Genomic DNA, 115,343 nt, shown 5'->3' on the forward strand with positions numbered 1-115,343 from the left:
CAAAAGTAACACTATAAGCATGGCTCATCCGTAAACGATCTAATGCACAAGTAATCGTTTGAGAGGATGCTCTCGTTGGCCCTAAATGAACAATATGTACGTACAGGCTCTTTCGATCAACGAGAGTCAATAAAGCACCTTTATGATGTTTACCAATCACCGTGTCACCTTCGAAATCTCCTAAACGTTGTCGTTGATCAATGACCTGGTCTCGGCAGTGAATACTTGTTTTATCAATGATTTGCCCCCTACGATCCGTGTTTTTGTAACCGCGTTTTCGATATTTCTTCTGAAGCCTTAAGTGTAGATAAAGTTTACCGCCTTTTGATTTATCTTGATAAATGTACTGGTAAATCCACTCATGTGAAGGTACATCCAGCCAACCGCGTTGTGTTAAAGCACCTGAAATTTGTTCTGGTGACCAGTCCAAACCAATCAAATAATCAATATAAGCGAAGGCAAATGCTGTCATGGGTGATAAAGGACGGTACCGTCTTTGACTTGCAAATTTAGCTGCCTGTTGAGCTCTATATCCACGTTGCCAGTATTTCTTTTTAATTCACGGTAGATGGTTGATCGTGAACGCCCTAACTCCCGAGCAAGGCTAGCGATTGAACTTTTACTTTTCAAAGTAGCATAAATTTCGTATCTTTCATCTTGAGAAAGTTGGGTGTATTTCTTCATTGTGTGCTTTCCAATTGCGAGTTGAAAAAGTCCAATGATTCTACGAATACACCTAACTTTTTCAACTAACTACAAATGTGTCGCACTTGAGATTTGAATCTGCGCTGATTAATAAATAGCAGAAAAATGCTTTAGATAAGGATAGGCCTTTACCAAGTTTGGCAGGGTCAATAAATATATTAGCAAGAAGATACACCAGTAAAATTACATGAAGGTGTTGAAGCAGCCAAACTAACATGATCACACTAAATGTAATAGCTAACGTAATAGCGTATGAGAAATTTCATTTGAAAAAAAGGAAATATGAGATTTACCTCATTAAGATTTTGAGGCATATCTCTATAAAGAAATGAGCTGTTGACATTAAAAAGTAATGAAGCTGAAAATTTCAAAATTAACTTTTATGAACAGTAGAAGATAGATGAACTTAAAGTATCATGTACTCAATTTAACATAATATACATTATACGAAATCAGTCTGTAAGCCACAAATAGATATGATGCTCAAGCAACCTAGGCTTTAAAGCACTTCAAATTCAATCCTGCGATTTTTCTTACAACCTTCAGCTGTTAAATTATCAGCTATAGGTTGAGTGCAGTATTCAGCTTTGTCGCTTTTAAATATGTTTTATCGACAGAACAAACAACTATTTTTGCTCAATATCAGAATCTGATTAGCGCTCCTGCTGAGCAAGCTTATATTACGATTCATTTACCCTAATTAAATTTTTCAGATCAATACCATGAAAGCTCATAGAAAGCTCATAAAAATAAAAACTTAAAAGTATTTACTTCAGAAAAATTGAATGCAATCTTTGCGAAGAATTGCGCCGTTGTGCAATTTATATCGCTTAAGAAAAGATTGGGTTGGAATCTGAACTAGATCAAGTATTTCACTTATGATTTTTATCATATTGAGTAGCTTCACCCTAATGAGTTTGGTAATGTTCGCCCTGCTGTCCTATGAATTTAGACGAAGGATACAGGCTGTTTTTCTCAGATTCATTCCGCAAAGTAAACAGCAATTGACTCAAGCAATACATTTTTCACGTAAATTTTATCGGGCGGCCTCGCCTGAACATCTGCATTCTCATTGGTATGTTCAGCAGTGGTGGATTTTGATTACCGGATTAATATTATTTGGCAGTATTTTGCTACTCGCTTTTACCCAGCCCTTAACTGCCAGAAAATTTGAATCTGAATATTTAAGGAAAGTTGATCCACAAATTTATGCTCTTTTGGATGGGCAAATGTTGACGGCTCCGCCTGAAGTTGCTGACCACCTCATTATAGAAGCCCTTCAACAAGAGCATTTTCCAGATCATCCGGCTATTTCAGCACAAAGCTTTAATTCAAACCTTAAAGATATTTATAGACCAGCAATGCATACACATTCAGATATCAGTACAGCAGACCGTAAATGGCATAAGATGAATCCACGATTTAAGCAACGTTTACTGATGGTATTTAAAATCATGAAAGAACAGCATGATTATGAGCTGGTTTTACTTGAAGGCTATCGGAGTCCGGAACGGCAAAATTCGTTGGCAGCCGATAGTAATATTACCAAGGCTAAAGGCTTTCAGAGTTATCATCAATTTGGATTGGCTGCAGATATTGCCTTTAAACGGCATGGCAAAGTAGTCATTACAGAACGTGATCCTTGGGCCATGCGCGGTTATGAATTATATGGTCAGGTCGCTGAATCGGTGGGTTTGACCTGGGGCGGCCGCTGGAAATCCATTAAAGATTTCGGACATACTGAATATCGTATGCCCGGTTTAAAGAAAACTGCTGAGATGGCGCATCAACTGATCCATGAAGGTCAATTACAGGTACATACATTACATCCGTAAATATTACTTAATTAAGGAATGCTTGCATGTATTTAATGACTTCATCTGGTTTTTCACCATGTAGCCAATGACCGGTATTTTCAATAACTTCAATTTTTGCCTGAGAAAACTGTTCATTAATTGCTGCAAAATGTTCTGGTTTTGAGATATAAAAAGAATCACCACCACGCAGAAATAAGGCTGGCCGATTAATTTTTTCGACCTTTTCCCAAGCCATAATATCTGGATAATGATCAAATAAAGCCTGAACATTAAACAGCCACTGCCCTTTATTAAAGGATTTTAATAAAAATTGAATCACCATTTCTTCATGAAGATATTTACGCATAATTTTTGCTGCTTCCAGTCGTGAAGCAACATTTGCTTGCTGTACTGCAAATAAGGCTTTAAAAATTTCAGCATGATGACTTTCATGATATTGGATCGGTGTAATATCAAGCACGATGAGTTTTTCAGTCTGTTCACGAGCTAAATCTGCCAGTTTCATAGCAATTTTCCCACCCATAGAATGTCCAACAACGACAAACTTATGAACATTTAAACTGGATAAAGTTTCCAATACATCTTCTGCCATGAGCTGATAGTTAATATCAGAGCTATGACTAGAAAGACCATGATTACGCACATCAATTTGGATCACGGTTCTCTGTTCAGAAAAATGTCGAGCCAATACTCCTAAATTACTCAAACTACCAAATAAACCATGAATAAAGATCATTGGAGATACTGTTGAAGTTTCATGATGGTGTAATTGATAGTTAAGGATCATTTGAGAATTCCGTGATTTCTTGATTTAATTGTTAATAGTGGGTTGATATTGAAAATTAATCAATTGCCAAATTTTTAAAATAAAAATTTACTTAGGCTATTTGTAGCAGGTTGATCAATTTGCTTAGGCTAAATTCATCATCAGATTAAAAGTGTTCAAAGCTTAATTATTAATTTGAATTAAAGAAAAATGCCCCATCAATATAAAAGACGATCTAATACATTTTTAAAATAGCCTTGGGATTAAGAGAAATCGCACCCATATTTTATTTTTAATTTCAGAATAAGGATGATACTAGAACAAATAGATTACTATCCCACTACTTTTTCAAAGTTAGTCCATTATTTTGTATAACAGAAATTTGTACATACATTCCTTTTTTTGTTTTAGAGCATGTAATAAATTAACAGGGATATTTGCCGCTAAAATATATAAAATACTTAGGCTATTTTATAAATACAACAGGATTAGTTTTGTAGCATAAATATAAGATATAACTTCACTACCCTGCTTGGAGTACCATTCATTTATGTATGAAGACAAAATTCACGCTATTCGTTATGAAGTCATTTCTATAATGCTTATGTGTGACATGATCAAGCAACAATATTATGCAGTATTAAAAGATCTCTCGACAAAGCTTAGAAAAATATTAAAGTTTAATTGTTAAATTATAGTTATCAATTTTCTTATTTCCAGGATATATCCCCGGGATAATGAGTAACAATCATGTTTATACTTTAGTTTAACTTTACAAAAAACCCTACAGATAGATGCATCTTATTTAAGATGATATTTTTTGGTCAAAATCCAGCCAAGATTAAAATAATAATATTCTCTTTATTTTCATTAATGCGTGATGAGAAGAAGTACCACTCGCCCTATTCAACATCCCTATTTTTACAGAATAAGGTGGTGGTCATTCCTGATTTACTCAGGCTCTGATCCTGTCGATCAAGAAAACTTTTGGCGACCATAGCCATCATGGGCGCCATATCCAGACTGTTATTTTCTTCAGAAACTTTTTGAATGTCCTGATAGGCTTTCAGTCGATTACAAAAAGCCTGACGTTGGGTTTTGGCATCGGCCTTTGGATCATCTTCATCTAAAATGTGCTTGGTTTCATTGACGATTTTAGTCTGTTCTGAAATAAACTGGTCATACGCACTTTGTGAAAGTGGTTCTGCAAAGACCATGCTATTCAGTAAGAATAACAATCCTGCACAAATGAAAGATGATTTTTTTAGCATTTAGATTTCTTCTTTCCAGACATCTTCATAATCATCGGCATCAATCATGAAACGAAAACCTGTTTCCAGAGCCAGATATGGTAATACTTCTGGTGCGATGTCCTGTAATTCACGTACGGTCATCGTTTCAAAAGCATCTTCACTTGAAGGTTCTCCGCCATAAATATACCAGCTGATATTTTCCGCTGTCTCAGGCTTTTTACGAATACCAACTATCGGATCCTGCTTTAAGGTATGTACGGCCACAGCAACAACATCATCACCCGTGACTTCAACATAAGCTGAGCCTACTTCTTCACAAAGTAACTTTTGCTCTGCGATTAGTTCTTGTAAAGGTGATAGATTTTGCGTGTTTTTCGACATTCGATATTACTCATTTATTTGCATTAGCACGCTATTTTAACTGAATTTTAGCAATGCTGATGAGGATTTCGTCGAGATATTATAAAATATCTGCGCTTAAAATTGTTTAAGCGCAAATATGAATTTCAGGCTTATTTGAAAATTTTAAAACGCTCTTCGTCTGCAAGATAATCTTTGTCACGCGGTTCACCTTCTATTGAACCAAAGACCAGCTGTGCGTGAAGCTTCCAGTTGGCTGGAATCTCCCACTCAGCATGTACCTGCTCATCTACAATCGGATTATAATGCTGCAAGGATGCGCCCAAACCTTCTGTATGTAGTGCTGTCCACGTTGCAAATTGCGCAATTGCCGTAGAATGTTCTGCCCAGATTGGAAAATTATCAGCATAAGACGGAAATTGTTGCTGCAAAGCTTGTACTACGGTTTGATCTTCAAAAAATAGTACGGTGCCTACACCAGCAGCAAAGCTGTCCATTTTAGCAGTTGTTTTTGCAGCGCTCTCTTCGTCTTTGGCATAGCTTGTTAATTTATCTGCAACGATACCCCAAAACTTTTCATGTTCTGAATTGAATAAAATCACGGCGCGTGAAGACTGGGAATTAAAAGACGATGGGCTTTGCTTGATCGCAGTTTGAATCAAATCGCTTAAATACTCAGGAGATTGTTCTACATTACTTGCCAATAGCATAAATAGTACGGCGTTTAGTAATTAAATCTAAAAACTGATTCGACATTTTCTAAAATCCTGGGATATATCATCGGGAAAATTTGAACCTTCAACTATTTTTGTGAAGGAAAGCTAATCAATTTAGCTTTTACTTTATTTAAGCATAAAGTCCATCTACCTTAAAAAATAATGACCTGAATTACCAAGCTATTTATTTGATATTTTTATATATTTTAAGATAAAAATGGTTTGATTTATCTATTTTTTGAACAATTGTTAAACTTACTGGCGTTATAGGAGTATCTGAACAGAAATAGTGATTGATCACACCCTATTGCTGATAAATTTTTATAAATAATTAAAGTAAATACTGATTTATTGAAAATCCCTTATTGCTTAGGCTATTTCTAGAAATCATACTTTTAAGAAGGAAATCTTATTTCTCCCACAAAATTAATCCCCCAAAACTGGAGGACTAATTTGTTCAATCAAAACTCTAAACTTAAATTAAAATTTTGCATTCAAGACTTGAGAAGTAACTTTACTTTTCCACAGCTCACGCAATGTTGGTAAATAGAATTTCTCACCCAGCTCGACCAGTTCTGCATCAATCAGCGCATGCATTTCATGCATAAACAGATAATCAAGCTCAACAGTCGTCAATTTCGCCTGCTGTTTTTGATAGTCTCTGCGTTTCTGCTGGGCCTGTTTAACCAAACGATCGGCAAATGCCTTATCTTTAAACTGGGTGATCGCCTTTAAGCGCAGTTCGATAATGCCCCAACCGGTTAACAACATCTGGAAGGTCTCAAAATCACTACTGGTCGATTCCCAAGACATTTCTTCCAGATTTTCATCATCCGGTAGAACAGGTAAAAGAAGTTCCATGACGCTCGGAAAAATCTTTTTAAAATTCAGAATAAATTTAACAGGATGCTCACCTGGATAATCCTTGAATTGCACCTTTCTTTGAACATCTGTTAAACAAATATCAAGCATAAAACAATCATCAGTGGTTAATCTCATCGAGTTCTATTGTACGCAACTCTGCCTGAGATAAAAACCACTGCTGACAATTCCATGATAAAACAGGCTGAAAGATTGAAAATAAAAGCCTTAAACGCTTTATTTTACATTTGGTGAGACCATCTGTTCAGGACGCACCACCTCATCAAACTGTTCAGCCGTGACTAAACCAAGTTCAACAGCCACCTGCTTTAAGGTTTTAGCTTCTTTATAGGCAGTTTTGGCAACCTTGGCTGCATTCTCGTAACCAATCACCGGGTTTAATGCAGTGACCAGCATTAATGAGTCATGCAAGAAATGATCAATCTTGTCACGGTTCGGCTCAATACCTACGGCGCAGTGATCATTGAAACTATTACAGGCATCGCCCAAGAGCTGGATGGATTGCAGTAAGTTATAGGCAATCACAGGCATAAACACATTCAGCTCAAAGTTACCCGATGCACCTGCCACATTAATCGTGGTGTCATTTCCAAGCACTTGCGCCACCACCATGGTCATGGCTTCACTTTGCGTCGGATTGACCTTACCCGGCATAATGCTTGAACCTGGCTCATTTTCAGGAATACGCAGTTCACCAAATCCACAACGAGGCCCACTGGCTAACCAACGAATATCGTTGGCAATTTTATTTAGGCTGACTGCAAGGGTTTTTAATGCGCCTGAAGCAAATACCGCAGCATCACGGCCGGCCAAAGCTTCAAATTTATTCGGAGCAGTGACAAATGGTAGACCTGTCAGCTTCTCCAGTGTCTCTGCGGCCTGAACTGCATAATCAGGATGGGCATTTAGACCTGTACCAACAGCCGTCCCGCCCAATGGCAACTCATACAAACCCAGTAAAGCTTGCTGTAAGCGAATCAAGCCATGATCAAGTTGGGATACATAACCACTAAATTCCTGACCTAGGGTTAAAGGTGTCGCATCCTGTAAATGCGTCCGGCCAATTTTGACAATATCGGCAAAGGCTAAAGATTTTGCATGCAAGGTATCGCGTAGACGGGTAAGCGCTGGAATAAGAAGTTGATTAATCTGCAAACTCGCTGCGACATGAATCGCAGTCGGGAAAGAGTCATTGGTCGATTGGGCACGGTTGACATGATCATTTGGATGAACCGGTTTTTGCGCACCTAAATGATTGCCCAATTTTTGATTGGCAATATTGGCTATCACCTCATTACAGTTCATATTACTTTGCGTGCCTGAACCGGTTTGCCAGACCACCAGTGGAAACTGGCTATCCCACTGCCCGCTAATCACCTCATCTGCTGCATCCACAATATAGCCCGACAGCTCTTGAGGAATCTGATCCAGTTTAGCATTGGTCAAGGCTGCAGCTTTTTTTACCAGTCCCATTGCACCAATCATTGCCCGTGGCAAGCGTTCATTGCCGATCTTGAAGTTTTGCAAGCTACGCTGGGTCTGAGCGCCCCATAAAGCCTCACTCGGTACAGCCACTTCGCCCATGGTGTCATGTTCAATACGTGTTTGCATGTTCAACCTCAATTTTTTACATATCGCTGATTTTAAAAGCATCTATCACGATACTTTGCTAGATTGATTAAAAGTAATCGATTATATTAAATATGTAAATGATAATTATTATCAAATATTTTTTACTTATCTCATTTACTGTCCTCTCAGTATATTTTGATAAAATAGCCATTCATCCTCAAGCATCTTTTTCAGTGAACGTTGCGGTTGCCAATGCAAAATCTGCTGTGCCTTTTCAATATTCGCGCCTAGCTGGTCAAGCTCTGCATGAGGATAAGGCAAGGCATCGACTGTTCTAATTGCAGATTGGGTCACTTCTGCCAGTTGATCCAACAAATCCTGTATCGAAATGAGCGTTCCAGCAATATTGAAGGCTTCACATTTTAATTCCTGTTGTTGCCATAGCCACTGCAAGGATTTAATCACCGCATCACAACTGTCTGCCACATGCAGAAAACTCCGCTCTACTGTTCCATCCGCAGTATAAGCCTGACGGCGTAATTCCAGATATTCGCGCTGCTGCGCAGCGACCTGCATTGCCAAAGGCACAATATTTTTCGGTAAAGGTGGCACCGCCTCGCCTAGGACACCATGCTCGAAGGCGCCGCTAATATTAGATAGTCTTAAGATAGCAATGCGCCACTCGTTATCTGTTTTGACAGTATCCCGAATAATTTCCTCAACCATCTGTTGCGATTTAATATAGGGATTGGGATAAGTATAGTTAAAAGGTAGATCTTCATTGAGATCCGTACCGGATTGTCCATAGACTGCCAGACTGGATAAATGCACCAGATGCCGTACGCCGGTACGTTGCATGGCGCGCATTAAGCTCATAATACAGCTGACATTATCATTATAATATTCAAGGGGTTTTAATACTGATTCTTCTAGCGACTTAAAACTGGCAGCATGTACTACAGCCTGAATCGAATGCTGTTCAAATACTTTGTTTAATGCAGGCGTATTGCGAATATCAATTTTGATAAAAGGCACATACATCCCGGAAATATATTCAAGTCGCTCCAGCGTCTGCAAATTGGCATTGGCCAAATTATCGACCACAATGACCTCTAATCCTTGTGCTAACAGACTTAAAGCAATATGTGAGCCTAAAAAGCCTAATCCACCCGTCACTAAAATCATTGTATACTACCTACTTTCTGATGAAGCCCAGATCAAGCTGTTGCTATTGATCAAGCCTGTAGTGAATTTCGATGAGCACCTTAATTCTTGTTACCTCCGCACCAACTTCTATTTATGCCTGGCATGCCCTTGGTTTGGCGCAGGCATTACACAACAAAAACCAAGAATTCCGCGTATTCTTTTATCAGGACGGCGTGTCGGTCGCAAATGCACTGCAATGGGTGCCCGACGATCAACGTCATCTTACACATGCCTGGCAAGCACTCAATATTCGCCTACCGGTCTGTGTAAGTGCAGCACTGGCGCGAGGGATTACAGATCAGGACAATGCTCAACGTCACAATATTCAGCAGCATAATCTGGCGGATGCCTTTGAATTGGTCGGTTTAGGTGAACTTGCCGATGCTGTTCAATCCTCACAACGTCTGATTCAATTCTAGATGTTCCATTTTTTAGAATGTGTTGCTTTTCCAAGGAATCTTGTGTGAAATCTGTACTTGTTATATTAACCCAAGCCAATCTGACCAGCCTGCAAGTGCATGAAAGCCTGTCTGCGACCATGGTTTTGGCGACATTTGGTGCGGAAGTGAAAGTTCTGCTACAAGGTGCAGGTCTTAGTCTTCTACGCTCAGAACTGCAATTTGATCAGTTACAACATGCCTTTAAACTGGCATCAAATATGGTCGACAGTTTTGAGTTTTATGACCTCACTCCAATTCTGATTGAACAGAAAAACCAGAACTCGCCCTTTGTGGCTCAGAACGAACAAGAGATTGAATTTATTGAGCTAAGCCCAGCGTTTATTCAAGGCTTTGATCATGTGCTGTATTGGTAAGGAATAAAGGATATATAAAATGTCAAATCACACACTTTATCTGATCCAATCGAACTATGCGGCAACGGCGCAGATTCTGGAACAACTCGCTCAAATTTATACCCCAGTTGATCAGATCGTACTGATGGGTGAAGCCGTATTACAGCTGGAGCATTCATTTCTACAAAATTTGCCGAAAATTTACATGCTGGAAAATGATGCAGAGCTTTTGACACAGCCTTTGCCGGATCAGGTCAAGCTTCTCGATTTTGCCGATTTTGCAGATCTTTGCCTCGGGTTTAATCGCTGTATTTCAATGAAATAATCAATGAGTTAAATATGAATTTAGAACTGGATCAAGATGGTCATCTGATCGATTACACCATTTGGAATGAAGAAGTCGCGCAAGTCCTGGCCAATAACCTGGAACTGAACTTAACCCCGTGGCATTTTGAAATTCTGCAAGCAGTGCGTCAGTTCTATCAGCAGTTTGGCCATTCACCGGCCACACGTCCCTTAATTAAATTCCTAATGAAAACGGTTAGTGCTGACATCAACAATGCCATGCTTCAGGAAAAGTTTAATACGGGTCTGGTCGCGCGGCATTTAAGCCGTTTGGCCGGCGTACCCAAGCCTGCAAATTGTTTATAAAAGTACGCTGTCTTCAATACTTATATCTAAATGCCTGAATTCTCATTTGGGCTTTTTTATGAAAGCAATTTTCACATCTAAAATAATAAAAGATATTCGTGGCTTGAATTCCTCAACTTCGGATTTGTTCTAAGGTTCGCAAAGCCCGATGCAATTCATGATCCATTTCTGGCAGAACTTTCAGCAGAAACTCAATTTGTGCTTTCGCCTCGTCTCGAGTCACCAGTTTAGCTTCTACCAGCGTCTGCTGTAGACTAACCAGCAAACTGACCTGTCTAGGATCTGGTTGTTGCCCCTGACCTAAAGCACTGATGATTTGAGCAAAGTCTAGATATAACTGTTGTTGCTTTAACAATAGGCTTTGCTTTGTAGCTACATTATTTGGTTCAGCCTGTGTATTTTGGCTATTGCTCTTAAAACTCAGAGACATATAGCTGGATGATTTTTCAAGTCGGGCAACCTGATCACGATGGGCTTGGACTTGATTGGCAAAATCAGTCCGATAGATGTCTTGTCGTATCTGGTAAGCAATAGCCACCAAAATGCCGAACAAGAGTAATCCGATGATGAGATATAAAAGAACGGTCTTATCTTTCATCTTGATCTCCTCAACCCAATAAAGACAGCTCTTATCAAAACGCTGCCTATATCGTTGCTCGACTACGGCGTTGACCAGTCTATTGGTGCATAGCCGATCCGGACACGTTGTGGATGATTCCCAACTGGTACACTGAGCACTTTATCCCCTGTGGCAAAATCAATCACGGTCACCACATCGGTTTCACTTTCTGAAATCACACAGCTACGACCATCCGGGCTTCGCGTTGCCCAATAAGGTTTTCCTGCAGAAATCAGTTTCCCGGCAGTCAGCGTCTTGCGATCTACAATGGTAGCGTAGTTATCCATCGTACCGGCGACACAGAGCTTTTCACCATCAGCACTGATTGACAAACCATGATGACGCGAATCATTGACCCATTTTGTCCGGTCTTTCGGGATACTATCACTGCCTGGAAGCTGTCCGATCCGGCTAATCTTGTTCTGATTCAGATCATATTCAATCAGACCATTAAAGAATGAAACCTGAGCATACAGTTTGGTTTCATCCTTGCTAAACACCATCGGTCGTACTGAATTGGATAAATCTTTGCGGCCAAAAGCATCGAGTGCAGGTCTAAAATCAATTTTTCTCACCACCTGATGTGTATTGGCATCTGCGATAGTGATATAGCGCTTGCCTTTGGTAAAGTCTTGCCACTGTGCATCCATCGACGTTTCCACATTGCCGATAGCAGAGTTCAGGATCTTGTTGCCGCCATCGAAGTAAATATTTTCATGTGGTTTATCACCAGTGCTGAAACGGCCCAACTCTTTACCGGTATGGATATCCAGGACATGTACCACATTGCCTGAAGATGCAGATACGGCGACCCGCTGCCCATCTGGTGATACCGCCATATGGTCGGCACGGAAGCCTTCTACAGGCGTCCGCCAGTTAATCTTGCCAGTTTTGATATTAATTGATACCACATCGGCGAAACTTGGGCGCGATGCAACGACTGACTGACCATCTGGTGTCGAGTACATATCATCCACCAGCTGATCATTGCCTTCACCGGCTGTGGCCTGAATATAAGTATAGGCAATCAGTTTGATTGGATTCAGGTGAATTTCTTTAAGGCGCTCTTTCCGGTCAGGAATCATGTTAATGACGCCTATTTTGCCAAAATCACCCGATGGCCGAATCACGGTTACCGTACCATCCCAGTTGTTTCCGACAAAGAAAACCTGCTGTGAATTGGCAGGTGCTGCTGAAGGCGCAGAAGCGGCCTGTACACTCGGAAACGCAGACAGCATCGCCATTACAGATAAGGTCAGACAGAACCGTGGCCATTTTTTATTTTGAATTTTCATCCATTATGCTCCGCATAATAATTTATATTTTTGTTTTGATTCCTTGTTTTGTACACAGTCAGGCTGTGTTTTAACTTATCTAATATACAAACGTATAAAATGATTTACTGTTATTTCCGACCAAAAAATATGCAGCTATTTTAAATCTATCACTTCAGGTTCTATGAATTTAGGTGATCATCGTGCTTTGATTTTATGTATCCAGCACATCGACGAACTGTGCATTGAGTACTTTGGCAAGATCAGCCGGTTTTAATCCAATATCCAAGCCTCTTTTACCACCACTGACATAGATCTTATCCAACTGTTCTGCGCTAGCATCAATCACTATTTTTAACCGTTTCTTCTGGCCAATGGGACTGATTCCGCCAACCAAATAACCGGTCAAACGTTCTGCATGTTTAGGATCTGCCATCTGAAGTTTTTTGCATCCTACAGCCTGCGCTACTTTTTTCAGATTGAGTTGATGATGTACCGGCAATACCGCAACAAAATACTGTTTATCATCCGTGACCAATAAAGTTTTAAAGACTTCTTCCACCGAGAGCCCTAATTTTTCAGCAGCTTCTAGCCCGAAACTTTTGGCATTAGCATCATGTTCATATTCATGAATACTATATTCGATTTTATTGGCTTTTAATAGTTTGCATGCAGGTGTCATAGAAGGTCTGGCTTGAGTTGAATCACATAATTATATAAAGATTAGCTCAAGAAGTTAATTTAGATGAGGCATCTATAGAGCAAATTTTGCTTTAAGCTCGTATTCCGCTTCAATCAGGCCTATTTAGTTCAATCGTTATGCTCTTCAATACTTTTAAACTTTTCTTGAAAAAATGATGGTGCGCAAAATTGCAACAAATGTATGCGTTTTTGCCACTATCTAAGCGTTAGGCAATTAATGGCTTCACTGTATAGAAGACTTGAAGATGAACACATTCGTCACTTCGCTCATCTATACACATGAAGCATATAGATCGAGCTTTTCAGCTTAAATCTGCTGAGGTTCAAATTTTATCTCAGGAAAAAGAAATAGATTCTTGTGCAGTGTCTGTCATGAATACTTGAATTGAAAGTGATGTAACTAATTCCAATCTATTGGAAGAATAGGCCTAGGAAAATTTAAGTGAAAATATCATCAAAAAGATTTAACATATTGTCTTATCTTATATTTTTAAATTTTCATCACGTTTTAAGAAGCGGTCGATATCTTATATATAAAGAGGATAATCAGCACAAATTTAAAGTCAGAATGTAAAGCGTTTTCTATGCTCTAGAAGTCGAACATTGTAGTAAAACCAGCCAGACAACTCTTGCTCAAAACTAAAAATATCACTAAAAGGAAGAATTTAGCGTTAACATGAAGATACAGTTACATAAAGGATATTAACTGTTTTTGCCAATTGGGTTTACAATGAAAACAATCTGAATACCCTGCGAATTGTAATTTTTTAACATTGCCAAATCTCTGCAAAGTTTTCATTATAGCGCCACTGTTTAGGATATGCTTTCTACGTCAATTCAAAGAAATTATAAATAGTCATGTAGAAAATCATGCAATAATAAGCAGAGTTTGCAGCTATCTTGCAAACAAACCTCGATACTTTTTAATTGGAGCATGCTGGATGAGTTCGACCATTTTGGTTATTCATGGACCGAATTTAAATTTGCTTGGAAAGCGCGAACCAGAAGTTTATGGTCATCTTACGCTTGGCGATATTAATCAGCAACTGACTGCTCAGGCTCAACAGGCCACATTACAACTCGATACCTTCCAAAGCAACTGGGAAGGTGCAATCGTTGACCGAATTCATCAAGCCCAACTCGACGGCGTACAATATATCATTATCAATCCGGCAGCATTGACACATAGTTCTGTTGCGGTTCGTGATGCCCTGCTTGGTGTCGCCATTCCTTTTATTGAAGTCCATTTGTCAAACGTCCATGCACGCGAGGCATTTCGACATCATTCGTACTTGTCCGATAAAGCCATCGGCGTGATCTGTGGTCTGGGTGCAAAAGGCTATGCTGCTGCGCTCGACTATGTCATTGAAAAAATACAATCTTCTACAAAATCTTAATTAGGAATACTGTCTCATGGATATCCGTAAAATCAAGAAACTCATCGACTTGATGATTGAATCTGACTTACAGGCGATCGAAGTTAAAGAAGGCGATCAATCGATTGCATTAACTCGTCGTAATCCAGTGGTTGCAGCGGCTGTTCCTGCAATGCCTGCACCTGCAGCTGAAGTACCTGCGGCGAAGTCTCCGCGCGGTGCTGTTGAAACCTCTCCAATGGTTGGGGTGTTTTACTCTGCACCAAGCCCAGGCGAAGCGACATTTGTCAAAGTGGGTCAAACCGTTTCTGCTGGTGATACCTTAGGTATTATCGAAGCCATGAAAATCATGAACCCGATTGAAGCAACTCAAAGTGGTGTGATCGAAGAAATTCTAGTGAAAAATGGTGAAGTGATTCAATTCGGCCAACCACTTTTCCGCTACCGCGCTTAATCACCCCGGGGATTTATAATGTTGCAAAAAGTTTTAATTGCAAACCGTGGTGAAATTGCTTTACGCATCACCCGGGCTTGCAGAACTTTAGGGATCAAAACCGTAGGTGTCTATTCTGACGCAGACAAAGACCTGATGCATTTGCGTTTCTGTGATGAAGCGGTTTGTATCGGTCCGGGTGCGAGCAGTGACAGCTACCTGAATATTCCTGCGATTATTACAGCTGCTGAAATTACTGGCGCAGATGCCATCCATCCTGGTTATGGTTTTCTCGCTGAAAATGCTGAATTTGCTGAAATCGTAGAAAATTCTGGTTTTATCTTTATCGGTCCACGTCCAGAACATATTCGCTTAATGGGGAACAAGGTTTCTGCCATTATTGCCATGAAAAAAGCGGGTGTACCAACTGTACCGGGCTGCGACCATGCCGTAACCATTCACAATGCACTCGCTGAAGCGAAAGAGATCGGTTTCCCGCTGATTGTCAAAGCTGCTTCTGGTGGTGGTGGTCGTGGTATGCGTATCGTCGAAAATGTCGACACCCTGCTGGAATCTGTTCAGGCTGCACAGCGTGATGCAGAAATGTGGTTTGGTGATGATACGGTCTATATGGAACGTTTCCTGCAAAAGCCACGTCATGTTGAAGTACAGGTACTGGCTGATGGTAATGGCCATGCGATTCATCTCTATGATCGTGACTGCTCGCTACAGCGTCGCCATCAAAAAGTACTGGAAGAAGCGCCAGCACCGAACTTACCAGAGCAAGCACGTGCCGATATTCTAGAAGCCTGTGTCAATGCCTGTAAACTGATGCAATATCGTGGTGCAGGTACATTCGAATTCCTGTTTGAAGATGATGGATTCTTCTTCATTGAAATGAATACGCGTGTTCAGGTTGAACATCCGGTAACTGAAATGGTAACCGGTATTGATATTATCGAACAGCAATTGCGTATTGCTGGTGGCTTAGGTCTCGATATTCATCAAGAAGATGTCAAGGTTTTAGGACATGCGATTGAATGCCGTATTAACGCAGAAGATCCATCAACCTTCTTGCCTTCACCCGGCAAGATTGAGAGCTTCTATGCACCAGGCGGCGCAGGTATCCGCTTAGACTCGCACATCTACCCAGGCTATAGCATTCCGCCGTATTATGATTCGATGATCGCCAAACTGATTTCGCATGGCAAGGACCGTGAGACGTCTATTTCTCGCATGAGAAATGCCTTGGAAGAAATGATTTTGACTGGTGTTAAAACCAACATTCCTTTGCACAAAGATTTAATCCTTCAGGATAAAAACTTCTGCAAACAGGCGATGGACATTCATTATCTGGAAAAACATTTGTTGAAACAGCTAGAAGGTGCTGAAGAGAAAGCTCAATAAGCTTAAAGCTTATAAAAAACCGCTGAAATTCAGCGGTTTTTTTATGTTGATGATTCATTTATGGTAATACACGTCTGAGCACGGCAAAGCATTGCTCGGCCTTGTCATTGGCACAGAAATTAATCGTGTACGGATTTTGCCATTTCACAAAATACTGGGAAATTTCACCGGATTGATCAACCTGATTGCCTGAGCAGTCTTTTTCATTATTATCATATTTAACCTGAAGAATCAGTGCGGGAATCTGAACGGTCGGATCCTGTGCAGGCTGATAATCATATAATCCTGAAGTCCACTCTTCACCACTTTTAATTACGACATTATTATTGCTTTTAAAATTATAATATTCGATACATTTTTTATTATCCGGAATTTCCATCCCCCACAACCCCACAATTTCAGGCCGGGTTTTCACGGTAAATGTATTTGGGATTTCAGCAGCTTTAGCAGAAACTTCCGCTGGTTTTTTATTTTCTGTCGCCATTAGCCAAGGTGAGCTCATGAGTAAGATAAGGCTAAGACATATTTTTTTCATATTTACCGGCATCGTTTTAACAATTGATTCTAAGTTAGCATATTTTTTCAGAATCGTATCCCACTCTGGAGCAGTTTAAATCTGAGTCCATAAAGTTTTTATCATATTGTTTAAAAACATGGATTTCTTTTCCAGTTTATTTTGTATATATTTCGTATATAACAATCTTAACATCATGTATTAATAACAGATTAATCAAAAAATAACTGTATATATAAAATCAGACTTACTTGCTAAACAAAGTGATCATTCACACTTAAAAATTTAAATATAGGATTTTAAATTTGCAATTGGCTCGAATAACAGAACAACAATTAAATCATGAAACCTATGCTTATTTTGTCATTGTGTTCGCTGTTTTAGTATGTTGTTTTATTGGGATCGCAACCAGGCCACTCGGCTATCTCGCCCTGATCTGGCCAGCCAATGCTGCCTTACTGGCCATATTCCTGCGTTTTCCACATTTAAATCATCTGGGTGGCTGGCTGGGTGCATTCAGTGCTTTTATGTTTGCAGATCTGGTCATAGGCAACAGTCTGCTGCAAAGCCTGTTTCTTACACTTTCCAATCTGATTAGTACCATTGTCTCGATATTTTTATTCGTTATTTCAAGATTAATTATAAATACTACAATACCGGTTATACCTTTATTCATTTATTTGGCATCTTCGCATTTGCCGGCTGTCTGGCCAGCGCTGCTTTTGCAGTTGCCACCCTGCCAAACTTACCCAATACATTCATGACCAAAGAAAACTTATGGATTGATTTTGGTCTATGGTGGACGGGCGAGATGGTCAATTATATCGTGGTATTACCTTTGGTTCTGGCCTTTCCCAGAATCAAGGATATGCAGTATCTGTTTAAAAACCGCCGTCAAAAGCCTCATCATTTCAGTTATTTTCTGCCCGCAGCTACAGTCGTACTCTGTGTCATCATCACCAATATTTTTTCAGGTCCGGGCGCCCTGCTCTATCCTTTGGCTGCGCTTATCTGGGCCGCATTAACCTATCGCCTGTTTAGCATGACACTGATTAATGCGTTTGTGATTATTTTAACCTATTACAGCCTGACGCAGTTTTATGCCACAACGCATGACACCTTGGCAAATTCTACGATTTATATTTCGCTCCGGATCGGGCTGTTTATGCTGGCCTTATCGCCGCTTATTCTTTGTATTATTAGTCAAAACCGCAATGAGTTGTTTAAACGGGTTCTCTATCTGGCCAATCATGACAGTCTGACCCGCACCATGAACCGTCATTTTTTCTTTCAGAAAGGTGAATATTTACTGCAATATGCCAACAGAATGGAATTTTCGGTCATCATGCTGGATATTGATCATTTCAAACGTCTGAACGATGATTTTGGCCATCATGTCGGTGACAAAGTGCTGCAACATTTTGCGGAAATCATTCGCTGCAATTTACGTGCTGAAGATCTGTTTGCACGAATTGGTGGGGAAGAATTTGTGCTGTTACTCTGGAACACCGAGCCTTTTGAGGCTCAGGATATTGCAGAACGCATACGTAAACGTGTAGAAAAAACCCCGATGCATCAATCAGATGGTTCAGATCTCTACATTACCGTGAGTGTAGGGATTACCCATCAAAATGAACCACAATCACAAGACCTGCAACACCTGATCAATATTGCGGATCAGGCCTTATATCAGGCCAAACATCGTGGACGTAATCAGGTGGTACTTGCATCTTAAACTAAAATCATCTACAACCTTGAACAGCATTAACGCTAGGGAATGGCAATGAAATTAGAAGAATATCTACAATATGACGGTTTAGGACTGGCTGAACTGGTCGCCAATAAACAGGTACATTCCAGTGAACTTTTATCCGCTGCCTTAGAGCGTAGCTCAATTGCCAATCCCGAACTGAATGCTATTATTATTCCCATGCATGAGCATGCATTAAAACGGACCCAGCAGAATTTATCCGGACCTTTTGCCGGTGTGCCTTTTCTGGTCAAAGACCTGTTTCAGGAATATGCAGGTTATCCAACCTCTTATGGCTGTCAGGGCTTAAAACGGATCGGTTATATTGCCGAAACCAATGCCGAGATTGTCAATCGTTGGGAAAAAGCTGGAATTGTCACTTTTGGCCGTACCAATACGCCTGAATTTGGCATTAAAGGGATTACCGAACCAGATGCCTGGGGTAGCTGTAAAAATCCATGGAATTTACAACATAATAGCGGCGGCTCATCGGGTGGCTCGGCTTCTGCTGTGGCTGCCGGCATTGTACCAATTGCGGGTGCAGGCGATGGCGGCGGTTCGATACGTATCCCCGCTTCATATTGCGGGCTGTTTGGTCTAAAACCAAGTCGTGGCCGTACCCCCTGGGGGCCGCAAATGAGTGAGGCCATGCATGGCGCTGCGATTCAGCATGTATTAACCAAAACGGTGCGTGACAGTGCTGCAATGCTGGATGCTACTCATGGTGAAGATCATAGTTCACTGTTTAAAATTCAACGTCCTCAACATCATTATCTGGATGTGATTCAGCAGCCACCCAAGAAGCTGAAAATCGCGTTTAGCACTTATTCTACGATTGGCACACCTGTCTCTCAGGATGCAATTCAAGCTATTAAACATACAGCAAAACTACTAGAGTCTCTGGGTCATGAAGTGATTGAAGACCGTCCAGCGATTGATGGGATGCAGTTGGCCAAGGATTTTATTACCACATGGTTTAGCCAGTTTTCTTTCATGCTGGATGAAATCCAGAAAAGCTATCCGTCTAGATCGAATGATTTTGAATTGGACTCTTTGGCACTGGCCGCCTTCGGAGCCAAGACCAGCGCGCTGGATTATATTCAGAACCTAAATAACTGGGGTCAGTATGTAACCCAGATGAATCATTTCTTTGATGATTATGATCTGTATTTGACGCCTGCAACGGCGACAGTGGCTCCGAAAAATGGTGAGGTCAAAACACCTGCTTGGCAAAAACCAATTTTAAAAGCTTTATTGAATGTGGGTAAAGCACATTTGCTGGCACAAGGCAAACTGGTCGATAAGATTGTTAAAGAAAATCTGAAATGGGTGCCCTTTACCCAGCTCGCCAATATTACCGGCCTTCCAGCGATGTCGGTACCGCTGTACTGGAATGACCAGAACCTGCCGCTCGGTTCACAGTTTATTGCGCCGTTTGCACGTGAAGATCTACTGCTCCAACTTGCGGCCCAACTGGAGCAGGCACAGCCGTGGTTTGAGCAATACTCAAAAATCCGTATTTAATGTCAAGATAATATGTTCAAGCCTGTTTTTGCAGTTCGACTTTGTTAGGCAACCCGAAAACCAGCAATAAACCAGACAAGGTCGATGCCGCAGCAGCGATAAAGATAGATGTTCCGCCTATTTGATCCCAATAATAACCAGCCAGAATACTACCGCTTGCTACCCCGATCCCCCACATGGTGCTATAAAGTGCCTGTCCACGCCCTTGTTGCCCTGCAGAGAAGTTCTGGAAAATTACCCGCATTGCGATCATATGAAATAAACCAAAACTGAAAGCGTGAATCGTTTGAGCAAAAAACTGTGCCGTAAATGAAGCAGGAAATACCCCAACGATGAACCATCTTAATCCAGTCATTAACAAGCATAGCGTGACCAGATGACGCCATGACCAGCGTGTCAAAAAGAACGTCGCATAGGCAAACATGATAATTTCTGCAATAACTCCGACTGACCACAGCAAACCAATCTGGCTGGTACTAAATCCAGCCTGACTTAGATAATTGCTGTAAAAACTATAGAACGGTGCATGCGAAAATAACAGAATTAATTCGATCAGAAAAAAACTATACACGACAGGACGTTTGAATATCGGCCATAAAGGTTCGAGCTGTTTCTGTGCAGTGGGTGCCGTCCTTGGTTCTTTAATAGTAAATGACCAGAGAAAGGCCAGAAATGAAATACAGAGCAACAAGACTGGCAACATACTGATGCTGATAATTTCAAAGACGGTACCTAAGCCGAATACACCGATTATAAAACCGACAGATCCCCATTTTCGTACTTTGCCATAGAGCTCTGCTCTTTTTTCTCCGAGCCAGAATAGAGTCACGCCTTCAAATTGTGCCAAAATCGCATTTTGAAAAAAGCTGAAAATCAGCATCAGTAAAGCCACTGACTGAAAGCTGTTAGGAATGATAAACATCATCAACCAGATACAGGCTTCCATCCAGGTGGCAATCCGTACCAGCAACATGCGCTTACCAGATTTATCTGCAATCCAGCCCCAAATAAAAGGCGCAAAAAACCGAGTGAGAATCGCAATAGAAGATAAAACACCGATTTCCTGATAGTTAAAGCCTTGATCTTCCAGATACAGACTCCAGAACGGCATGAATGCGCCCACAATCGCATAGTAGAAAAAATAGAATCCTCCCAGTCTGGTACTGATTGCAAGTGCTTGCATTAGATTGTATTCCCTTGCATCTTCAATGGCTTATAAATACTAATAGTTGCGTCATATTGCATTGAATTGCCCTTACTTGCTGTTCAAAGGTCTACAAATCCACAGAAAATATATTTTAAAAAAATTTGTAGACTGCACCCTAAGGCACGAAATTTTCGTAAGTTTATGGCTAAATGTGGCTAAAGTAAAAAATCAATATTGAAAGGCATTTACAATGCGTGAAAACATGAATCTATTTTTATAGAGCAACCTCGGATAAAAATGGGAATATTTTTAAGAAGGAGTTATTTCAATTCACCTTTGATACTTAATAAAGCAAAGTTACGGGAATATTGAATACTTTTGAAATAAAAACACGCTTTAAATCTTCTCTCCAAATAGCTAAGCCACTGATTTAAAATCTTCAATCCTCTATTTAAGAGGCCTATTTTTAGAACTAAAATACTCATTGTGGAGTTTAGGTATCGAAGCAATATCCGATAATTCCACTGACTTCGCACTTTAGTAGACAAATCATCTACCTGCACCATGATTCAAAAATATGGTGAAATATGAATAAGATATAAATCTCGAAATCCTACATATCGCTACACTCGCATCTCTAAATCATCTCATTGTAAGTGCTTTTAATATGCCATTCTTGGCAGGTCGAATCTTCGACAATTAAAATTGAGAAACTTATGTTAGTTAATACAAATACTGCTCAAAAAGCGTCTTTCAATCAATTTTCTAATAATGCGACTGAGAACAAACCTAAGCCAAATGAGCAAGAGCAAAAACCGAATCAAGGAGAGCCAGCTCCTATAACCAAAGAGCAAAATGATCAAAAAAATCAGGCGAATAAGAAAAACTCATAATATTATGTTGAATTAATAAAAGAAGCCTATCTCCCTGATAGGCTTTTTGCATTCAAAAGATAAACATTTTCCATAAAAGCCTGAGAAATAAAAAAGCCCATCCTACGATGAGCTCTTTAATCCAATAGATCTAATTCTTACAAGCTGCGAATTCTTGCAGTACAAATCGTTTTACACTTTCATCAAAATTTGGTCTGGAAAGAGCGAGCTTGCCATTTTTCATAGATTTATAACAATAGCTTGCGGCTACGCCTACACCAAACAAAGTCAACAACTTCATTGCTCACCTCATTAACTGTCAGATTTGAATACAAAAATTAGCATTCAAATGTGTAGTTTTCCAACTTAATTTAGAGTGTTTTTTGTACTCCATGTTAATTAATGTATGGGTAGAAAATAACAAAGCTGACCATTGGATAAGCTGTTCTAACGTCAAAACCTAATTGTTGATGTGCATATCAACCCAATTAAGGAAGCTGTTTTTATCCGTAAATTTAGGTGCAGAACTTATGCTCAGTATTTCTTTATTTCCAAATTTACCACTAATGTTATGGAATGCTTGGACTTTAAATTCCTGAGGCTCTCCTTCGTGCAGCGTTCTAAAATACTCTACTGACTTATCAAACTCACTTTTCTCTTTAAAGCCAGGACGTTCTTTTAAAAACTCATAAACTTGTTCTAGAGCGGGTAAATAATTATTTCTAGGCATTCTATATTCTCTAAAATTATGAGTTTTATTGTGAATGCCTATTCTGAATTAATAGTGATAAGAATGTTTAAGCTTTTCTTACCGTTTATGTAACTCTTTCTTCTTTCAAGCAGTCACGACATACTTTCACTTCTTTACCATCCGCTTGGCATTCGATTTCTGTGACACCATGAAGACCGAATAAACAAAAGATAAAATGCAGCATGACCTTTCTGCGCAAAAGATAGCTCCTTCAGGCAAAGGAGGCAAAACTGGAAATAAAACTATAGCAATGGAATCTGGGCGCTCATTTTATCGAAGATTATTTTTCATCCATTGGCGAAAAATTACATTCATATTCACCATAAAAATTCCGTTTCCAGACCCAACTACATTTACGATTTCGAATTGTTTTGAGGTCATCATTCTTATAGTTTAATTGTTATCGCAGATCAGAATGCTAAGCAAAGAGGTCGGTCATGTGTTCAAACTATGAATTCCCCTCAAAAAGTCAGCTCTCTTTATTAGATCTTCATGCAGAACAACTTGAATTGAACATGAAATCACATGTTTACCCCTTAGCACCTGCTCCTATCATGATGCGAGGTGCTGAGGGGTTTGAGTTAGATATTGCACGTTTCGGACTGATTCCCTTTTGGGCGAAAGAATTAAAATATGGTCGACATACTTACAATGCCCGAACTGAAACAATAGCGTCCAAGCCAAGTTTTCGACATGCCTGGAAAAATAACCAGTTTGCTTTAGTGCCCGTGGATACTTTCTATGAACCTAAATATATCGATGGAAAACCGCACTGGTTTGGTATTTCACGTGAAGATGGCAACCCTTTTACCGTTGCAGCCATTTATGATGATGTGCTCATTGAGGGTGAAAAAATCAGATCATTTTCGATGCTGACTATAAATTCCGATCAACACCTATTGATGAAACAGTTCCACCATCCAGATGACGAGAAGCGCTCGATTATTGTGATTCCTGAAGAATCACGCCATGATTGGTTATGCTGCGATCATGAACAAGCTCATGAGTTTTTCTTTGAAATGAGAGATGAGTTTAGAGCGAAACCCAGAGATCACCGGTTGTCGAAAAACTAAAAGCCCTAAAGCAAGTTAGGGCTTTTAGAATGTGAAAGAGCTATTTTTGTTCTCTCAATGGATTTTCCGGTTCTGCATTGGGTTTTTTCTCTGGCTTCACGCCCTTATACGAATCCTGATTGCCTTTATCATCATTAGATTCTTTTTGCGGATTTGATTCTTGCTCTGATTTATTGGTCATGTGTATCTCCTTTATCGATCCATTAAGAAATAAATATGACATCTGATCCTAAACATCAATATTATTTATGTTTCACATTCACTTTTTAGAAAAGCAAACTTTTCTGGAGGCGCTCTCACCTTTCACGACACTTGAAATTTAAATAATCAAATGAGCAGCGCTACCTGATTAGACAGCACAGCATGGAAATATCAGCTTAGGCGGGCATCGATTAAAAGAAAGTATCTGCCGATACATCAAAGCGCTCAGACAAGGCCTTGATATGACGGATATTCAGCTGACGTTTGCCATTCAATATTTCTGAAATTACTGATTGTGTCGCGACATCAGACAAGTCTGCTTGACTAAGCCCGTGTTGCTCCATCAACAAGGCCAAGGCCGTTCGTCCATCACCTTCTGGCATGGGTAGGTGTTCATGCTCATACGCCGAAACCAGATCACCCAGTTGATGAATAAGCCCCATTAAAGGATGTGATTCATCATCGCCGACAATGTCCAGAAGCTCATCCAGGGCTTCAGTTAGTGTATGAAAGTCATCTTTATTTTCCGGCTTGCTAAGCAATGGTGCAACATAACGCCAGTGATCAACGGCCTGTTTAATCATTGCATTCATTCTAACCTTCCTTCCAATGACCTTTATCATATTCATGGTGAGACGAGACATGGCGAATATAAACGCGTTTTGCCTGATACATCACCACAGCAATCAGCCGAAGCTTGTTTCCACCGATATCGAATATATGAAACTTTCCAACCTTATCTACTGCGGGAAAGAGTCTCTTCATCTCAGCAAAATCCTTAGGATGATTGGCCTTCATCAGTCGATACCAACCATCTAATGCCGTTCCAGCCTGTGGCCACTTTTGCGTTGCTTCAAGAATTCGAGCGTGGGTGATCACATGCATATATTTTATCGCATTTTGCTATATTTCTAGTATATATAAATTATCGCATTTTGCAATATATTCTTATCCGGCTATTTTAGTTCTCAATTTTAATCATTAATCGACATGTAATCCTATTTAAATCATACTCTCATAAAGTATAGACTGTGACCCGTATCATTTAAATCCAGTTGAGTTCAATCGTTATCTTGGATTTTTATTATAAAAATTTCACCCACAAACAAAAACCCCGCCAACTGATGATTGAACGGGGATTGAGCTTCATTAACACATCCGGTGAATTGGAGCATTATTCAATATCTTTCAAGCAATCACGACACTCTTTCACCTCTTCATGATCACAGGTGTAATTGATTTCAGTCGCACCATGAAGGCCAAATAAACAAAATATAAACTGGATCATGCTTTTCTCCTGAGTGTAACAAGCTTAATCAGTGATTAAGCTTGTATTGATTTTAAGACTCAATAACTCGATACGGAATAATCGGATCACGACCTGAGTAATAACTTAACCGCCTGAATACATTTCACAATTTAAGCAAAGTTAAGTTTCTGGTATTTAAGTTCGTCCAGGCTCTTCACTTTTAGTCTTTTGATCCTTCTTACAATGATCATTGCCCATCATATGACACATTTTTTCTTTGCAAGATTTAAAACAACAACCTACCATCACGCCCATGCCAAATGCACATATACATCTCATCATAGCTTTGCCCTGTCTTTTTATAAAAAGAGATATATAAATACCATCTATTCATGTTTCACTCTTGAGAGAATTTTCAGGCTTTATGTTGTATATGAAAACTTATGTGAAAGAGAATAATTAAAGTAAAAAGCTCTCATTGAGCAATCCGTGTTTATAAACAAGAAAAAGCCTGCTTAACTCTCCTAAATTAAGCAGGCTTTATAATGTGCTGATTTTCTAATTATTTTCATTAAGTTCTTGGAATGAAGCCAAGATATCACTGGCCCAGCAGTCAATCTGTGTGTGATATATAGAGGCTATGTTTCTAAATGTGCAATAAGCGTTACTTTTCTTAATTGAATGGCTTTAATTTAGGCAAAATATATTTTATTCGTTAAATTTTATGCTTAAGAGAAAACAGATGGACACTTTAGATCAATATGCATAACAATAAATTTGTTCATTTTTTAGGATAAAATTCCCTGTTGCTGTACTGTATGTGAATATCAGGAATTTTTGACTTCTTCTAAAGTTGGTAGATGACTGCTTTCTTTTTGGCTATTTCTCTCTATAATTTTTGATATGACAAATAACAAGATTTTGACATCATGATAAATCGTATACTGATTACTTTATTGATAAGTCTGACAATAAGTGGCTGCCAAAAGCAGCAAGCCGACAGTTCAGCGGAACCTGATCAAGCCCTCAAAGCCCAATTTGAACAATCAGATAATCAACTCAGTGCTTATCTGGACAAACTAGATTCTTCCAGTATTAGTCCAGAAGAAAGAACACGCATACTCTGTGAACAATATCCTAAAGAATATAAAACTCGTTATATGCCGGCTTTATTAAAACTTATGCCTCAGGAATATACAGAAAAAGGACTGCTTACAGATTTAGACAATGCCTTAAGCTTTTATAAGCAGAAAGCCAATATCCAGTGTTAATTCATACTGATTAACTTCTATAACCAAATTTTACCCTAAAAAAACCGCCTGATTCAGGCGGTTTTTTCATGAACGTACAGCTTAAACAGAATTAACGCTACAGTTTTGGCAGATCTTATGAATCATACCCACGCTGCTGGTTAATTCTATTATGGCTGCTAGTTCTGTTGATTATTCCAGATCTTGTTGAGATTGCTGGTTTTTTTGCTGATTACGCTGTGGCTGCTGTTGTTGCTGCTGATCACGCTGTTGTTGGTTATTTTGTCCCTGCGGCTGTTGTTGCTGCTGGTTATTTTGTTGCTGGTTTGGGTTTTGCTGGTTGTTTTGCTGACGCTGTTGATCTTGCGTACCTTGTTGGTTTTGCTGTTGTTGCTGTTTCTGTTGGTCTTGCTGTTGATTATTAGCCATGGTGTAACTCCTTACTATTTGCTTTAAATTAATTAAAAGCCGATAGAGTTTCGACTTAATATCTACTCTACGCATTTTTCAGAATTCTCCAACCTATAACCTGTTACAGATTAATTCAATGTAAAAAATGGTAAGCCAAGTAGTTGAAATCAAGATTAATAAGCAACATAAATTACTTTATCCAATAAAATAGACACATGATGAAAGATAATATGTTTCGAAATTTTTATTATTCAATAAAAGGAATAACTTAACCTGAGTAAAATATATAAAAAAGACATTTAAAATATTTTAAAAAATAACAATATATTATCAAGTAAAATATATTAAAAACCTATGCTTATGATATTTATGCTTAAATTCAATAACTCAGTCTAAGCATTAATATTCTTCAAAATGGAATAAAACATGCAAAAGGTAATGTTCTAAACAGTTTTTTAATAAACCAACATACGATAAGCAACATTGAATCACGTATAACGACTAAGTTGTTTCCAATTTATCTTGATTTTAATAAAAGATATTTATCAATCAGACTGATATTAATTTTGGTAATTTTTTATTTTTAAAAAGCTTTTATTAACTTAATGTTAGCCAAATAATAAGCCTCTTAAAAAAAGAGGCTTATTCACTTTAAGGTTTATCTTAGATATTCACAACTTTAACAATAATCGTTTGGGTATCTTCCTGCTCTTCAGCCAGATGTAAACGTTTAAGCTCTTTGCTTTTTACTTTGAACTGTAAATTCTGATAAGAAATCGTGCTTGGAATCTGATCAAAATATTGACCATCAGCATCAATTTCTTCCTGAAATAATGGTGTACCCAATTGGTAGTCAAGACTTTTTAAGACTACATATTTTACTGTGGTTTTCATTCTAACGCCCTACTTTCACTAAGCACTTTATTTTTATTTTTACCACTGTTCAGCTTGAGAAGAAACCTCTATTTGAAAAAATAGTCTAAGCTTTAACCACTCAGGTTTTGTGATCAAATCAGTATCAAATTGTACTAATCCATGAAAAATTTTAACTTTCATAAAAATATAAATATACTCGGAGTTGAACGACAGAAAAAATCTGTCTAAATTAAGCTAAAACCACTCGGATCATAAAGAAAATATAGAGACTATGATAAAGACCTGTTGTAACTTACTCGAAGAGAAAAATATAAAAATTGCCTTTATCGAAAGTGCAAGCTCTGGATATCTATGTAGCCAGTTTTCCATCTGTAAAGCTGACGGCGCCGAAATTCTGGCCGGTGGATTGGTCTGCTACGATGTTGGTGTGAAAACTTCGGTATTAAACATTCCCCAGGCTTTGATCAATAGTTACACTGCCGAATCCATGCCAGTTACTGTTGCCCTGGCAGACGCGGGTAAAAAGATGTTCCGGGATGCAGACTGGATTATTGCCTGTACAGGTTTGCTTAAACCCGGTGGTAGTGCGACACCAGAGAAACCGGAAGGGACTTTTTTTGTAGCAATTAATGATGGTACTCAAGTGCATCAATTCCAGTATTATTTGAAAGGTACTCCACTCGAACGTCTGAATAAACTGTCTGCCGTGGTTGCACACGATATGATTAATCTACTGAATCATTAATCTAGTTTTATAATTACGCCGCAACAAGCTTCATTATTTCTACTGTATTTTAAGATAGATTAGCATGATCAAATGCTAATCTATTTTTTGCGGGTAGAATAACCATGAATATTAAAACTGCGCTGTTTCTGCTCCCTCTTGGCTTGCCCAGTCTGGCTTTTGCTACGGTCGGTGGCCCACAAAATATTGAAATTCTAGGCTATGAAGTCAAAGAGCAAAAGCTCTATGTCATGCGTCATTACCTTGATGGTCGTGGGCGCTTGCCACAGCTGTATTATTATAATTTTAAATCCGCAAAACCGAATCAGTTGATTCAGGTCAACTCCTTATATATCAATCCAAAAACCAAACGTATTGATTATGACCAAGACAGTCGCAAGTTTGATCAGGACATTGCCAAAATCAAAAAGCGTTTAGTTCCGCTGAGTCCGATTCAAAGTTCAAAGCCACAACTTAAAATTTTAAAAACCACAACAGGGACGGCAGCTGCCTGGTACGATCCACAAGAAAAAGTGCCAAAATGGACTTATCAATATCAAGTAAAATCTGGCTCACAAAAAAGTCCGACTCATCAAGCGATCAGTTATCAGCAAGGTCTAAAAATTAGCCAGGCCTATAAAGTTCCTAAACAGAATAAAACGCTGGTGACAGTCAAGTATTTGGGGATTCCTTTTGAAACAGGCTATAGCATTGAAGATCCAGTCCTGTTAAGTCGATAAAAAATAAGGTCTCGATTGAGACCTTATTTTTTATTCAAGATATTAATAAATATTAAGCCGCTGTAGAACGCTCGGCGATCGGTACTACTTTACGCAGTTCAGGCCCAGTATAATCCGCGCTTGGACGGATAATACGGTTGTCTGCACGCTGTTCCATCACATGTGCTGCCCAACCTGTGACACGTGACATGACAAAAATCGGGGTAAACAGCTTGGTTGGAATGCCCATAAAGTGATAAGCCGAAGCATGGAAGAAATCGGCATTACAGAATAATTTCTTCTCACGCCACATCACTTCTTCGCAGCGCACTGAGACCGGATAAAGTACCGTATCACCGACATCTTTGGCTAAACGCTCAGACCAGATTTTGATGATGCCATTACGCGGATCATTGTCTTTATAAATCGCATGACCGAAGCCCATAATTTTTTCTTTACGTTCCAGCATGCCCAGCATTTCACGTTCAGCTTCTTCAGGCGAAGTCCAGTTTTCGATCATATCCATTGCAGCTTCGTTAGCACCGCCATGTAGAGGGCCACGCAAGGAACCGATTGCACCGGTAATACAAGAATGCATGTCAGATAAAGTCGATGCACATACACGCGCCGTAAAGGTCGAAGCATTAAATTCATGCTCTGCATATAGAATCAGAGAAACATTCATCACCTGTTCATGCAGTTCATTTGGCTTTTCGCCACGTAATAAATGCAGGAACTGTGCACCGATTGAATCATCATCCGTATTTTCTTCAATACGCACACCGTCATGGCTATAACGATACCAGTAACAGATAATTGCCGGTAAAGTGGCAAGAATACGGTCTGCAATATCCTGTTGCTGTTCAAAAGACAGTTCAGTTTCAAGATTGCCCAGCATCGATACGCCAGTACGCATCACATCCATCGGATGAGAATCGGCAGGAATCCGCTCTAGCACTTCTTTTAAGGCTTGAGGTAGCGTGCGCAAAGATTTTAATTTGGCTTTATAGGCAACTAACTGCTCTGAAGTTGGCAGTTCGCCAAAGAAAATCAGATAAGCCACTTCTTCAAACTGGCAATGTTCAGCCAGATCCTGCACGTCATAACCGCGATAGGTCAGACCTGCGCCACTTTTGCCTACAGTTGAGAGTGAAGTTTTCCCTGCCACTTGTCCACGCAATCCTGCGCCGGTGAGTACTTTTCCTTCAGCCATTTTTTTAATTCTCCTGTTTAAACAGTTTATCTAATGTGTCTTCGAAGCTGTGATAATCTAAAAATTCGTAGAGTTCTTTGCGTTGCTGCATAATATCCAGCACATTCACCTGAGTGCCGTGTTCACGCACCGAACGCATCACTTCAAGGGCTGCCTTTTGCATGGCACGTGTCGCTGATAATGGATACAGCACCATGCCAATACCCTGCTCTGCCAACTCATTTACCGTATAATACGGTGTATCACCAAATTCGGTAATATTTGCCAAGACTGGCACACCAACTGCATCGCATACGGTGCGATACATGGTGATATCGGTCATCGCTTCGGCAAAAATTGCATCTGCACCCGCTTCAACACAGGCACAAGCACGATCAATCACCGCTTGCAGGCCTTCTTTTTGTAGCGCATCGGTACGCGCCATGACCACAAAGTTTGCATCGGTTTTCGCATCGACCGCCGCTTTAATACGATCGACCATTTCCTGCTGTGACACAATTTCTTTATTTGGACGATGGCCACAACGCTTTTGTGCCACCTGATCTTCAATATGCACTGCGGCTGCACCAGCTGCAATCATCTGTTTGATCGTGCGGGCAATATTTAATGCGCCACCCCAACCGGTATCGATATCGACCAATAAAGGTGTATCAACACGTTCTGTAATCCTGCGTACATCTTCCAGAACATTATCCAGACTGGTCATGCCCAGGTCAGGCAAACCATAAGAATAATTCGCGACACCCGCACCTGATAAATAAATGGCTTTATAACCGACTTGTTTGGCCATCATGGCAGCATAGGCATTTACCGTACCCATAATTTGCAATGGTTTCTCGACTTCAAGTGCTTGTCTAAATCTTAGACCTGCAGACATTTGTTCTGTCATCTTCCTTTTCCACAGTCTTGGCTATAATTATTGAAACTCGAGTATACTCATTTGGCTTGCTCATTCCACAATCTGATAGAACAAATACTCTAAAACTTTAGTCAAATTTTTAAGTTTTACTTTACCTAATCCGGCAAATACTGCGCTTATGCGGTGCAATTATGAAATATGTACATATATTTGCTATGATGGCGTTTCAATCTTTATTGACATGTTGATGTATTATCTCCTATGCAAGACCTCGTCCTAGAACCGCTCGCCAAAGACCTGCCGCAGACCAAACGTGGTCATGAGCGCTGTATTGCGCTGCTGAACAGTGCAACCGAGCTGTTTCTGGAACGGAGTTATGATGCTGTGTCTCTCGATGATATTGTTCAGCATGCAGGTGGCTCCAAAGCCTCCATTTATAAGTACTTTGGCAATAAAGAAGGCTTGTTTAAAGCCATCTGTGATTATCGTCGTATCAAGTTTTTTGAAGATATCAGCATTCCGATCGAACTGATGGCACTGGATTTTCGTAGTTATCTGGTTCACACCTTGCTGAATTTTTATCATCAGATCATGCAACCTGAAAACTCAGCCTTCATGCGTCTGGTTCTGGAACAGAGTCAGCGTAATCCAGAACTGGCTCAGCATATTCATGAACACGGTCCTGTACATGTCCAGAGTGCGATTGCCACTGCATTAGAACAGGCAGATGCACAAGGCTTATTGCATTGTGAAAATCCGCAATATTCGGCTCAGCTATATTTTGGTATTTTGCGTAATCTGGAATGGCGCATCCTGATGGGAATTTCCATACAAGAAGATGATCAGGAAATCGACAAATACATCAGTTATTGTGTGGATCGCTTTTTAGACGGTCATCAAAAAGTCTAGTTTTTTTGCATTTTTCATTGCTTATAGTATATTAGCCGATTCCGTATTTTTTCTTAAACTAACCAACAACTGATTGTTGATCGAGTTTTTCGGCAATTATTGTGGAGTAACGAATGGCTCTCCGTCACTTTCTCACCTTACGCGATTTATCAACTTTAGAACTTAACCAGATTTTGCAACGCGCAATTGAGCTTAAGCGCAAACAGCATAACAATGAAGTGTTCCAACCATTTGTTGGTAAAGTGATGGGCATGATTTTTGAGAAATCGAGTACCCGTACGCGTGTTTCGTTTGAAGCTGGCATGAGCCAATTTGGTGGTAGCGCAATTTTCCTGTCTTCTCGCGATACCCAGTTAGGCCGCGGTGAACCGATTGAAGATTCTGCACGCGTGATCTCAAGCATGCTAGATATCGTGATGATCCGTACTTTCGGTCATGATATCGTGGAACGTTTTGCATCTTACTCAAAAGTTCCTGTGATTAATGCTTTAACAGATGATCACCATCCTTGCCAGTTACTTGCTGACATGCAGACCTATGTAGAGCAACGCGGCTCAATCGAAGGTAAAACTGTTGCCTGGATCGGTGATGGCAACAACATGTGTAATTCATATATTGAAGCAGCACACATGTGGGGCTTTAATCTGAAAATTGCAGCGCCAAAAGGTTATGAACCACAAGAAAAATTCCTGTCTGAATTTGCGCATTGTGTTGAACTGGTCGATACCGCGGAAGATGCAGCCGTGAATGCTGACCTGATTGTGACTGACGTTTGGGCAAGCATGGGCCAGGAAGAAGAACAAAAAATCCGTGAGAAAGCATTTGCAGACTATCAAGTGAATGAACGCCTGATGGATCTTGCGCATCCGGATTGTTTGTTTATGCACTGCTTACCTGCGCACCGCGGCGAAGAAATTTCAGAAAACTTGCTTGACCATAAAAATGCCGTGGTTTGGGATGAAGCTGAAAATCGCTTGCACGCGCAAAAAGCTCTGGTTGAATTCCTGATTAATGAAAATCTGAAAAAAGACTAAATTAAAAGCTGAATCTTCACAAATTAAGCACCAATCTCTGGTGCTTTTTTTGTCTCAGCTCTTATAATCATGATTGAAATGGAATAAAAAGTGATGTTATACAATGCAAAAAAAATATTGGGCTTTGGCACTCTTGGCAGGTTTTAGCAGTGCCACCTTCTCCGTTCATGCTTCTGAATTTGACCAATATCTTCAGGAAAAAAATATTATTGACAGCAAATTTAAAATTCAGAAAAAATCTGAACTGAATGAATTACTCGCGGTACTCAGTGCAGAAGATTCCAGAACTTTACCTTTACAGATCGATCAGAATACAATTATTGAACAATTACAGTTAAGTGCCAATAAAACCACATTAAAAGGTTTAATCACCACACCGGATTTTAGCCAATTTGAAAAAGATCTGGGCCGCAAAGAAGTGATGAAAATGATCCGTAATAATCTGCTCAATAATTGCGAGATTTTCTTTGAGCATCGCTATCAGATTGAAAACCCATACAAGGTCGAGCTCAGCCTGAGCTCGCAAACACAAACCTATAAAACTGACATTTCCCAGAAAGATTGCAAATTGAAATAGTCTAAAGAAATAAGATATTGGCTTTTATTCAGGATTAAAACATCAAGAAAACAAAGAGGTCGCTATAGCTACCTCTTTTTGATGAGGTTTGCTGTTATATCCTGCTAACGCACCAAACCTTGCGGCTGTAGAATTATAATCAGTGCCCCCAGTATTACCACCATCCCGCCAAGTAAATCCCAACGTGACAGCGTTACTTGATCAACGAAGCGCAACCACATTAGCGCCGAAAAAATATAGATGCCACCATAAGCGGCATAAATCCGTCCAGAAGCAGCCGGATGCAAGGTGAGTAGCCAGACAAAAGCCGCCAAAGCCAGAGCTGTCGGAATCCACAACCAGTGACTTCTCCCCTGATTTAAAATCAGGTAGGGAAAATAACAGCCTAAAATTTCCATCAATGCCGTGACCAGAAACAGGCAAAAAGTGGTGAGCAGCTTGGTAATTTGAATATCCATGATTTGTCTTTTGAACTGTATGAATGAATTTGATGATTTAAAATATGAGTGCATGAAAAAACCCGTGCTTGCACGGGTTTTATTTTTTCATATTGATTAAGCAGGTTCAGCAGTCTGGTCTTCAAAGACTTCAAGTTTTAAGCCAACAGCTTTACCATTTTCTTTCTTCACCGACACTGCAACATTACCGCCATTTTCAGCCAGTTCACCAAACAGGATCATTTCTGCCAATGGTTTTTTCAGGTGTTCCTGAATCAGACGCTGCATTGGGCGTGCGCCCATTAAACGGTCATAGCCTTGCTCTGACATCCATTCACGCGCACTCTGATCCACTTCCAGCATGACTTTCTTATCATCAAGTTGCGCTTGAAGTTCGGTCAGGAATTTATCCACGACATTTTCAATGATGCTGCTTGGCAATGCCTTGAACTGAATCACGCCGTCAAGACGGTTACGGAATTCCGGAGAGAAGGCTTTCTTCATCGCTTCCTGGTTATCGTTGCTATTGTCCTGTTCCATAAAGCCAATGCTAATACGTGAAATACTTTCAGCACCAATATTGGTGGTGAGGACTAGGACAACATTACGGAAATCCGATTTACGTCCGTTATTGTCAGTCAAGGAACCATGATCCATAATCTGCAATAACAGGTTAAAGACATCTGGATGCGCTTTTTCGATCTCATCAAGCAATAGCACGCAATGTGGATTTTTGTGAATCGCATCAGTCAACAAACCACCCTGATCAAAACCGACATAGCCCGGAGGTGCACCGATTAAACGCGACACCGCGTGGCGTTCCATGTACTCGGACATATCAAAGCGAACCAGCTCTACGCCCATCTGCTTAGCCAGCTGCTTGGTCACTTCAGTTTTACCGACACCGGTTGGGCCAGCAAAAACAAAGCTGCCCACAGGTTTATCGGGTGATTTCAAACCGGCACGAGACAGTTTAATGGCCGACGCTAAAGCTTCGATCGCTTCATCCTGACCAAAGACCACCCGTTTCAGATCGCGCTCAAGATTTTCCAGTACGCTCTTGTCATCTTTAGAGACCGTTTTTGGTGGTATACGCGCAATTTTCGACACGATATCTTCGATGTTTTCTACCGTGATCAAACTGTCATCTTGTTCAGCTTTTAAACGGCGCTGCGCACCTGCTTCATCAATCACGTCAATGGCTTTATCTGGCAAGAAACGGTCATTGATGAACTTCGCAGAAAGTTCAACCGCAGATACCAATGCCTGATCGTCATATTGCACATGATGGAAATCTTCAAACTTCGATTTCAGGCCACGTAGGATATCAATGGTTTCAGAAATAGATGGCTCATTCACATCGATTTTCTGGAAACGGCGTGACAAAGCATGATCTTTCTCAAAGACCTGACGGTATTCCTGAAAAGTGGTTGAACCAATGCAACGTAAAGTGCCATTGGCCAATGCAGGCTTGATCAGATTCGATGCATCCATGGTGCTGCCCATACTGGAGCCTGCACCAATAATCATGTGAATTTCATCAATAAACAGCACAGCTTCAGGTTTCTTTTTCAGCGCATTTAAAAGCTGTTTCAAGCGTTTTTCAAAGTCACCACGGTATTTTGTTCCGGCAACTAATGCTCCAATATCCAGACTGAAAATTTCAGCATTTTCGAGTGGTTTTGGCGCTTTACCATTAACGATCAACCATGCCAAACCTTCTGCAATCGAGGTTTTACCGACCCCCGGATCACCGACAAGAAGTGGGTTATTTTTACGGCGGCGGCACAGAATTTGAGCGGCACGTTCAATTTCTTTTTCACGACCAATCAGTGGATCGGTCTTGCCCTTTTGCGCTTCGATATTGAGATTCGTCGTATACAGTTCAAGCGGACCTGAACTGGCTGAAGATGCAGACTCACCATCGAGGTCTTCAATTTCTTCTTCACCCTGTACTTCTTCTTTACGCGTACCATGAGACAGGTACTGAGTTAGCGTAAGGCGATTAATTTGATGACGTTTCAATAGATAGACGGCAAATGAGTCACGCTCAGAATACATTGCAACCAGAATATCAGCACCTTCTACAGTCCGATCACCACCGCTAGATTGCACGTGAAAAATCGCGCGCTGCAAGATCCGGTCAAAACTTTCTGTTGGGTGTGGTGCCTGATCACTATTTTCACCAAGCTTAGGGGTATGCTGTTCTACGTATTCTTCTAATTCCTTGCGCAACACGATAATGTCTGCGCCACATGCTTTAAGCGCATTTACGGCAGAGTCATTGTCAAGCAAGGCTAATAATAAATGTTCTACGGTCAGGAACTCATGTCTCTTTTGACGAGCCATGCTGACAGCCAAACGTAGTGATACTTCTAATTGACGACTGAGCATGTAACCCCCTTAATCTTTAGGCTCTATTTGGCAAAGTAACGGATGACCTTGTGATCGAGCATAATTATTGACTTGGTTCGCTTTGGTTTCCGCAATGTCTCGAGGATAGACCCCAGCTACACCCTTTCCTTCATAATGTACAGTTAGCATTACTTGTGTAGCTTGGTCAAGATTCATTGCAAAGTATTGTTGTAAAATTTCAATTACAAATTCCATCGGGGTATAGTCGTCGTTCATTAAAACGACAGCATATAAGGGCGGACGTTTCAGTTCTGGCGGTGCAGTCTGCACAGCAAGGTCAGAATCATCACCTTCCAGAGGTTCATTTGCTAAACGCGGGCTGATATGCCAATCAACAATTCCAGATTCATAAAAAGAATTTTTGATATCACTTAAACACATTTGACGTTTATTGCTTGGCATAAGATTTATATTTCACACTTAATTTGCATTTGCTTCGGTTTTCGGAATTTCTGACAAGGCGGCAGACTGATTTTCAACTGCTTTGCCCTGTTCCCAGCTAAAACGACGGATCACCGGTTTGGCACCGCTGAGACGTATCTCAATAAATTCTGGCTTAAAGCCTTTTGGCATGCTCCAGCGACCTGTTAAACGCTCATAATTTTCAAAATTAAAGTTTTTGTCTTCCAGTGGCACCACCAGAATTTCAGTCCCTTTAATCAAGCGTAATTCAATACTCCCGGAGGCACGACTTTTGCCCGGACTAACTTGAACCAGATCAATCTGATATTCAAAGGCATTTTCAGGCAAAGGCTTAATCGACAGGTTTTGCACGGCCAAAGCCAAACCGCCACGCTGACGTAAGACCTCGCGATAAATGGTTCCGACACTTTCAGCCTGCACCTGTTCATCACGCGCCTTGGTCATGGCCAGATAGAGATCATTGGCATTACTCACCGCCAGATCACGCTCCTGAACCGCAGTATTCAGATTCTTATTTAATGTTTCCAGACTGGCTTTTTGTGTCTGTACCACATCGACCAGTTGCTCTGCATCTGCATCATAACCCGCCGCAGTCAAACCCTGACGGTGTCCTACGGTATATCCGAGCACACCACTGCTCAAGATCAATACAGCCGCACCAATGACCAAGGGCGTATTGCCTTTCATCAAAGATTTTTTTGCAGCTGGTTCCTGAGGAATGGTCGTATTTGACTCGTTATTCGGCATTTTGATCTCTTGTTTGCTTTATTCAAGACACACATTTAAATCCAAATCTAAATGTGTGTGAAGTTCTAATACGTTTCTTATGGTAATAAACCAATATTATTTAAGCCAGCATCTTCGGCAAATCCGAACATCAGGTTCATGTTTTGTACGGCCTGACCTGCTGCACCTTTCACCAAGTTATCCTGTACAACCAGGACTACCAGCTTGGTCGGTTGCGGCTTGTACAAGGCTATACGCAACTGATTGGCACCACGCACTGAACGGGTTTCTGGTGAGCTGCCTGCTGGCATGACATCGACAAAAGTTTCATTGGCATAGAACTGTTCATACAATGCCTGTAAATCTGCTGCTTGTCCTGCTTCAGTGAGATCGATGTAGATGGTCGACAACATACCACGGATCATTGGCACCAAATGCGGAACAAATAAAATGTGATCAAACACATCTTTTTGACCTGAGATATTTTCCAGAGCTTCGACAATTTCAGGATGATGGCGGTGACCTGCTACGCCATAGGCTTTAAAGTTATCGGCATTTTCAGTATAGATGCCGCCCAAGCTTGCTTTACGACCTGCACCCGACACACCTGATTTCGCATCAATAATAATGCTTTCAGGTTTCACTAGTGCGTCACTTGATGTTAATACTGGCGCCAGCCCCAACTGAACCGTGGTTGGATAACAACCCGGGTTTCCAACTACATTGGCCTGTTTAATTTGTTCACGATTCAATTCAGATAAACCGTAAACAGAGTCTTTTAACAGTTCTGGACAAGCATGTTGCATGCCATACCATTTTTCAAACTGTTGCAGATCTTGTAAACGGAAATCTGCCGCCAGGTCAATGACTTTGGTCTTTGCAGCCACAAGCGCTTCGGCATGTTTCATTGCAACACCATGCGGCGTTGCAAAGAACACGACATCACATTTTTTAAGTTCATCGATATTTAAATCTGAATATTGAAGATCGGTATGTCCGCGTAAGCTTGGGAACATGTCATCTACACGGCGACCATTTTCGGTACGTGATGTTAGTACATTCACCTGTACATTTGGGTGTCGTAGCAAAAGACGCAACAATTCAACGCCTGTATAACCTGTACCACCGACAATACCAACAGTAATCACGATCACTACCTCAAATCAAAGTTTCCATTTCGTAACTGCGTAGTATGACAGGAAGTTGAGGTTTTCTAAACTGTTTCAGCGGGGATTACTGGTTTTTTATAAGTACTGAACACAATTTCAAAATTAAAGAGAGATGGAAAAGTAACATCTATATTGCTTAGGCTATTTTAAGCCTTTATTTCCCTCTCATTCTCTATTCAGTTCAATTTAAGCTTCCCACCAATATGGCAACGGCGTATTTTTTAGCATTTTCCGATGCTGTTGAAAATTTGCATCATATTTCTGAACTTCCGCCCAAAACCTTGGACTATGATCAAAATATTGGGTATGTGCCAGTTCATGTACCGCGACATAACGGGTAATTTCTTCGGGAAATAACACCAAAGCACTATTCAGCATAATGTCATGCTGAGCAGAACAACTTCCCCACCGGGTTTTGGGTTGGCGAATATTGCACTTCTTAAAAGGCAGATTGCATTGCTGTGAGACAAGATTTAAATATAGGGGAAGCTGGTCTTTGGCATAGCTGATGACAAAGGCTTTTAAATATTCTTCAGGATGTCGATCACTGACACAGAGCTGTAACTTGTCAGAATCAAAAACAAAGTTATGTTTCTGGCTTTGATAATGAATCTGAACTGGTACGTTTAAATTAAACAACTGCAGCTCAGTTGGTAGCGTTCGGTCTATTTTTTGGACTTTTTCCTGCTGCGATTGCCAGGTTTTCATCAGCCATTGTTCTGATTGTTTTAAAAATTCTTGTACTTGGCGCTGTGTACAAAACTGCGGCACAGTTAATTTAATTTGCGTCGGCTCTACACGCAGTCTTAAGCGTGTTGCGCGTAATTTTCGAGTAATTTGGATTTCAGGGAGGTTTGGGGTCATTTATCTATAATTTTATAATTTAAATCTCCCCTCCTTATAGAAGTTCACATCTCACATTTTTAAGAGAAGTTTTAAAGGAATTCTAAATTTCAATAATGGTAGTGGAATTAATATTGAAAAGTCCCTTCTCCCTCAGGGAGAAGGTTAGGATGAGGGCATTCTTCATATACATCCTCTCCCAAACCCTCTCCTTTCAAAGGAGAGGGAACTTCCATTAGAAATTAAAATATAAATCGAAACTCAATTTACATAAAAAGTTCATATAGATTAAACCGCAATACGTTCTTCAATACCATCATTGGTTGCCACAATTGCGATGTCCGCTTTATTAATCGCAAAAATTCCGTTGCAGACCACGCCAGGAATATTGTTAAGCGTTTTTTCAAGCTCGAGTGCATTTAAGATATTCAGATTATGCACATCTAAAATCACATTACCATTGTCAGTCACGACACCTTCACGATATGCAGGATCACCGCCCAAAGAGACAATTTTACGTGCAACCGCAGAACGTGCCATAGGAATTACTTCAACTGGCAGTGGGAAATCGCGTCCTAATTGTCCGACCCATTTTGAATCATCCACGATACACACAAATTTTTTCGCAATCGATGCCACAATTTTTTCACGTGTCAGTGCTGCACCACCACCTTTGATCATATGCAAATGACGATCAATTTCATCTGCGCCGTCGACATAAGCATCTAGTCCGCCGACAGAGTTCATATCGACCACTTCAATGCCTAACTTCTTAAGACGTTGCGCCGTTGCTTCAGAACTTGCCACAGCCGCTTCTAACTGAAGTTCTGGCAATAAATCGATTAAAAAGTTAACCGTACTTCCGGTACCTACGCCTAAAATGCCGCCTTTTGGTAAGTGTTTCAGAGCAGCACGGGCCGCTGCTTGTTTTTTCTCATCTTGGGTTGCATATAGACTCATGGCTTCACTCAACTATTTTGGACTTTTGCAGTATTTTCGAACCGCAAAGCCGTATGGTTTGTTACAATAAGCGCCTATTTTAAACTGTTAGATGGAAAATTAACATGCTGTCTCGTTTGGTTCGACAAATATTACAAGCAACGGTCTACGATGTTGCAATCGAAACTCCACTCGAAGCAGCACCACGAATTAGCGAACGACTCAATAATAACATCCGCTTTAAACGTGAAGATTTACAACCGGTTTTTTCATTCAAATTACGTGGTGCTTATAACCGCATTAGTCAATTGCCGAAATCTCAACTGGAACGTGGTGTCATCACAGCTTCAGCAGGCAACCATGCGCAAGGCGTGGCATTATCGGGTAAAAAATTGGGTATTCGCGCCATTATCGTAATGCCAAAAACAACACCAGATATTAAAGTCCAAGCGGTAAAACGCCTTGGGGGTGAAGTTGTTTTACATGGTGACTCATTCGACGTTGCCAACAAATATGCAATTCAACGTGCTCAAGAAGATGGCATGACTTTTATTCCGCCTTATGATGATGAGCTGGTGATGGCGGGTCAAGGTACCATTGCCAATGAAATTCTGCGTCAATGGCGTGATGTCGATTATGTATTTGTAGCGGTAGGTGGCGGTGGCCTGATCGCAGGTGTGGCAGCCTACCTGGGTGATGTTGCCCCGCATGTCAAAGTCATTCCGGTGGAATATGACGAATCGGCATGCTTAAAGGCAGCTTTAGAGGCCAACGAACGTGTCATTTTACCTTCTGTGGGTTTATTCGCTGACGGTACAGCCGTTGCACAAATTGGTGAAAAACCATTTGAAGTGATTCGTCTGCAAAAGTCAGATAATTCTGGCCCGATCGTAGAACCACATGTGGTACTGGTCAATACCGACGAAATTTGTGCAGCCATTAAAGATACTTATGACGAATGCCGCAGCATTGTCGAACCCTCAGGTGCTATGGCATTGGCCGGCATTAAAAAATATGTCGAAGAACATAAAATCGAAGGTAAAAATATGGTGTCGATTGTGTGCGGCGCCAATATGAATTTCGACCGTTTACGTTATATCGCCGAACGTACCGAACTCGGTGAACGTAAAGAAGCGATTTTTGCCGTGACGATTCCAGAACAGAAAGGTTCATTCCTCAACTTCTGTCGCGCTTTGCAAGGTCGCAATATTACCGAATTTAATTACCGTGCCAGTGATGTCTCTGCTGCTCAAGTATTTGTTGGGATCAGCTTAAAAAATGGTGAAAAAGAACGTCAGGAAATTTATGAAACGCTAAAATTCCAGTATGACGTCGATGACCTGTCTGATGATGAAGTGGCAAAACTGCATATTCGTTACCTGATCGGTGGTCATGCCGATATTGAAAATGAACGCCTGTTCCGGGTGGAATTTCCAGAACGTCCTGGTGCTTTATTAATGTTCCTGGAACGTCTTGGCCCAACGCATAACATTACCCTGTTCCATTACCGTAACCACGGCGCTGCGGAAGGGCGTGTTCTGGTGGGTCTGGAGGCGACCGATGCGCAGCAGAATCCGGATGGCTTGATTGAAACCCTTGAAACCATTACCTATCCATATCAGGAAATTACCAATAATCTGGGCTATCAGCGCTTCCTGAAGTAATTGTTAAAATATAGACCGCCTTTCGAGGCGGTTTTTTATGTGCAACTCAAAATCATGATCATACTATTTATCTCGGCATAGCTTGCTGAATAGCAGCGCAATTTTTACGAAATTCTCTTACACTAAAATTGAGATGTAATAAAAATAGTTAGGACAATATTCATGGCATTATTTGCAGTGATTGGGCTGGGTAGTTTTGGTGCGACTGTGGCCACGCAACTGATCAGTCTGAATCATGAAGTGATCGGAATCGATCTGAATAAAAAATATGTAGAAAATATTTCTGATCAACTGACCCATGCTGTAATTGCCGATGCAACCGATGAGCATGTGCTGGATGAACTGAATGTACAGCGTTGTGATGCCGTAGTCGTGGCGATCGGAGAAGATATTGAAGCCAGTATTTTGTGTGTATTGCACCTGAAAAATATGGGCGTCAAAAAAATCTGGGTAAAAGCCAAATCCAAATCTCATCACATGATTCTGACCCATCTCAATGTCGAGAAAATCATTCATCCTGAAGAAGATATGGGCGTGCGTGTGGCTCAGTCTTTAAGCTACCCGATGGTCAGTCGTTATATGGCACTGGAAGATGATCATTATATTGTCAAAATTCAGATTCATGCCGATCATCATGCTACGCCGCTCAACCAGCTGATGAAGCACGCCCCTGAAATCACCACCTTATTACATAAGCGCGGATCAGTGGTGCAATACCAGGTCGCATCCGACCTGATTCTGCAGGAAGGCGATATTCTTGTGGTTGAAGGATTACTGGAGCCTTTACGCCATCTCGCCAGATATTTTAAAGCGCTATGAAAAGTTCTGACTTAAAGCAACATAGAACCATTAATCTCAGCCCGCCGAGTTTATTGGCCTTGGGTTTTCTCGGATTAATCCTGATCGGTTCACTGCTACTGATGTTACCTATTGCCCATCAGGGTGATATCAGCTGGTTGCAAGCCATTTTCACGGCTACTTCTGCGGTGACCATTACCGGACTGTCCGTAGTGAATGTCGGTGAAGCCTATACGGTATTTGGCCAGATTGTCATTATGTTTCTGCTGCAATGCGGTGGATTGGGTTTTATGACCTTTGCCATTCTGGCAGTGATGAGTCTGGCACCCAAGATGGGGCTCAAACAGCAAGTCATGGCACAGGAATCGATTGGCCAGACCAGCCTGAAAAAAGTCAGTTTTACCATTAAAGCGGTATTTTTATATTCCCTGTTTTTTGAAGCTATCGGTACGCTGATTCTGACCTTGTCCTGGCTCAGAGAATATCCGTTCAGTGAAGCGCTCTTTTATGCTGCCTTTTATAGTGTGTCAGCGTTCAATAATGGTGGATTTTCACTTTTTCCCAATAGCTTGATGAGCTTTTCAGGGCAGTATCTGATCACCTTTACCATCAGTATGCTGTATATCATTGGTGGTATCGGCTTTCTGGTGCTGATGGATGTCAAGCAACATAGACGCTGGCGCAAGTTAAGTACCAATAGCAAGCTCATTCTTTCGACGATTCTGGGGCTCAATCTGAGTGCGTTTATTGTGCTATGGCTGCTCGAAGCCTCTAATCCGCAAACTTTGGGCCTGATGAGTCTAGGCGATCAAGCCGTGAATGCCTGGTTCCATGCCACTGTTCCCCGCTCTTCAGGCTTTAATAGCTTACCGATGGAGCAAATGAGTGATGCATCGACCCTGGTCACCATGTTTCTCATGTTTATTGGTGGCGGTTCTTTAAGTACGGCGGGTGGCATTAAAGTCGGTACCTTTATTATTGTCGTGATCAGCGTCATCAGTTTTTTAAGACGTGAAGATGAAATCCGTCTGTTTAATCATTCTATTCCCGAAAAAACTACGTTTAAGGCACTGGCTGTGGTCTGTATTACGGCAGCCTTAATTGTGATGGGCTTTATGAGTTTATTAATTCTGGAACCTGAACATGACTTTCTCGATCTGTTGTTTGAAGCCGTGTCAGCAGCCTGCACGGTCGGCTTGACCCGAGGAATAACCGAAGAGCTGCAACCTGCCAGTTTGATTATTTTGATGCTGTTAATGTTTGCAGGACGTTTAGGGCCACTGACTTTAGCTTATTTCATTGCTACCCCGAAAAAGAGCCGAATCAAACATCCGCCTTCAGAAATCCAGATTGGTTAAACCACCCAATAAAAAACCATGCCACAGCATGGTTTTTTATGTTAATTCTAAAATGATGAAGTCTGGAAACTTAGAACCAGTTCATTAAGGAAACACCCAAGCCCACATAAGTGGCACGATGGTTATAATCAATCAGACTTTCGCCATAGCCATCAAAAAGCTGGAATTGACCACGTAAACGGCCACTGATCGGGAATGACCAGTCGAACTGGACTGCACCACGATTGTCATCTCCGCCTTTTAAGGTATGACGCAGCATTAAAGAAAAATCATGCTCGTTATGACGATAAAAAGCCGTCATGTCGCCGCGTCCAATATAGTTCTTGATCTCGGGATTGTTATCGTCGTCACGATTCTCTTCAAAGCGATACCAAGGGCGAACCATCAGGGCAAAATTGTCTTTTTCAAAGCCCAGATTCAGCATGACGCGGTTCCAGCTACGCGACAACGGGTCAGAACGGCCATTGGACTGATGATTAATGGTTAGTCCCAACATACGCCAGTTAAGACCAAAAAGGTCATAATTGGTACGCAAAACAAAACTTGCTTCGGGCTCATAATTGGTTTCACGAAACGGACGTGACTCTTCCGAGTTATAGACCTGCCAACGTGAAGACTGAGTATAACCGAGCCAGAGATCCCCATTATTCCCCAGAATATTTTCAACCGCCTTGGTCTTTAAAGACAGTTGAAACTTAGCTTCAGTCGAGGTGAGATTCTGTTTCTCTGTCTCTATATTGTTGGGATTTTCACTCTCGGGTAATTCATTTTTCTTTGAAGTCCAAAAACCGGGCATCAGATAAATTGGCTGATAAGAACGGATGTTCCAGGTACCCAGTTTACTTTCCGGAGACAATTCCCAGCGACTATCCAGCAAAGACAGATTTGGTGTCAGCTTTGATCCTTCAGAAGCATAAATATTAGAAACGGTTTGTCCCATTCTGGCTTTTAAATTATCAGGTTCAGGCGCAATTTCTACTGCTGCACGACGTTCAGAAACGATCACCGGCTTATCGATAATCGCTATTTTAAACAAGCTATCATAACAGGCCAGACGTTCTGCACTGATTTCCAGTGCTGCACAGGCTTCAGCCGTTGCCGGCATGGGACTATTCACCACTATTTTTTCTTCCGCATTCACTTGCGTCCCAACTGTACAGCCCAGCACAACGCTCAGCTGCAGAGTTGAGCGCCTAAACGAATTAAGCGCCATCCCTTATCCTCATTTTTTTATTTATAGAACTTGTTGAATTACAAAACCAAGCTGCTCCAGCGTTTCACGTTTTGCCACTGGCGCCACGACTGCCTTAGTAGCCTGCTGCTCAAGCAGATAAGTTTGTGCAACACGCTTTAAATCATCCAGTGTGACATTTAACAGACGTTCACGTAATTTCTTACGGAATGCTGGTGTACGCTGATGCAGATAGGCATAACATGCAGTGATTGCCTCGCCCGCTGGTGAACCCGGTTTATCCATACTGGCAATCAGACCCAGAATCGCTTCTTCCAGTTGATGCGGCTGTTGCGGCGCATTGAGTAACCACTGAATACTGGCATCAAAGTCCTGAAAGGTTTCTGCCAGACGCGGGTCACGGTAGCTGTAGAAACGGAATGAACAGGCATTGCCGTCATAGCTGGCACCACCGCCATAAGCACCACCTTTTTCACGGATTGCACTGTGCAGGAAGCCATTACGTAAATAACCCGCCAGCACCATCAAGGCAGCAGCATCAGGATGCGCCACTTCGACCGCCGGATAAGCAGCCGCGCAGAACTGGACATTGGCCTGAATTAACCAGGCTTCATGCTGATCATGCGTCACTTTTTCGATTTGAGTCAGTGCAACCGGTGCAGGATCAACCGCCAGTTTGTCCCAGACATTCTGGATTTCTTCAATCAAGCTATCAGATTGCGGCTCTTCACACACCAGCAGGAACTGCTTCGGGGCTTGCAACAAGACACGATGAATTCGTTTTAACTCGTCAATCAGCAGATCATATTCAGCCGGATCTTTTTCAATTTTAGAGACCAGCTCGATCAGCCAGTTTAATGCACCCAAACCAGTATTGTGATAATCACGCAATGCCAAGGCACTGTGCTGACGAGATGCAGATTGCATCGCATAGCTATGCCCCGAACCGGAAACACGTGACTGCCAACGTGTTTTACGCTGTTGTAACAGCTCAACAATACGGTCTTTCTCATCAAAACGTAGCTGTTCAAAACCGATTTTCAACAGACGGATCGCATCCAGATGATTAACCAGCGACTTGGTCGTCAAAGTCAACCAGGCACTGATCTTGTTTTTGTCATCGACTTTAGAGCGCAACGATGCGCCCATACCCAGACCGCCACTTACCGCAGTTTGCAGTTGCTGGAATTCCAGATAATCATATTCACCCGCACCGACTTCGCCCATCAGGATCGAAAGCAGGTTGAAGTATGGCGACTGCACCACTTCATCTGGAATATTCACTAAAACCTGTTGATAATAAATACCATTGGTACCGGCATGATACAGATTCAACGGCGTATCGACCTGATTACAGATAATCTCGCGTAACTGGCCCTGAACAATCTGTAATTCCGCAGGTACATCTTCCAGACCGACTTTTGGCAATAAGTTCAAGTCATCCGGTGTATCCTGACGCACATTCAATGCTTCAGTCTGGGCAATAATGTCTGCTTTCTGCTCTTCGGTCAGATTCTTGCCAATTTCAACCAGACGGGCTTTTTCATCGGCCGCTTCTTTGGCAGATTTTGTCGCATCAGGAACCAGGGTCAGTTGTACACGATGCGGATTATCCAGCAAATATTCTTTAATCAGATTGGAGAGCCACATTGGATCTTGCAGTTCTTCTTTCACCGCAGCAATGGCAGAATCCACATCCCAGACTTCGACCGGATCGCGGTGATGAATCGCACTGCCCAGACCGCTCAGAATCAGGCTCAGACCATAAGGCGTGCCATCGCCATTGATTTCACGCTGATGCAATTCAATCTGATGCAGGATTGCATCGACCATGTTCTGATCGACCGGTTTCGAGGCAACATCTTCCAGCACCTTGAACACACCATTTTTAAATTCTTCTGCATGTTCAGGATTTGAACCCTGCACCGCACAGTAGAAAGTCATCTCGAAATTAGAGTCATCCACGCCCATAAATGGACCGGTCGACTGGGCATAACCACAGGTTTCCAGATAATGACGCAATGGTGATGCAGAATCTTCAAGCAGAATCCCTTCGACTAAACGCATACCCAAACGCAGTTTAATATCACTGGCTTCAGGCAATAACCATGACAACACATGATAGGTCTTGTCCTGAAGATCTTCAGCATCGACTGCATAGCTGTCTGTCACAGTCAATGGTGCAGTCAAACGGGTTTCAGGCGTTGGATATAAGGTCTGACCCTGCTCGAATTTGGACAATGCCAGTTTTTCAAACTGTTCTTGCAGTTCAAATGCAGATTGATTACCAAAAGTCATGAAGACTGCATTACTTGGATGATAATGTGACTTATAGAAATCGACTAACTCTTGGTAAGTTAAGTCAGGAATATCTTTAGGATCACCACCAGAATTATAATGATAAGTGGTATGCGGATATAAATGATGCGCCAGCGTGTGATAAAGCTGGTCTGAAGGAGAGCTCATCGCCCCTTTCATTTCATTAAAGACCACGCCTTTATAGACTGGCTCGCCATTTTCCAGCTCAATGCGAATGCCTTCTTGTGCAAAATCCAGTGGATTCAGGTTCGCAGCAAATGCCGCGTCCATATACACTTCAAGCAGGTTTTGAAAATCTTTGCTGTTTTGCGTTGCAAATGGATAAGCCGTCCAGTCTGCCGCAGTAAAGGCATTCATAAAGGTGTTCAATGAACGGCGGATCATCAGGAAGAATGGATCGCGCACCGGGAACTTTTCTGAACCGCATAATGCAGTATGTTCCAAAATATGTGCTTCGCCTTTAGAATCCATCGGCTGGGTACGAAACGCCACCAGAAAGACATTTTCATCGTGATTGGTCGCCAGATGATAATGTGTGGCACCAGTCACTTTATGTTTATATTCAGACACAAAAATGTCTAAAGCTTCAACATGTTGTTGACGTAACAACTGAAACGCAGGATGTACAGTTTGAGAAATGGTTTCAGTGACATCTACAGTCATGCGATCTCCTAATGCTTTAATTAAAATAACTAAGGACATTATAGCTTTAGTTATCTGAATTATTCACGTTGAAAACCGAGGATTTTGATCGAATTAAGTAAACTTGATCATTTGAAAATTAAATCATCAAATTTACTGGCTAAGTCTGGCTCAACAGCCGCAAGATCACGAAATCAAATATTTGAAGTAGTTATAACTTGGATTATTTTCCACAAATACATAATTCTGTTTTTGATAAAAACTTGCAGCCAGTCGGGTATCTGTTTGCAGACATAAGGCCGAATAATGCGGAGCTGCCAACTGTTCCAGATAAGCCAGAAGCTGTTTACCGACCCCATGCAGCCGATATTTTGGATGGACATAAAAACGGCGCACACGACCAATCCGCTCTTCAATGCCATTATCGCCCCATTGCTGGTTTAGGCCACCACAGGCAATCAGTTTTTTGCCATCATGCGCGACCAGTAAATGTTCATTGGCTTGAGCAAAGCAGTTTTTACCGGTGCGATATTCTTCAATTAACTTATCCAACACATCTAAGCCTTCTTTACGCGCAAGGGTCGCTAGCGTTTCGACTTGGTCAGGAAGTTGTTCAACTTTTACAATTTTAATATCCATATACGCACACTATTTGAAATGATTGTGAAGAATGATCTTCGCAGAACGACGTTAAAGTATCATGTCGAACGCGATATATCCTTATAAATAAAATTTGATGCTTAAATCAATGCTACAGCAACGTAGTGCATAAAAATAAGTCAAATCTTAGACCAAAGATAGTCACTGAATAAAATACAGCATTCTTGGAAAATATTTGAAAATGATTCAGCAAACTACAGCAATCCCAAGCAATCGTGTAAACTTGGCACTTTCATTTTTAATGTGATATTTAAACATGGCAAATGTTGATCTTTTTGCAATTGGTAATGCGCTGATTGACCAAGAATTTAAAGTGTCTGACGACTTTTTAACTGCACATCACTTGCAAAAAGGCACCATGCAGCTGACAGATGGTGATACTCAGGCCACGCTTTATCAAAATCTTCAAGCGACTCAAGTTTATAAAGGTCAGGCTTCAGGCGGTTCAGCAGCCAACACTACCGTGGCATTTTCTGCACTTGGCGGTTCTGCATTTTATGGTTGCCGTGTTGGTAATGATGAACTGGGGCAAATCTATCTGAAAGGTTTAAATGATGCGGGCATTCAGACCACAATCCAGTCGATCAGCGAAGGTGTAACGGGAACTTGTATGGTTCTGGTGAGTCCTGATTCTGAACGTACCATGCATACTTATCTAGGTATTACTGCTGAACTCACGGATCAACAAATTGATTTTAGTGCGCTAAATACTGCGAAATGGCTATATATCGAAGGTTATTTATCGACTTCTGAAACAGCACGCCATGCCGTCAAACAGGCACGTGCAATTGCCCACGCTAACGGAGTTAAAATTGCTTTAACTTTATCGGATCCTGCCATGGTGCAATATGCGCGTGCCGGTCTGGATGAAATGATTGCAGAAGGTGTCGACCTGTTGCTGTGTAACCAGCAAGAAGCCCTGATGTATACAGAGACCGATAATATTGACGCGGCTCTAGTTAAATTAAAAACACTCAGTCAACACGTTGTCATTACATTGTCAGCCGAGGGTGCACTTATTTCGGATCACGACAATACATTTAAAGTGCCTGGCCGCAAAGTTACTGCAGTAGATGCGAATGGTGCCGGTGATGCATTTGCCGGGGCTTTCCTGTATGCCTTGAATGCCAACCTAGGTCTTAAAACTGCGGCTGAACTGGCGATTTTAATTTCCAGTCAGGTGGTTTCGCAATTTGGCCCACGTTTAGCGATTGAAGACTATGCGGCATTATTACAAGACTTTCAGAAGGAATGTGCTTAATGTTTAAAATTTGTATGACCGAAGATGTTCCAGAGCGTGAAGCACGCTCTTTTGAACTGGAGAATGGGGATATTATTTTTATTACCCAGCGCGATGGAGCTTTTTATGCCTATCAAAACCTGTGTCCGCATTTGCAAGTCGAGCTGGAATTTCTGGAAAACCAGTTTTTGGATCGTGATCAGGAATTTATTGAATGTTCAACGCATGGTGCACTATTTTTGGTAGAAAGCGGTGAATGTATTTCCGGGCCTTGCCAAGGTCAGTCACTTGAAAAAGTAGAAATTACCGTGCATTCTGATGGTGGAATTTACCTCACAGAATAAGATCTAAAACGGACTTCACCATGCCTGCATTTTTTCTAGACTATAATCTGATGCCTTTTCATCTCAGTTTATTGGCGATTATTTTGTTTGGCGTGGTGAAAACCATTGGTTTCTATTTTGGACTCAGATCCAGCAAATTTTTGCAAAAAATTTCACCTTATAATTTTCAACAATTAGACCTGTTGAATGTCAAATTCTCCAAAACTCTAATTGTATTTTTCTTTCTGATGAATTTCAGCTTTGCTGGCTATGTTTTACAATTCCTGATCTATTCTCAGGAGTTTGAGTTTCTGCCGGCTTATTATCTGATTATTCCGGCTTTAATTATTGCCACTTTTTTTACGATTTTCATGATTCATTGCCTGGATCAGGTCATTCCACCCAAATATAAAAAGAATAATGTCAATTTGCTCGGCCGTCTGGCAACGATTTCAAGTGGCAATGCCCGCCCTGGATTTTCTGCTCAAGCGCGGGTTCGAGATGAATATGGGCAACTGCATTATGTACAGGTAGAGCCAGAGTTTGGTGAACTGGGTTTTCAATCGCAAATTATTTTAATTCGTACCCGAAAATCTCATTATATTGCCAAAAAAATCTGCGACTCTAACCAGCTGTTTAGCCTGAACCTAGATTAGCGATTTTAAAGTCTGCATAGCATTAAAAAATCCCGACTCAAATCGGGATTTTTTAATGATGGAATTTATTTTTTGAGAAGCCCTGAGACCATATTCAAGACATTTTGAATATCATTATTGGCTTCCTGCTTACTGGTCTGTTCACCCTGTGGCGTAAGTGAGTCAATAATCTGCGGCAAAACTTGTGAAATTGCACTATACACATCCTGTTTAGGCGCATGGGTTTGCTGTGCAACTTCTTCAATTTCCTGATCATCAAACAGATTTTGTACCTGCTGCGGATCGACATTGGCATTTTCACCCGGGCCAGTCGACACCCAGTCATCAACCTGACTATTCAACCCCTGTCCTTTAAGCTTATCCAATGCACCCTGTAAACCACCCTGTTTTTGAATCCAGGCCAGTACCAGAGGTAGCACAGCAATCAATAAGGTTTTGCCAGTCGAACCTCCTCCCAATCCTGAACGGGGTTGAGCAGTACTTTGACGATTTGCCCCACCTAACTGACTGAGAACTGAACCTAAAATTGCACCCAAACCATTTTGTCGGGTCTGCTGGCCGGCTTGATTCTGCTGATTCTGATTGTGTTGACTCTGATCTTGTTGAGTCTGAGATTTATTCAAATGACCCAATACCGATCCCAGGATATCTGCCAGACCACCCTGCTGTGAAGATCGCTTTTGAGACTGCCCGCCACCCAATGCCTGCTTGGCCAATATTTCCACGATATTACTCAGATTCGTCATGCTCTATATCCTGTATGCATCATAGTTACAGAATACGGTCTGTCCTCATATTGTCTAGGCAGGATTGTGTTAATATTTGCAATTAAGCAGGCATAGGCTTACCAGCGAAATTTATCCCAGTTTTCCGGATTGGCCCAGAACTTGGAATTAAACCAGTCGGGCACATGCTTATAGGTTAAAATATTAAACTGCCACAGCGCAAAATCCGCCCCGTGCGTGGTCTTGTCAATCAGCTGGGTAAATCCCAAAGCTCTCAATAGTTTTTCATCTTGCAGCCGACTGATCACCACCAGACGTTTAGCAAATAAATCACGCAATTTCACCAAGATTCGACTCATGATCTGTTCAGACAAATATTCGGTTTCTATCGTATCCAGCATTACCACAGCCAGGTCATAACGTTGCTGAAAAGGCAGATTTAAAAAGCCAGATACGCTAAAATAGTGCCATTGAATAGATGGCTGAAACTGGACTTGCCTTAAGTCCTGCCCAATACAAATAGCAGTATGAATTGGCTGTTCCTGTGCGAAATCGTCTAGCATTGAAGTAATGACATTCTGCTCAGCCATAACTGCATCCTTATGATTTAAGTGAGTAATCTTTATGGAACTTCAGGGCATTTGCCATAAAATGCATGTCGGCCTCAAAGACCTTAGTGTAACTGATCAACAGATACAGCGGGCAAATGTTGAGTATAAATTAATTCTGGATCGTGCAGAAATCGATCTTCCGTTTAATTTAGGCCAAGACATCGAGATTGAATGGACGGGGAAGATTTATTGCGTATCTTGTGGCAATAAAACCTCAAAATCTTTCTCGCAAGGTCACTGTTTTAAATGTTTTAAGACCAATGCTTCATGTGATATGTGCATCATGAAGCCAGAAACCTGTCATTATCATTTAGGCACTTGCCGCGAAGATGAATTTGCCCAGAATGTCTGCTTTCAACCGCATATTGTCTATCTAGCCAATTCCAGTGCATTGAAGGTCGGGATTACCCGTACCAGCCAAATGCCGACCCGCTGGCTGGATCAGGGCGCAACCCAAGCCCTGCCGATTATGAAAGTTGGCTCACGTCGCCTCTCTGGCAAATTGGAAGTCATGTTTGGTACGCAGGTCGCAGACAAAACAGACTGGCGCAAGCTGCTCAAAGGTGAAGCAGAACCACTGAATCTGATTGAAGTCCGTGAACAGCTGTTAGAAGAATTTGCACCTAAAATTCAAAGCATTCGTGAAGAATTTAATCAGAATCTTGAGTTTAATGAAAATATTGAAGTGCTTGAGCAGGAATTGGCACGCGAGTTTATTTATCCGGTCGAGCAATATCCAGAAAAGATTAAATCACATAATCTGGATAAAACTCCGGTGATTCGTGGCAAATTACAGGGTATTAAAGGTCAGTATTTAATTCTGGATACCGGTGTAATCAATATGCGTAAATATACCGGTTATGAACTGATTATTCGTGCTTAAACCCTCATTTGGCTAGAGCATAAAAAACCAGCCCGCAGGCTGGTTTTTTTATTTAAGAGCGTCTTATTTGATTTTTGCCTGAGATTTCAGGTAGCGCGTATAGTCATCAAATTCTTGCTGACCACGAAGTTGCTGATACAACTTCACCAACTCACTACGTTGCTCTGCACTCAATACATCCACCGGGTTTTTCTTTACTTCTGATACCGCAACCACGACCAGCTCATTTGGCATTTTCGCTGTGGTCACTGACCAATGGCCTGCTTTTGGTGTCGGAAGACTAAAAGCGGCACGTTGTACATCACGTTTTAGCAAACCTTCAGCACGGGTATACACGCCAGCATCTTCAAAAATCAAAGCACCTTTGGCGACTGATGCAGCAGGTTTGGTTTTGAACTCATCCAGAGCTTTCTGAATTTTTGCTTTTGCCAAAGCAGCGGCTTTGTCTTCAATCAATTGAACCTGAACACGCTGTTTCGCTTCTGCCAGTGTTTGTTCACCAGCTGCATGATAGTCACGCACCTTGATCCAGGCCACATCACCATTGGCCAACTGAATGCTTGATGAAGCATTACGATCACCATTTTTGACATCATCATTAAACAGTTTGACTTTAAGGTTGGCATCGCTCAACACTGGGTCACGGGTTGAAAGTTTTACTCCTTGGGCTTTCTGAACCTGCACGCCTTTCACTTCTTGTGTAACAACCTCCAGAGAATCACTTCCCACCACCATATCATTCAAGCTATTCACCGTATCGGAGAATGCATTGGATTTTTTAGCAGCCAAAACCTCTTCAGATAAACGTGCTTTTTGTGACTCAAAAGATGGCACAGCCACATCAGGTGATTGCACAGAAATAATATGATAGCCATAATCTGTTTTCACAGGAGCAGAGACCTGACCTGATTTTAAAGAGCTAACAGCCTGGTCAAATGTGCTACCAAATACGCCAGTTTCATAGACTGCAATTGCTCCGCCTTTAGACTTGGATTCAGGATCTTCAGAATATTGTGCTGCAGCCTGTGCAAAAGTGTTACCGGCTTTAATTTTCGCTGCCACTTCTGCAGCCAGTTTTTGTGCTTCAGCATCACTACGACTGTCCGCCGTAATCAAAATATGCTTCACCTCTGGTTTAACTGCCTGTTTTTGTGTCGCAACAAAGGCTGTATACGCTTCCTGAAGTTCAGCATCTGTCACTGCCAAACCCTGTGCTTGAATATCACTTGGCTTCAACACCACATAGTCTACATCTACACTGGTCGGCTGTGTAAACGATGCCTTGTGCTGTTCATAATAGGCAGCGACTTCAGCATCGCTGACTTTGACATCTTGTTTATAACTGTCCAGATTAATACTGGAAATATGAATATGACGCTGTTCAGTCTGTAAATCGGCAATTTGCTGCATTTCGACCGGACTCACCAGTGGATAGTCCAGGAATGTCGAAGACAGCATTTTCAGCGCATGATCTTTACGCAAACTTTCGACTAAAGCACGATTGGTCATGCCAATTGATTTAAGATAGTTCTCATATAAAGCATCAGAGAACTTACCATCTTGCTGGAAAGTCGGCTGCTGGGCAATCATCTGTACAATTTGCTGGTCACTCAGGCTGATGCCTAATTCTTCTGCCTGTTGTAGCAATAAGGTACGTGAAACCAAAGTATCCATGGCTTTCTGGTCAATGAAGCTTTGATTCAGCAAGGTTTCATCGCCATTGGCATAACTGAGATATTGTTCTTTAAATGATTTCGTCAGTGACTCTAATTCTTTTTGAGATATTTCAGTTCCGTTCACGGATTTTGCCGCATCAGAGCTCCCGCCGCTAAAATATCCTTCAATACCTACAAGCGCTAACGGGGTCAAAAACAGAACGAGTAAAACTTTACCCAACCAACCCTTAATAACTTTACGAAAAGCTTCCATAAGTATTCCAATATTTTATTTGCAAAGGATTTTAACCGAAAATACCCATTGAATGAATGTGTTAATCATCACAATTTATTTTATCAATAAAAAACGCGCCAAAGAAGGCGCGTTTCATCGCTGGGTAAGCTTAAGCTACAGCGTCTTTTAAGCCTTTACCCGCTTTGAAGCTAGGCACTTTGCTTGCTTTGATCTCAAGAGTAGCGCCAGTCTGTGGGTTACGGCCAGTACGTGCAGCACGTTCTTTTACACCGAAAGTACCAAAACCGACCAAAGTAACTGTATCACCCGCTTTTAAAGCTTCAGTAACAGAAGCAATTGTAGCATCTAAAGCTTTACCTGCGTCAGCCTTAGATAATCCCCCTTTCTCTGCAATTGCATCAATTAATTCTGATTTATTCATGAAGATTACGTCCTCTTAATATCGTTTATTTAAGGTTCAAGAATTTGTTTAACATGCCATAACGCCTTTATAGCAATGCTTTAGGTATAAACGCAATACTTAAGAACCTCTTTTTTTTCAAAAAATATGCGAAAAAAACATTGAATAATAAATAAAGTCATTTTATTTGTGTTTTTTTCGACAATTCTTCCTGCATTTTTTCTTGTTCCGCAGTCAACTGATCAACTTTGGCATGTAACTGAAGGATTAAACGTTCCAAATGTTGTACATCCTTGAGTGTGACTAATCCTATACGATTCAATGAGTGATGAACAGAGTTGTCGATCAGCTTTTCTACTTTATCTTTGGTCTCTGTGACCGACTCTTTGGCCTTTTCTGAGACCTTTTCTACAGTTTGATCTGCAATATCTGCAGTTTTAGACTCCAGTTCTTCTCCAACCTTGACCAGTGAGTCAAACAGTTTATTGCCTTCTTCTTCGGCACGTGAAAATGCTCCCAGTCCAGCCAGCCAGATCTGTTTGGTATATTTACGAAAATCAAGAGCCGATTTGCGCTCCGAGGCAGATTTGGACTTGGCTTTCACTGTTTTCTGGTTTAAAGCTTCAGCTGAGTCTTGTGCTGTTTTTGACTTGTCCATGTGCACGGCTCCTGTTTGTTTTCTGCGCAATTATTATAAATTATTCTACAAAATCACTGCATAATAGCAAATTTAGTACTTGATAGATTTGCTAAACTGTTCTACAAAGCAATTTATTTCAAGTCTAATTTGATTTAACCCTGAAATCTCTTCACAGGCAGGAAGCTTTTTCACTTTATATTTCAGGTAAGGATTGGTTGTATATGAGCGAATCGCAACAAAGTCAAAATCAACCGCATTTGTTGCTTACGATGACGTTAATTGTTTTAGAAACAATATTTACCTTCATTCTCAAGCATGATCGTGTCGTTGCATTACAAGCCAAGAAGTTTGTAGATGAAAATATCTCGATTAAAATCAATAGCTATATTCCATATTTCGACTTTTATGTGCAATTCACCACAAATGGTCTTTTATTTGACCATAAAGCACCGGGTCGCATTGTAGATCTGGATGTGCGTACCACACTTCCCGATCTGATCAAAATTTTTATTTTTGGCAATCGTCGTAGCATTCGTAGTATGCGCATTGATGGTCATCAGGTTTTGAAAGACGAATTTCGTGATTTATTAACCGTATTCAGCTTGCCAAAAGTATTAGCCGACTGGAAACACTGGCTGTCTGAAACACCCACTGATGAAACGGAAATTATTGCGTCCAAAAAGCGTATAGCACCACTCTTAAAGAAAATTGAAGAGCAGCGTTCCAAGATCAATACCTTGCAGGTAGAAGTCAAGCAGTATAAAAACCGCCTGAAACGGATCGAACGCCGTCAAAAGCGCATTAATATTGTTTTTGGCCTGAGTAGCATACTTTTGATTACGTTATTAGTGTATAATTGGCTCAGTATCTAAATCTTTCATTATGAAAAAATTAAATCCCACTAAGGTCTACTAAAAATAACTTGACTAATTTAGTCGGGATTCTTAAAATCGATACATCTAGTCTAACCATGTGTATCGAATCATGCGCCTAACCACTCGCGGTCGCTACGCTGTGACTGCTCTACTTGATCTAGCTTTGCAGCCTTCTGAAAAAACGATTACGCTCGCCGAAATTGCGGCACGTCAAACTATTTCTGTTGCCTATCTTGAGCAGTTATTTGCGAAACTCAAGCGCCATGGCTTGGTTTCAAGTGTTCGTGGAGCAAATGGTGGATACCATTTAGCACGTAATGCAGATGAAATTACTGTGTTAGCAATTATCGAAGCTGTAAACGAAACAGTTGATGCGACTCGCTGTGACCATAAAGGCAACTGCCAGAATGGTGCGATGTGCTTGACTCATGATTTATGGCAGGAACTCTCCCACCACATTGCCGATTATTTAGCAAAAATCTCGCTTGCTGATCTGGTTGCACGTGACAATGTACAAACAGTGTCATTACGCCAAAATTCAGCATCCTTTGATTCAGCCCTTTTATCGGTTACAGGTATTTGACATGAAACGTCCGATTTATCTTGATTATGCAGCTACGACTCCGGTAGATCCTCAGGTTGCTGAACGTATGATGGAATGTTTAACATTCGAAGGTACCTTCGGTAATGCTGCATCTCGTTCACATGCTTATGGCTGGCAAGCAGAAGAAAAAGTTGAATATGCACGTGAACAGGTCGCTAATTTAATTAAAGCTGATCCACGTGAAATCGTATGGACTTCAGGTGCAACCGAATCAGACAACCTTGCGCTTAAAGGTGTGGCTCATTTCTATGCATCGAAAGGTAAACATATCATTACCTCTAAAATCGAACACAAGGCAATTTTAGATACGTGCCGTGAGTTAGAGTCTGAAGGTTTTGAGATTACCTATATTGAACCACAGCCGCAAACCGGTTTAATTACTCCGGAAATGGTTCAAGCAGAAATTCGTCCAGATACGATTCTGGTTTCACTGATGATGGTGAACAACGAAATCGGTACGGTTACTGATGTTGCAGCGATTGGTGAAATCACTCGTGCCAACAAAATTTTCTTCCATGTCGATGCAGCACAAGCGGCAGGTAAAGTTGAAATTGATCTTTCAACTTTAAAAGTAGACCTGATGAGCTTCTCTGCGCACAAGATCTACGGCCCCAAAGGTATTGGTGCCCTGTTTGTACGTCGTAGCCCACGTGTACGCCTTAAAGCTGAAATGCATGGTGGCGGTCATGAACGTGGTATGCGTTCAGGTACGCTGGCAACGCATCAAATCGTGGGGATGGGTGAAGCATTCGAACTTGCAGGCAAGAATCTGGAAGCTGAACAAACCCGCTTACGTGTACTTCGCGACAAGCTTTGGAATGGCGTACAAGACCTTGAACAGGTGTTCTTGAATGGTCATCCTACACAAAACGTAGCGAACTACTTGAATATCAGCTTCAACTTTGTTGAAGGTGAATCACTGATGATGGCCTTGAAAGATGCTGCGGTATCTTCAGGTTCAGCATGTACCTCTGCAACACTGGAACCCTCTTATGTACTTCGTGCATTGGGTCTTTCAGACGAGCTTGCACACAGTTCGATCCGCTTCAGCTTTGGTAAATACACCACTGAAGAAGATATCGACCATGTATTGAGTATCACTAAAGCTGCTGTTGAGAAGTTACGTGAACTTTCTCCGCTTTGGGATATGTTTAAAGAAGGTATCGACCTTTCTAAAGTTGAATGGGCTGAGCACTAATCTTCATTCTGAGATAGTGACCAATCGGTTGCTATCTCATTGAGAAAAGTTTTTTAACCCCCATATTTAATAATACTAAGGCTGACCCCGAGGTTTGGAGAAGCAACATGGCTTATAGCGAAAAAGTAATTGATCATTACGAAAACCCTCGTAATGTTGGCGTTTTAGATAAAAATGCTGAAAACGTTGGTACGGGTATGGTTGGTGCACCCGCATGTGGTGACGTGATGCGTTTACAGATTCAAGTCAACGATGCAGGCGTAATTGAAGAAGCACGTTTTAAAACTTATGGTTGTGGTTCAGCAATCGCATCAAGTTCTTTGGTGACTGAATGGCTCAAAGGTAAAACTTTGGATCAAGCTCAAGCAATCAAGAATATCGATATTGCAACTGAACTGGCACTTCCACCAGTAAAAGTACACTGCTCTGTTCTTGCAGAAGATGCAATCAAAGCAGCTGTAGAAGACTACCGTAACAAGAAAGTTAAAGCTTAATTGTTCCACGTTTTTAAATTTTAACGGAGTTTTCATGATCCATTTAACTGAAAATGCTGCAACTCATATCAGCAATTATTTAAAAAATCGCGGTAAGGGTGAAGGCATTCGCGTTGGTGTGAAAACTTCAGGCTGTTCTGGTCTGGCTTATGTACTCGAGTTCGTTGACGAAGTCGATACACATGACCAAGCATTTGAGCAGTTTGGGGTTAAAGTATTCATTGATCCGAAAAGTCTGGTTTATCTTGAAGGTATGGAGATGGACTATGTTAAAAACGGCTTGAACGAAGGCTTTGAATTTAACAACCCCAACAAAAAAGGCGAATGCGGTTGTGGTGAATCCTTCACTGTATAAACCCGGCAGTTATTCTCTTTTGACATTAAAACAGTGTGTTTCACACTGTTTTAATTGCATTTATACAGTTATTTTTGCACATTAATCGCGGACCCCATCTCCCATGAATCATTTTGAGCTGTTCAATCTTCCAGTAGCACTCGATATTGATTTGGCAACTTTAAAAACTGAATTTTTAAAGTTACAGCAACAATATCATCCCGATAAAGCTGAAGACAAAGATCAGGCCCTGATTAAATCAAGCGATATCAATCAGGCTTTTAAAGTTTTGTCAGCGGTCGATAGCCGTGCAGCGTATTTATTGTCCCTCAAGAAACAGGATTATCACTTAGATCAATCGATCAGTGATTTTGAATTCTTGCAGGACGCTCTGGAAATTCGTGAACAACTCGACGATGCCACCTCTGCTGAAGATTTAACTTCACTGAAAGTTGAAGTACAGCAATGGATTGACGGTCTGGTTCGTGAGTTTAAAATTGACTATACCGATGAAGACTGGGCTGAAGCACGCGATACAGTGCGTAAACTACGCTTCTTTGTTAAAGTCATGGCAGATATCGACAAGGCGGAAGACCGCTTCCTGGACGATGACAGCTTTGACCTTGATGATGATTTCTAATTTTTAATATTTAACGTGCAAAGGATGTAACACTATGGCTCTCTTGCAAATTGCAGAACCAGGTCAATCAAGTGCACCACATGAACACCGCATTGCGATTGGTATCGATTTAGGCACCACCCACTCTTTGGTTGCCACGGTTCTTTCAGGTAAAGCCAAAGTGCTGAATGACGAACAAGGTCGTGTGCTACTTCCTTCTATCGTGCATTATGCAGAACAGCAGACTCAATATGGTAATGAAGCCGCGCCTTTTATTACCAGCGATCCTAAAAATACCATCGTTTCAGTCAAGCGTTTCATGGGGCGCTCTCAAGCGGATATCAAATTCCAGCATCCTTATGCCTTGGTCGGCGAAGCGAATGAAATGCCGGCTTTTGAAACCGCACAAGGTCGTAAAACTCCGGTTGAAATTTCTGCAGAAATTTTAAAGCAGCTCAAAGATCGTGCTGAAGCAAGTCTGAAAAATCCGGTGAATGGTGCAGTGATTACCGTTCCAGCGTATTTTGATGAAGCACAGCGTCAGGCAACCCGAGATGCTGCCCAGCTTGCCGGTTTGAATGTTTTACGTTTATTGAATGAGCCAACCGCTGCTGCTGTGGCTTATGGCCTCGATCAGGAAAGCAACTTGAGTACAGATCGCAACTATGTGATTTATGACTTGGGTGGCGGTACTTTCGACGTTTCGATTTTGCGTTTTTCGCAAGGCGTGTTTGAAGTGCTTGCGACTGGTGGCCACACTGCCCTCGGTGGTGATGACCTGGACCGTTTAATTTTGAAATGGGCCAAGAAACAGCTAAACATCGAAACTTTAGATGATGCTGAATATGCACATTTTATTGTGGCAGCACGTAAGGCCAAAGAAGCTTTGTCTGATGCAGATTCAGTTCAACTCAAATTACTCGATCAAGTTTTAAACCTTGACCGTCCAACCTTTGAAGAAATCATTAAAGTTGCTTTGGACAAAACCATCAGCGTATGTAAACGTGTGATGCGTGATGCCAAGCTTGAACTGGATGACATTCAAAATGTGGTTCTGGTGGGTGGCTCAACCCGTTCTTATGCCGTACAAAAAGCAGTTGGTGACGTATTTAGCCAAGAACCGCTGTGCACGATTAACCCGGATGAAGTGGTTGCCATTGGCGCATCGATTACAGCAAACCAACTGATAGGCAACTCGACTGATGGTTCCTTATTACTGGATGTTACCCCACTGTCTTTAGGTTTAGAAACCATGGGCGGACTGGTGGAACGTCTGATTTCACGTAATACAGCCATTCCTGTAGCACGTCGTCAGGAATTTACTACCTATCAAGATGGCCAGACTGCCATGTTGATCCATGTGGTTCAAGGTGAACGTGATCTGGTTGAACATTGTCGTAGTCTGGGTCGTTTTGTCTTGCATGGCATTCCACCAATGACAGCCGGTCAGGCACGTATCGAAGTAACTTTCCAGGTCGATGCTGATGGTTTGTTGACGGTATCTGCCAAAGAAACAACATCTGGCGTGCATGCGCAAATTGATATTAAGCCATCTTATGGCTTATCCGGGGAAGATACTGAGCGCCTATTACTTGACGGTTATAAATTTGCCGAGGAAGATAAAAATCTGCGTCATTTGAATGAAACCAAAGTTGAAGCCCAGCGTGAGCTAGAAGCACTGGTTCAGGCACTAAAAGTAGATGCCGCTCTGTTGACTGAAGAGCAACTGGCAGCACTGCAAACTGCACAGGCACAACTTGAAACCGAGCTTCAAGGTTCAGATATCAAAGCGATTGAATCTGCAGTTGAACTGCTTAAAATACATAGTGATGCTTTTGCAGCAGCACGTATGAATCAACATATTGATGCCGCTCTTAAGGGCACTAAACTCGACGACTGGTCAAACTCAAACTAATTTAAGGTAACGACTATGCCACGTATTAAAGTTCTTCCACATGCGCAGATTTGCCCCGAAGGTGCTGAGTTTGAAGTCGAACACAATGCCAACCTGTGCGAAAGCCTACTCAAAAATGGCATTAAAATCGAACATGCCTGCGATATGTCAGCTGCATGTACAACGTGCCACGTTGTGGTACGTCAAGGCTTCGACAGCCTCGAAGAAATGGATGATGTAGAAGCAGATTTACTGGATCGCGCTTGGGGTCTGGAACCTGATTCGCGTCTTTCTTGTCAGGTCACACTGGTCGATGAAGATCTTGAAATTGAAATTCCAAAATACACCATCAATCACGCTTCGGAAAATCATTAAGATTTTTCTTGAAAGATCATATAAAAAACCACGCTTAGACGTGGTTTTTTATATTTATGAGAATGATTAAATTATTTTGGAGTCTTTGAGTGATTCAAATTCGTCTTGTGGTTGAAGATGCTCAATCACTTCATCTTCAAGTTTAAGCTTGACGATGCCCTGAGAGTTGGTCAATTTCTGCTGAGTTTCAATGCGTTTAATCATTTTTTCCAGTACATGAATCAATTCTGGATATTCAAAGTTTTGTACTTCGTCCAGATTGAGCAGTAAATGAAAGCCTTTATATTCATAGTCGAACCAACGTTGATACTCAACTTTCTGCGATGCATATTTTTCCATTAGCTGCCAAGTTCTTACCGGTGCTTTAATGCCTTTCAAGAAAATTGGTTTCTTCGGCGCACATAAATAATCATTTTTGATCAGATTATGAGTATCTTCTGAAATCAGGATTTCATCCACTTCAGCTGCGCTCTGTAAGCGCGCTGCCAGATTGGCATCCCGTCCTACAATGGTATAGGCCATCCGATGCGTCGCACCATAATTCCCGACGTGGCAATAACCGGTCGAAATACCCATACGGATATGCAGTGGCGGATAACCCATTTTAATCCAACGCTCACGCAGCAGTTTCATTTGCTGACGCATGGCAATCGCCATTTCCATACAGTTCTTGGCATCCTGCTCTACGCCTTCAGAGTTTGGATCACCAAAGAAAATCAGGATGGCATCACCCATAAATTTATCGACAGTCGCTTCATAATTTTTGGCGATTTCGGTCATATGCCGCAAATAATCATTGAGCAAGAATGCTAAATCATCTGGAATAAGCGTTTCAGACAGTTCTGTAAAGCCTTGAATATCCGAGAAGAAAATTGTTAACTTTTTACGTTTATATTCAATTTTCGCTTCAGATTCACCTTTCATGATGGATTGCCACAACTGCACAGGCGCATAACGACTCAGCTGATTGGCAAATTCCATATAACGGTTCATCTGTTCAAAATAATGATTTTTCTTCTGGGTCATATACTGCACACGACCACTCTGATAAAAACTTCCGACACCAAAATAGGTAATCAGGCAGATGAAGCCTAAAACCGTTAGTTCACTGCTTGTCGGTTCAAAATAAGTCCCAAAACCAAAGACCAGAATATTGGCCAGATAAAAAACGGTGATCCCGACCAGACTGGCCAGAGAAGCCATCATCAATGAAATTTTATTACTGATCGCGGTATAGAGTATTGCCACCAAACCCAGCAAGGACAATACCAAATCCAGCTGTACTGCGGCTAAAACCACTACAATGACAATAACATCAATCAGAAAAAGAACATTGCGCCGAATACGATAATCATGGCGATAGATCAACCAGCGCGACAGTTTCGAGCTAATCAATAAAATCAGGAATAAAAACACAGGAACAAAGAGCTGATACTGAGTATCCGGTTCAGTGTAATGAAAGACGACCAGAACCAGAGACAGCATGATATAGCCCATCAAGCGATGAAAATATTCAAACTGTTGTGGTTCTTTTTGAATCCAGTCGTCTAATTGCATTCAGTCACTCCCTGAAATCCGCAATCGTTCATAGATCTCGGAATACTTGGGGCTAATCAGTCCATACGCCAGTCAAATGGCATATCGCCTTGACCACGTAGCGCCAGCATGAGTGTTTGACGCATATGTGCTAATACTTCACTGCTATAAGGAACAGCTGGTGTACCCCAAACAGGCTTCGGCCATGCTACATCGTTCTGATAACGAACCACATGATGAAAATGCAATTGCGGAACCATATTGCCCAATGCCGCGACATTCATTTTATCCGCACGAAAAACACGTGCCAGCTGGCTTGATAACCAGCTTGATTCACGTAAAAACTGCTCTTGGTCAGCTTGGCTCAATTCATATAATTCAGAGACACCCGGCACACGTGGAATCAGGATCAGCCAGGGAAATTGCATATCATTCATCAAACGACATGTTGACAAAGGAAAGTCGCCTACAAAAAAAGTATCTTGAGCAAGTTGTGGATGCAAACTAAACATATCTTTATAAATGATGCAAAATTAGAATGATGGCTAATACTAACATATCCAACCGAAGCTGAATATTGAAAGCAATGGGTTTAAAGACAAATTCTCATGATTTGTTGCAAGGCGCATCACGAGAATTTGTTCGAACATTTCATTAAAAAAAGCTGGTTTATCATTCCTGAAAATTTCAATGAAAATGAAATGTATCATGAACTTTCAAACTGATTTAGTCTAAATCAAATTAGCCCACTTCTTTCAATAGACTGTCCAGCAAATCCTGAATAAACTGAATCCGCTTTTGGTAATCTTCCAGCATGACCATGACCTTAAGACGTTGCCCGCCATTCATCCGGAAATAGGTTGGATGTTTCTGCATCATCTGGATAATGGTCATGGCCTGAACCGGGGTATCTGGCGCGAATTCCACATGCCCACCTTGAGCACTAATATCAATTTTGGTGATGCCAAGCTGCTCGGCTTTGAGACGAATCTGATGCACGGCAAAGAGCTGTTTGACCGGTTGTGGCGGTATGCCAAAACGGTCGATCAATTCCATCCGAATATTGTCCAGCTTCTCCTGAGTATCAGTATTACTGATACGCTTATAGAACAACAGACGCTGATGCACATCTCCGAGATAATCATCCGGAATGAGCGCTGGCATATGCAGGGTAATTTCTGCGGTCAATGACAAGGGTGCATCGAAGTTTGGGGTTTTACCTTTTTGAATGGCTTTGGTGGCTTTTTCCAGCATTTCCATATACAGGCTATAACCAATCGCCTGCATTGAACCGCTCTGCTGTTCGCCGAGTAATTCACCTGCCCCGCGAATTTCCAGATCTTCGGTAGCCAGCATAAATCCGGCCCCCAAGGTCGAAGCACGCTGGATCGCATCCAGACGTTTTTCGGCATCGCCTTTTAAGGCTTTTAAAGACGGCACCATTAAATAGGCATAGGCCTGATGATGCGAGCGCCCGACTCGGCCACGGAGCTGATGTAATTGTGCCAGGCCCAGTTTGTCAGCACGTTCAATCAAAATGGTATTGGCATTTGGGACATCAATCCCGGTTTCAATAATGGTCGAACAGACCAGAACATTGTATTCCTTGTGATAGAACTGCTGCATCACCTGCTCCAGTTCACGTTCACGCATCTGGCCATGTGCCACAATCACCCGGGCTTCCGGCACCAATGTACGAATATGCGCTGCGGCACGGTCAATCGTATCGACTTCATTGTGCAGGAAATAGACCTGACCACCACGCAACAGTTCACGCAGAATCGCTTCTTTAATGGTGTCATCGGTATGTTCTTGCACAAAGGTTTTCACCGCAAGACGGCGTGCCGGCGGTGTGGCAATAATCGATAGATCACGCATGCCACTAAAGGCCATATTTAGTGTACGCGGAATTGGAGTGGCTGTCAGGGTCAACATATCGACATCGGCACGCATGGCCTTAATCCGTTCCTTATCGCGCACCCCGAAACGATGTTCTTCATCGACAATCATCAGGCCAAGATTTTTAAACTGGACATTTTCCTGTAAAATTTTATGCGTACCAATCACGATATCCACTTTGCCTTCAATCAGGTCGTCAATGGTCTTGGTATGTGCTTTGGAAGAACCGAAACGTGACAGCACTTCAATCCGAACTGGCCAATCGGCAAAGCGGTCTTTGAATGAATCATAGTGCTGTTGTGCCAGCAAGGTGGTTGGCACCAGAATCGCCACCTGCCGGTTATTCTGTACCGCAACAAATGCAGCACGCATCGCCACTTCCGTTTTACCAAAGCCGACATCACCACAGACCAGTCGATCCATCGGTTTGGCTTGTTGCATGTCATGCAGCGTGGCTTCAATCGCATTGGCCTGATCCAGTGTTTCTTCATAGGCAAAGCCACTGGCAAACTGCATATACAGACTTTGATCAATTTCAAAACTGATGCCGGGTTTAGAGACACGGCGTGCCTGAATATGCAGCAACTCGGCCGCAACATCATGAATCTGTTCCAGCGCTTTATGTTTGGCTTTATTCCATGCGTCCGTACCCAGTTTATGCAAAGGTGCCAGATCCGGATCACCACCACTGTACCGGCTGATTAAGTGTAGATTGGTCACCGGCACATAGACTTTGGCGGCATCCGCATAATCCAGCTGCAAAAATTCGTGATCCTGATCATCAATACTTAGGGTGACCAGACCGGCATAACGTCCGACCCCATAATCGATATGTACCACAGGCGCGCCCATGGTCAGCTCAGTTAGACTTCGGATCAGAAACTCTTCGGAAACTTCCTGTTGACGTTTGCGACGGCGTTGTACCACGCGATGTTCATAGAGCTGGTTTTCAGAAATGATGCTGACACGATCGGTCAGCACCAGACCACGCTCTAATGGCGCATTGGTAATCGCAATCGCATACAGGGAGGTGATAAAACTCTCAAAGTTATCAACCGTCGGAATATCACCCAGACTTGGTCGTAACGCATCTTTTAAGCTTTCACGGCGTCCGGCACTCTCGGCCACCAGCAGCACCGGATGATTGGCCTGATCGATATATTTTTTGACTTCAATAAATGGTTTTTCACGTTTTGGATCGACAGGCAGACGTGGTGGCAACTGGGTATCGAGGTTCAATACGCCGGCTTTTTGGTCAAAAGGCGTTTGGGCGGCAATAATACGTGCAAATTGATTCAGCTGCTCCAGAACCTGATTGGTCTGAAAGAACAGGCTGTCTGGGGGTAGGATCGGCTGATCAACATTGTGACGGCGATCTTCATAACGGCGCACCACATCTTGCCAGAATTGGGTCAAACTCTCGTCTAAAGCCCGATCTGTAATGACAATGCCATTCTTTGGTAAGTACGAAATAAGTGAGCTTTGGTCTTGCATGGCCTCAGCACTGAAAAACAGCGGTAAATAAAACTCGATTCCCGGTGAAACAATGCCCTCCATCACATCCAGATAGATCGGGTTTTTCTTTGGATTGGCAGTTGAGAAAAATTCGGCATAACGGTCACGGAACGTCGCACGGCCTTCCTTGAGTGGAAATTCCTGTGCCGGCAATACGGTAAACTGTTGCAAACTTTGTGTGGTGCGCTGAGTTTCGGAATCGAAAAATTTCAGGCTTTCAATTTCATCATCAAACAGGTCAATCCGAATCGGTGCTTCCTGCCCCGAGGCATAAATATCCATGATACTGCCGCGTACCGCAAACTCACCCGGATCATAAACCGTATCGACCAGATGATAACCGGCCTGAATCAGCTTTTTCTTCTGTTGTTCCAGATCGAATTTCTGTCCGACGTGAATATCAAAATGTTCACCCAAAATCCATGAAGTCGGTGCGATACGCTGGGCCAAGGTTGAGGCAGAAAGTAACAGCACGCCAGTTTTTGGCATATTGGATAAAATCGCCAGACGTTCCGAGACAATATCCTGGTGCGGAGACAGGCGGTCATAAGGCAAAATTTCCCAATCTGGAAAAATCGTGGGTTTAATCCCATAAAATTCCAGTTCACTTTCCAGTTGACCCAAATGCTGGTTATTGCGTGCAATCACAATAAATAAACGCGATTGCTGCTGCACGATTTCTTTGAGCAACAATGCCGTCGAGGAACCTTGCAGATTGCCTAACCAGCGTTTCTCGCCTGCTTTGAGTTGTGGTAAATTGAGTTGGGAAATTTCTTGTTGGAACATGGATATAGCTTTAAAGTCTAAATAACCTGAGGCTTATACTAGCACGATGATCTCAGGATATTTTGTTATTTTTATGCAGTCTTGCCACATCCATACGCTTCGATTTCAAGCCACTTTTAACACTTATTTTTTCTCTCGCAGAAAGTTACGATAATAATCATTTAACTTCTTGAGGATCATTTTAAATTGCAGCAGGTTCTCTTCGGTATTTCCCAAAGTCACATTAAAACGCTGATGGGCAATTTCCAGATCAATCTTTTCATTGATCAGCATCGCGGTGTCGTATAAAGCTTTTAAATCATCAAACTGTTTTAGACGGCGATTGGACAAATATTCTAAGCGTGCGGCCAGTTCCTGATTTAAGTCAATGCCATCCACGATATAACCTGTGCCTTCGACATGCTGGATATTCTGCTCGTCTAAATATAACTGTGCAGCAGTCGGTTTATTAGTTTTAAATAATGCACTGATTTTATCAAACATCGCCATTTACCCAGCCAAATAAAGTTCAGACCCTAGTCTAGATGAAAATGCCTCAAATCCACATATCGAACTTGAGGCAAATTGTCAAAATCACAACAATCAGTTGAGTTGAGCTGTTTCAAGACAATTTATGCTATCAAGAAACCTGTTCGAGCTGACTCTCTGCTACAGGTATTTCAGACACCAGATTTTCAAATGCAAAGATTTCTTCTAATTGTGTTTCGCTTAATAAACCGAGTTCCAATACCACTTGCGGCACGGTTTTATTTTCACGCATACATTGTTTACCAATTTCATCACATTTGGCATGCCCCAGAATCGGCTCAAGTAAGGTCACAATCCCGACACTGCGCATGACCGAACTTAAACAGATTTCTTCATTGGCCTGAATGCCAGCAATACATTTCTGATTCAGGGTTTGCATGCCTTGAGTCAACAATTGAATCGACTCATTCATGGTCAGGGCAATCACAGGTTCCATCACATTCAGTTGTAACTGCCCAGCTTCCGCTGCCATAGTAATGGTCAAATCATTACCGATGACCCGGAAGGCAATCTGATTGACCACTTCCGGAATCACAGGATTGATTTTTGCCGGCATAATTGATGAGCCTGCTTGCAATTCCGGTAAGCGAATTTCAGCCAGACCTGTACGTGGTCCCGAGCTAAGCAAGCGCAAGTCATTACAGATTTTGGACAGTTTCACTGCCAGGCGTTTTAAACTGCTCGACAAGATAATAAAGACACCACAATCACTGGTGGCCTCCACATAATCTTCTGCACCTTTTAAAGGCAGCCCCGTCAGGTGCGCCAAAGTTTCGACGACTCGCGTCGCATAACCTGGCGGCGTGTTTGCCCCAGTCCCGATCGCTGTTGCACCTAAATTGACTTCCAGCAATAACTGGCGCATCTGCTCAATCAGTTTTAAATCTTCCTTTAATAAAGTCGCAAAAGCCCGGAATTCCTGCTCCATGGTCATCGGGACGGCATCTTGCAACTGGGTACGCCCCATCTTGATCACATACTGAAATTCGGCTGCCTTCGTATATAAACAGTCAATCAGTGCTTTCAGCACTGCCAATAATTCATTCAGGCTGCTATAAGTTGCCAAACGTAAAGCGGTTGGATAGACATCATTGGTCGATTGCGAAGTATTCACATGATCATTCGGATGCAGGATGTGATACTCACCTTTATGATGCCCCAAGATCTCTAAGGCGATATTGGCAATGACTTCATTGGCATTCATATTAATTGACGTACCAGCACCGCCCTGATAAGGATCAAGTGGAAAGGCCGCTTGCCAGTTTTCAGGATGCTGAATCAATTCATTACAGGCTTTTTGAATAGCAGTACTCGTCTGCTCGGATATTTTTTGAAAATGCAGGTTGGTCTGTGCCGAAGCTTTTTTGACCTGAGCCAATGCACGAATAAAATGTGATTGTTGCCCTATAGCCAATCCTGAAATCTGGAAATTTTCGATGGCACGTAAAGTGTGAATCCCATAATAGCTGTGTAATGGGATCTGTTTTTCCCCCAATAAGTCACGTTCAATGCGGGTCGGTTCGATTTGCAGCATATTGTCCACTAAAAAATACCTTGGCGATGCACCGTATTTGGTGTGGTCTCAATATGAGCAAACAAATACAGAGCGAATAGGAGGACTTTAACCTAAATTTGCTACGATTTATTACCAATACAGTAAAGCTGTGAGTTTTGTAAGATCATGTAAATAAAAAGCTAAAATTTAAATCTTTTAATCGCTTATCCTGAATTAGCTTGTTTTGCCTCAATCCAATACTTTATCTCTCGCTGTTAAGTGGCTTAACTTTCCTTAAGTTCCATCTAGTTAAATTGGTATTTACAATAAACATACATAAAAGCTGTGTAAATGTTACAGAGTGTAATTTTTAAACCGTGCTTGAATCACTGCCTTGTGATCTCCGTACAAAAAATCATCTGGAACGATGGTTTCCATATTTACAGGATGCCCTGCCTATGACTTATTTAAATCCGACCCTGATTACCTTCATGTTTTATATTATCGCCATGATTGCAATCGGTTTATATGCTTACCGTGCAACCTCCAATTTTGATGAATATATTTTAGGTGGACGTAGTCTGGGCAGTGTCGTTACAGCTCTTTCCGCAGGTGCATCAGATATGAGTGGCTGGCTGCTGATGGGTCTTCCGGGCGCAATTTACCTGTCTGGCCTGTCAGAAGCCTGGATTGCCATCGGCCTGATTATCGGAGCGTGGCTAAACTGGTTACTGGTGGCAGGTCGTCTACGGGCGCATACCGAATACCAGAATAATGCCCTGACCCTGCCAGATTATTTCACCAGCCGTTTTTCCGACCGCAAACGCATTTTACGGGTCTTGTCTGCCTTGGTGATTCTGGTGTTCTTTGCAATTTATTGTGCCTCGGGCATGGTCGCAGGTGCACGCCTGTTTGAAAGCCTGTTCGGCTGGAATTACACCACGGCGCTTATCATCGGTGCGATGGCGACAATTTTATATGTGTGTATTGGTGGTTTTCTGGCAATCAGCTGGACGGATACTTTTCAGGCCGGTTTGATGATCTTCGCACTGTTGCTGACCCCGATCATTACCTTCCTGGCCTTGGGTGACAATAGCCAGCAAGTGAGTGTCATCCTTGAATCTGCCCGTCCACATGCGTCCAGTATGCTTGAAGGCTTAAGCGTGGTGGCGATTATTTCCAGTCTGGCCTGGGGTTTGGGTTATTTTGGTCAACCACATATTTTAGTGCGCTTCATGGCAGCAGATTCAGTGAAAACCATTCCTGCTGCACGCCGTATTGGCATGACCTGGATGATTTTGTGTCTAGGCGGCGCAGTGGCAGCTGGTTATATCGGGATTGCCTATTTCACCGTTAATCCAGCATTCGCCTCGGTGGTGAACCAGAACCCTGAAACCGTGTTTATGGAATTGACTAAAATCCTGTTTAATCCATGGATCGCTGGCATCGTACTTGCAGCTATTCTGGCCGCGATTATGAGCACCTTGAGCTGTCAGCTTCTGGTCTGTTCAACCACCCTGACTGAAGATTTATACAAGAGCTTCCTGCGCAAAAATGCCTCGCAAAAAGAACTGATCTGGGTCGGTCGTGCTATGGTTTTAGTAATTGCGTTAATTGCGATTGCCTTGGCGATTAATCCGAACAGCAAGGTTTTAGGTCTGGTGGCTTATGCCTGGGCAGGCTTTGGTGCAGCATTTGGCCCCTTGATTATCTTGTCTTTGTTCTGGAAGCGTATGACCCTCAACGGCGCGATTGTCGGCATGCTGGTCGGTGCGGTGACGGTAATCGTCTGGAAAAACTATATGGGTGATACCGGCCTGTACGAGATTATTCCCGGTTTTATTCTGGCTACCCTGAGTATCGTGATTGTCAGCTTAGTGGATAAGGCACCGAATGATGATGTGGTACATCGTTTTGAAATGGCCAAAGCTGAATATCAAAAAGAAATGGCTGAAATGAAAAAATAGTCTGGATATTCAATACAATAAAAGGGACTTTCAAGTCCCTTTTGTGTTTTTTAGATTAGTCGTTAATACGCTACAAATTATTTAGATTTTCCCGGTATTTTTAGATGGATCTGCTGACTTTCTTTAATCACCTCCATCACCGGATAACTGCGTGTTTCCTTGATCCCGGGCAGTTGCCATAAGATTTGCCCGGAAATTTTACGGAATTCATCCATATTGGCGCAGCGGATTTTTACCACAAAGTCGAAACCGCCACTGATCATATGACATTCAATAATTTCTGGAATCTGCCGGACTGCATGGGAAAACTCATCTAAAACATTCGGTGTGGTTTTATCCAGTAAAATCTCTACAAAAACCACAAAAGCGTTATTGAGCAGATTTGGATTCAGACGGGCTTCGTAGCCCAGAATATAGCCTTCTTTGCTCAGTTTCTGCACCCGCGCCAGTGCCGCGGTCGGCGATAAATTTACCAGTTCAGCCAGTTTAATATTGGATAATTTGGCATCGGATTGTAATAAACTCAGGATACGAATATCTATACGGTCTAGGCTTAAATAAGGAGGCTGCATTAGAATTATTCTCTAAAAAATGTAAAAACTATAGTGAGATATTCGTCAAATATTCTGTGATTATAGATTAAAACTCGTTAGCCCCGCTAGATCTGATTGCAGCAGTACAGGATGTCACTATGCCGACCACACTAAGCCCCACCTATGGTTCAGATGCCATGAAGCAGCCAAATTATATCGCCGAATTCAAAGATAAAAATGAATACGAACAACGTATCAACACTGCATGGCGCCGTGCGGAAACTGAATGCGTCGAAGAACTCTTGCTGCATAGTGAAATTTCCTCCGAACTCAGCGACAAGATTCAAGCGCTTGCCTTTGATCTGGCGCATTCCTTGCGTGAACGTAAAAATTCAGGCGGTAAAGCGGGCATCGTACAAGGATTATTACAGGAATTTTCCCTATCTTCTCAGGAAGGCATTGCCCTGATGTGTCTGGCCGAAGCCTTGCTGCGTATTCCAGACAAAGCCACGCGTGACCTGCTGATCCGCGACAAGATCAATCAGGGCAACTGGAAAGAACATCTCGGTCAAAGCCAGCTGATGTTTGTCAATGCCGCAGCCTGGGGCTTGATGCTGACGGGTAAATTAATGGAAACCCCACAGCAAAAAAGCCTGTCCAGTTTATTAACCGGCCTGTTGGCGCGCAGTGGTCGCGGCATTATCCGTAAGGCCGTCGATGTTGCCATGCGCATGATGGGCGAACAGTTTGTGACGGGTGAAACCATTGATGAGGCGCTGAAAAATGCAGAACGTCTGGAAGAAAAAGGCTTTCGTTATTCCTATGACATGCTTGGTGAAGCAGCACTGACCGATCCGGATGCGGAACGCTATTATCAGGATTATCAGCAAGCGATTCATGCCATCGGGCAAGCCTCGCAGGATAAAGACGTTTATGATGGCCCGGGCATTTCCATCAAACTCTCTGCCCTGCATCCGCGTTATCAGCGCGCACAGATGGATCGTGTACATGATGAACTGTATGGAAAAATGCTTAAACTCGCGGTCTTGGCGAAACAGTACAATATCGGTTTAAACATTGATGCCGAAGAAACTGACCGTCTGGAAATTTCCTTGCAACTGCTTGAACGCCTGTGTTTTGAGCCGCAATTACAAGACTGGAAAGGCATTGGCTTTGTGATTCAAGCCTATCAAAAACGCTGTTTCTATGTGGTAGATTATATTGTTGATCTGGCCAAACGTAGTCAGAAACGCCTGATGATTCGTCTGGTCAAAGGTGCCTATTGGGACAGCGAGATCAAGAAAGCACAGATTGAAGGCATGTCGGACTATCCGGTATTCACTCGTAAGGTGCATACCGATCTATCTTATATCGCCTGTGCGCGTAAATTATTGGCTGAACCGGATTATATCTATCCGCAATTTGCCACCCATAATGCACAAACGGTGGCCACGATTTACCAACTGGCGCAACCTGAGCAGTATTATGCGGGTCAATATGAATTCCAGTGTCTGCATGGCATGGGCGAACCCTTGTATGAAAATGTGGTGGGCGACAAGTCAGCGAATAAGCTCGGTGTACCTTGTCGTATTTATGCGCCAGTCGGCAATCATGAAACCTTATTGGCTTATCTGGTGCGTCGTTTGCTGGAAAATGGCGCAAATACGTCTTTTGTCAACCGGATTGCCGACAAAACCCTAAATATCGAAGATTTGATTGAGAATCCACAACAAACGATTTTAAAAGCTGCACAGCAGGAAGTCATGATCGGTGCCAAGCATCCGCATATTCCTTATCCGCAAGATCTGTATGGCACACGTATTAACTCATCGGGTCTGGATCTCGCCAATGATGCAGAGCTGAGCGCCTTAAATGAAGTCGCTGCCAGCCTGAAAAACACACAATTTCAGGCAGCAGCCATGGGAACGGCGTTTACAGTGACCGACACAAGTAACGCAGTGCAAATCATCAATCCGGCACAACATCAGGATGTAGTCGGTACAGTCTATGAAGCGACTCAGGAACAGGCTGAAATTGCCTTAACGCAAGCTGTCAATGCACAAGGTTTCTGGGCCAATTTGCCAAAAAATGAGCGAGCAGCCTGCTTAAATAAAGCCGCGGATCTGATGGAACAGCGTTTGCTGACACTGATGGTGATTCTGTCCCGTGAGGCTGGCAAAACCTATGCCAATGCCATTGCCGAGGTCCGGGAGGCGGTAGATTTCTTGCGCTACTATGCCGGTCAGATGTTGGATTTAGCTGAAAATACACAGATTCAACCTTTGGGTACCGTACTGTGTATCAGTCCATGGAACTTCCCGTTGGCAATTTTTACCGGCCAGATTTCAGCAGCGCTGGTCGCGGGCAATACCGTTATTGCCAAACCGGCAGAACAGACCCCGCTGATTGCTGCACAAGCGGTGCAGATTTTATGGGAAGCGGGCATTCCGCAAGATGTCTTACAGCTCTTGCCGGGTCAAGGTGAAAGCATTGGTGCGCAGCTCAGTGCGGATTCACGCATTCAGGGCATTATGTTTACCGGCTCAACCGAGGTCGCCCATATTCTGCAAAAAACTGTAGCGGAACGTCTGAACCAGTTTGGCGAAAGTGTGACCCTGATTGCTGAAACCGGCGGTCAAAATGCCATGATTGTCGATTCATCTGCATTAACTGAGCAAGTGGTGCTTGATGTGGTTAATTCTGCCTATGACAGTGCCGGCCAGCGTTGTTCTGCTTTGCGTGTGCTCTGTGTGCAAGAAGATAACCTGGATGCTGTGCGCACGATGCTCAAAGGTGCCATGCAGCAGTTAAGAGTCGGCAATCCGATTTTATTAAAAACCGATATTGGTCCGGTGATTGATCTTGAGGCCCAGCAAAATATTCAGACGCATATTCAGCAGATGCGCAGCAAAGGTCACAAAGTCCATCAACTGATGTTTGACCAAGATGAGACTGAATTAACCCAAGGCACCTTTATTCCGCCAACATTGATTGAACTTCCAAACCTGAACGATCTGGAGCGTGAAGTCTTTGGTCCGGTGCTGCATCTGATCAGCTATAAATATGGTGAACTGGAACAGTTATTGGAACAGATCAACAGCAAAGGCTATGGTCTGACCATGGGCTTACACACACGTATTGATGAAACCATACAAACCGTGATTGCGCGAGCAGAAGTCGGTAACTTGTATATCAACCGTAATATCGTCGGTGCAGTTGTGGGTGTTCAGCCTTTCGGTGGTGAAGGCTTGTCCGGTACTGGCCCTAAAGCTGGTGGGCCGCTTTACATCTACCGTTTAATGCAGCAGCTTTCCGAGAAGAAATTGGCGCAGCCTTATGCCATGCGATCTGATCAAGCCCCTATTGAACACAAACCAGTCCAGGAATTTAAGGCTTGGGCCTCTAAAACTTTCCCCACAATCTCCTTAAAAGCACCCAGCCAGATTGCGACCGGACAAAGCTTTAGTTTGCAAGGTCCAACCGGCGAAGAAAACCAGTACATGATCTTGCCACGTGAAAGTGTTCTATCTTTGGCGCACACCGAGCAAGACCAGATTCAGCAAATTTTGGCCATTTTATCGGTCGGCAGTCGCCCTGCGGTATTGGCTGAAAATACTTTTGTGCTGAAATATCTACAAACAATGCCAAAAGCAGTTGCTGCCCGATTCAAAGTGATTCAAGACATTGAAAGTGGGGAATTTGATGCTGTATTACATCATGGTGATGCTGCGGAATTGATTGATTTACAGAAGCGTATTGCGGCTCGAAAAGGCCCCATTGTAGGAATCACGCATTTAAACTCAGGCAATCATGACATTCCGGTGGAGCGATTGGTGCTTGAACGGGCCATTAGCATCAATACGGCAGCAGCCGGTGGCAATGCCAGTTTGATGACGATGAGTCATCTCTAAATTAATCGAATCATCTTGTCATTTTTCTGTTCATGATTTCCTCTTTACGGCCAAATTTTTCTCCTCAGAGGGTTTGGTCTTTTTTATGCAGTTTTTAAAGCCGCTCAGCCACAATAGGCTTAGGCAGATCAGCAATTATTTGCTACCATTTGCGCTTTAAAATATTTGCGACTTCTTACTGCATATGACTTCATCTTATCAGCAACAACTCGATGCCAAAATTGAACGCATCAGCGCTCAGTTTGCCGAATATCAACCACCTGCCCTCGAAGTATTCCAGTCTCCTGAAAAATATTTCCGCATGCGTGCTGAATTTCGGATCTGGCATACTGAGGATGACATGTTCTATGCCATGTTCGAGCGCAATGAAGATCAACAGAAAAAAGTCATCCGCATTGATGAATTTCCGGTTGCAGACCTCAGCATCAATCAGTTGATGCCTAAATTGCTGCAAGCGCTCAAAGCAGATCCGTTATTATCGACACGTCTGTTTGAAGTACATTTTCTGGCGACCTTAAGTGGTCAGGTTCTGGTTTCTCTGATTTATCATCGTAAACTGGATGAAAGCTGGGAACCGGCAGCCAAAGCACTGGCAGAACAGTTAAATATCAAGTTAATTGGCCGCAGCCGTGGACAGAAGTTTGTCCTGTCTGATGAGTATGTGGTGGAAGAACTTTCTGTTTTTGATCGTACCTATCAATACAAACAGATCGAAAGCAGCTTTACCCAGCCGAATGCCCAAGTCTGCCAAAACATGCTGGAATGGGCATGTGATGCAGCAGAGCAATCTGATCAAGATTTGCTGGAATTATATTGTGGTAATGGTAACTTTACCCTGCCACTCTCGACCAAGTTCCGCCGTGTTCTGGCAACCGAGTTAGCCAAATCTTCAGTCTATGCGGCTGAGTGGAATATTGAGCAAAACCAGATTGGGAATATTCAGGTCGCGCGTCTTTCTGCAGAAGAGTTCACCCAAGCTTACAACGGCGAGCGTGTTTTCCGCCGCCTGCAAGAAGCCAATATTGATCTTGCGACTTATGATTTTGATACAGTCTTTGTCGATCCACCGCGTGCCGGTATTGATGATGAAACGCTTAAACTATTACAGCGCTTCCAACGCATTATTTACATTTCTTGCAATCCAGACACATTGCATGACAATCTGAAACAGTTGTCTCAAACCCATAAAATCAGCAAATTCGCTATGTTTGATCAATTTCCATATACGCACCATGTAGAAACGGGCGTATTATTAGAAAGAAGATAAAGAATTTGTTTCAATTTATTTTCTTGTTACAAAAAAGGAGTTTTTCGAAATTCCTTTTTTTATATCTTAAATCATTAACTTAATAACAAATTATCATTTGTACAGCTAAAAATATCGTTAGCTCTTTGAGCTTCAATCGGAAATTTTAAAGACCAACTGCTGCTTTTATCACATAGGTCCTATTGCTTTATTTATTTAATTGGCTATATTTCACTCTATGTTAGGTTGTTGTATGAAGGCTCTATGAGTTTTTGGCAAAAGTTGTTTTCTGTGGAACAACACAATGAACACAAGAATCAGATTGCTTGTGTAGAAAATGATTGCTCTTTCAAGACAAATGAACAGCTTCTTGAAGCTTTGTCTAAAGCAACTGATGAAGAGATCATCATCGGAATCAAAAAGGTTCTTGTATCACGCGGCTATAGCCGTAAGGAACTGAATGAACTTCAACACTTGCCCTTGCAGTAATCGGCAAAGGCTCTAGCCTGATCAAAAAAAGCACTTGTGTAACCAGGTGCTTTTTTTATATCTGTCGCTTTAATTACATTGAAGAAGAACCAAACTTAGAGAGTTCAATTGTATAAATCCGACTACACAACCTTCTGCCTTCTGTTGAGTAATTGGTAATAAATCTGAACACTTCTTCCTCTCACTTTTTCTGATTTTATTGAAATGTAAAAGTTAGCTTAGGCTATTTATGGGTGTTGCTGAACAGATGTTCATCTGAATTCTGCCATCCAGGTGATCAAGTCACTTGCTGCATACGCCTATTGCTTGTCTGCCTAAACTCAAGCAAAGCGTCGATTAATTTAGCAAAAGACAGTACACTTGCTATTAAACTACAATGCTTTTTTAAATGGCTTAATTCTGATATGCAACAGACTAAACGGTTTCCCATAGGAGCGCACCTTATGGTTAAACATTTCGGTTATACCCATCATGGGATATACGCTGGACGTGGTCGTGTTATTCATTATTCGGGCTTTGCACATTTATTTAAGAAACGCCCCATTGAAATAACCTCTATTGAAAAATTCAGTCATGGCAAAGCGATTCATGTGCAACATTATGACTCGGCGAAATATAAAGGCCGTAAAGTTGTGCGTCGCATGCGTTCCAGAATGCATGAAAATAATTATCATTTAATTATCAATAATTGCGAACATCTGTGTACTTGGGCGATTACTGGCGTAGAAAGCAGCCCGCAAGTGATCTATATGATGAATCGCCTGACCACGATTGGTTATATCAGCTCGATGATGAGTTTCATGAACAGCATGTTCCTGACCCTGACCACGACGAGTTTTGCCTTGGCCTTGTACATCAAGAAGAAGCTTAGAGATAAAGCCAATCTGCGTTTGCAACAATACCGTGAATTGCAAGATCAGGCTAAAACGAAAGTGTCAGACCTGACTAATCTTAAACATCGTTAATTTAAAGCTCAGCCTGCCGATGATTTTTTGTTAGTAAGAAATTTTGAGTTCGGGTTTAAACTTTGATATTAAAAGGAACAGATCAGGTTAAATAACCTTTTTTGGCCTGAATCGCTTCAGGTAAACCTTTACCCAAAGAGCTTAAGGTTTCCCGTTCTACCAGTCGTACCATTGAATCGAGTGGCAGATCATTATCCTGTAGCCCAAAAGGCTCTTCTAGCTCAGCACTGAGCTCATCTAGGCCTAAGAGCATATAAGCAATCAACCCGACCAGAATCGGCGTCCACAGGCCCAGATTGGCCTGCAAACTAAAAGGTAAAATAAAACAGAACGAATACACTGCACGATGTAACAGTACCGAATAAGAAAATGGCAATGGCGTCGACAGTATCCGGTCACAACCGGCCTGAATATTGCCCAAGGCCACAGTATGCTGATTCAAATTGTTATAAATAATATCGCTGATGTTGCCCTGCTTATATTGCTGAACCAACTCCTTTTGCATCTGTTCCAGCACCCATTGTGAAGGATTGATTTGCACGAGCAACTGATCGAATGCCATATTTTCAAAATGCGTGGTTGTTTGGTAATGCTGAATACTTTGTACTTGCTGTCTGAGCCGGTCACGCAACAGATGGCTAAACAGCATCATGCGATATAACAAGACCTCGCGGGTCTGATCATCCAGCACATGGCTGTCCCGGCATAAATGACGTGTGGTGGCGATTAGCGCTCCCCAGAGCTTGCGCCCTTCCCACCAGCGCTCATAACATGCCGTATTTCTAAAGCTGAGAAAGATCGAAAGAATCACACCAAAAATGGTAAAGCCGATTGCGGGTACGGCAGGAAGATTCACAAAATGTGCCTGACTCAAATAGACCAGTAGGCCGGAAATAAAGACCACCAAGACTAAAGCCGGCAATACCTTAGGCAAAATTGTGCCCTGCCAGGCAAACAGTAAACCGATACTATTGTTTTTATCACGCACAATCATGGCATTTTCCCTGCTGTATTGAAAAAGCCCAACCGAAGTTGGGCTTTTAATATCTGATTTAAACCTGATTATTTGCCTGGCTTGAAACTGTCTTTCAAGTCAAGAATACGGTTAAATACTGGTTTCTTGCTATTATGATCGTATTGATCGGCAACGAAGTAACCTTCACGCTCAAACTGGAAGCGATCTTCCGGTTGAGCTTGCGCCAATGCCGGCTCAATCACGGCTTGAACCACCTTTAAGGATTCAGGGTTCAAGTTGGCCAGGAAGTCATCACCCACTTCAGGATCCGACTCAGTGAACAGACGTTCATAAATACGGACTTCGGCAGGCACACCTTTAGTCGCAGATACCCAGTGAACCACACCTTTCACCTTGCGGCCTTCAGGATTCTTACCCAAAGTTTCAGGATCAATCGAACATTTCAGCTCAACCACTTCACCATTTTCATCTTTAATGACTTCATCACATTTGATCACATAGGCATGACGTAAACGTACTTCACCACCTGGAATCAGACGTTTAAAGCCTTTTGGTGGTTCTTCCTCAAAGTCTTTACGGTCAATAAACAGCTCAGTGGTTAAAGGAATCACGCGTTCGCCCATGTCCACGTTCGGATGACGTGAATGGGTCAGATCCATATCGGCTGGCAAGTTGCTTAAGGTCACTTTCAGTGGATTTAACACGGCCATACCACGCGCTGCGGTATTTTCCAGAGACTGGCGGATGCAATATTCCAGCATCGCGACATCGACAATACTACCATCCACTTTCGATACACCGACACGCTGGCAGAAATCACGCAGACCTTCAGGTGTAAAACCACGGCGACGCATACCGACTACAGTTGGCATACGTGGATCGTCCCAACCATTCACATGAGCACCTTCAACCAGTTTACGTAATTTACGTTTCGAGGTGATGGTGTAATCCACGTTCAAACGGCTAGATTCATACTGACGTGGCACAGATGGTGATTTAACCTTTGCCACCACCCAGTCATAGAACGGACGGTGATCCTGGAACTCTAATGTACAAAGCGAGTGGGTAATGCCTTCAATCGCATCAGACAATGGATGCGCATAGTCGTACATTGGATAAATTTTCCATGTATCGCCCGTCTGATGGTGCGCTGAATGCAAAATACGATACAAGATCGGATCACGCATATGTACGTTCGGTGAGGTCATATCGATTTTAGCGCGTAAAACAGCCTGACCTTCAGCATATTCGCCGCTACGCATCTTCTCAAAACGTTCCAGATTCTCTGCAACAGTTGCATCACGTTGTGGCGAGTTCTTACCCGGCTCGACAAAGTTACCGCGGTTTAAACGGATGTCTTCGGGGCTTTGTAAATCCACATAGGCATCACCCTGTTCAATCAGCTGAACCGCCCATGTATAAAGTTGATCAAAATAGCTCGATGCATAGCGCGGCTCGCCCTCCCACTGGAAGCCCAACCATTTCACATCATTGGCAATACCATCAACATATTCCTGTTCTTCAGCATCCGGATTGGTATCATCAAAACGAAGATTACACACACCCTGGAATTCTTCAGCAATCCCAAAGTTCAAGCAAATTGCTTTCACATGGCCAATATGTAAGTAGCCATTTGGCTCAGGCGGAAAACGCGTGACGATCTGTTGGGTACGACCAGCGGCTAAATCATCCGTAATGACCTGACGTACAAAGTCCAAGCCCGGTTGTTGTTCTTGCTGCTGCACTGAATCGACTGCATTGTTCTTTTGGGTCGGGTTCTCGGGCAGAGATGTCACAACATCATTTGGCTTCATGATCAATCATTCACTTCTAAAGTTAAAAAGGGATTAACGAATATTTAATCGCACAGGTTGTACGCATATTCATTATCAAAGTTCCTTAGTTTAACTAGAGGTGAATAATCTCTCAACCGCTAACTATGGTATTTGATTTCAATTCACCCATTTTAAAAAATGAAAATACGGCGAGTTGCCTGAAACTAAAATATCAGTGCTTGTACAAGCAGTAAAATCATTAATTTACGCCAATTCAAAATAGGGTGCCTGATAGGGCAATATCTGAAATGCCTTGATAAATCAACGTATAAATAAGGTACTATTTTTATGCTTTTAACAAAGAAAATAATGTTTTTACTTGCCTAGTCGATTGTAGTTTGCTTATGCTTCACTCATTCAGAAAAAACCATGGCACTCGTCCATGATTAGGAGATTACACAATGAGTTTTCCTCAAGTCGAATTAAACACCAATAAAGGTCGTATTGTTCTTGAACTCAATGCTGAAAAAGCACCTAAAACAGTGGCTAACTTTTTAGAATATGTGCGTGACGGTTTTTATGACGGCGTAATTTTCCACCGTGTAATTGATGGTTTCATGATCCAGGGTGGTGGTATGGATGAAAACTTCAAAGAAAAAGCGACCCGTGATGCAATCGAAAATGAAGCAGACAATGGCTTAACTAACGATTTGGGCACAATTGCCATGGCGCGTACGCAAGCTCCACATTCTGCATCTGCTCAATTCTTCATTAACGTTGGCAACAACGCATTCCTTAACCATTCTGGTAAAACAGCACAAGGTTGGGGTTATGCAGTATTTGGTAAAGTGACTGACGGCATGGACATTGTCAACGAAATTAAAGGCGTTCGTACTGGCAACCGTGGCTACCACGCTGATGTTCCACTAGAAAATGTAGTTATTGAGTCTGCAAAAATCATTTCTGAATAAAAAACGTCCTCTCCGTTCTTTATGAGTTTTAAAGCGATGCTTTAAAACGGTGTAATGGAAAATCCCTCATATAAATGAGGGATCTAGAGAGGAATAAAAGGAAAAGATTCGTGACCTATCTGTTTATCTCAGATTTACATTTGTCACCTGATCACCCTCGACTTGTTCGGGGGTTTTTAGATTTATTGACCGAATATCAAGATCAAAATACCCGATTGTATATTTTGGGTGACTGGTTCAATGCCTGGATCGGTGACGACTATACAGCCCCATGGCTGGACGAAATTGTCACTGCCTTAAAACAGTTTATTCAGGCTGGTAATCAGGTATATTTTCAGGCAGGCAACCGGGATTTTGTTCTCGGCAGCAAGTTTTTAGCTCAATTTGGCGGAAAGCTACTTCCTGAGATAGACCAACTGAACATTGCAGGAACACGTTTTCGCCTGGAACATGGTGATGCACTGTGTACCGATGACATCGCTTATCAGCGCTTTAAAAAGATTATCCGGCATCCACTTCTGCTAGGCTTATTAAAGCGTGCACCGCTGTCTTTCCGTAAAAAATTAGCCAATGGTTTCCGTCAGCAAAGTCATCAGGCGCAGCAGTTTAAAAGCTATGAGGTGATGGATGTCAATCCACAGGCTGTTGAACTGGCATTAACAGATGTAGATGTTCTGATTCATGGCCATACACATCGTGCAGCCATTCACCAGCTAGGACAGAAAAAAAGAATCGTACTCGGCGACTGGAAAGAAGATCGTGCAGAGATTCTAGAAATTCAGGAAAATCAAAGCTTTGACACCCTAAAACTAAAAAAGTGGCGATATTAATCGGCCACTTTTTTAAGACATCTATTTGTTTAACACAAGCGATAAAGCTGGTTTACACCAGTATAGAAACTTTTACCATCAAGATTAAACAGGATTTCTTCACCAGTTTGCAGCTGGATCATTTTTCCAACTTCGACCCAGATAAAACCATCCTGAGTGTTTTGTTTACGCTTTAACGGAACCAGTTTAACATTAATTTCGCCACCATTTACGGCAGTGGCGGTATGCCATTCATTTAAAATATTCAAAATAATTACTCATAAAATGAGCTTTTTGTGACTGTACAAAGAGATTAATAAAACCAAATTTGTATAATAATTCTGTAGTTACTAGATGTTATCCAAGCTCAAAGGCTTGAACCAAAAGTGAATCACAATTAGCTAGAAATAATAAAAGCGAGAACTATACTCGCTCGAAGTGTTATCACTATACACCTTATTTTTCATGAAAGCAAACATACATTGTCATTACAAATAATGCCTGCCTGATTTTTAAAACAATGATTGTGCAGAAATTTTATGAAGGTAATTGTCTTTGATAGATATCACTTTTATAAATGATTCACAGCTGCTACAAGGCCATTAAAACAAATAGCAGACAGCAAAAGTTCAGTTCTGCTCTTCTCATCATTCAGGAAAGAAGCATATTACGCCTTATGTTAGGCCAAAAAACAGACAATCATCTTGTTAGATTTGAATGAATAGATCATTGCAGACAAGTTCTGATTAAAAATCATTCAGAATCTTATCTAATCCATTCATTCAGACCTGATAAATGATTAATATCCCGTATTTGTTTTAATTACATTTATATCTGTTTTATATTTTCCCAACAAATCCCGCAATGAATTCATCAGAACGCTGGTATCAACGCCTACTGCAACAAATTCAGTGCCAAGTTCCAGATACTTTTGTGTGACTTCATGCTGAGTTGACAGAATACCAGCGGCTTTACCTGCAACACGAATCCGCTGAATTGCATCCACAACCGCGGCTTGCACCTCTGGATGATTTGGATCACCCTGATAGCCCATGGTAGCAGACAGGTCTACGGCGCCAATAAATACCCCGTCAATTCCATCAATCTGAAGAATAGCATCCAGATTTTCCAATCCGGTAACCGACTCAATCTGGATCAGCAAACAGATTTCTTCATGCGCAGTCTGATAATAATTCGGAATGCTGTTCCAGCGCGTGGCACGTGCCAGCGCAGCACCAACGCCACGAATCCCTTCCGGTGGATAACGCACTGCCTTAACCATCAGTTCCGCCTGTTCCACTGTTTCGACCATCGGAATCAATAAAGTCTGCGCACCGATATCGAGCAGCTGCTTGATCAGCTGTACACTGCCAACCGGAGGTCGTACCACCGCTTGCGACGGATAAGCGGCAATACTTTGCAGTTGCGACAATGTGATTCTCAAATCGCTGGGAGCATGCTCACCATCAATCAGTAACCAGTCATAGCCGGCATTTGCTGCAATCTCGGTACCATAGGCATCTGCCAGCCCAATCCACAACCCGATTTGCTGCTGGGTTTTAAGTTTGTGTTTAAAATAATTGGTAAATTGCATTTACGGACCTATTTGCATGTTACTGGCGATACTGCTTATTAAATGCTTCTTGTCCAAAAGTGCCAATAGACAAAAACTGCATTGTTATCTAATTTAATGCTAAGTTTTACTTGCATTTATATCAAGATCATTCAACAACAGACTTTGCCTGAGGTATTTTTATTGTAATAATCAGGAGATCTCAAAATCTTATACCTGCAAAACCGCTATCCTCTGTTTATTTAAAAAGATTGGAGTCCATTAATGGATTTACTCAAAATCACACAGACCCGCTATGCCACTAAAGCCTATGATCCGAGCAAGAAAATTCCGGCAGACCAGTTTGAACGCCTATTAGAAATTTTGCGTTTTGCCCCGTCTTCAATCAATATTCAGCCCTGGCATTTTTTTATTGCCGATCATGAGGCAGCCAAACAGCGAATTGCCAAAGCGTTGGTCGGCACCTATGCTTATAATGCACCTAAAGTTCTGGATTCTTCACATACCATTTTATTTTGTACCAAAGCCGATATTAATGAGCTGCATCTGGAAAACTTGCTGAATCGCGATGATCTCAGTGGTCGCTTTAAAGATGAGTCGGCCAAAGAAGGCCAGAAAAACACCCGTGCAGGCTATATTCATTATTATCGTAATGAAAAAGGTGATATTCAGCGCTGGGCTGAAAATCAGACCTTTATTGCGCTCGGTCAGATGCTGTTGGCTGCCGGAATTGAAGGTGTCGATGCCACACCAATTGGCGGCTTTGATGAAGAGATTATCACTGAAGAATTAAAACTTGCAGAACAGGGTTTAATTCCCTCTGTGCTGCTGACTTTGGGTTATCGCAGTGAAAATGACTTCAATGCCAAACTACCGAAATCCCGCCTGCCTGCTGAAGACATTTTCACCAAACTGTAAGGATCTTATGCTATAAAAGGGGCCAGGCGCCCCTTTCCATATCAGTTCGGGCCTATTTTTTGCTTTATTTAATTTACCATCTAATAGAATAACAATAGAGGTCATCTATGTCGCTCCTTACCTCCAAATCCCTGAAATTTGCATGCCATCATTGCGATAAAATTTATCTCCAACACTATAAAGATCAACAGCATCGTTATCCGCACTGTCCAGACTGCCAACAGGCCGGTTTATTGCTTGGACTGGCCGAAGCAGGCGACCTGCTGCGACATCCGATTAAATTTGCATCGTCTTATGTCAAACAGACATTGCATAAGCTAGGCAAATCACACTAGTGAGACCTAGCAGTAAACCCGCGGCACTTGCAGGTTTGAGTCGCTCTTTAAAGAACATCAGACCTGCAATGACTCCAAATACCACCACCAGAATATTCATGCCAGCAAAGACAATTGCCGGCGAATCCTTGAGCAGCATATGGGCTTTGACATAAAACGCAATATTGGCAAAATTCAGCACACCCAATAACAGACCAGCGCCTATATTCTGTATCGACCCCAAGCTTTTATATTTAAACAGCAGATAGCCCATCGACATGATCAGAGCGCAAATAAACATCAGATTGAGTGCAACGGCGAACTGCAAACCTAAACTGGTTGTATATTTTAATAATACATCAATCAGTGCATAACCCACCCAGACCAGCCCCAGATACAACATGCCCTGACTGCCCTGTCCTGTACTTTGTCGATGTGAGAATAAAATACACAGCACTGCGCCAATACCTAAAGCGATCCCGAGTATTTTCAGCTGATTAAACTGTTCCTGAAAAATAAAATAAGCCGCCGCCAGTGACAAGACTACAGAAAGCCGCTGGGCGATTTCTGTTTTTAAAATTCCAGCGCTTTCCAAGGCTTTGGCCAGCAACAGAAATACGCTCGGAAGCAAAATACCCAATGCCAGAATGAGGAACCATGGTGTCTGGCTTGGCGAAATATGCTGGATATCCAGCTTAAACCAGAAAAAGCACAACAAGCTGGCGGTGGCATAATTCCAGCTAATCATGTGGATCGGACTCAGCCCTCTGTTTTTGGCGACTTTTAATAATATTGAGACCACAACGCTACACAGCGCTGCTGCGAAAATCAGTTCCATATGCTGCTCTTATTCTTGGTATTTATCAGTCTACAAAAAAGCCCACATTCGCTGTGGGCTTTTTCTATAAATGATTCACTGGGAATTATTTATTATAGTACGACACCATTTTCTCTAAAGAAATTGGGCGAATCTTGTCTGCATTACCGGCAGTACCAAATGCTTCATAACGATCGATACAGATTTGCTTCATGGCATCAACCGTTGCGCTGAAGAATTTACGAGGATCGAATTCGCTTGGTTTTTCTGCCATCATACGACGCATTGCACCTGTAGATGCTAAACGCAAGTCAGTATCGATGTTGATTTTACGCACGCCATGTTTGATCGCTTCAACCAGCTGCTCAACCGGAACACCATAAGTTTCCTTGATGTCGCCGCCATACTGGTTAATTACTGCCAACCACTCTTGTGGCACAGAGCTTGAACCGTGCATAACCAAATGCGTATTTGGAAGTGCCGCATGAATTTCTTTAATGCGGTCAATCGCCAGAATATCGCCTGTAGGTGGACGCGTAAATTTGTACGCACCGTGTGAAGTACCTACAGCAATCGCCAGCGCATCCACATTGGTATCTGCAACGAAACTACGTGCTTCTTCAACTGAAGTCAGAAGTTGAGAATGATCAAGTACGCCTTCTGCGCCTACGCCATCTTCTTCACCCGCCATACCTGTTTCAAGGCTACCTAAACAACCGATCTCACCTTCTACAGAAACGCCACATGCATGTGCCATCTGAACCGTACGACGAGTCACATCAACGTTGTATTCGTATGAAGTTGGGGTTTTGCCATCTTCACCAAGTGAGCCGTCCATCATCACTGATGAAAAGCCGAGCTGGATTGAACGTTGGCAAATGTCAGGGCTGGTTCCGTGGTCTTGGTGCATTACCACTGGAATATGTGGCCATTCTTCAATTGCAGCCAAAATCAGGTGACGCAAGAACGGAGCGCCTGCATATTTACGCGCACCCGCAGATGCTTGTACGATAACAGGTGAATTGGTTGCATCTGCTGCAAGCATAATTGCACGCATTTGTTCTAAGTTGTTTACGTTAAATGCTGGTACGCCGTAAGCATGTTCGCCGGCGTGATCCAAGAGCTGGCGCAATGAAATAAGAGCCATAATATCCTCCCAGTGAATGCCACATATTCTACATGTTCAAAGGTTTCAATTCAGCAACAAATAACACTATTTAAAAAAAATCCCTGCTTTTGCAGGGATTTTATCTCACATGCACTGGATTAAGGTGCTACAGGCTCAGAAGTCGCTGTAACTGACTGGTCTGCAGTTGCTTCATCTGCTGGCGCATTGGCAATTTCAGCTGGAATATCGGTATTTTTTTCATCTAAAACTGGCTGGTCAATGGCATCAATCGCGGCTTGCTGTTCTGGCGTTATAGTCTCATTGGCCACTGCTGCCGAGCTTTCTGTTTCAGCGACCGGTGCATTTTCCTGTTTCGCACATGCAGTCAGTGCCAATGATGCAGCGAATAAAGCTGCCAAAGTTAACTGTTTTTTCATCACGTGATCTCATCATTTGGTGATTTAATCTCTGCATCTTATGACAGATTTATTGCATTTTCATGACGAAGCCATGAAGGGTAAGTTTTCATTGTCAAAAAAATGACATAAAAAAGCTGGCACTTGGCCAGCTTTTTAGCTTAGGACATGCAATCAAGCACGTTCTAAGAGTACCGCAACTGCAGGAAGGGTTTTACCTTCAACGAATTCGAGGAATGCACCACCACCCGTAGAAATATAGCCAATTTTATCTGCTACTTCGTACTTGTCGATTGCAGCCAATGTGTCACCACCACCCGCGATCGAGAAACCGGCAGATTCAGCAATCGCTAAAGATAAAGTTTTGGTACCTTCGCCGAATTGATCGACTTCAAACACACCCACCGGGCCATTCCAGAGAATGGTTTTAGAGGTTTTCAGGATTTCTGCAAATGCTTTTGCAGTTTCTGGACCCACATCCAGAATCATGTCGTTATCAGCAACATCGGCAACATTTTTCACAGTTGCTTTCGCAGCAGCCAATGAACCCAGGAAATCTTCAAAGTTGATTTCAGAAGCATCGGCAACCACAACGTCAGTTGGAAGTGGCACTGATACTTTTGCAGCAATGGCTTTTGCAGTATCGATCAGATCTTTTTCACACAGTGACTTACCAACGTTATAGCCTGCCGCAGCAAGGAAAGTATTGGCAATACCACCACCCACGATCAATTGATCGCAGATGTCAGACAGTGAAGTCAACACATCAAGTTTAGTCGATACTTTAGAACCCGCAACAATTGCCACCATTGGCTTTTCAGGTGTCTTAAGTGCACGGCCTAGTGCATCAAGTTCAGCTGCCAATAAAGGACCTGCTGCTGCAACTTTAGCAAGACGCGCTACGCCTTCAGTCGATGCTTCTGCACGGTGCGCTGTACCGAATGCATCCATCACGAATACATCACACAGCGCTGCATATTTTGCAGCAAGTTCAGGATTGTTTTTCTTCTCACCAACGTTAAAACGGCAGTTCTCAAGTAACACAACTTGACCCGGCTGAACCTCAACGCCATCTAGGTAGTCGGTAAATAGTTTTACGTCTTGACCCAAAGCTTCAGTCAAGTAAGCCGCTACAGGTGCAAGCGATTGTTCAGCTTTAGGCTCACCTTCAACCGGACGACCAAGGTGAGAATACACCATTACTGCAGCGCCTTTTTCAACTGCTGCTTGAATGGTTGGCAATGCTGCACGAAGACGCGCATCGCTGGTGATCACACCATTTTTAACAGGAACGTTTAAATCTTCACGGATCAGAACACGTTTACCTGCTAAATCGAGGTCAGTCATACGCTGAAAGTTCATGTAGAGCTCACTTTATAGATATTAAAACCAGCCGATTTTAAATGATTATGCAGAAAAAGGTTAGCATCTTTTGCAGAAAACATTCTGAATGCCAAAGTTTTGTTATGATAGAAAAAAGCTTCTTTTAGATTCAGTGCCTATGTCGATACATCCTGATCCAAATCTTAACCGTTTGAACGTGTTAGGTGAGCCTTTATCAAGCTGCTGCTTCGATCCGATTACCGGTTATTTCCGCAATGGCTTTTGCCATACTGCGACCACTGATCTGGGGCAGCATACGGTATGCGCGCAGATGACGTCGGAATTTCTCAATTTCTCGCAAAAAGTGGGCAATGACCTGATCACACCTTTGCCAGAGCTGGACTTCCCTGGCCTGCAACCCGGTGATTTCTGGTGCCTCTGCGTGACACGCTGGGTCGAAGCCTATGAAGCAGGTCAAGCCCCCCCGATCAAGCTGCAAGCCTGCCATAAAGCGGTGCTGTCTTATGTACCTTTAAATATTCTTGAGGAATATGCTGTCTAATGAATGCTGTACAGATTATTTTGGCATCCTCCAGCCAAACCCGTAAAGAGTTGATGGATCGCCTGCATATTGATTATATTTCTCTAGTACCGGATATCGATGAGTCTCCTCGCGGTGAAAATCACGCAGATGATTTGGCCAAGCGGCTGGCTTTTGAGAAAGCCAAATATATTGCTGAGAAAAATCCTGAAGCGATTGTGATTGGTTCGGATCAGGTGGCATGGCGTGAAGGCGCACCAGATATTTTTATTGGCAAACCTTTAACTCCTGAAAAAGCCATTCGCCAGTTACAGGCCAATTCGGACAAGATTGTCTATTTCAGTACTGCACTCAGTGTGCAACAGCAGGCTACTGGTTATGAACGAACGCTGGTCGAGCACTATAAAGTCAAGTTCCGTAAACTGTCCAAAGCCGAAATTGAACGCTATGTCACGATTGAACAGCCACTGCATTGTGCCGGCAGTTTCAAATGTGAAAGCCTCGGCATCAGCCTGTTTGAAAAAATGATCGGGCAAGACCAGACCACTTTGATGGGCATGCCGATGATCAAGCTGTGTCACATTCTTCGTGAATTGAAAATTTTAGTTCCTTAATCTCCCCTTAATTCAGGCTGTAATCTATGTCTCAACCTTTAGACGTTTTAGGCGGAATCACCGCTGAACAATTTTTGAGTGAATACTGGCAAAAAAAACCGTTACTGGTGCGTAATGCGATGCCTGAAATCGCCAATCTGCTTGAACCTGATGACGTGATGGAACTTGCGCTTGAAGAACACGTCACTGCGCGTTTAATCAAGCAAAAAGATCGCGATCCGAATCAGTGGAGCGTGAAATCTTCGCCTTTACTTAAAGCTGATTTTCAGAAAATGCCCAAGCTGTGGACACTTTTGGTTCAGGCGGTAGATCATTATTCATTTGACCTGTCGGAAATGTGGAAAAAGTTCCCGTTTATTCCGCAATGGCGCCGCGATGACATCATGGTGTCTTATGCACCTCAAGGCGGCTCTGTAGGAAAGCACTTTGATTTTTACGATGTCTTTCTGGTACAAGGCTACGGGCATCGTCGCTGGCAGCTCGGACAAATGTGTGATGCCGAAACTGTATTGGTTCCGGGTCAGCCACTGAAATTATTGCCTGAAATTGAGGTGAATTTTGACGAAGTTCTGGCACCTGGCGACTTGCTGTATGTGCCACCTGGTTTGGCGCATTACGGCGTTGCAGAAGATGATTGTCTAACCTTTTCCTTTGGCTTCCGTATGCCAAATGTGAGCGATATGATGGACCGTGTTGGTGATAAATTTTCTGAGAATGAAAGTTTACGCAATCCACTGGTTGATATTATTCGTGACCAGGTCGGAGCCATTGGTGAAGTCAGCGGCAATGAGCTGGAATATCTAAAAGAACAGATCATGCAGCAACTGCATAATTCGAATGTTTTAGAAGATGCCATTATGACTTTAATGTCAGAACCCAAATATCCAGAGAACCTTCCGGAAGCGGAAGAAATCGGCACAGGTGATCTGGAAGAAGCACTGGATCAGGGTTATAGCCTGATGCTCGAACCGGCTTCACGCTTGCTCTACACTGAAGCAGACGGCGATGTTCTGTTCTGGGCCAATGGTGAAGGGATTGAGATCTCTGAGGCATTTACCACAAAACTCAAGCAGCTTGCAGACGGTGAAATCATATTGCTGGATGAAAACTTCGCTGATGAAGATATTCTGGAAGATGTCGCGGCATTATTAAATGATGCGGTACTGATGCTGGTTCCGCCAGCAGAACAAGACTAATTCTAAGCTAAAGCCAAATAAAAAGAGGATTAAATAATCCTCTTTTTATTTGCAAAGATTAGGGTTGATAGAGCTCCAATACGACCTGAATCACTGTATGCCCTTTCTCAGACTCAATCTGAAACACGCCTCCCATACGTTCGACCCGCATTTTCATGCTGCGCATCCCAATACTCAGACCATTTTTTTGCACTATTTCAGCATCAAACCCAACGCCATTGTCCTGAATACTTAAGGTGAGTTGATGTGGCAGAAAATATTCCAGACTGACTTTCGCCTGACTGGCCTGACTGTGCTTAATGATATTGGTCAGACTTTCTTCGACCACCCGAATCAGGGTCAAACACTGCAATGCGGTCGGTTCACGCTGCCAGACTTTTGGAAATAACCATTCAACCTCAATATTTATCTCTTCCAGCAACTGGGTAAAACGATAACGTACCGGGGCAATCCAGAGTAGCGGGGTTTCCGGTACTTTATTTTCGATAGACGAACCACTATCAATGATTTGTCTGAGATCATCTCTGAGCAATTTCAGCATGGAAAGAAACTGTCGGTTGGGAATGCTGTCAGTACTCTGATCGACCAGAATCATAGAGCGCACAATCGAGCCTCCTAGCCCGTCATGCAGTTCATGCGATAAGTTAATCCGCTCCTGTAAGCGGACATTATCCAGCTCCAGTTGATGTTTATCGTTCAGGCTTTTATTCAGATCAGCACCGACCTGCTGGACTTTACGTTCTAACTGGCTATTAAATTTTTCGATTTTCCTGACATTACGATTCAACCGCGTGGCCATAATCAGCACCACAAACAGGGTAATAATCGGTGAGGTATAGGGTGATAAAGGTGAAAAATCACTAATTGCCGTTTGACTTAAAATGATCAGATCTACGATTACACATAACAAAATCCCCCACAGACACAGCATCAAGAAAAGATATTCCCCATTGCGGGTTTTAAGTGCGTGATAGCTCACATAAATAATACAGCTTATAAATAATCCCACATAGAAAATAAATGCTGTGCCCAGTACCTGCCCCAGATAACCCAAGGAACTCATCACAATCAGCAGAGCAAATAAAAGCGTGATCAGGATAAATCCCCGCTCCACATATTTAAATCTCTGTTTTAAAAAGCGGATCAAATACAGACTAAAACAGTGGATATAGGCAATAAAACAAAGCATATTGGCTTTGCTGGCCGCGATGCTGGAGCGAAACGGAAAGCTTTCTGTGGTCAGCATATTGGAAATAAACAGAATCCATAGGAATGAACTGAGTGCCAGCCAGCCAAAGGTGGTTTCTGAACGTCGAAATTGCCAGACAATGAAGCAGATGATCCCAATCATTGCTGAGAAAATCATATTCATCTGAAACAGCGTGCGGCGATCCCAGATTTCGCCTAAATGCTTCTGGCTATTGACCAGCACATTATTAAATTCAATTTTACCCAGTCCGGCGTTCTGAAAACTATAACCCTGTACATAAACCAGAATTTCATTACTGCCCTTGTTTAAGCCACTGATGGGCAAAATCCAGTAACGCGGCATATTCCAACTTTTTGACAATGGCTCTTGCAGGTGTTGATCTGACCAGAGTAAATCACCATTCAGGAACACGGCGCCGGCCGAATTAATATAATCAATGGAAAAGGCAATCGGTTCTGCAAGACGAATATTGTCTTGGCATGACCAGTCCCAAACAATTTTATACCAGGCCCCACCATGATAATCTTTCCAGTTACGCTGCCAGTTATCCGGCAAACTGACACTTTGCCAGCCAGATGCAGGCATCTGGCTAGGATTTTGCACCTGAACCTTTTGAATGTAGTCAATCTTTACATCACAGAGATCATTAACCTGAAAATGGTCTTGCGCCTGACTCATAGCACTTAACAGACACAGCCAGCAGCAAAAGAGCAACATACCGATCCATTGCAATCTCTGTCGCTGCCTGCTTCCAGAACGAGCTGGATGCATCACAGAATTCCTAAATGCCGTGCGGTACTGACTGCCTTGGTACGCCGACTGACGGACAGTTTCCGGTAAATATGCTTGATATGACTTTCGACGGTATAACGTGACACACAAAGTTGCTCGGCAAGCTCTCGATTACTCAGGCCTTGTGCGACCAGTGACAGAATTTCTTTTTCCCGATGGGTCAGCACTTCCTGCTCGGCATCCGAATGGTTGCGTTCGACTGGTGGTGATGAAGCAGGTATAGAAATCTGCTTGAGAATTTCCCGCGCAATAAAAGGATCAATTGGCGCGCCACCCCGTAAAATACTGCGGATCGCCAAAGTGACCTCCACATCATCGCGTTCTTTTAATACATAACCGGTGGCACCCGCCTGAATTGCGGTAAATAAACTGTTCTGCGTACTCCAGGCCGAAACCACCAAAATCAGAGTTTGTGCGTCATTTTCGCGAATTTTTTCAATAATCGAAATCCCACTTCCATCCGGCAGCCCCAAATCGACCAATGCCAGTGAAATCGGCTGTTGTTTTAAAATGAAATATGCTTCTTTAAGATTATTGGCAAAGAGCAGAACATCTTCGCTATAGCCCAAATTGGTTAATATAATTTTTAAACGTCGTTGAATGACATACTCATCTTCAACGATTAATACAGGTACTGGCAAGACTGCCTCTAGTGCTGTCATAAGCACGCCCCTTATATTTATTGTTATGTCACCTTGAAGAGTAAAATATAACCAAAAAAACTCTAAAAATCATGATTTATTTCATTTTTATGCTACTTCTTTCTAGCCTCATAGGGATATTCTAAATACCGTCTGCTTAAAACCAGCATAAAAAAATGCCATCTACGCAGTGAATGGCATTTCTTAAGCACAATTTTAGAGTTTTAATAGGCTGAATATTTTAAGCGGCGCCGTATTGCTGTTTTAAATATTTTACAATCTCAGCTGATTCAAACATATTCACGCCTGTATTTGGATCGACCAGATAAGGAACCTGAATATTATTTCCCATCATTTCAAATAAATGTTCACGCTTCCCGCCTGGTAGTGGTTCATATTTCCCCGGTCTTAAGCGCAACTTGGCTGGCCCATAATCCTGCCAGCGTTCTTTGGCGACATTGTGAAAAATAAAGGGAACTTCCAGCTCACTCAACACGGCGCGTACGATCCGGGTATAAGGACTGGCCTCAAAACCCCATAATTCTAGTAACTGTTCAGGTGTTGGCCGATCCTTGATCTTGGGATTCACCATTCCTCCGCGTAAACCGTTGATGACTGTGCCAGCAATTGCAGCCACCGGAATTTTGGGATAGTGAGCATATTTTTTGGGTGTCTTGCCTGTTTTGCCATAGTGCTTGAACAGATGATGAATAATATCTTGCGATTCATAAAGTCGATCGCCCGTATTTTCATCTACCAGAAATGGAAACTGGAGTTTTCCGCCTAATTGCTGAACTTCGGGACGAAAATGAGTACCACCCCGTGGACATGGATAGACTTCATAATCCAGATTCAGCAAAGTCATGACTTCACGCACCCGGCGACAAAATGGCGAACCCTCATATTCATAGAGCTTTAAGGCTTTTTCAGGCTGATTCGGAAATGGTGTACCGACCATGCCACGTCCACCTTGAGCGACTGCAGAGGCCAAAGCTTGTGCAACTTTAATTTGATGACCCAACATAATATTTTCCTGTTTTTGTTTTATTCAACTGAAAGACAGAATGTAAGCATCCTGTCTTTCGCGGTATAGATCAGTTTTGTTGTTATTCTTTAATGTAACACTTGGCCAATTAAGCCACTAAGGCTGTTTTAGAGACCACAATGCCATTATTGTCTGCATAGACATAATCGCCAGCATTAAACGTGACTCCACCAAAACAGAGGGTGATATCCACCTCACCCACGCCCTTGCGATTGCTCTTCTGTGGAATAGCCGCCAATGCATGTACACCAAGGTCTAATTCAGCAATCGCATCGACATCACGCACACAACCATAAATAATCACACCATTCCAGTGATTTTTGACCGCAGATTCCGCAATCAGGTCACCCATCAAGGCACAGCGCATCGATGCACCGCCATCGACCACCAGTACCTTGCCTGTTCCATCTGTGGCCAGTAACTCTTTCACCCGGGAGTTATCTTCAAAACATTTCACCGTCACAATCTGACCGCCAAAAGTTTTCCGGGCCCCATAACTCTTAAAAAATTTACCGTCCAGACAAGGTGTCACCACTTGAAGCTCTAATTCCGGATGATCATCTAATAAGTCACAGGTGACAAATGCTGCTGTAGACACGGTGTTTCCCCTCATTTCATTTTTTGTATGTGTAAATTATCATAAATTTCAAATTTTACCGTCTGAGTCAGCGCGGCCTCGACCATAGTATGAGCTACCTGCTCGGCTGTCACTGGCTTATAAGCAAAACCATCCGGAATAAAACGCGATATTTTATGATAAACCTGCTGTACGGCATCCTCCAAAAAACGCTGCTCGGGACGTTCGCCAATTAATAATGAAGGCCGAATCAGGCTGATTTTATCCAGACTCAAGGTCTGTACATATTCTTCTAGCTGGCCTTTAACCTGATTATAATAAAAATGAGACTGGGAGTTGGCGCCCATCGCACTCAACAGCAAGTAATGCGCTGAAGTCTGTTGCAGCAATTCGGCAAAATGGGCATTAATAGTATAATCAATATTATAAAAGGCCTGCTTGGATCCGGCTTGTTTCATGGTACTGCCCAAACAGCTAAAACCGTGACTGTGCTCGCTGACATCCTGATCATTCAGCATCAGAAAATCTTCAAGTACCAATTGCTGGACTTTATCCAAACTATTCAGATCATTTTGATATTTTCTGACCACTGCAGTAATCTGCTGGCAAGTTGGCTCGTCTTGCAGACGTTTTAAGAGTTGTTTTCCCACCAAACCGGTGGCACCTATGACGATGGGATGAATCAGCGATTTAGTCATTTTTTATACGATCTCCTAGGTAGAATACTAATCTAACGTTTTCTTTAGAATTTTTCTGCATCTAAAATGTTGTCAAAGCATGTCAAGACTTGACTTCGGTGCTCAGTTTAATCAAAATATGGCACTTGTTTACGGGCTGGTGATAATTCCTCTGATGATGGTTTTCAGTTGAGTTTCAGCCCGCCCAGACCAATCTATTTCAAGGAGTGCACGAGTGGCAAACTCTGCTCAAGCTAAAAAACGTGCTCGTCAAAACGTTAAAGCACGCAAACACAACGCAAGCTTGCGTTCTATGGTTCGTACCTATCTTAAACGTACATTAGCTGCTATCGGCACTAATGACTATGCTGTTGCTACTGAAGCGTACAAAACGCTTGTTCCAGTAATCGACCGCATGGCTGACAAAGGCATCATCCATAAAAACAAAGCAGCTCGTCACAAGAGCCGCTTGAACGCACAAGTTAAAGCATTAGCTAACTAATTTGTTGCAATGAAAAAAGCCCTTTTTAGGGCTTTTTTTGTGTCTGCTAAAAAATGATTCTGTATTTTTCTCATTTTTATTTTCAATTTTTTACTCTGATATAATCCCATATAAAAATTATGGTATTCTCAATCATATTGCTTACATCACTATAATTTTAAGCTTGTCACTATTTTGCTGGCTGTGAAGGGAATAAAAACCATGATTACAAAATATTTGCCATCTTTAGAGAAGTTTCTAGCAATCGAACAGCAATATATTGAATACTTTAAGACCCAAGGTGAAAAAGACATTTTAGGCCGGGTGATTTCCAACATGAAAGGCACTGCTGGACTTCAGGCATCTCAAGGCGTAGACGCCTGGTTAGGCTATGGTGTGTATTTGCCCGCAGTAGAATATATCTTTGCCCGATATAACGGTGAAAATGAAGTAGATTTTTATATACGCACCAGCTATCCCCAACAAGTCGTTGCAGCTTACAGCCTTCCGGAACATGACATCGCAACACTGATCGCCGCCGACAAATATAGTCGCATTCATCAGCAACAGGTTCCAGTCAATAGTCCTCTTTGGCCGCTGAATGATACAGGTGACCTGCTTGATCTCAATGCCTATCCTCAGCGCTTAAAAGCCAACATTTAGAAAAAACAGACCTATATGTAAAAAGCCCAATCATATCTGCGATTGGGCTTTTTATATGATAAATGAATGACCTATTAAATTAAAATTACTGGGAACGCTTAAAATCAGCAATATCTAGCTCATGTACCTGACCACGCCAGATCCATTTCAGTTTTGATTCCAGAAAAACATCGCCCTCGAACCAGACAAACAGACCTTCCATCATTTTGGGCCAGTCTTCTCGGCTGATGTCCTGACGCCCGGACATTACGGCAATCATCGCTGCCAGAATCGTGTCATGACTGACTGCCAGACTCAGCCCATATTTATTTTGTGGATGGGTGTTGTAAATCAGTTCCAGTACATCCACCACGCCATGAATCGGCTGTTTCATCCCAGGCAAGGCATTATTGACAAAACTGTTAATAAAACCGAGTGCACCCTGCTTGGCAAAATAAGGCCCAGCTTTTTGAATATCCAGCACAAAGCTGCCAGGCTCCACCAGAAGTCCCTGTTCAATAATTTCAATACGATGGGTATTCTGCTCAGGGGTAACCGCATCTGCCCCTTCAATCATCAATGCAGCGGTATCAATACAACGCTGGATCGGACTTGAAATACAGTGATGAATCACACGATCAGTTTGATCAGCCAGATAAGCACCCCATTCCTGCGCCAGATCCCGCCCCTGATTGGTCAATTGCAGATCATAGCCTGCCAGACCTTGACCCGGAACATCTTCACGAACCGAATGGCGTGTGAATAAGGTGACAGGCGTCTGTACATCAGGCAATAAATCAATTGCACTTAACATACTCGGTGGAAGCAGTTTCAGGGACACGTGACAGCCAACTGGATTGGTAATGAGTTAATCATCACTATACCATGCTCAGGATTTTGCTCAATGCTCGGCCTGCATGTCAGCCACCGCCTGTAATGCAATATTTTTCATATTATTATTTTTATAGGCAATAAATCCGCCATTGAGCAAGGTATCGCGATGATTATAAATAAATGGCCGTCCTTTTAAATCGACCAAACCACCACCAATCCGTTCCAGCATACATTGACCAGCACTAGTGTCCCATTCCGAAGTCGGATGAAAACGTGGATAGATATCCACCTGATCTTCCAGCATCATACAAAACTTGTAGGCGCTGCCCGCTTTGAACTCTGTATATTCGGTAAGTTTGGCCAGATGCTGTAAATAGTCGACATATTTCGGTTTCTGCTGGCTACTTTGACTCAGACCAATCGCAATTCTTTGGTCTGTTGGCGCTGCTTCATAGCCAAACCACGTATCTCGCTGAATATCATATTTATAAGGCAGCCCCTGCTCTGCACAGAAATAAATCAGTTGCTGTTCTGGTACTGCCAATATGGCAAAAGTCGTCAAACTTCCACGAACCAAACTCAAATTGATGGTGAATTCAGGCCGCTGATGCAAAAACTCCTTGGTGCCATCTAGCGGATCTAATAACCAGAATTCTGGCCATGAACGACGCTCATGTTCTTTTCCTTCTTCTGACAATAAAGGCAAGTCTGAAATATCTGCCAAAGCCTGAGTTAGAAAAGTATTGACCCTCAAGTCTGCCTGAGTTACCGGAGAATTATCATTTTTTTGGATGACATCAAAAGCCGCACCAGAACAATAACGCTGATATTCTTCTCGCAAAATTTCACAGGCTTGTGTCAAAATGGGCACAAACTGCAAAATCATCGGATCTTGTGGTGCTGCTATTGCTTTAAACATAGAAAACCTAAATATGTCAAAATGCTCTGAAAAACCTACCATAATTTTCGATATGGATGGAACTTTACTTGATCTTGCCTACGATGATTTCATCTGGAATGAGTTGCTGCCTGTCCGTTATGCCGAGACACATGGCTGTAGCATGGAACACAGTCAGACGACCCTCTCCGCATTCTATCAGGAACATAATCATACCCTAAACTGGTACTCCTCACGCTTCTGGACGGCTAAAGTCGAAGTTGATGTTCTGGCGATGCAGATTGAACATAAAGACAAAGTCGCTTTACGCCCGTATTGTCTCGAATTACTGGATTATCTGAAAACGAATGGCTACCCGATCTGGCTGGCCACCAATGCCGATTGTGCCGGACTGGCCTTTAAATTGGATCACTTAAATTTAAGCCATTATTTTGATGTGATTGTCAGTTCAGAAACGATTGGGCACGCCAAAGAATTTGTTGAATTCTGGCAAGGCTTGAACGCTATGCATCCCTTCGATCCGCAACATGCTTATTTTATTGATGATACTGAAAAAGTCCTGAATGGGGCCAAAGCCTACGGGATTGAAAACCTGCTCAGTATCCAGCAACCCTCTTCGGCCAAAGTCGCACGCGAGACTTGCAATTATCCGATGCTGCACCAATTAACAGATTTAATCACTTATTTAAATCAGGCTGAGGTAGAGAAAAAATATGCGTAAATCGTCTTTACCCGAAGATGCGGTAGGCATGCGTATAGACAAATGGCTTTGGGCAGCACGGTTTTTCAAGACCCGTTCCATTGCCAAACATGCAATTGAAGGTGGTAAAGTCCACCACAATGGTGAACGTGTCAAAGTATCACGCGAAGTTCGTGTTGGCATGGAACTGACGATTCAGCAAGGCATCGACAAGAAAACCGTCCTGGTGAAAGAACTTTCCGATGTTCGTGGGCCCGCACCTGTGGCACAAAAACTGTATGAAGAAACCGAAGTCAGTATTGCTCGACGGGAATTGATTACCTCACAAAGAAAGTTGCATAATCTAGCTCGTCCCGATCATCGTCCAAGCAAGAAAGATCGCCGGGATATCAGTAAATTTAAAAATGAAAATAGTCAGAGTTTTGATCAGTCATGGTCGTATAATGACGATTAAATTCAAGCGTCAGAATGTGTCGTACATGCGCTGACATTGATAGAACACTAGGGAAAATTCTGTCACTATACGCCTGTGGAACAAAGCTCTAATTTAAGACATCCACTTGAGTACTAACTGAGTGACATCGTATTGAGGTTGTAAGATGGATGAGAATAAAAACAAGGCGCTTAATGCTGCCTTAAGCCAGATTGAAAAACAGTTTGGTAAAAATACAGTCATGCGTCTTGGTGACAATACCGTTCAGGCTGTTGAAGCTGTATCTACAGGTTCTTTAACCCTGGATATCGCACTCGGTATTGGTGGCCTACCGAAGGGCCGTATCGTCGAGATTTATGGTCCTGAATCATCAGGTAAAACCACGATGACCCTGCAAGCAATTGCAGAATGTCAAAAAGCCGGTGGTACGTGCGCATTTATCGATGCCGAACATGCACTTGATCCGCAATATGCGCGTAAGCTTGGCGTAGATATTGATAACCTGCTGGTATCGCAGCCCGATCACGGTGAACAGGCACTTGAAATCGCAGATATGCTGGTACGCTCTGGTGCAATTGACATGATCGTGGTCGATTCTGTAGCTGCTCTAACGCCACGTGCGGAAATTGAAGGCGAAATGGGTGACTCGCATATGGGTCTGCAAGCCCGTTTGATGAGCCAGGCACTGCGTAAAATCACCGGTAATGCCAAGCGTTCCAACTGTATGGTGATCTTCATTAACCAGATTCGTATGAAGATTGGTGTCATGTTCGGTAGCCCGGAAACCACGACTGGCGGTAACGCATTGAAGTTCTATGCATCTGTACGTCTAGACATCCGTCGTATTGGTCAGGTGAAAGAAGGTGACGAGATCGTTGGTTCTGAAACCAAAGTCAAAGTCGTGAAAAACAAAATGGCACCTCCATTTAGAGAAGCGCTGTTCCAGATTCTGTACGGCAAAGGCGTGAACCATCTAGGTGAATTGATCGATCTTGCTGTACAGCAAGAAATCGTGCAGAAAGCCGGTGCGTGGTATTCTTATCAAGGCGACAAAATTGGCCAAGGTAAGAACAATACCATCCGTTATCTGGAAGAGCATAAAGAAATGGCACAAACCATTGAAAAGCTGATTCGCGAGCAACTGCTGACCAAAGCCGTGATCACTGAAGAAGATAATAAAGAAGAAGCAGATCTTTTAGATGCCTAATCTATTATTTGCCTAGTCTTTAAACATCACGACACAGCGCCCTACGGGGCGTTTTGTTATTATGGGTAGATGATAAAATGCGAGAGAAAGATGTCAGAGGCAAAATTCAGCAAACTGCTCGATTATGAAACTTTAAAACAGCAATTTGGCGATGCTGATGATCAAGCGACCCAGCAAAACACATTGAAACAAAAACCCACTTTCGACTCAGAAGAGCGCCTGTTTGATACCCCTGATGATGAAAAGAAAAAACCGGGCTTAACTGGCTCGCGTTTGCGTTCGTATGCCTTTGCCGTACTGACCCGCAAGGAATATGCCAAAGCCGAACTGATCGAGAAGCTATGCCTATATGCAGAGGATCGCGATGAAGTGCTGGAATTAGTTGAAGAATTATCACGAGAGAATTATCAGAGTGATCAGCGTGTCGCAGAAACTATGCTGTCGAGCCAAAAGCGTAAAGGCAAAGGCCCCAATCAGATTAAAATGAAATTAAAAAACAAGAAAGTTGATACGGCTTTAATCGCAGAAGAACTGAAAGAAACTGACTGGGTGCAGCAAGCCTATGCGCTGAAAGTCAAAAAATATGGGGCGGAAGTTACTAAAGATCCGAAGCTCAAGGCCAAACAGATCCGTTTTCTGATGTACCGTGGTTTTGAAATGGATACGATTATTAAGGCGATTAACCGTAAAGTGGAAGATTAATTTGTATTCAGATTCATTAATAGACCCACTACAAAAGTGTTTGCAGATTGATCTTAAAATGAGAAAATCAGTTCGCTAGCAGAACGAATTATCGGGATAATAAAATATTAAAAATTAGCTGATATTAGAAGTGAGCTTTGAGATTAATAGGCTGGGATAAAATGTTTTTATTATTTAAAAATATGGTGGCAACCCTACCAGCAAAGCTCCGGCACATCATAGTTCTATTACCGTTGCTACCTTCCGGTCCTGGCGGGGTTCATAGAGTACAATTGCGAAGTAACCAGCAGGGCTACCATTACAAAAACAGAGTATAGAGATTTTTAATCAAGTTGCAAGCTTTGTTCCTTAAAATAATCCATCAAGCTATCCGTTTGATTATTTTAAAAACAATATTGATATTTCTGCTGATTTTCAGGCGATCTTCACAATCAATCCATCAACACCCAGATTCGCATGATCTTTGTAAAACCTTGTTGCAATTTCTAAAAATGCCGTTTTTAATGTGTGCAATGTATATGAATGATCTTCTTTAAAAGATGAGCAGCGGATACGTATCTCACAAAGAATTATGGAAATTTTATGATGTTTAAAAAGACCGTATTGTGTGCAGTGACAGCACTCTTTACCACACCGCTATTTGCCAATATTCCAATTGAATCGCGTGGCTTGAGCCAGACTGCCAATCAAGCGTCAATGAATACCCAGTCTGCGAGTTCTGCCGGCGTATCGACACCTGTGCAAACCAATACCAGCTGGCAGATTATGCAAAAAAACCAGCAACTGGAAAGTGATCTGCGGATCTTGCGCGGCAAAATGGAAGAACAGGAAAATGAAATTGCCCAACTGAAAAGCGAACTGACCAATCGCTATGCCGATCTCGATCAGCGCCTGGAACTGTTACAGCAAAAAATTGAACCGGCTGAAGAAAACCCAACGGAGGACAACCCACAGGATAGTTCTCCCAGTTTAAATGCGAATGAGATCAATACAGCGAGCAGCGGACAACAGCCCACCGAGCTGGACAAAGCAGCCTATACAGTAGCCTTAGATGCCTATAAAAATGGCGGTGCAGCCAAAGCCATTGCACCCATGCAGAACTTTATTAAAAACAATCCGAATAGTGTGTATATCAGCAATGCCTATTTCTGGTTAGCAGAATTCAATCTGGCCATCGATCCGCCAAATTTTGAAGAAGCAAAACGCAATTACACCATTGTGGCAGACCGCTATCCAAAGTCGACCCGTGCTTCGCGTGCGCTTTATCAACTGCATAACATTAGCAAGGACGTCGAGCAAAAACCGGCCATTGCCACCCAGTACAAGAACAAATTACTCAGTAATTACCCGCAATCTGAAGAAGCTAAATTTTTTAAGTAATAATCTTCTAGATAACCCTTAATTCAGCAATAAAAAAGACACCTTAAAGGTGTCTTTTTTACTTGAAATATTTTAGCGCACAATACCACGCTTGGATTGTTCAAGAGAATCAATCAAACGTTGTGCTTCGGCAACTTCCGGCAAGATATCTTTACGAATCTGCTCGATTGCTTCCTGCGTGGTTAAACCTGATTTATAAATCAGTTTAAAGGCAGTACGCAAACCGTCAATTATGGCCTTAGACCAGCCCTTACGTCGCATTCCCTCAATATTCATAGCAAAGGCGTGCGCAGGATTACCTGACACCATCACATAGGCCGGCACATCTTTCAAAATCAGTGATGCTCCGCCAATCATGCTATAAGAGTCAATCTTGCAGAATTGATGAATCCCTGAGTTTCCACCAATGACCACATAATCCCCGACATGAACATGTCCAGCCACACCGACATTATTGGCAAAGATATTGTGATCACCGACCATGCAGTCATGGGCAATATGCGTGTTGACCATTAGAAGATTATGACTGCCAATCTTGGTTAAACCCTGATCCTGAACGGTACCACGATGCAAACTACAATGCTCACGGATCTTGTTGTGATCGCCAATCTCAAGCCAGGTTTCTTCACCGGCATACTTAAGATCCTGACAAACCTCGCCTACACTGGCGAACTGGAAAATTTCATTATATTCACCTATACGCGTATAGCCACCCACCACTACATGTGAATGAAGTTTGCTACCCGCACCAATAGTGACGTTTGGCCCAATAATACAGTATGGACCAATTTCTACATCAGCAGCGATGACTGCTGATGCGTCAATAATGGCAGTTGGATGAATAAGGGGATTATTGCTCATGCCTGCTCGACTTTTTGATGCGAAACCATAATTTCCGCGGTTGTTGCGACGACGCCATCTACAGTGGCAATACAATTATATTTGTAAATGCCGCGCTTTTGCATCACCAATTCAGCTTTTAATACCAATTGATCGCCTGCAACCACCTGTTTTTTAAACCTAACCTTCTCCGCACCGGCAAAAAGGAACAATGAACCCGCACTTGGTGTTTCATTGTTCATCACAAAACCCAGAATTCCCGAGATTTGTGCCAGTGCTTCAACAATCAGCACACCCGGCATAATTGGATAATTCGGAAAATGGCCTTGCAAAAACTCTTCATTAATTGAGACGTTTTTATAACCAACAATGCCATTTTCGGTAATCTCGACCACGCGATCAACCAATAAAAATGGATAACGATGGGGCAAATATTCACGAATCTTTTGAATATTCATTGGCAATTCAGGTTTCGTGAATGTAGGCAAATTCGACTCTGTCATCATAATTATTTACGCAACTTAAATGTTGATTCAATGGACTCAATTTGAGATTGCATATGATCTAGTCGTTTCATCACCTGGGTCAATGGCACATCTGCTAATTGTTTAAAACGCACAGCAGCACGTTTCCAGTGCAAACTTTCCAACATAGGTGTGCCAGAAGAATAACTGCCCGCCTCAGAAATATTTTTTGTCACCATTGACATGCCAGTAATTGTGACATTATCTGCGATATTAATGTGGCCTACTACCCCCACCGCACCTGCAAATACACAGTTTTTGCCAATTGTAGTGCTTCCGGCGATTCCGCATTTTGCTGCGAGTGCGGTATTGGCACCAATCTTGACGTTATGCGCGATTTGCACAAGATTATCAATAATCACACCCTGTTGCAAAATCGTATCATCCAATGCACCGCGGTCTATACTACAGTTTGACCCGATACGCACATCATCAGCAATACGCACAGAACCAAGCTGGGCAATACGATGCCATTTACCTTGATAAGGTGCAAAACCAAAACCTTCGCTGCCAATCACGGTATTGGCATGAATACGAACGCGATTGCCAATTTTGGCGCCACCCGTCAGCGTCACATGCGCATCAATAAAACAGTCCTGACCGATTTCCACATCATTATCGACATGTACATGAGGCTGAATCACGGTATTGGCGCCCACAACACAATGCTCGCCAATCACCACATAGTGTCCAATATACGCATCATCGGCGATGATCGCTGAAGGATGAATTTGAGCAGTACTTTCGATACCACGCTGGGTATTTTTTTTCTCAAATACATGGGTCAGGATCGCAAAAGCCAGATAAGGATTTGCAACAACAATAAAGTTCTGATGTGACGTTATTTGTTGTTTCAGTTCAGCAGTGACAATTAAAGCAGCCGCCTGACTTTGATTGGCTTGCTCTACATATTTGTCTGCATTGACGAATGCCAAATCTTGCGATGTCGCATGCTCAAGACTGGCCAAAGCGCTCAAACGCAAATCTGCCTGACCTACGCACTCGCCTTGAACCAGGCGAGCAAGGTCAGCTAACTGAAGCTGTTGATGATTCATTGATTACTTAATTGCATTAACCTTTTGAATCATTTTATCAGTTAAATCATATTTAGCGTCATAAGCAAGTGCTGAATTTTTATTTAAAACCACATTCAGGTTATTTTCTTTACGCAATTGTTCAGCAATTTGCTTTACACGTGCATCAAATACCGTCCGAATCTGCTGAATCGAACTTTGAACATTACTCTGCACAGATTGTTGCAACTGATTCAATTCCTGAAATTTAGCCTGATATTGCGTAGACATCTTCTGCTTTTCAGCATCGCTCAGTTTGGTATTAGACTGAGCACGCTGCTGCAAAGCTTCCAGTTCTTTACTGAGTTGTTCAATCTTGCTGGTTTGTGGCTGAATTTTTTGTTGAAATGCCGTGTTTTGCTGTTTCAGATAAGTACTGCCTTCAACAACACGCTCCAAGTCAATTACACCAATACCAGCTGCTTGAGTTAACGGTGCAACACTTGCCAAAGCCAGGCTCATCGCCATGATCATTTTTTTCATATTCTTACTCATTCAAAAAAATTTGCTCATAAAGCCTCGCAACTTCATGAGCAAAATCTATATTCAGGATTAGCTAATAATCTTAGAAAGTACGGCCGATTTCGAACTGGATATTTTTAGTTTCATCACCGTCTTTCTTATTCAACGGATAAGCATAGCTCAGTGACAATGGGCCAATCATGGTAATCCAGGTGAAACCGGCACCAACGCTATAACGCATATTGCCTGCATCGAAACCGAAGTTATCTTTACAGTATTGGCGAGCATTATAAGTAGTACCACCTACAATAAGATTACTGTCTGGAGCAGGCACATCACAGTTGGTATCAAAAACCTGCGCACCTTCTGCAAAGATAACCGGACGAACCTGACGCGCCCAATCGCCTTTAAATGGTACAGGCAGTACCAGTTCAGTACCAAACTGAACCAATGCATTACCACCTACTTCTTCAGGTGAAGGATCCGGCTCACCTCTTTCACTAAAATATACACCATCATATTTTGGACCTAAGGTACTATTTTCATAGCCACGCACCGAACCAAAACCACCGGCATAAAAATTCTTATAGAATGGCAGGTCATTACCATAGCCCAACTTACCATAACCGCGCAGAACAAAGTCTTTACCTAACGGGAAGAAGGCCTGAGCATCATAAGTCACTTTTTGATATTCCACTTCACTACCCGGTAATGCAACTTCTGCATTAATACGATGTGACATACCATTAGTCGGGAACATCGGACGGTTTAAGGTATTATACGACCAGCCTAAATTTAAGTTATATGTTAAGAATTTACCTTCAAATTCACTTTCATAACTATTGGTGACTACACTACCCTCTGGACATGTCCATGCAGGGTCATTACCCGGATTAGCAATTGAACATGTTTGGAATGTATTGGTATCAATACTCTTCCCTCCATTCGCTTCTAGATAATCACGAACATACGTAGATACAAACTGACCTGTTGTCACTTTAGTTTGATCGATATTTAAACCAGCACTAACACTCTGGTTTTCATCAATTGGATAACCAAAGTTAATTCCACCACCAAAACTGTCCGTCACATAGTTGTTGACGTTATAGTCATCGTCTAGCTTGGTCTTGCGGTAGTACATGTTATAACCGCGACGTACACCATCAATGGTAAAGTACGGATCCATCACACTCAGGTTATAATAATCTTGGGTTTCAGAACGCGACAAGTCGATCGATACACTATTACCAGTGCCCAGGAAGTTGGTCTGACTTAAACCTGCCTGGAACGTCACACCGCCACTTTGCGAGAAACCCACTGCCAAGGTACTGGTACCTGAATGCTGTTCTTCTACTGCGACATTTAGATCGACCTGATCCGGTGAACCCGGAATACGTGCAGGCTTGATATCGACTGTTTTAAAGAACCCGGTACGTTCCAGACGGACTTTAGACAAGTCAATTTTTTCATTACTGGCTAAAGCACCTTCCATCTGGCGCATTTCACGACGCAACACTTCATCTGCAGTTTTGGTATTACCGGTAAAATTAATACGTCGTACTGTAACTTGCTGACCCGGATTGATATAGTAATTTAAATCAACCTGTTTGGTTTCATTATTAATTTGAGGAACAATATTCACTTCTGCATAATAATAACCAGCATTACCATATTTACGCTGTAATAGCTGCTTAACCACATTTACTTTTTCTTGCGAATAAGTTTCACCTTCTTTAAACAGCTGTAAGGCTTGCAATTCTTCAGTCTGATAAAGTGCATCACCTAAATATTTGGTTTGACCAAATTTAAATTGCTCGCCTTCATCTACAGAAACTTCAATAAAGACATTCTTTTTATCTTCACTCAGGTTCAAACTGGAATTGGTAATATTAAAGTTGATATAACCTTTGTTCAGATACATGGCACGTAAAGCTTCAAGACTTGCCGCCATTTTTTCACGTGCATAACGGTCATTACGTGAAATCACCGAGTTCCAGCTACTTTCTTTAACAGCAAATGCCTGTTTAATATCTGACTCTTTGAAAACAGTATTGCCAATGATATTGATATCAAAAACTTTTGCGGCTTTACCTTCAATAAAATCAATCAGCAATTCAACTCGGTTATTCGGTCTTGCTGTCGTCGTGACGGAAACATCCGCATCATAGCGACCTTGCTGCATGTATTGCTGTTCAAGCTCGGTTTCGACTGTCTGTAAAGCAGATTTTTTCAGCACTTCACCTTCAGCCAGACCCATTTTTTTCAGGCCATCTTCAAGTGCTTCCTTTGGAATCAGCTTATTGCCTTTCAGTTCGATTTTCGAAATGACTGGGCGCTCTACCACCTGAAAAACTAGAGTATTGCCTTGCTGAACAGCTTTGATGTCATCAAATAAGCCTGATGCATATAAACTGCGAATTGCATTGGCAATGACCGGATCATTGACCCGATCACCACTGTTAATTGGCACGAGGCCATATACATTCTCAGGAGTTAAACGCACTAATCCATCAAATTTTATATCTTGTACAATGAATTCATCTGCTGCATATACTTGTTGTGCTACTGCCATTGCACTAACGAGTGCCAGAGGCATAAATAAATGTGTGTGCTGCATGCCAGTCTTTTCCGCTGTTAATTTATTCCATCTACGTTGTTATAAACGCATAAAATCATTAAATAATGCCAGAAGCATCATACTGCCGAGCAGTACCATACCAATTTTCAGTCCAACCAATTGTATTTGTTCGGAAACAGGTTTACCACGAATTAATTCAACAAAATAGTAAACCAGATGTCCGCCATCAAGCATTGGAATCGGCAGTAGATTTAATATTCCTAAACTTACACTCATTAGCGCCATAAAGGAAATAAAAGTTTCCCAACCCATTTCCGCGCTTTGTCCTGCGACTTTGGCAATGGTGATCGGTCCAGATAAGTTATCCAGCCCAATCATGCCACGTACCATTTTGACAATCGAGTTCAGAATCATCGAAGATAAGTGCGCAGTTTTATCAAATGCCATCACCAGTGCTTCAGCTGGATTGTAGTGAATGGTCTGCTTATATTCTGCGGGAATCGAGATTTTACCCGGATCACTTTGTACACCGAGCATACCCGTGACATTGCCCATATTGTCACGCTTGCCCTGTGGCATCACTTCAAGTTGCACCACCTGGTTTTCGCGCAATACATCCATCTTCAGTAATTTTTCTGGTGATGCCTGTACAATTTGTACCACATCAAACCAGTCTTTCATCTGGACACCATCAATGGCCAGAATTTTGTCACCTTGCTTCAGGCCTTGGCGAATTGCTGCACCATCTTCAGTCAGCTTGCTAATCACAGCCGGAATTTCCGGTCGATAAGGCAAGAAGCCCAGACTGTCTAACGGAGATTGACTCTGGTCTTTTAAATAGTCCCGAATCGGTAACTGGAACAGCTTGTTTTCCCCGGCACGTTCTGCCTGAATAGACACTACACCGGTTTCACCCACACGATCCACCAGCGCATAACTCAGTTTTTCCCAGGTTTCGACTGGAGTCCCGTCCACAGCAACAATTTTGTCACCCGGCTGCATTTGTACTGTTGCAGCCGGCGTATCTGGTAAAACTTTACCAACGCGGGTATTCAGCTGCTCTTGTGCCGGTAAAAACAGCACCCAGAATAACAGCACCGCAAGAATGAGGTTGATCAATGGTCCCGCTGCCACAATGGCAATCCGTTTCCAGGGATGCTGACGGTTAAATGCTTTGGGCAAGTCTTCTTCAGCAACATTGCCTTCACGTTCATCCAGCATTTTCACATAACCGCCTAAAGGTAAGGCGGATAGCTGATATTGAATGCCAGATTTTTTTGAGGTCCACTTTAACAGCGTTGGTCCAAAACCAATCGAATACACCAACACTTTAACGCCCAGTTTACGCGCCACAATATAGTGACCAAACTCATGAATCGCAATTAAGGGACCGAGTAACAGGATTGCGGCTGCAATAATAAACAAGGCGTTCATGTCTTAACTTCCTTTATTCACAACATACTGCTGTGATAAACCTCGTGCCATTTGATCTGCCTGCAAGATAGCCTCCAGATCATTTGCCGGCTGATTATCCATCTGATTCAGGACATGCTCAACCACTTGAGGGATTTGGGTAAACCTAATTTGCTGATGTAAAAATGCGTCAACTGCAATTTCATTGGCCGCATTTAAAATCGTGGGTGCAATCCCGCCGCTCTGCATCGCCTGACGCGCCAACTTTAATGCAGGAAACCGAATCACATCCGGTTCCTGAAAGTTAAGCTGCGAGTGCATAAACAGATCTAAGGGTGGTACATGCGTACTGATTCGCTCAGGCCATGCCAATGCATGTGCAATAGGTGTGCCCATATCCGGATTACCCATTTGTGCCAAAGTTGAACCATCTACATATTGAACCATGGAGTGAATAATACTCTGTGGATGCACCACGACTGTAACAAATTGTTCTTGAACTGCAAACAAATGACAGGCTTCGATCAATTCCAGACCTTTATTCATTAAAGTCGCTGAATCGACCGAAATTTTTTGGCCCATTGACCAGTTGGGATGCTTGCAGGCCTGTGCAGGCGTCACATCTTCAAGCTGTTGTAGACTATGATTGAGAAACGGCCCACCAGATGCAGTTAACAAAATTTGCGAGACACCCAGCTTGGGCTTGCCATGACGCTCTGCCTCAAAATAGTGCTGTGGTAAACACTGGAAAATCGCATTGTGTTCGGAATCCACCGGAAGCAACAATGCACCATGATCGCGTGCAGCCTGCATCATGATGTCACCGGACATCACCAAAGCTTCTTTATTGGCCAACAGTACGCGCTTGCCTGCTTTTACTGCAGCCAGTGTCGGCAACAATCCGGCAGCACCGACAATGGCAGCCATGACAATATCGACATCCGCATGTTCAGCCACAGCAATTAAACCGGCTTCATCTTGCAGAATTTCAATATCAGCCAGACCATGTTGCTGAAGGAGTTTTGAAAACTCCTCCACTTTTGCCGCAGGCACCACCGCCACTTTAGGGCGATATTGCTGGCAAATCTTGACCAGCTCATCAATACGACTTTGCGCGGTTACAGCAAAAACCGAGTACGCTTCAGGATGTCGCTGCAAGATTTTTAAAGTACTTTGACCAATAGAACCTGTAGCACCCAGTATACAAACCGCTTGTGACATTTATAAATCTACACCAATAAGTTTTAGAACAGCAATACCTGCCGCAAAGATTGGAGCTGCAGCAAGCAAAGAATCAATACGATCCAGCACCCCACCATGACCCGGTAAAATACGGCCCGAGTCTTTAATACCGGCACGTCGTTTGATCATGGATTCAAACAGATCTCCCAGTACTGAACTGAAGACCGTGATCACCGATAAGGTCAGGAATAAAATAAGTTCTGGCCAGGTCATCTCTAGATAAAGCAAAGCAACTGCAATCACAATCAACATTGAGGTGACCACACCACCATACAGCCCTTCTACAGATTTGTTTGGGCTGACATTTGGTGCAAGTTTTTTCCTACCGAATTTACGGCCGACAAAATACGCACCGCTGTCTGCGCCCCATACCAGCAAAAACAGGTACATCAACCACCACGGTGAACTTTGCCAAACCGAGAAAATTGCAGTGACGGCAGCAGAAATCAGCACTACACCAATGCCATTTAGGCTTGTATTGTACCAGCCGTCATACTCAGGATAAGACTTGACCCAGTAAATACTGAGTAACCAGGTAATAATAGAAGCCACCCATAACAACAAAGCGACTTCATCAAAATACAATGCCAATGCTGATAGAGCCGCGGTCAGCACCCCATATCCCCATGCAACGGGCTTGATGACCTGCTTAAATTTTCGCGGCATGAGTTTAAACCACTCATAACCGGCAACCCCAGCAGCAAGAACCATCAATACAAACATTGGATAATGTGATTCAGTAGCAAACATACAGCTCAGTACAACTGCTACCAACACCAATGCGGTTATAATCCGCTCAAACATGTATTAATTCTCAAGTTTTTCCTGATGAACCTGTTCTGATGTTTTACCGAAACGACGTTCACGCCCACCAAATACGGCAAGTGCATCATCAAGTTCTTCAACGGTAAATTCTGGCCACAGCGTCTCAGTGAAATAAAGCTCTGCATAGGCTGCCTGCCATAACAGAAAATTCGACAGACGGAAATCTCCGCCAGTACGAATCAGCAGATCAACTGCTGGTAAGTCACCAAGGCTGACATATTGACCAAATACATCAGTATCAATTGCATCAAGATCTAATTTATTTGTTAAAACATCACTGGCAATTTGCTTTGCAGCTTGTGCCATATCCCACATACCGCCATAACTGATTGCAATAGTGAGTGTCATACTATTGAAATTAGCAGTCCTTTGTTCGGCTTGCAACATGAGTCCC

The 115,343-nt window shown here is 42.3% G+C and carries 115 protein-coding genes, 1 other RNA gene and 3 pseudogenes (1 of these 119 running past the window's edge); 52 read left to right on the forward strand and 67 right to left on the reverse strand.

Annotation, left to right across the window (positions count from 1 at the left end; genetic code table 11):
- A pseudogene (locus tag FTV29_RS03190) lies at window positions 1-684 on the reverse strand (IS30 family transposase); the annotation flags it as partial.
- An 899-nt stretch (window positions 685-1,583) separates the two neighbouring features.
- On the opposite strand from FTV29_RS03190, the gene FTV29_RS03195 reads away from it, so the two are divergent.
- A complete protein-coding gene (locus tag FTV29_RS03195) occupies window positions 1,584-2,540 on the forward strand; it encodes a M15 family metallopeptidase (protein WP_180075059.1) in 957 nt (318 codons plus the stop codon).
- Window positions 2,541-2,547: 7 nt separating this feature from the next.
- Here the strand turns inward: FTV29_RS03195 and FTV29_RS03200 are convergent, their stop codons facing one another.
- From FTV29_RS03200 to FTV29_RS03230, 7 genes and pseudogenes are all read right to left on the reverse strand, one after another.
- A complete protein-coding gene (locus tag FTV29_RS03200; RefSeq protein WP_180075060.1) occupies window positions 2,548-3,309 on the reverse strand; it encodes an alpha/beta fold hydrolase in 762 nt (253 codons plus the stop codon).
- Window positions 3,310-4,190: 881 nt separating this feature from the next.
- Entirely contained in the window at window positions 4,191-4,559 is a 369-nt protein-coding gene (locus FTV29_RS03205) for a hypothetical protein (protein ID WP_005096846.1), read from the reverse strand.
- On the reverse strand, window positions 4,560-4,922 hold the full coding sequence (locus FTV29_RS03210; protein WP_005171032.1) for a hypothetical protein: 363 nt from the start codon (window positions 4,920-4,922) through the stop codon (window positions 4,560-4,562). It lies immediately after the preceding gene.
- Between the two features lie 131 nt (window positions 4,923-5,053).
- Window positions 5,054-5,657, reverse strand: a pseudogene (locus tag FTV29_RS03215) (nitroreductase family protein).
- A 440-nt stretch (window positions 5,658-6,097) separates the two neighbouring features.
- Entirely contained in the window at window positions 6,098-6,589 is a 492-nt protein-coding gene (locus tag FTV29_RS03220) for a hypothetical protein (protein ID WP_180075061.1), read from the reverse strand.
- Between the two features lie 126 nt (window positions 6,590-6,715).
- Window positions 6,716-8,110: a class II fumarate hydratase gene (fumC, locus tag FTV29_RS03225; protein WP_005171036.1), complete on the reverse strand. Its 1,395-nt coding sequence runs from the start codon at window positions 8,108-8,110 to the stop codon at window positions 6,716-6,718.
- A 135-nt stretch (window positions 8,111-8,245) separates the two neighbouring features.
- The gene (locus tag FTV29_RS03230; protein ID WP_074382815.1) at window positions 8,246-9,256 is read right to left on the reverse strand and encodes an NAD-dependent epimerase/dehydratase family protein; all 1,011 of its coding nucleotides are present in this window, start codon (window positions 9,254-9,256) and stop codon (window positions 8,246-8,248) included.
- A gap of 71 nt (window positions 9,257-9,327) precedes the next feature.
- Here FTV29_RS03230 and tusD point away from each other — a divergent pair, with 71 nt between their 5' ends.
- Genes tusD through FTV29_RS03250 form a run of 4 tightly spaced genes read left to right on the forward strand, consistent with a single transcriptional unit; the run spans window position 9,328 to window position 10,721 of the window.
- Complete coding sequence (gene tusD / locus FTV29_RS03235) at window positions 9,328-9,696, forward strand: sulfurtransferase complex subunit TusD (RefSeq protein WP_005096839.1); 369 nt, start codon at window positions 9,328-9,330, stop codon at window positions 9,694-9,696.
- Window positions 9,697-9,740: 44 nt separating this feature from the next.
- Window positions 9,741-10,091, forward strand: coding sequence for a hypothetical protein (locus FTV29_RS03240; protein ID WP_074382816.1), 351 nt, complete (start codon window positions 9,741-9,743; stop codon window positions 10,089-10,091).
- A gap of 19 nt (window positions 10,092-10,110) precedes the next feature.
- Complete coding sequence (locus FTV29_RS03245) at window positions 10,111-10,395, forward strand: hypothetical protein (protein WP_005096836.1); 285 nt, start codon at window positions 10,111-10,113, stop codon at window positions 10,393-10,395.
- 14 nt (window positions 10,396-10,409) lie between these two features.
- Complete coding sequence (locus tag FTV29_RS03250; protein ID WP_005096835.1) at window positions 10,410-10,721, forward strand: TusE/DsrC/DsvC family sulfur relay protein; 312 nt, start codon at window positions 10,410-10,412, stop codon at window positions 10,719-10,721.
- Window positions 10,722-10,833: 112 nt separating this feature from the next.
- Here FTV29_RS03250 and FTV29_RS03255 read toward each other — a convergent pair whose 3' ends face one another.
- The 3 genes from FTV29_RS03255 to ybaK all read right to left on the reverse strand — a co-directional run bounded on the left by FTV29_RS03255 (window position 10,834) and on the right by ybaK (window position 13,296).
- On the reverse strand, window positions 10,834-11,319 hold the full coding sequence (locus tag FTV29_RS03255; protein ID WP_180075062.1) for a hypothetical protein: 486 nt from the start codon (window positions 11,317-11,319) through the stop codon (window positions 10,834-10,836).
- A gap of 62 nt (window positions 11,320-11,381) precedes the next feature.
- On the reverse strand, window positions 11,382-12,635 hold the full coding sequence (locus tag FTV29_RS03260) for a YncE family protein (protein WP_180075063.1): 1,254 nt from the start codon (window positions 12,633-12,635) through the stop codon (window positions 11,382-11,384).
- Between the two features lie 193 nt (window positions 12,636-12,828).
- Window positions 12,829-13,296, reverse strand: a complete 468-nt coding sequence (gene ybaK, locus FTV29_RS03265) for a Cys-tRNA(Pro) deacylase (RefSeq protein ID WP_180075064.1) — start codon at window positions 13,294-13,296, stop codon at window positions 12,829-12,831.
- 961 nt (window positions 13,297-14,257) lie between these two features.
- On the opposite strand from ybaK, the gene aroQ reads away from it, so the two are divergent.
- The 3 genes from aroQ to accC are packed head-to-tail and all read left to right on the forward strand — an operon-like array spanning window position 14,258 to window position 16,532.
- Window positions 14,258-14,713 carry a type II 3-dehydroquinate dehydratase gene (gene aroQ, locus FTV29_RS03270; RefSeq protein ID WP_005096831.1) on the forward strand — a complete coding sequence of 152 codons (456 nt, stop codon included), beginning with the start codon at window positions 14,258-14,260 and terminating at the stop codon, window positions 14,711-14,713.
- Window positions 14,714-14,729: 16 nt separating this feature from the next.
- Window positions 14,730-15,146 (forward strand): acetyl-CoA carboxylase biotin carboxyl carrier protein, encoded by a 417-nt coding sequence (accB, locus tag FTV29_RS03275; RefSeq protein ID WP_005096830.1) that lies wholly within the window; start codon window positions 14,730-14,732, stop codon window positions 15,144-15,146.
- A gap of 18 nt (window positions 15,147-15,164) precedes the next feature.
- Window positions 15,165-16,532, forward strand: a complete 1,368-nt coding sequence (gene accC / locus FTV29_RS03280) for an acetyl-CoA carboxylase biotin carboxylase subunit (RefSeq protein WP_180075065.1) — start codon at window positions 15,165-15,167, stop codon at window positions 16,530-16,532.
- Window positions 16,533-16,590: 58 nt separating this feature from the next.
- On the opposite strand, the gene FTV29_RS03285 is transcribed toward accC, so the two are convergent.
- Window positions 16,591-17,034, reverse strand: coding sequence for a hypothetical protein (locus tag FTV29_RS03285; protein ID WP_005096827.1), 444 nt, complete (start codon window positions 17,032-17,034; stop codon window positions 16,591-16,593).
- Between the two features lie 317 nt (window positions 17,035-17,351).
- Between FTV29_RS03285 and FTV29_RS03290 the strand changes: the two are divergent.
- Together FTV29_RS03290 and FTV29_RS03295 are read left to right on the forward strand one after the other, a co-directional pair.
- Window positions 17,352-18,781: pseudogene (locus tag FTV29_RS03290) on the forward strand (diguanylate cyclase).
- Window positions 18,782-18,829: 48 nt separating this feature from the next.
- Window positions 18,830-20,320, forward strand: coding sequence for an amidase (locus FTV29_RS03295; protein WP_180075066.1), 1,491 nt, complete (start codon window positions 18,830-18,832; stop codon window positions 20,318-20,320).
- 16 nt (window positions 20,321-20,336) lie between these two features.
- Here FTV29_RS03295 and FTV29_RS03300 read toward each other — a convergent pair whose 3' ends face one another.
- Window positions 20,337-21,503, reverse strand: a complete 1,167-nt coding sequence (locus tag FTV29_RS03300; RefSeq protein ID WP_180075067.1) for an MFS transporter — start codon at window positions 21,501-21,503, stop codon at window positions 20,337-20,339.
- Window positions 21,504-22,183: 680 nt separating this feature from the next.
- Between FTV29_RS03300 and FTV29_RS03305 the strand changes: the two genes are divergently transcribed.
- Window positions 22,184-22,360, forward strand: coding sequence for a hypothetical protein (locus tag FTV29_RS03305; protein ID WP_180075068.1), 177 nt, complete (start codon window positions 22,184-22,186; stop codon window positions 22,358-22,360).
- A 439-nt stretch (window positions 22,361-22,799) separates the two neighbouring features.
- Here FTV29_RS03305 and FTV29_RS03310 read toward each other — a convergent pair whose 3' ends face one another.
- The gene (locus tag FTV29_RS03310; protein WP_074382825.1) at window positions 22,800-23,069 is read right to left on the reverse strand and encodes a hypothetical protein; all 270 of its coding nucleotides are present in this window, start codon (window positions 23,067-23,069) and stop codon (window positions 22,800-22,802) included.
- A gap of 458 nt (window positions 23,070-23,527) precedes the next feature.
- Here FTV29_RS03310 and FTV29_RS03315 point away from each other — a divergent pair, with 458 nt between their 5' ends.
- Window positions 23,528-24,163, forward strand: a complete 636-nt coding sequence (locus FTV29_RS03315) for an SOS response-associated peptidase (protein WP_074382826.1) — start codon at window positions 23,528-23,530, stop codon at window positions 24,161-24,163.
- A gap of 40 nt (window positions 24,164-24,203) precedes the next feature.
- Here FTV29_RS03315 and FTV29_RS03320 read toward each other — a convergent pair whose 3' ends face one another.
- The 3 genes from FTV29_RS03320 to FTV29_RS03330 form a co-directional block, all read right to left on the reverse strand.
- Complete coding sequence (locus FTV29_RS03320; protein WP_005096816.1) at window positions 24,204-24,344, reverse strand: hypothetical protein; 141 nt, start codon at window positions 24,342-24,344, stop codon at window positions 24,204-24,206.
- A gap of 211 nt (window positions 24,345-24,555) precedes the next feature.
- Entirely contained in the window at window positions 24,556-24,957 is a 402-nt protein-coding gene (locus FTV29_RS03325) for a type II toxin-antitoxin system HigA family antitoxin (RefSeq protein WP_180075069.1), read from the reverse strand.
- A 1-nt stretch (window position 24,958) separates the two neighbouring features.
- Window positions 24,959-25,249 carry a type II toxin-antitoxin system HigB family toxin gene (locus FTV29_RS03330; RefSeq protein WP_180075070.1) on the reverse strand — a complete coding sequence of 97 codons (291 nt, stop codon included), beginning with the start codon at window positions 25,247-25,249 and terminating at the stop codon, window positions 24,959-24,961.
- Between the two features lie 1,293 nt (window positions 25,250-26,542).
- On the opposite strand from FTV29_RS03330, the gene FTV29_RS03335 reads away from it, so the two are divergent.
- A complete protein-coding gene (locus FTV29_RS03335) occupies window positions 26,543-26,884 on the forward strand; it encodes a hypothetical protein (protein ID WP_005096809.1) in 342 nt (113 codons plus the stop codon).
- 171 nt (window positions 26,885-27,055) lie between these two features.
- On the opposite strand, the gene FTV29_RS03340 is transcribed toward FTV29_RS03335, so the two are convergent.
- Window positions 27,056-27,292 carry a hypothetical protein gene (locus FTV29_RS03340; RefSeq protein ID WP_005096808.1) on the reverse strand — a complete coding sequence of 79 codons (237 nt, stop codon included), beginning with the start codon at window positions 27,290-27,292 and terminating at the stop codon, window positions 27,056-27,058.
- A gap of 645 nt (window positions 27,293-27,937) precedes the next feature.
- Complete coding sequence (locus FTV29_RS03345; RefSeq protein WP_004280185.1) at window positions 27,938-28,168, reverse strand: hypothetical protein; 231 nt, start codon at window positions 28,166-28,168, stop codon at window positions 27,938-27,940.
- A gap of 253 nt (window positions 28,169-28,421) precedes the next feature.
- Between FTV29_RS03345 and FTV29_RS03350 the strand changes: the two genes are divergently transcribed.
- Window positions 28,422-28,895: a CinA family protein gene (locus FTV29_RS03350; RefSeq protein WP_100328670.1), complete on the forward strand. Its 474-nt coding sequence runs from the start codon at window positions 28,422-28,424 to the stop codon at window positions 28,893-28,895.
- Between the two features lie 98 nt (window positions 28,896-28,993).
- The gene (locus FTV29_RS03355) at window positions 28,994-29,614 is read left to right on the forward strand and encodes an aminotransferase (RefSeq protein WP_373683602.1); all 621 of its coding nucleotides are present in this window, start codon (window positions 28,994-28,996) and stop codon (window positions 29,612-29,614) included.
- 52 nt (window positions 29,615-29,666) lie between these two features.
- Here FTV29_RS03355 and prpC read toward each other — a convergent pair whose 3' ends face one another.
- Both prpC and prpB read right to left on the reverse strand, forming a co-directional pair.
- Window positions 29,667-30,806 (reverse strand): 2-methylcitrate synthase, encoded by a 1,140-nt coding sequence (gene prpC / locus FTV29_RS03360; RefSeq protein ID WP_005096804.1) that lies wholly within the window; start codon window positions 30,804-30,806, stop codon window positions 29,667-29,669.
- Between the two features lie 4 nt (window positions 30,807-30,810).
- The gene (gene prpB, locus FTV29_RS03365) at window positions 30,811-31,695 is read right to left on the reverse strand and encodes a methylisocitrate lyase (protein ID WP_005096803.1); all 885 of its coding nucleotides are present in this window, start codon (window positions 31,693-31,695) and stop codon (window positions 30,811-30,813) included.
- 231 nt (window positions 31,696-31,926) lie between these two features.
- Here prpB and FTV29_RS03370 point away from each other — a divergent pair, with 231 nt between their 5' ends.
- From FTV29_RS03370 to FTV29_RS03380, 3 genes are all read left to right on the forward strand, one after another.
- Window positions 31,927-32,574: a TetR/AcrR family transcriptional regulator gene (locus tag FTV29_RS03370; protein ID WP_180075072.1), complete on the forward strand. Its 648-nt coding sequence runs from the start codon at window positions 31,927-31,929 to the stop codon at window positions 32,572-32,574.
- 113 nt (window positions 32,575-32,687) lie between these two features.
- Window positions 32,688-33,608: an ornithine carbamoyltransferase gene (gene argF / locus FTV29_RS03375; RefSeq protein ID WP_005171086.1), complete on the forward strand. Its 921-nt coding sequence runs from the start codon at window positions 32,688-32,690 to the stop codon at window positions 33,606-33,608.
- 103 nt (window positions 33,609-33,711) lie between these two features.
- Window positions 33,712-34,185: a hypothetical protein gene (locus tag FTV29_RS03380; protein ID WP_180075073.1), complete on the forward strand. Its 474-nt coding sequence runs from the start codon at window positions 33,712-33,714 to the stop codon at window positions 34,183-34,185.
- 104 nt (window positions 34,186-34,289) lie between these two features.
- Here FTV29_RS03380 and FTV29_RS03385 read toward each other — a convergent pair whose 3' ends face one another.
- The 7 genes from FTV29_RS03385 to rpiA all read right to left on the reverse strand — a co-directional run bounded on the left by FTV29_RS03385 (window position 34,290) and on the right by rpiA (window position 41,158).
- The gene (locus tag FTV29_RS03385) at window positions 34,290-34,643 is read right to left on the reverse strand and encodes a YnfA family protein (RefSeq protein WP_005096798.1); all 354 of its coding nucleotides are present in this window, start codon (window positions 34,641-34,643) and stop codon (window positions 34,290-34,292) included.
- A 96-nt stretch (window positions 34,644-34,739) separates the two neighbouring features.
- A complete protein-coding gene (gene clpA / locus FTV29_RS03390) occupies window positions 34,740-37,016 on the reverse strand; it encodes an ATP-dependent Clp protease ATP-binding subunit ClpA (RefSeq protein WP_005171089.1) in 2,277 nt (758 codons plus the stop codon).
- Window positions 37,017-37,025: 9 nt separating this feature from the next.
- Window positions 37,026-37,439 carry an ATP-dependent Clp protease adapter ClpS gene (gene clpS / locus FTV29_RS03395; RefSeq protein WP_005171093.1) on the reverse strand — a complete coding sequence of 138 codons (414 nt, stop codon included), beginning with the start codon at window positions 37,437-37,439 and terminating at the stop codon, window positions 37,026-37,028.
- Between the two features lie 18 nt (window positions 37,440-37,457).
- Window positions 37,458-38,207, reverse strand: coding sequence for a DUF6776 family protein (locus FTV29_RS03400; RefSeq protein WP_074382830.1), 750 nt, complete (start codon window positions 38,205-38,207; stop codon window positions 37,458-37,460).
- Window positions 38,208-38,284: 77 nt separating this feature from the next.
- A complete protein-coding gene (gene argC, locus FTV29_RS03405) occupies window positions 38,285-39,340 on the reverse strand; it encodes an N-acetyl-gamma-glutamyl-phosphate reductase (protein ID WP_171063327.1) in 1,056 nt (351 codons plus the stop codon).
- Between the two features lie 201 nt (window positions 39,341-39,541).
- Window positions 39,542-40,219, reverse strand: coding sequence for a M48 family metallopeptidase (locus tag FTV29_RS03410; RefSeq protein WP_180075074.1), 678 nt, complete (start codon window positions 40,217-40,219; stop codon window positions 39,542-39,544).
- 267 nt (window positions 40,220-40,486) lie between these two features.
- Window positions 40,487-41,158 (reverse strand): ribose-5-phosphate isomerase RpiA, encoded by a 672-nt coding sequence (rpiA, locus tag FTV29_RS03415; protein ID WP_180075075.1) that lies wholly within the window; start codon window positions 41,156-41,158, stop codon window positions 40,487-40,489.
- A gap of 104 nt (window positions 41,159-41,262) precedes the next feature.
- Between rpiA and ilvA the strand changes: the two genes are divergently transcribed.
- The 3 genes from ilvA (at window position 41,263) to FTV29_RS03430 (ending at window position 44,957) form a co-directional block, all read left to right on the forward strand.
- Entirely contained in the window at window positions 41,263-42,801 is a 1,539-nt protein-coding gene (gene ilvA, locus FTV29_RS03420; protein WP_005171103.1) for a threonine ammonia-lyase, biosynthetic, read from the forward strand.
- A 162-nt stretch (window positions 42,802-42,963) separates the two neighbouring features.
- On the forward strand, window positions 42,964-43,620 hold the full coding sequence (locus tag FTV29_RS03425; protein WP_159515796.1) for a TrkA family potassium uptake protein: 657 nt from the start codon (window positions 42,964-42,966) through the stop codon (window positions 43,618-43,620).
- Window positions 43,617-44,957, forward strand: a complete 1,341-nt coding sequence (locus tag FTV29_RS03430; RefSeq protein ID WP_180075076.1) for a TrkH family potassium uptake protein — start codon at window positions 43,617-43,619, stop codon at window positions 44,955-44,957. Before FTV29_RS03425 ends, FTV29_RS03430 begins: the two co-directional genes overlap by 4 nt.
- Window positions 44,958-45,027: 70 nt before the next feature.
- On the opposite strand, the gene FTV29_RS03435 is transcribed toward FTV29_RS03430, so the two are convergent.
- From FTV29_RS03435 to FTV29_RS03445, 3 genes are all read right to left on the reverse strand, one after another.
- Window positions 45,028-46,170, reverse strand: a complete 1,143-nt coding sequence (locus FTV29_RS03435; protein ID WP_100355013.1) for a phospholipase A — start codon at window positions 46,168-46,170, stop codon at window positions 45,028-45,030.
- 21 nt (window positions 46,171-46,191) lie between these two features.
- On the reverse strand, window positions 46,192-49,131 hold the full coding sequence (locus tag FTV29_RS03440) for an insulinase family protein (RefSeq protein ID WP_180075077.1): 2,940 nt from the start codon (window positions 49,129-49,131) through the stop codon (window positions 46,192-46,194).
- 165 nt (window positions 49,132-49,296) lie between these two features.
- Window positions 49,297-49,749 (reverse strand): GNAT family N-acetyltransferase, encoded by a 453-nt coding sequence (locus FTV29_RS03445; protein ID WP_005096782.1) that lies wholly within the window; start codon window positions 49,747-49,749, stop codon window positions 49,297-49,299.
- Between the two features lie 277 nt (window positions 49,750-50,026).
- On the opposite strand from FTV29_RS03445, the gene FTV29_RS03450 reads away from it, so the two are divergent.
- Genes FTV29_RS03450 through FTV29_RS03460 form a run of 3 tightly spaced genes read left to right on the forward strand, consistent with a single transcriptional unit; the run spans window position 50,027 to window position 51,989 of the window.
- Window positions 50,027-51,031, forward strand: a complete 1,005-nt coding sequence (locus FTV29_RS03450; protein WP_180075078.1) for an adenosine kinase — start codon at window positions 50,027-50,029, stop codon at window positions 51,029-51,031.
- Window positions 51,032-51,045: 14 nt separating this feature from the next.
- Window positions 51,046-51,354, forward strand: coding sequence for a Rieske (2Fe-2S) protein (locus FTV29_RS03455; protein WP_180075112.1), 309 nt, complete (start codon window positions 51,046-51,048; stop codon window positions 51,352-51,354).
- 20 nt (window positions 51,355-51,374) lie between these two features.
- Window positions 51,375-51,989, forward strand: coding sequence for an OB-fold-containig protein (locus FTV29_RS03460; protein WP_005096777.1), 615 nt, complete (start codon window positions 51,375-51,377; stop codon window positions 51,987-51,989).
- 65 nt (window positions 51,990-52,054) lie between these two features.
- Here the strand turns inward: FTV29_RS03460 and FTV29_RS03465 are convergent, their stop codons facing one another.
- Window positions 52,055-52,735 (reverse strand): YidB family protein, encoded by a 681-nt coding sequence (locus FTV29_RS03465; protein ID WP_005171114.1) that lies wholly within the window; start codon window positions 52,733-52,735, stop codon window positions 52,055-52,057.
- Between the two features lie 98 nt (window positions 52,736-52,833).
- On the reverse strand, window positions 52,834-53,304 hold the full coding sequence (locus tag FTV29_RS03470) for a DUF6231 family protein (protein WP_180075079.1): 471 nt from the start codon (window positions 53,302-53,304) through the stop codon (window positions 52,834-52,836).
- A gap of 34 nt (window positions 53,305-53,338) precedes the next feature.
- Between FTV29_RS03470 and FTV29_RS03475 the strand changes: the two genes are divergently transcribed.
- Complete coding sequence (locus tag FTV29_RS03475; RefSeq protein ID WP_005096774.1) at window positions 53,339-54,208, forward strand: DUF2797 domain-containing protein; 870 nt, start codon at window positions 53,339-53,341, stop codon at window positions 54,206-54,208.
- 63 nt (window positions 54,209-54,271) lie between these two features.
- Here FTV29_RS03475 and FTV29_RS03480 read toward each other — a convergent pair whose 3' ends face one another.
- The 3 genes from FTV29_RS03480 to FTV29_RS03490 form a co-directional block, all read right to left on the reverse strand.
- Window positions 54,272-56,137, reverse strand: coding sequence for a SurA N-terminal domain-containing protein (locus tag FTV29_RS03480; protein ID WP_180075080.1), 1,866 nt, complete (start codon window positions 56,135-56,137; stop codon window positions 54,272-54,274).
- Window positions 56,138-56,267: 130 nt separating this feature from the next.
- Window positions 56,268-56,540 carry an HU family DNA-binding protein gene (locus FTV29_RS03485; RefSeq protein ID WP_004786051.1) on the reverse strand — a complete coding sequence of 91 codons (273 nt, stop codon included), beginning with the start codon at window positions 56,538-56,540 and terminating at the stop codon, window positions 56,268-56,270.
- Window positions 56,541-56,697: 157 nt separating this feature from the next.
- Complete coding sequence (locus tag FTV29_RS03490) at window positions 56,698-57,177, reverse strand: phasin family protein (protein WP_100355016.1); 480 nt, start codon at window positions 57,175-57,177, stop codon at window positions 56,698-56,700.
- A gap of 203 nt (window positions 57,178-57,380) precedes the next feature.
- On the opposite strand from FTV29_RS03490, the gene FTV29_RS03495 reads away from it, so the two are divergent.
- The 8 genes from FTV29_RS03495 to fdx all read left to right on the forward strand — a co-directional run bounded on the left by FTV29_RS03495 (window position 57,381) and on the right by fdx (window position 63,552).
- Window positions 57,381-58,031 (forward strand): hypothetical protein, encoded by a 651-nt coding sequence (locus FTV29_RS03495; RefSeq protein WP_005171121.1) that lies wholly within the window; start codon window positions 57,381-57,383, stop codon window positions 58,029-58,031.
- A 112-nt stretch (window positions 58,032-58,143) separates the two neighbouring features.
- A complete protein-coding gene (locus FTV29_RS03500) occupies window positions 58,144-58,617 on the forward strand; it encodes an Rrf2 family transcriptional regulator (RefSeq protein WP_005171122.1) in 474 nt (157 codons plus the stop codon).
- A 1-nt stretch (window position 58,618) separates the two neighbouring features.
- A complete protein-coding gene (locus FTV29_RS03505) occupies window positions 58,619-59,836 on the forward strand; it encodes an IscS subfamily cysteine desulfurase (protein ID WP_005171123.1) in 1,218 nt (405 codons plus the stop codon).
- Window positions 59,837-59,943: 107 nt separating this feature from the next.
- Window positions 59,944-60,330, forward strand: a complete 387-nt coding sequence (gene iscU, locus FTV29_RS03510; protein ID WP_005171124.1) for a Fe-S cluster assembly scaffold IscU — start codon at window positions 59,944-59,946, stop codon at window positions 60,328-60,330.
- A gap of 34 nt (window positions 60,331-60,364) precedes the next feature.
- On the forward strand, window positions 60,365-60,685 hold the full coding sequence (iscA, locus tag FTV29_RS03515) for an iron-sulfur cluster assembly protein IscA (protein WP_005096766.1): 321 nt from the start codon (window positions 60,365-60,367) through the stop codon (window positions 60,683-60,685).
- 103 nt (window positions 60,686-60,788) lie between these two features.
- Window positions 60,789-61,304 (forward strand): Fe-S protein assembly co-chaperone HscB, encoded by a 516-nt coding sequence (hscB, locus tag FTV29_RS03520; RefSeq protein ID WP_005096765.1) that lies wholly within the window; start codon window positions 60,789-60,791, stop codon window positions 61,302-61,304.
- A gap of 34 nt (window positions 61,305-61,338) precedes the next feature.
- On the forward strand, window positions 61,339-63,198 hold the full coding sequence (gene hscA, locus FTV29_RS03525) for a Fe-S protein assembly chaperone HscA (protein WP_100357144.1): 1,860 nt from the start codon (window positions 61,339-61,341) through the stop codon (window positions 63,196-63,198).
- Window positions 63,199-63,213: 15 nt separating this feature from the next.
- Window positions 63,214-63,552: an ISC system 2Fe-2S type ferredoxin gene (gene fdx / locus FTV29_RS03530; RefSeq protein WP_005171126.1), complete on the forward strand. Its 339-nt coding sequence runs from the start codon at window positions 63,214-63,216 to the stop codon at window positions 63,550-63,552.
- A gap of 66 nt (window positions 63,553-63,618) precedes the next feature.
- Here the strand turns inward: fdx and FTV29_RS03535 are convergent, their stop codons facing one another.
- The 5 genes from FTV29_RS03535 to aspA form a co-directional block, all read right to left on the reverse strand.
- A complete protein-coding gene (locus FTV29_RS03535) occupies window positions 63,619-65,109 on the reverse strand; it encodes an adenylate/guanylate cyclase domain-containing protein (RefSeq protein ID WP_179999929.1) in 1,491 nt (496 codons plus the stop codon).
- Between the two features lie 56 nt (window positions 65,110-65,165).
- Complete coding sequence (locus FTV29_RS03540; RefSeq protein ID WP_004646760.1) at window positions 65,166-65,600, reverse strand: HIT domain-containing protein; 435 nt, start codon at window positions 65,598-65,600, stop codon at window positions 65,166-65,168.
- A 229-nt stretch (window positions 65,601-65,829) separates the two neighbouring features.
- Window positions 65,830-69,288: a transcription-repair coupling factor gene (gene mfd / locus FTV29_RS03545; protein ID WP_179999927.1), complete on the reverse strand. Its 3,459-nt coding sequence runs from the start codon at window positions 69,286-69,288 to the stop codon at window positions 65,830-65,832.
- A gap of 123 nt (window positions 69,289-69,411) precedes the next feature.
- On the reverse strand, window positions 69,412-69,777 hold the full coding sequence (locus FTV29_RS03550; RefSeq protein WP_005171129.1) for a hypothetical protein: 366 nt from the start codon (window positions 69,775-69,777) through the stop codon (window positions 69,412-69,414).
- A 130-nt stretch (window positions 69,778-69,907) separates the two neighbouring features.
- Window positions 69,908-71,350 carry an aspartate ammonia-lyase gene (gene aspA / locus FTV29_RS03555; protein WP_180075113.1) on the reverse strand — a complete coding sequence of 481 codons (1,443 nt, stop codon included), beginning with the start codon at window positions 71,348-71,350 and terminating at the stop codon, window positions 69,908-69,910.
- A 419-nt stretch (window positions 71,351-71,769) separates the two neighbouring features.
- Here aspA and putP point away from each other — a divergent pair, with 419 nt between their 5' ends.
- Window positions 71,770-73,278 carry a sodium/proline symporter PutP gene (putP, locus tag FTV29_RS03560; protein WP_100357194.1) on the forward strand — a complete coding sequence of 503 codons (1,509 nt, stop codon included), beginning with the start codon at window positions 71,770-71,772 and terminating at the stop codon, window positions 73,276-73,278.
- Between the two features lie 77 nt (window positions 73,279-73,355).
- On the opposite strand, the gene FTV29_RS03565 is transcribed toward putP, so the two are convergent.
- Entirely contained in the window at window positions 73,356-73,850 is a 495-nt protein-coding gene (locus FTV29_RS03565; RefSeq protein WP_005096755.1) for an Lrp/AsnC ligand binding domain-containing protein, read from the reverse strand.
- 119 nt (window positions 73,851-73,969) lie between these two features.
- Here FTV29_RS03565 and putA point away from each other — a divergent pair, with 119 nt between their 5' ends.
- The 4 genes from putA to FTV29_RS03585 all read left to right on the forward strand — a co-directional run bounded on the left by putA (window position 73,970) and on the right by FTV29_RS03585 (window position 80,422).
- On the forward strand, window positions 73,970-77,722 hold the full coding sequence (putA, locus tag FTV29_RS03570; protein ID WP_180075081.1) for a trifunctional transcriptional regulator/proline dehydrogenase/L-glutamate gamma-semialdehyde dehydrogenase: 3,753 nt from the start codon (window positions 73,970-73,972) through the stop codon (window positions 77,720-77,722).
- 184 nt (window positions 77,723-77,906) lie between these two features.
- Window positions 77,907-78,989 (forward strand): tRNA (uridine(54)-C5)-methyltransferase TrmA, encoded by a 1,083-nt coding sequence (trmA, locus tag FTV29_RS03575; protein WP_180075082.1) that lies wholly within the window; start codon window positions 77,907-77,909, stop codon window positions 78,987-78,989.
- Between the two features lie 243 nt (window positions 78,990-79,232).
- The gene (locus FTV29_RS03580; RefSeq protein ID WP_005096749.1) at window positions 79,233-79,457 is read left to right on the forward strand and encodes a hypothetical protein; all 225 of its coding nucleotides are present in this window, start codon (window positions 79,233-79,235) and stop codon (window positions 79,455-79,457) included.
- Window positions 79,458-79,861: 404 nt separating this feature from the next.
- A complete protein-coding gene (locus tag FTV29_RS03585; protein ID WP_034608524.1) occupies window positions 79,862-80,422 on the forward strand; it encodes a lecithin retinol acyltransferase family protein in 561 nt (186 codons plus the stop codon).
- 82 nt (window positions 80,423-80,504) lie between these two features.
- On the opposite strand, the gene FTV29_RS03590 is transcribed toward FTV29_RS03585, so the two are convergent.
- Entirely contained in the window at window positions 80,505-81,416 is a 912-nt protein-coding gene (locus FTV29_RS03590) for a bestrophin family protein (RefSeq protein ID WP_005096746.1), read from the reverse strand.
- A gap of 68 nt (window positions 81,417-81,484) precedes the next feature.
- A complete protein-coding gene (locus tag FTV29_RS03595; RefSeq protein WP_005171137.1) occupies window positions 81,485-83,212 on the reverse strand; it encodes a glutamine--tRNA ligase/YqeY domain fusion protein in 1,728 nt (575 codons plus the stop codon).
- A 422-nt stretch (window positions 83,213-83,634) separates the two neighbouring features.
- Here FTV29_RS03595 and FTV29_RS03600 point away from each other — a divergent pair, with 422 nt between their 5' ends.
- A complete protein-coding gene (locus tag FTV29_RS03600) occupies window positions 83,635-84,144 on the forward strand; it encodes a peptidylprolyl isomerase (protein WP_005171140.1) in 510 nt (169 codons plus the stop codon).
- Window positions 84,145-84,254: 110 nt separating this feature from the next.
- The gene (locus FTV29_RS03605) at window positions 84,255-84,974 is read left to right on the forward strand and encodes a UDP-2,3-diacylglucosamine diphosphatase (protein ID WP_180075083.1); all 720 of its coding nucleotides are present in this window, start codon (window positions 84,255-84,257) and stop codon (window positions 84,972-84,974) included.
- 29 nt (window positions 84,975-85,003) lie between these two features.
- On the opposite strand, the gene FTV29_RS03610 is transcribed toward FTV29_RS03605, so the two are convergent.
- Window positions 85,004-85,228, reverse strand: a complete 225-nt coding sequence (locus FTV29_RS03610) for a transposase (protein WP_180075114.1) — start codon at window positions 85,226-85,228, stop codon at window positions 85,004-85,006.
- Between the two features lie 524 nt (window positions 85,229-85,752).
- Window positions 85,753-86,547 (reverse strand): 4-hydroxy-2-oxoheptanedioate aldolase, encoded by a 795-nt coding sequence (gene hpaI / locus FTV29_RS03615; protein WP_159515806.1) that lies wholly within the window; start codon window positions 86,545-86,547, stop codon window positions 85,753-85,755.
- A 243-nt stretch (window positions 86,548-86,790) separates the two neighbouring features.
- Between hpaI and nfsB the strand changes: the two genes are divergently transcribed.
- Both nfsB and FTV29_RS03625 read left to right on the forward strand, forming a co-directional pair.
- Window positions 86,791-87,444, forward strand: coding sequence for an oxygen-insensitive NAD(P)H nitroreductase (nfsB, locus tag FTV29_RS03620; protein WP_180075084.1), 654 nt, complete (start codon window positions 86,791-86,793; stop codon window positions 87,442-87,444).
- Window positions 87,445-87,551: 107 nt separating this feature from the next.
- On the forward strand, window positions 87,552-87,779 hold the full coding sequence (locus tag FTV29_RS03625) for a hypothetical protein (protein WP_180075085.1): 228 nt from the start codon (window positions 87,552-87,554) through the stop codon (window positions 87,777-87,779).
- Here the strand turns inward: FTV29_RS03625 and FTV29_RS03630 are convergent.
- The 4 genes from FTV29_RS03630 to FTV29_RS03645 form a co-directional block, all read right to left on the reverse strand.
- Window positions 87,742-88,596 carry a DMT family transporter gene (locus FTV29_RS03630; RefSeq protein WP_180075086.1) on the reverse strand — a complete coding sequence of 285 codons (855 nt, stop codon included), beginning with the start codon at window positions 88,594-88,596 and terminating at the stop codon, window positions 87,742-87,744. The genes FTV29_RS03625 and FTV29_RS03630 overlap by 38 nt on opposite strands.
- Before the next feature lie 85 nt (window positions 88,597-88,681).
- Complete coding sequence (gene fba / locus FTV29_RS03635; protein ID WP_005096736.1) at window positions 88,682-89,722, reverse strand: class II fructose-bisphosphate aldolase; 1,041 nt, start codon at window positions 89,720-89,722, stop codon at window positions 88,682-88,684.
- Between the two features lie 119 nt (window positions 89,723-89,841).
- Entirely contained in the window at window positions 89,842-90,120 is a 279-nt protein-coding gene (locus FTV29_RS03640) for a hypothetical protein (RefSeq protein ID WP_005171152.1), read from the reverse strand.
- A 153-nt stretch (window positions 90,121-90,273) separates the two neighbouring features.
- Complete coding sequence (locus FTV29_RS03645) at window positions 90,274-91,461, reverse strand: phosphoglycerate kinase (RefSeq protein ID WP_074382847.1); 1,188 nt, start codon at window positions 91,459-91,461, stop codon at window positions 90,274-90,276.
- Between the two features lie 139 nt (window positions 91,462-91,600).
- On the opposite strand from FTV29_RS03645, the gene FTV29_RS03650 reads away from it, so the two are divergent.
- The 3 genes from FTV29_RS03650 to FTV29_RS03660 are packed head-to-tail and all read left to right on the forward strand — an operon-like array spanning window position 91,601 to window position 93,773.
- Window positions 91,601-91,984 carry a DUF2237 family protein gene (locus FTV29_RS03650; protein ID WP_005096732.1) on the forward strand — a complete coding sequence of 128 codons (384 nt, stop codon included), beginning with the start codon at window positions 91,601-91,603 and terminating at the stop codon, window positions 91,982-91,984.
- The gene (locus FTV29_RS03655) at window positions 91,984-92,577 is read left to right on the forward strand and encodes a nucleoside triphosphate pyrophosphatase (protein WP_074382848.1); all 594 of its coding nucleotides are present in this window, start codon (window positions 91,984-91,986) and stop codon (window positions 92,575-92,577) included. Before FTV29_RS03650 ends, FTV29_RS03655 begins: the two co-directional genes overlap by 1 nt.
- 26 nt (window positions 92,578-92,603) lie before the next feature.
- The gene (locus tag FTV29_RS03660; RefSeq protein WP_180075087.1) at window positions 92,604-93,773 is read left to right on the forward strand and encodes a cupin domain-containing protein; all 1,170 of its coding nucleotides are present in this window, start codon (window positions 92,604-92,606) and stop codon (window positions 93,771-93,773) included.
- Window positions 93,774-93,831: 58 nt separating this feature from the next.
- Here FTV29_RS03660 and FTV29_RS03665 read toward each other — a convergent pair whose 3' ends face one another.
- The 5 genes from FTV29_RS03665 to FTV29_RS03685 form a co-directional block, all read right to left on the reverse strand.
- Window positions 93,832-95,754, reverse strand: coding sequence for an ATP-binding protein (locus FTV29_RS03665; protein WP_180075088.1), 1,923 nt, complete (start codon window positions 95,752-95,754; stop codon window positions 93,832-93,834).
- Window positions 95,754-96,437, reverse strand: coding sequence for a response regulator transcription factor (locus tag FTV29_RS03670; protein WP_100535002.1), 684 nt, complete (start codon window positions 96,435-96,437; stop codon window positions 95,754-95,756). Before FTV29_RS03670 ends, FTV29_RS03665 begins: the two co-directional genes overlap by 1 nt.
- Window positions 96,438-96,657: 220 nt before the next feature.
- The gene (locus tag FTV29_RS03675) at window positions 96,658-97,440 is read right to left on the reverse strand and encodes a glutathione S-transferase N-terminal domain-containing protein (RefSeq protein WP_074382852.1); all 783 of its coding nucleotides are present in this window, start codon (window positions 97,438-97,440) and stop codon (window positions 96,658-96,660) included.
- A 109-nt stretch (window positions 97,441-97,549) separates the two neighbouring features.
- Window positions 97,550-98,059, reverse strand: coding sequence for a ribonuclease E activity regulator RraA (rraA, locus tag FTV29_RS03680; RefSeq protein WP_005171166.1), 510 nt, complete (start codon window positions 98,057-98,059; stop codon window positions 97,550-97,552).
- Window positions 98,060-98,070: 11 nt separating this feature from the next.
- Entirely contained in the window at window positions 98,071-98,736 is a 666-nt protein-coding gene (locus FTV29_RS03685) for an NAD(P)H-binding protein (RefSeq protein WP_180075089.1), read from the reverse strand.
- A 214-nt stretch (window positions 98,737-98,950) separates the two neighbouring features.
- Here FTV29_RS03685 and rpsT point away from each other — a divergent pair, with 214 nt between their 5' ends.
- Window positions 98,951-99,217, forward strand: a complete 267-nt coding sequence (gene rpsT, locus FTV29_RS03690) for a 30S ribosomal protein S20 (RefSeq protein ID WP_005171172.1) — start codon at window positions 98,951-98,953, stop codon at window positions 99,215-99,217.
- 201 nt (window positions 99,218-99,418) lie between these two features.
- Window positions 99,419-99,859, forward strand: a complete 441-nt coding sequence (locus FTV29_RS03695) for a hypothetical protein (RefSeq protein WP_180075090.1) — start codon at window positions 99,419-99,421, stop codon at window positions 99,857-99,859.
- An 85-nt stretch (window positions 99,860-99,944) separates the two neighbouring features.
- Here the strand turns inward: FTV29_RS03695 and FTV29_RS03700 are convergent, their stop codons facing one another.
- Both FTV29_RS03700 and FTV29_RS03705 read right to left on the reverse strand, forming a co-directional pair.
- Window positions 99,945-100,679 carry a phosphoglycerate mutase family protein gene (locus tag FTV29_RS03700; protein ID WP_180075091.1) on the reverse strand — a complete coding sequence of 245 codons (735 nt, stop codon included), beginning with the start codon at window positions 100,677-100,679 and terminating at the stop codon, window positions 99,945-99,947.
- Between the two features lie 60 nt (window positions 100,680-100,739).
- Complete coding sequence (locus FTV29_RS03705; protein ID WP_005096720.1) at window positions 100,740-101,591, reverse strand: 3'(2'),5'-bisphosphate nucleotidase CysQ; 852 nt, start codon at window positions 101,589-101,591, stop codon at window positions 100,740-100,742.
- A 13-nt stretch (window positions 101,592-101,604) separates the two neighbouring features.
- Between FTV29_RS03705 and FTV29_RS03710 the strand changes: the two genes are divergently transcribed.
- The 4 genes from FTV29_RS03710 (at window position 101,605) to FTV29_RS03725 (ending at window position 104,612) form a co-directional block, all read left to right on the forward strand.
- Window positions 101,605-102,291, forward strand: coding sequence for an HAD-IA family hydrolase (locus FTV29_RS03710; RefSeq protein WP_180075092.1), 687 nt, complete (start codon window positions 101,605-101,607; stop codon window positions 102,289-102,291).
- Entirely contained in the window at window positions 102,284-102,724 is a 441-nt protein-coding gene (locus FTV29_RS03715) for an RNA-binding S4 domain-containing protein (protein WP_005096718.1), read from the forward strand. The genes FTV29_RS03710 and FTV29_RS03715 overlap by 8 nt, the downstream gene beginning before the upstream one ends.
- 145 nt (window positions 102,725-102,869) lie before the next feature.
- A complete protein-coding gene (gene recA / locus FTV29_RS03720; RefSeq protein WP_005096717.1) occupies window positions 102,870-103,910 on the forward strand; it encodes a recombinase RecA in 1,041 nt (346 codons plus the stop codon).
- A gap of 90 nt (window positions 103,911-104,000) precedes the next feature.
- On the forward strand, window positions 104,001-104,612 hold the full coding sequence (locus FTV29_RS03725) for a regulatory protein RecX (protein WP_180075093.1): 612 nt from the start codon (window positions 104,001-104,003) through the stop codon (window positions 104,610-104,612).
- Between the two features lie 192 nt (window positions 104,613-104,804).
- On the opposite strand, the gene ffs is transcribed toward FTV29_RS03725, so the two are convergent.
- An RNA gene (gene ffs / locus FTV29_RS03730) (signal recognition particle sRNA small type) lies at window positions 104,805-104,901 on the reverse strand.
- A gap of 293 nt (window positions 104,902-105,194) precedes the next feature.
- Here ffs and FTV29_RS03735 point away from each other — a divergent pair.
- Entirely contained in the window at window positions 105,195-105,992 is a 798-nt protein-coding gene (locus tag FTV29_RS03735) for a YbgF trimerization domain-containing protein (RefSeq protein ID WP_074382857.1), read from the forward strand.
- A gap of 72 nt (window positions 105,993-106,064) precedes the next feature.
- On the opposite strand, the gene lpxA is transcribed toward FTV29_RS03735, so the two are convergent.
- The 9 genes from lpxA to uppS form a co-directional block, all read right to left on the reverse strand.
- Window positions 106,065-106,853, reverse strand: a complete 789-nt coding sequence (gene lpxA / locus FTV29_RS03740; RefSeq protein WP_074382858.1) for an acyl-ACP--UDP-N-acetylglucosamine O-acyltransferase — start codon at window positions 106,851-106,853, stop codon at window positions 106,065-106,067.
- Window positions 106,850-107,335 (reverse strand): 3-hydroxyacyl-ACP dehydratase FabZ, encoded by a 486-nt coding sequence (gene fabZ / locus FTV29_RS03745; RefSeq protein ID WP_171063349.1) that lies wholly within the window; start codon window positions 107,333-107,335, stop codon window positions 106,850-106,852. The genes lpxA and fabZ overlap by 4 nt, the downstream gene beginning before the upstream one ends.
- Window positions 107,336-107,340: 5 nt before the next feature.
- Window positions 107,341-108,411 (reverse strand): UDP-3-O-(3-hydroxymyristoyl)glucosamine N-acyltransferase, encoded by a 1,071-nt coding sequence (lpxD, locus tag FTV29_RS03750; RefSeq protein ID WP_005096712.1) that lies wholly within the window; start codon window positions 108,409-108,411, stop codon window positions 107,341-107,343.
- Window positions 108,412-108,414: 3 nt separating this feature from the next.
- A complete protein-coding gene (locus tag FTV29_RS03755) occupies window positions 108,415-108,912 on the reverse strand; it encodes an OmpH family outer membrane protein (protein WP_180050287.1) in 498 nt (165 codons plus the stop codon).
- Window positions 108,913-108,994: 82 nt separating this feature from the next.
- Entirely contained in the window at window positions 108,995-111,508 is a 2,514-nt protein-coding gene (gene bamA, locus FTV29_RS03760) for an outer membrane protein assembly factor BamA (RefSeq protein ID WP_180075094.1), read from the reverse strand.
- Between the two features lie 39 nt (window positions 111,509-111,547).
- Window positions 111,548-112,903, reverse strand: a complete 1,356-nt coding sequence (gene rseP, locus FTV29_RS03765) for an RIP metalloprotease RseP (protein ID WP_100328701.1) — start codon at window positions 112,901-112,903, stop codon at window positions 111,548-111,550.
- Between the two features lie 3 nt (window positions 112,904-112,906).
- Complete coding sequence (gene ispC / locus FTV29_RS03770) at window positions 112,907-114,103, reverse strand: 1-deoxy-D-xylulose-5-phosphate reductoisomerase (RefSeq protein ID WP_005171243.1); 1,197 nt, start codon at window positions 114,101-114,103, stop codon at window positions 112,907-112,909.
- Window positions 114,104-114,928, reverse strand: a complete 825-nt coding sequence (locus FTV29_RS03775; protein WP_180075095.1) for a phosphatidate cytidylyltransferase — start codon at window positions 114,926-114,928, stop codon at window positions 114,104-114,106. It abuts the gene before it with no gap.
- A 3-nt stretch (window positions 114,929-114,931) separates the two neighbouring features.
- Window positions 114,932-115,343, reverse strand: partial view of a polyprenyl diphosphate synthase gene (gene uppS, locus FTV29_RS03780; protein ID WP_005096706.1) — the 3' portion only. Its footprint extends 341 nt past the window's final position; the window shows 412 of its 753 coding nt (coding positions 342-753); the start codon falls outside the window, past its right edge; its stop codon occupies window positions 114,932-114,934.

The sequence above is a fragment of the Acinetobacter sp. YH12254 genome (genome assembly GCF_013417415.1).
Classification (GTDB): domain Bacteria; phylum Pseudomonadota; class Gammaproteobacteria; order Pseudomonadales; family Moraxellaceae; genus Acinetobacter; species Acinetobacter pseudolwoffii.

Coding starts and splice junctions, on each gene's coding strand:
- prpC (WP_005096804.1), bottom strand. CDS start 30,806: ATGGCTGAAGGAAAAGTACTCACCGGCGCAGGATTGCGTGGACAAGTG.
- FTV29_RS03600 (WP_005171140.1), top strand. CDS start 83,635: ATGAGTTTTCCTCAAGTCGAATTAAACACCAATAAAGGTCGTATTGTT.
- FTV29_RS03300 (WP_180075067.1), bottom strand. CDS start 21,503: ATGCAAGCACTTGCAATCAGTACCAGACTGGGAGGATTCTATTTTTTC.
- FTV29_RS03755 (WP_180050287.1), bottom strand. CDS start 108,912: ATGAAAAAAATGATCATGGCGATGAGCCTGGCTTTGGCAAGTGTTGCA.
- FTV29_RS03505 (WP_005171123.1), top strand. CDS start 58,619: ATGAAACGTCCGATTTATCTTGATTATGCAGCTACGACTCCGGTAGAT.
- FTV29_RS03480 (WP_180075080.1), bottom strand. CDS start 56,137: ATGGAAGCTTTTCGTAAAGTTATTAAGGGTTGGTTGGGTAAAGTTTTA.
- FTV29_RS03675 (WP_074382852.1), bottom strand. CDS start 97,440: ATGTTGGGTCATCAAATTAAAGTTGCACAAGCTTTGGCCTCTGCAGTC.
- FTV29_RS03200 (WP_180075060.1), bottom strand. CDS start 3,309: ATGATCCTTAACTATCAATTACACCATCATGAAACTTCAACAGTATCT.
- FTV29_RS03450 (WP_180075078.1), top strand. CDS start 50,027: ATGGCAAATGTTGATCTTTTTGCAATTGGTAATGCGCTGATTGACCAA.
- FTV29_RS03425 (WP_159515796.1), top strand. CDS start 42,964: ATGGCATTATTTGCAGTGATTGGGCTGGGTAGTTTTGGTGCGACTGTG.
- iscU (WP_005171124.1), top strand. CDS start 59,944: ATGGCTTATAGCGAAAAAGTAATTGATCATTACGAAAACCCTCGTAAT.
- FTV29_RS03495 (WP_005171121.1), top strand. CDS start 57,381: ATGAGCGAATCGCAACAAAGTCAAAATCAACCGCATTTGTTGCTTACG.
- FTV29_RS03715 (WP_005096718.1), top strand. CDS start 102,284: ATGCGTAAATCGTCTTTACCCGAAGATGCGGTAGGCATGCGTATAGAC.
- FTV29_RS03685 (WP_180075089.1), bottom strand. CDS start 98,736: ATGACTAAATCGCTGATTCATCCCATCGTCATAGGTGCCACCGGTTTG.
- aspA (WP_180075113.1), bottom strand. CDS start 71,350: ATGCTGCAAATCGAACCGACCCGCATTGAACGTGACTTATTGGGGGAA.
- FTV29_RS03340 (WP_005096808.1), bottom strand. CDS start 27,292: ATGGCTAATAATCAACAGCAAGACCAACAGAAACAGCAACAACAGCAA.
- FTV29_RS03400 (WP_074382830.1), bottom strand. CDS start 38,207: ATGCCGAATAACGAGTCAAATACGACCATTCCTCAGGAACCAGCTGCA.
- iscA (WP_005096766.1), top strand. CDS start 60,365: ATGATCCATTTAACTGAAAATGCTGCAACTCATATCAGCAATTATTTA.
- FTV29_RS03775 (WP_180075095.1), bottom strand. CDS start 114,928: ATGTTTGAGCGGATTATAACCGCATTGGTGTTGGTAGCAGTTGTACTG.
- lpxA (WP_074382858.1), bottom strand. CDS start 106,853: ATGAGCAATAATCCCCTTATTCATCCAACTGCCATTATTGACGCATCA.
- FTV29_RS03655 (WP_074382848.1), top strand. CDS start 91,984: ATGAATGCTGTACAGATTATTTTGGCATCCTCCAGCCAAACCCGTAAA.
- FTV29_RS03230 (WP_074382815.1), bottom strand. CDS start 9,256: ATGATTTTAGTGACGGGTGGATTAGGCTTTTTAGGCTCACATATTGCT.
- clpA (WP_005171089.1), bottom strand. CDS start 37,016: ATGCTCAGTCGTCAATTAGAAGTATCACTACGTTTGGCTGTCAGCATG.
- FTV29_RS03665 (WP_180075088.1), bottom strand. CDS start 95,754: ATGCATCCAGCTCGTTCTGGAAGCAGGCAGCGACAGAGATTGCAATGG.
- ilvA (WP_005171103.1), top strand. CDS start 41,263: ATGCTGTCTCGTTTGGTTCGACAAATATTACAAGCAACGGTCTACGAT.
- FTV29_RS03535 (WP_179999929.1), bottom strand. CDS start 65,109: ATGCAATTAGACGACTGGATTCAAAAAGAACCACAACAGTTTGAATAT.
- FTV29_RS03250 (WP_005096835.1), top strand. CDS start 10,410: ATGAATTTAGAACTGGATCAAGATGGTCATCTGATCGATTACACCATT.
- accB (WP_005096830.1), top strand. CDS start 14,730: ATGGATATCCGTAAAATCAAGAAACTCATCGACTTGATGATTGAATCT.
- rpiA (WP_180075075.1), bottom strand. CDS start 41,158: ATGAGTCTATATGCAACCCAAGATGAGAAAAAACAAGCAGCGGCCCGT.
- FTV29_RS03465 (WP_005171114.1), bottom strand. CDS start 52,735: ATGACGAATCTGAGTAATATCGTGGAAATATTGGCCAAGCAGGCATTG.
- nfsB (WP_180075084.1), top strand. CDS start 86,791: ATGGATTTACTCAAAATCACACAGACCCGCTATGCCACTAAAGCCTAT.
- FTV29_RS03705 (WP_005096720.1), bottom strand. CDS start 101,591: ATGTTTAAAGCAATAGCAGCACCACAAGATCCGATGATTTTGCAGTTT.
- hscA (WP_100357144.1), top strand. CDS start 61,339: ATGGCTCTCTTGCAAATTGCAGAACCAGGTCAATCAAGTGCACCACAT.
- fabZ (WP_171063349.1), bottom strand. CDS start 107,335: ATGACAGAGTCGAATTTGCCTACATTCACGAAACCTGAATTGCCAATG.
- FTV29_RS03485 (WP_004786051.1), bottom strand. CDS start 56,540: ATGAATAAATCAGAATTAATTGATGCAATTGCAGAGAAAGGGGGATTA.
- FTV29_RS03220 (WP_180075061.1), bottom strand. CDS start 6,589: ATGCTTGATATTTGTTTAACAGATGTTCAAAGAAAGGTGCAATTCAAG.
- FTV29_RS03460 (WP_005096777.1), top strand. CDS start 51,375: ATGCCTGCATTTTTTCTAGACTATAATCTGATGCCTTTTCATCTCAGT.
- FTV29_RS03205 (WP_005096846.1), bottom strand. CDS start 4,559: ATGCTAAAAAAATCATCTTTCATTTGTGCAGGATTGTTATTCTTACTG.
- FTV29_RS03670 (WP_100535002.1), bottom strand. CDS start 96,437: ATGACAGCACTAGAGGCAGTCTTGCCAGTACCTGTATTAATCGTTGAA.
- FTV29_RS03285 (WP_005096827.1), bottom strand. CDS start 17,034: ATGAGCTCACCTTGGCTAATGGCGACAGAAAATAAAAAACCAGCGGAA.
- FTV29_RS03540 (WP_004646760.1), bottom strand. CDS start 65,600: ATGTTTAGTTTGCATCCACAACTTGCTCAAGATACTTTTTTTGTAGGC.
- trmA (WP_180075082.1), top strand. CDS start 77,907: ATGACTTCATCTTATCAGCAACAACTCGATGCCAAAATTGAACGCATC.
- lpxD (WP_005096712.1), bottom strand. CDS start 108,411: ATGAATCATCAACAGCTTCAGTTAGCTGACCTTGCTCGCCTGGTTCAA.
- recA (WP_005096717.1), top strand. CDS start 102,870: ATGGATGAGAATAAAAACAAGGCGCTTAATGCTGCCTTAAGCCAGATT.
- FTV29_RS03440 (WP_180075077.1), bottom strand. CDS start 49,131: ATGACTGTAGATGTCACTGAAACCATTTCTCAAACTGTACATCCTGCG.
- clpS (WP_005171093.1), bottom strand. CDS start 37,439: ATGCCAAGCAATAAACGTCAAATGTGTTTAAGTGATATCAAAAATTCT.
- FTV29_RS03660 (WP_180075087.1), top strand. CDS start 92,604: ATGTCTCAACCTTTAGACGTTTTAGGCGGAATCACCGCTGAACAATTT.
- FTV29_RS03350 (WP_100328670.1), top strand. CDS start 28,422: ATGATAAAGACCTGTTGTAACTTACTCGAAGAGAAAAATATAAAAATT.
- hscB (WP_005096765.1), top strand. CDS start 60,789: ATGAATCATTTTGAGCTGTTCAATCTTCCAGTAGCACTCGATATTGAT.
- FTV29_RS03640 (WP_005171152.1), bottom strand. CDS start 90,120: ATGAAAAAACAGTTAACTTTGGCAGCTTTATTCGCTGCATCATTGGCA.
- FTV29_RS03305 (WP_180075068.1), top strand. CDS start 22,184: ATGTTAGTTAATACAAATACTGCTCAAAAAGCGTCTTTCAATCAATTT.
- FTV29_RS03565 (WP_005096755.1), bottom strand. CDS start 73,850: ATGCAGCCTCCTTATTTAAGCCTAGACCGTATAGATATTCGTATCCTG.
- FTV29_RS03585 (WP_034608524.1), top strand. CDS start 79,862: ATGCAACAGACTAAACGGTTTCCCATAGGAGCGCACCTTATGGTTAAA.
- FTV29_RS03580 (WP_005096749.1), top strand. CDS start 79,233: ATGAGTTTTTGGCAAAAGTTGTTTTCTGTGGAACAACACAATGAACAC.
- FTV29_RS03210 (WP_005171032.1), bottom strand. CDS start 4,922: ATGTCGAAAAACACGCAAAATCTATCACCTTTACAAGAACTAATCGCA.
- FTV29_RS03735 (WP_074382857.1), top strand. CDS start 105,195: ATGATGTTTAAAAAGACCGTATTGTGTGCAGTGACAGCACTCTTTACC.
- FTV29_RS03255 (WP_180075062.1), bottom strand. CDS start 11,319: ATGAAAGATAAGACCGTTCTTTTATATCTCATCATCGGATTACTCTTG.
- putP (WP_100357194.1), top strand. CDS start 71,770: ATGACTTATTTAAATCCGACCCTGATTACCTTCATGTTTTATATTATC.
- FTV29_RS03475 (WP_005096774.1), top strand. CDS start 53,339: ATGGAACTTCAGGGCATTTGCCATAAAATGCATGTCGGCCTCAAAGAC.
- FTV29_RS03595 (WP_005171137.1), bottom strand. CDS start 83,212: ATGAAGCCAAATGATGTTGTGACATCTCTGCCCGAGAACCCGACCCAA.
- FTV29_RS03195 (WP_180075059.1), top strand. CDS start 1,584: ATGATTTTTATCATATTGAGTAGCTTCACCCTAATGAGTTTGGTAATG.
- FTV29_RS03725 (WP_180075093.1), top strand. CDS start 104,001: ATGTCAGAGGCAAAATTCAGCAAACTGCTCGATTATGAAACTTTAAAA.
- aroQ (WP_005096831.1), top strand. CDS start 14,258: ATGAGTTCGACCATTTTGGTTATTCATGGACCGAATTTAAATTTGCTT.
- FTV29_RS03550 (WP_005171129.1), bottom strand. CDS start 69,777: ATGGCGATGTTTGATAAAATCAGTGCATTATTTAAAACTAATAAACCG.
- FTV29_RS03325 (WP_180075069.1), bottom strand. CDS start 24,957: ATGAATGCAATGATTAAACAGGCCGTTGATCACTGGCGTTATGTTGCA.
- hpaI (WP_159515806.1), bottom strand. CDS start 86,547: ATGCAATTTACCAATTATTTTAAACACAAACTTAAAACCCAGCAGCAA.
- FTV29_RS03330 (WP_180075070.1), bottom strand. CDS start 25,249: ATGCATGTGATCACCCACGCTCGAATTCTTGAAGCAACGCAAAAGTGG.
- fumC (WP_005171036.1), bottom strand. CDS start 8,110: ATGCAAACACGTATTGAACATGACACCATGGGCGAAGTGGCTGTACCG.
- FTV29_RS03385 (WP_005096798.1), bottom strand. CDS start 34,643: ATGGATATTCAAATTACCAAGCTGCTCACCACTTTTTGCCTGTTTCTG.
- prpB (WP_005096803.1), bottom strand. CDS start 31,695: ATGACAGAACAAATGTCTGCAGGTCTAAGATTTAGACAAGCACTTGAA.
- FTV29_RS03335 (WP_005096809.1), top strand. CDS start 26,543: ATGATAAATCGTATACTGATTACTTTATTGATAAGTCTGACAATAAGT.
- FTV29_RS03320 (WP_005096816.1), bottom strand. CDS start 24,344: ATGACCAATAAATCAGAGCAAGAATCAAATCCGCAAAAAGAATCTAAT.
- FTV29_RS03490 (WP_100355016.1), bottom strand. CDS start 57,177: ATGGACAAGTCAAAAACAGCACAAGACTCAGCTGAAGCTTTAAACCAG.
- putA (WP_180075081.1), top strand. CDS start 73,970: ATGCCGACCACACTAAGCCCCACCTATGGTTCAGATGCCATGAAGCAG.
- FTV29_RS03380 (WP_180075073.1), top strand. CDS start 33,712: ATGCAAAAAAAATATTGGGCTTTGGCACTCTTGGCAGGTTTTAGCAGT.
- FTV29_RS03470 (WP_180075079.1), bottom strand. CDS start 53,304: ATGGCTGAGCAGAATGTCATTACTTCAATGCTAGACGATTTCGCACAG.
- FTV29_RS03370 (WP_180075072.1), top strand. CDS start 31,927: ATGCAAGACCTCGTCCTAGAACCGCTCGCCAAAGACCTGCCGCAGACC.
- FTV29_RS03500 (WP_005171122.1), top strand. CDS start 58,144: ATGCGCCTAACCACTCGCGGTCGCTACGCTGTGACTGCTCTACTTGAT.
- FTV29_RS03695 (WP_180075090.1), top strand. CDS start 99,419: ATGATTACAAAATATTTGCCATCTTTAGAGAAGTTTCTAGCAATCGAA.
- bamA (WP_180075094.1), bottom strand. CDS start 111,508: ATGCAGCACACACATTTATTTATGCCTCTGGCACTCGTTAGTGCAATG.
- FTV29_RS03645 (WP_074382847.1), bottom strand. CDS start 91,461: ATGAACTTTCAGCGTATGACTGACCTCGATTTAGCAGGTAAACGTGTT.
- FTV29_RS03435 (WP_100355013.1), bottom strand. CDS start 46,170: ATGGCGCTTAATTCGTTTAGGCGCTCAACTCTGCAGCTGAGCGTTGTG.
- fdx (WP_005171126.1), top strand. CDS start 63,214: ATGCCACGTATTAAAGTTCTTCCACATGCGCAGATTTGCCCCGAAGGT.
- FTV29_RS03445 (WP_005096782.1), bottom strand. CDS start 49,749: ATGGATATTAAAATTGTAAAAGTTGAACAACTTCCTGACCAAGTCGAA.
- FTV29_RS03625 (WP_180075085.1), top strand. CDS start 87,552: ATGTCGCTCCTTACCTCCAAATCCCTGAAATTTGCATGCCATCATTGC.
- fba (WP_005096736.1), bottom strand. CDS start 89,722: ATGGCTCTTATTTCATTGCGCCAGCTCTTGGATCACGCCGGCGAACAT.
- FTV29_RS03410 (WP_180075074.1), bottom strand. CDS start 40,219: ATGACCCCAAACCTCCCTGAAATCCAAATTACTCGAAAATTACGCGCA.
- FTV29_RS03310 (WP_074382825.1), bottom strand. CDS start 23,069: ATGCCTAGAAATAATTATTTACCCGCTCTAGAACAAGTTTATGAGTTT.
- FTV29_RS03260 (WP_180075063.1), bottom strand. CDS start 12,635: ATGAAAATTCAAAATAAAAAATGGCCACGGTTCTGTCTGACCTTATCT.
- FTV29_RS03315 (WP_074382826.1), top strand. CDS start 23,528: ATGTGTTCAAACTATGAATTCCCCTCAAAAAGTCAGCTCTCTTTATTA.
- FTV29_RS03630 (WP_180075086.1), bottom strand. CDS start 88,596: ATGGAACTGATTTTCGCAGCAGCGCTGTGTAGCGTTGTGGTCTCAATA.
- accC (WP_180075065.1), top strand. CDS start 15,165: ATGTTGCAAAAAGTTTTAATTGCAAACCGTGGTGAAATTGCTTTACGC.
- FTV29_RS03455 (WP_180075112.1), top strand. CDS start 51,046: ATGACCGAAGATGTTCCAGAGCGTGAAGCACGCTCTTTTGAACTGGAG.
- mfd (WP_179999927.1), bottom strand. CDS start 69,288: ATGTTCCAACAAGAAATTTCCCAACTCAATTTACCACAACTCAAAGCA.
- rseP (WP_100328701.1), bottom strand. CDS start 112,903: ATGAACGCCTTGTTTATTATTGCAGCCGCAATCCTGTTACTCGGTCCC.
- ybaK (WP_180075064.1), bottom strand. CDS start 13,296: ATGACACCTGCATGCAAACTATTAAAAGCCAATAAAATCGAATATAGT.
- FTV29_RS03430 (WP_180075076.1), top strand. CDS start 43,617: ATGAAAAGTTCTGACTTAAAGCAACATAGAACCATTAATCTCAGCCCG.
- FTV29_RS03295 (WP_180075066.1), top strand. CDS start 18,830: ATGAAATTAGAAGAATATCTACAATATGACGGTTTAGGACTGGCTGAA.
- argF (WP_005171086.1), top strand. CDS start 32,688: ATGGCTCTCCGTCACTTTCTCACCTTACGCGATTTATCAACTTTAGAA.
- FTV29_RS03590 (WP_005096746.1), bottom strand. CDS start 81,416: ATGATTGTGCGTGATAAAAACAATAGTATCGGTTTACTGTTTGCCTGG.
- ispC (WP_005171243.1), bottom strand. CDS start 114,103: ATGTCACAAGCGGTTTGTATACTGGGTGCTACAGGTTCTATTGGTCAA.
- FTV29_RS03710 (WP_180075092.1), top strand. CDS start 101,605: ATGTCAAAATGCTCTGAAAAACCTACCATAATTTTCGATATGGATGGA.
- FTV29_RS03345 (WP_004280185.1), bottom strand. CDS start 28,168: ATGAAAACCACAGTAAAATATGTAGTCTTAAAAAGTCTTGACTACCAA.
- FTV29_RS03245 (WP_005096836.1), top strand. CDS start 10,111: ATGTCAAATCACACACTTTATCTGATCCAATCGAACTATGCGGCAACG.
- tusD (WP_005096839.1), top strand. CDS start 9,328: ATGAGCACCTTAATTCTTGTTACCTCCGCACCAACTTCTATTTATGCC.
- FTV29_RS03650 (WP_005096732.1), top strand. CDS start 91,601: ATGTCGATACATCCTGATCCAAATCTTAACCGTTTGAACGTGTTAGGT.